The following is a 115343-nucleotide window of genomic DNA, read 5'->3' as shown; positions in this document are numbered from 1 at the left end:
GGCGTGCGCGAACCGCAGCAGCGCGTCGGCGTACGGTGCCATCGAGCCGCTCACGTCGACGAGTAGGACGATCCGCCGGGGCTGCGTCACCCGCGTGTGCCGCCGCAGCCGGGCCGGCTCCCCGCCGCGCCGCAGCAGCTCCCGTACGGTACGGCGCGGGTCCACGTCCCCGCGCCTGGCGGGCCGCCGCCGCGCCGAGCGTCGGGTCTGCCCCTGGAGCGCGAACGCGGCGAGCAGGCGGTGCAGTTGGGCGCGTTCGCCGGCGTCCAATCCGGCCACGTCTCGGTGCCGCAGCACCTCGGCGGAGCTGGCCAGCGTGGCGGTGTGCGGGCCCGGCGGCTCGCTTCCGCCGGGTCCGCGCCGGGCGGTGGACGCCGCCCGGGTGGCGAGCCCGAGCCGGGGTGGCGCAGCCGCCTGATCCCTGCGCGGCGCGGACCCGCCGGGTGTCCCGAAGTACGCTGCGAACACCCTCTCGTACCGCTCCAGGTCATCGTGTCCGCCGCACAGTGTCGCCCGCCCCGCCCAGTACACATCGGCCCGCTTCCCTGGACCCAGGAGGTCGATGGCGCGCAGGAAGGCGTACAGCCGCTCGGCGCTGGCGTCCAAACCCGCCGACCGCAGGGCGCGCACGAAACCGAGCAGCACGGCGTCCGCCGCGAGCGCCGTGGCGGCTGCCCCCAGCGGTACGGTCTCCGTCCGCGGCGGCGGCCGGCCCGCCCCGCTCGCTGCGCTGCTCATCGCCGTCACGCTCCCCGGGCTGCCAGGACCGCCGCCAGATCGAGCCCCCGCGCCCGGTCCGCGTCCTCCCGGTACTTCAACACCGAGCCCAGTGTCGTCACGGCCAGCTCCGCATCCACCTCGCTGGCCCCCAGTGCGTCCAGCGCCTGGGCCCAGTCGATCGTCTCGGCCACACCTGGCGGCTTGAGCAGGTCCGCACCCCGGAGCGTCTGCACCAGTGCCGTGACCTGCTCGGCGAGCCGTTCGGGTACCTGCGGCAGACGGCGCCGCACGATGGCCAGTTCGCGAGCGAAAGAGGGATGGTCGAACCAGTGGTACAGACACCGTCGCTTCAGTGCGTCGTGCACCTCCCGGGTCCGGTTCGAGGTCAGCACGACCACGGGTGGTTCCTGCGCCCGCAGCGTGCCCAGTTCGGGGATCGTGACGGAGTACTCCGACAGCAGTTCCAGCAGGAACGCCTCGAACTCGTCGTCGGCCCGGTCGATCTCGTCGACCAGCAGCACCGACGGCTGGGTCTGCAGGGCTTGCAGCAGTGGCCGGGCGATGAGGAACCGACGGTCGTACAACTCACTCTCCAGCCGGTCCGCGTCCTGTACCCCGGCGGCCTCGGCGGCCCGCAGGTGCAGGAGCTGGCGAGGGAAGTCCCAGTCGTACAGGGCCTGGGAGGCGTCGATGCCCTCGTGGCACTGCAGACGGATCAGCGGCGCGCCGAGCGCCTCGGCGAGCGCGGTCGCGAGCGCGGTCTTCCCCACGCCCGCGTCGCCCTCGCAGAACAGCGGCCGGTGCAGTCTCAGCGCCAGGAAACAGGTCACAGCCAGTCCTTCGTCGACGAGGTACCCCGTCTCCTCCAGGCGGGCCCGCACCTGCTCCGGGTCGGTCATCCGGGTGATCGGCGCTCACCCCATCCCGCTGGCGGTCAGTACCGCGCGCCTGGTGAGTACCCGCGCGAGGTGCTCCCGGTACTCGGGCGAGGCGAACAGGTCCTGGGACGGGCGGGTGCCCTCGGCCGCCACCTGCGCAGCCCGTTCGACGGCTTCGGCGGCGTCGGCGCCGGTCAGCGCCTGCTCCGCCGTCGTGGCCCGTAGCGGCGTCGAGCCCATGTTGGTCAGTGCGATCCGGGCCTCGGCGATATGCCCGTCGGCGCGTCGCACCAGCGCCGCGACGCCGACGACGGCCCAGGACTGGGCGACCAGGTGGAACTTCTCGTAGTGGAAATCCCAGCCGTCCGTCTTCGGCACCCGCACTTCCACCAGGAGTTCGTCAGGCGCCAGCGCCGACTGGAGGTAGTCGACGAAGAACTCCCGGGCTGGCACCGTGCGCCGCCCGCCCGGCCCGGTCACGACGAGTTCGGCGTCCAGGGCCAGGGCCACAGCGGGCAGATCGCCGGCCGGGTCGGCGTGCGCCAGCGAGCCGCCCAGAGTGCCCCGGTGCCGCACCGCAGGATCGGCCACCGTGGCGGTCGCCTGGGCCAGGAGACCGGCGTACCGGCGCACCAGCGGGTTGTGGACGACGTCGTGGTGCGTCGTCATCGCGCCGATCACGAGCGTGTCGCCGTCCTCGCGGACACCACGCAGTTCCGGGACCCGGCCGACGTCCACCAGAAGTTCCGGGAAGGCCAGCCGCAGCCTCAGCAGCGGCAGCAGGCTCTGGCCGCCGGCCAGCACCTTCGCCTCCTCGCCGGCGTCTGCGAGAGCGCGCACCGCCTCGTCCACGCTCGTGGGACGAACGTACTCGAACGCGGGGGGAATCATGCCGCGGTCTCCTTTCCCGGCTCACCGGACTGGCCGGCACCCGCTCCGGCGGCCCCGCCGGAGCGGGCCGAGTGGAGTGCCTGCCAGATTCGGTGGGGTGAACAGGGCATCCGCACGTCCCGCACGCCCAGTGGTCGGAGCGCGTCCACCACGGCGTTGACGACGGCGGGAGTCGAGGCGATCGTGCCCGCCTCGCCGACTCCCTTGACCCCCATCGAGTTCGTGTCCGCCGGGGTCTCGGTCCGGTCGGTCACGAAGTCCGGGAGGTCCGCGGCGGACGGCACGAGGTAGTCGGCCATGGTGCCGGAGACGAGGTTGCCCTGGTCGTCGTACACGGCCTCCTCGTACAGCGCCTGAGCGATGCCCTGCGCTACTCCGCCGTGGACCTGTCCCTCCACGATCATCGGGTTGACGACCCGGCCGACGTCGTCGACGCAGACGTACGATCGGATCCTCACCTTCCCGGTTTCCGTGTCGACCTCGACGGCGCACAGGTGGGTGCCGTGCGGGTAGGAGAAGTTCTCCGGGTCTACCAGTGTCTCGGCGTTGATGGACGGCTCGATGCCCTCGGGCAGGCCGTGTGACGTGAACGTCTCGAAGGCGATCTCCTGGATGGTCCTGCGGGCCTCCGGAGAGCCCTTCACGCAGAACGCGCCCTCACTGAACTCCAGGTCCCGCTCGCTCGCCTCCAGCAGGTGCGCGGCGACCTTCCGCGCCTTCTCCACCACCTTCACCGCCGCCCGGTGTACGGCCTCGCCGCCGACCACCAGTGACCGCGAGCCGTAGGTGTCCATGCCCTGCGGGGCCGCCTTGGTGTCGCCGTGCACCACCTCCACGTCCTCGAACGGCACGCCCAGCACGTCGGCTGCGATCTGGCTCCAGCAGGTCTCGTGCCCCTGCCCGTGCGGACTGGTGCCGGTGACGACCTCAACCTTGCCGGTGGGCAGCATCCGGATGCTCGCCGCCTCCCAGCCGCCGGCCGCGTACCGCAGGTCGCCCAGTACCCGGCTCGGCGCGAGACCGCACATCTCGGTGAAGGTGGACACCCCGATGCCCAGGCGCACGGTGTCGTTGCGCTGGTTGCGCACGTGCTGCTCGGCACGCAGGTCGTCGTAGCCGAACAGGGCGAGCGCCTTCTCGGTCGCCGCCTCGTAATGTCCGCTGTCGTAGGTCAGTCCGGCGATGGAGGTGTAGGGGAACTCCTCGTGCCGGATCCAGTTCCGGCGCCGTACTTCCACCGGGTCCAGTCCAAGTTCGGCGGCCAGTTCGTCCATGGTCCGCTCGATGGCGAACGTGGCCTCCGGTCGGCCGGCGCCACGGTAGGCGTCGGTGGGGGTGCGCGTGGTGAAGACTCCGGTGCAGGTGAACTCGTAGGCGTCCATCTTGTAGATCGCCGGGTACATGAAGGCGCCGAGGAGCGGGATGCCCGGGGTGACGAGCATCAGGTAGGCACCCATGTCGGCGATCAGGTCCACCTTCAGACCGAGCAGCCTGCCCTCGCGGGTGGCCGCGATCTCGACGTCCTGGATCATGCCGCGGCCGTGGTGGGTCGCCAGGTAGCCCTCGGAGCGGGACTCGGTCCACTTCACCGGGCGGCCGAGCCTGCGGGCCACGGTGAGGGCCAGAGCCTCCTCGCCGTACACCTGCAGTTTGGAGCCGAACCCACCGCCCACGTCCGGGGCGATCACCCGCAGCTTGTGCTCCGGGATCCCGGTCACCACCGCGAGCATGATCCGCAGGATGTGCGGGATCTGGGTCGCCGAGTGGACGGTGTACTCGCCGGCGGCGGCGAGCGGGGTGACGACGACCGCGCGCGGCTCCATGGCGTTGGGGATCAGGCGCTGTTGGTGGTAGCGGCGTCGCAGGGTCACCTCGGCGCGTTCCCGTACGGCCGCGAAGTCCTCGCCTGTGGTGAGCGGCCAGGTGTAGCAGCGGTTGGTGCCCTTGCCGGCGTGGACCAGCGGGGCGCCTTCCGCCAACGCGGCCTCCAGATCGAGGACTGGCGGCAGCGGATCGTAGTCGACCTCGACCGCCTCCAGCGCATCGGCCGCCGTGTACCGGTCGCGGGCCACTACCACCGCCACCGGGTCACCGGCGTAGCGGACCTCATCGACGGCGATCGGCGGGTGGTCGGGAAGCACGATGTCCTCGGTCACCGGCCAGGCGCAGGGCAGCGACCCCAGTCCCTCGGCGAGGTCGGCGCCGCTGAACGCGGCGACCACACCGGGGCGTTCGAGGGCCGGGGAGACGTCGATGCGGGCGATGCGGGCGTGGGCCATCGGACTGCGCAGGATGGCCAGGTGCAGCAGGCCGGCGACCTGGATGTTGTCGGTCCAGTTCGTCTGGCCCGTGACCAGCCGGGCGTCCTCCTTGCGTAGCCGGGAGCGGCCGATCTCGTGTTCGACGGCCTGATCGGTCATGCCGTGGCCTCCTCGCTGGCCTGCGGCCCGGAGGCGGCGAGCACCGCCCGGACGATGTTCTGGTAGCCGGTACACCGGCAGAGGTTGCCCTCCAGGGCCTGCCGTACCTCGTCGGAGCCGGGATGCGGGTTCTCCCGCAACAGATCGCGCGCCGCCATGAGCATCCCCGGCGTGCAGTAGCCGCACTGGAGGCCGTGCTGCTCGTGGAAGGCGCGCTGCAGCGCCGTCCACTCACCGTCCTTCGCCAGCCCCTGGACGGTGGTCACCTCGCCCCCGTCCGCCTGCACGGCCAGCACGGAGCAACTCTTCACGGTCGCCCCGTCCAGATCGACCGTGCACGTTCCGCAGTTGGAGGTGTCGCAACCGATCGGGGTACCGGTCAGCCCGAGGCGGTCGCGTAGGTAGTGGACGAGCAGGAGCCGTGGTTCCACCTCGTCCTCGTACGTGGTGCCGTCCACGCGCACCGTGATGTGGGTCATGGGCCCTCCAGGCCGTGCGGGCAGGAGCGGGATAGCGGTGAGGCATCGTTATAGGGGCGTGATGTACGTCACTCTAGGTCCGCGGCCTGGAGGCGGCGAGCGGTACCGCCCGGCACCTGCTGAACGATTGCTCCGCTGCCGCCACTGGGCCGCCCTGCTGCACCGCCCGGGATCCGTTGTCACAAGAGCAGGACCAGGGATGCGCTCTGCCTGCGCACCCCTCCGGGAGGGCAACCCGTCCGAACGGAGGGCACGATGACCCGGCCGGGGAGCAGGGCTGCTGGTGAAGCGTTCGCACCCGCACCCCGGCGAGGTCGGTCCGGTCACCCGTACCGGCGAGAGCGGCGACCGCCGACGGGTGCGGGTGCGGCCGACCGATGACGTCGGCCGTGACGCGTCCGAAGTACCTGGGACAGTGGAGGGCGCGGGCGGAAGAGCACGGCCCGCAGTGCGGTCCGTGCCAGAGCGGCGGACACCCGCCGGCCTGCGGCGGAAGCTGGGCCCGACAGCAAAGGGCGCGCCCGGCGGGCCTGCCCCAGCCCGGCCCGTGCCGAGAAGGTCCAGGTCAGCTTTGAAGTGACCTGGACCCGCGCGGCCTTCCTGGCTACTCGTCCCATGCCTGGATCATGATCTGCTCGGCGATCTTCCCGTTGCGCAGCGTGACCATCGACTCGGCGAGGACCCGGGTGCCGTCCCCGTACTCGCAGGACTCGCGGAAGGCGGCGTGATCGCCCTGCACGATGCACTCCTCAAGCTTGTGCGTCATGTCACGGCTGTAGATGTCGTCCAGGAGCGAGGCTATCTGGCCCCGGCCGTGGAGCACCTTGGGATGGCTGGGCTGGGCGTTGCTGTCGACGATGCGGATCTCCGCGTCGTCGGCATAGAGGGCCAGAAGGCTGTTCCCGGTGGTTCCTTCTATGCTCCGGCGCAGTGTCTCGGTGTCGAAGGCGGAGCCTGTCGCGGCGGTGCCCATGGTGACCTCCTTCAGGCGCCCGCGGCCCGACGCGGAAGCGGGCCGCACGGGCTCCGCCTTCGAGACTCCTCCGGCGCGGCGGGCACGGCAACCGCAGGACGGCGGCTCCGCCTGACGGGTGAGCACGGATCGCCGCCCGTGTCCGGCTGCGGCCTGGCGCCGTTGCTTCAGACATGATCTCAAAACGACGTATCGTCGCCGCCCTCGGTCTCGCCGCCGGGGTCACGGGTCTTGCCGCACCGCTGGCGAACGCGGCCGACGCGAGCGCACCGGACACCGGGCAGATCAACCCCGTGGCCGTCCTGGATTCGCTCACCGTCAGCGACATCCCCGCCCAGCACAAGGCACAGGTGCCGCGGGTCTCGGAGCAGATGCGTGCGCTGAACCAGGTCAGCGAACTGAACCGGCTGAACGAACTGCACCAGGTGACCGACCTGGCCGCGCCCGTGACCGGCCTGCTGCCCGCGGTCCAGGCCTGATTCGTACGGGGTTCCCGGGGCTGCCCCGCACCGCACGGCCGGCGGGCCGCCCGGCGTCACAGCGGCCCGGCCTGCAGCAACGGCCAGTCCCGGGCCATGGCGAAGGCCGTGACCGGGCCATCGGGAGGACAACGGGGGAGCACCCGGGTGAGCAGGTCGCCCGGACCCAGTTCGAGCCAGGTGCGCACCCCCTGCTGGTGCAACAGCTCGACGGCGTCGGCCACCCGGACCGGGCTCCGCGGGATCCAGAACTCAGGGTCCCTGGTCTCGGCGCCGACCGGCCGGGCGGTGACGTCGGAGACCAGCGGAAGGCGCGGCGGCTGCGGATGCAGGGTGGCCAGCGTACGACCGTAGGCCTTGAGGGCGTGGTCCAGATGCGGTGAGCCCGGTTCCGTGTCCGGGAGGCTGCTCAGCAGCCGGGCCAGGGTACCCACCGCGTGACAGGCCTCCGCGAGGGAGAAGACACCCGCGGCGAACGCGGCCCCCATCCGGCCGGCCGCATGACCGAACAGGACGTCCGGCTGCAGGCCCCAGCTCTGCAACAGCCGGTACTGCGCCGCCTGGAGAGCGAAGACCGCGGGACCGGAGAACGACACCCGTTCCACCAGCGCAGGCCTTTGAGCGCGGTCCGCAAGGCACAACACGCTCTTCAGCGGAAGCTCCAGATACGGATCGAGGCGTGCGCAGATCGCGTCCAGTGCCTCGGTGAACACCGGGAAGGCCGCAAGGAGTTCCCATCCGGTTCCGGGGTGCGGCGAAGCGCTGGCCGGGAACAGGAACACGGTGCGTCCAATACGGCCGTCAGGGGACATGCCTTCCATTGAGACACGGTCCGCGCGGCGCACACACCAGGCACGTTCCTGAACCCTGCAAAGAAATCACCATCATGGAATGCTGGAATGACGCCGATTCAGCCGGTGTTCCGCGTCGCGTCAGTGCGGCACTCGTGCCCGAAAGGATCCGGCATCACCCGTGGCCCGCTCCCGTGCCGGCCCGTCGCGCGTAGGGTCGGCAGGGAAAGCAATCGAGGGAAGGGGCCAGAACATGGCGCAGGAAGTACGCGGCGTGATCGCACCGGGGAAGGACGAACCCGTACGGGTCGAGACGATCGTCGTGCCGGACCCCGGTCCCGGCGAAGCCGTCGTACGCGTCCAGGCCTGCGGCGTCTGCCACACCGACCTGCACTACCGGCAGGGCGGCATCTCCGACGACTTCCCCTTCCTTCTCGGCCACGAGGCCGCCGGCGTCGTGGAGGTGGTCGGCGAGGGCGTCACCGATGTGGCACCCGGCGACTTCGTCGTCCTCAACTGGCGCGCCGTGTGCGGAAGCTGCCGGGCCTGTCTGCGCGGACGCCCCTGGTACTGCTTCGACACGCACAACGCGGAGCAGAAGATGACCCTCGCTGCCACCGGCCAGGAACTCTCCCCGGCGCTCGGTATCGGCGCGTTCGCCGAGAAGACGCTGGTCGCAGCCGGCCAGTGCACCAAGGTCGATCCGGCCGTCTCCCCGGCGGTCGCCGGGCTCCTCGGCTGCGGGGTGATGGCCGGTATCGGCGCCGCGATCAACACGGGAGGCGTCGGCCGCGGCGATTCGGTCGCCGTGATCGGCTGCGGTGGCGTCGGCGACGCGGCCGTCGCCGGGTCGAACCTGGCGGGCGCGGCGAAGATCATCGCCGTGGACATCGACGACCGCAAGCTGGAGAAGGCCCGCGCCCTGGGAGCCACCCACACCGTCAACTCCAAGGACACCGACCCGGTCGCGGCCATCCGCGACCTGACCGGTGGTTTCGGAGTCGACGTCGTCATCGAGGCGGTGGGTCGCCCCGAGACGTTCCAGCAGGCCTTCTACGCCCGTGACCTCGCCGGAACCGTCGTCCTCGTCGGGGTCCCCACCCCCGACATGAAGCTCGAACTGCCCTTGCTGGACGTCTTCGGACGCGGCGGTGCGCTCAAGTCCTCTTGGTACGGCGACTGCCTGCCCACCCGTGACTTCCCCATGCTCGTCGACCTGCATCTGCAGGGCCGCCTGCCGCTTGACGCGTTCGTCACCGAGACCATCCGACTCGATGAGGTGGAAGAGGCTTTCGAGCGGATGCACCGTGGCGACGTGCTGCGTTCCGTGGTGGTGCTGTGATGGCGGCACACATCGAACGCCTGGTCACCACCGGGCAGTTCTCCCTCGACGGGGGAACGTGGGACGTCGACAACAACGTGTGGCTGGTTGGCGACGACCACGAGGTCGTCGTCATCGATGCCGCCCACGACGCCGAGACCATCGTTCGCGCGGTCGGTGACCGCCACCTCGCCGCGATCGTGTGCACCCATGCCCACAACGACCACGTCAACGCGGCTCCCGCCCTCGCCGACCGCACCGGTGCCGTCATCTGGTTGCACCCCGACGACCTGCCGCTGTGGAAGCTGACCCATCCGGACCGCGCCCCGGACCGGCACCTCGCCGACGGCCAGGTCATCGAGGTCGCCGGCATTGACCTGACCGTGCTGCACACCCCCGGGCACGCACCCGGCGCCGTCTGCCTCCACGAGCCCGGACTCGGCGTGGTCTTCACCGGAGACACCCTCTTCACGGGCGGCCCCGGCGCCACGGGGCGCTCCTACTCCCACTTCCCGACGATCATCGACTCCATCCGTGACCGGCTCCTGACCCTCCCGCCGGAGACCAAGGTGCTCACCGGTCACGGTGACCCGACCACCATCGGTGCCGAGGCCCCGCACCTTCAGGAGTGGATCGAGCGGGGGCACTGAGCGGAACCAGTTGACTACGGTGCCGGACGCCGCAGCAGGGGCTCGGCACCGGGGTCGAGCCATGGATCACGCTTGCGGAGACGGAGCACGCACGGTCCGCTCACCCTTGGCACACGGGCGCGGCGGATCTGTGCCGTTGCTCACCTTCCACGGCATCCGGCAGTGGGTCAGCACCGCACCCGTGCCGGGACGCCGGTCATGGTGAGGTCGCCACCTGTGTCGCCAGGGGCGCCCGGGTGCTCCGGGTGACGGATGTCACCGTGGGGGACCTCGGCGCTCTCGTCGCGCCGGAGGGATGTGGCCAGGAACACGGTGCGCGAACGTGTCCGTGGCGCCGTCGCCCACGGGCCGCCCCGGCCGGCCGGCAGGTCGTGCCCCGCAGCTTCCACGACCCGGTGTGCGCGGCGGTGTTGGACGTCCGGGTGGTGGTGCCGAACGGGTTGCAGCGTGAACTCCCGCCCGTGCTCGACGCGTTGACGTGACGAGTGACACGGTCTGAAATGTCCGTATCGCGGGTGCTCGCTCACGGAGTCCTGATCTCGGGCGGCATATGCTTGACAACATGTCCACCACTGTTGAAACCGCCTCCGAGCGATCGGCTGCGAAGGTCAACCAGGAGATCCGGGCCCTGTGGCTCCGGTCGGGCGGGACACTGACGACCGAGCAGCGTGCGGAGTACCAGCGCCTTGTGATGGAGTGGGCCGCCGTGGTCCCGGAGGAGCGCCGGGCGGCCTGACCGACCCCGCTTGGCAGTTGCATTGCGCCTTACCGTCCACCGGGCACCCGTGAGCGCACGGGTGCCCTTTCCCGGGTCCCGTGGTGGCTCCGCTTGCGACGGTGGACCCTGGGGTCCTGCGGGCTGTCGTGACGGGTGTCCCGTCAGCCCCACGTCGCCGAGTAGTGCTGCTGGTACGCCCTGCGCTCCTGCTCGGCCCGGATGTACCTGGTGGCGACCAGCGCGATCAGACTGCCCGCGATCACCAGCAGCCCGGGCCCGATGTTCCGGGCGTCGGTCAGCCGCGCCAGCAGGGCTCCGCCCTGTGCCGTGCCCGTGACCGGCGCGGAAGAACCCGGCGAGGCTGCGCTGGGAGCGATTGCGCGCTGCGGCGGTGTGGACGGTCCGGGGGAGGGGGCTCCGCTCTGGGTGCCGCCCGCGTTCTGCGCTGACACGATCAGTCGGACACCGAGCGCCGTCATGGCCTTGGTCACCGGCTGGAAGAACGTAGTGCCGCCCGTCGTGCAGTCACCGTTGCCGCCCGAGGTGACACCCAGCGCGACGCCTTCGGAGAACAGCGGGCCACCGCTGTCGCCCGGTTCGGCGCACACGGTGGTCTCGATGAGCCCGCTCACCGTACCCTCGGGGTAGTTCACGGTCGCGTTGAGCGCGGTGACTTGGCCGTCGTGCAGGCCGCTGGTGCTGCCACTGCGGAACACCCGTTGTCCCACCGCCGGGTCGGCGGCTCCGGTGATGCGCACGCCCTTGCCGCCGCCGATCGCCACCACGTCGGCACCCTTGCCGGCCTGCCCGGAGGAATACTGGACGAGGGAGAAGTCATGTCCGGGGAAGACGCTGTTCACCGTTCTGCCGAGCTGCTGATTGCCCTGGTTGTCCGCGAACCAGGTCGATCCGGCGGGGCCGCAGTGACCTGCTGTGAGGATGAAGTCGGTTGAGCCGTTGGTGACGTTGAATCCGGCCGAGCAGCGGCCACCCGCCGAAAGGATCGGCAGGGCACCGTTCAACCGCGTGGTGAAAGCGCCCTTCGTCCGTTCCATGTGTACGAAACCGCCTATTTTCTTGGCCACTTGGGAGATCCGGGACCAGTTGGCGGCGGACACCGTGCGGTCCGCCTGCACTTTGACCGTGTTGGTCCGGTAGTCCACCGCCCATGCCGTCCCGGCCACGCGGGGTGCCGCGCGCAGTGTGGCAGTAGCCGATGTGAGGTCGTTCATGCTGTTCCGTACGATCTTCGCCTTTGCCCCGGTGCGCCGTACCGCCCGCGCCGCTGCGTCGTCGGTCACCGCCACCACCGGCCGCCCGTCGGAACCGATCCAGGTGCCCGCCGTCCGTGCCGTGCCGAGGCGGGCCACCCATGCGGCACCGGTGTTCCCGGCGGAGCTGAGCGACCTGGCGGACGCCGGAGGCGGCTCGCTCGCCACAGCCGCCCGGGCGACCATCGTGCACCCGAGGAGAAGACCGCCGACCGCCGCCAACCGTGTCAGTCGCCGGACGACCCGTCGTCGTGCGTGCCGCATGCATGGCTCCCGAAGCCGAACCCGAAGGCGTGATGCCCGCACCCAGCGGCCTCACGGGGCCCTCGAGTCGTGGGGGCCCGATCTCCATAACGCGGCCCGGCGCGGCGGCGTTCAGTACGGACGGTGAACTTCTCGGGCTGCGCGGCGGATTGGGCGTGCCGTGCAGGTTCCAGACCCCGGTGGGACTTCGGGTGGACGCGGGGCGGAACACCCGCACGGTCCGGGGGCGGCGGGCCGCCCTCGACACGCGGCCTGCACGCGCCGGACCGCCTTCTAGACTGCCGTACATGGACGATACGCGGCTTGAACGGCTCGGCTTGGGGAAATACCTGCTGGTGACCAGCTACCGCAAGAACGGAACTCCGGTGGCCACGCCGGTGTGGGTGGTTCGGGACGGCGACGCCCTCGGCGTCTGGACGGCTGCCGACAGTTGGAAGGTCAAGCGGATCCGGCGTCGTGCCGATGTCCTCGTCGGTCCCTGCGACCTGCGCGGCAACCCCACCGGCGAGCAGGTTCCGGCCACGGCCGGGATCGCCGACGTGGCCACCACCGCGCGCTACCGCGAGCTCATTGCCCGCAAGTACGGCATCGTCGGCCGGCTGACGATGCTGGGCAGCCGGCTGCGACGCGGTCAGGCCGGCACGGTCGGTATCCGGGTGACGCTCACGGACTGAGGGGCAGCGGGAGTGCACCGTCCTGCGGAGCTGATCGCCCCCTGGTGAACAGCCGTCCGGTGGCAGTGCCCGGTTCGGTGGCGCCGTCGACGCTCCACCGGGGCTTTCAGCGGCGCCGCCTGATGCGGCGTCAGCCGGGTCTGCGGGTGCGGGCGCGGCAGGGCCGTCACCGCGCGAGAAGGCGCGGGAGGGGACCGGAGATCAGGTCCAGGCCCGATAGGGCTCGTCGAGCAACTGGAAGACCGGCTCGCCGCGGACCGGGTCCTTGGCGGTGGAGAGATGCACCCGGTCGCCGCTGTGGATTCCGATCGGCGGCCCCATGACCCGGCCCCGGACGACGAACCCCTCGGCCATCTCTATCAGCGACACGTTGCGTGCCGCCGGCGTGTTGCGGTGCACCACGGTCGAGTGGCGGACCGTGCCGATGCCCTCGCTGCGTTCCGTGCGCAGTTCACTGCCCTGGCACACCGGGCACAGCAACCGGTGGTACGTCGCGGTGCCGCACCAGGTGCAGCGCTGGAAGTGGATGGCGTCCTTGGATCCTGCGGGGGCGGGATCGAGAACACCCGCCGCGGAGCCGGCCGCCGGATGCGAGGCGCTTGCTGAGTAGTGGTACACGCTGGTCAACTCCCTGCGCTCGGCCGGAATCCCGCATGCCCGGCACAAGGCGCGCACACGGGTGCGCGGTGCCGTGCCACCGCGCACGCCGAACAGCGTATGGCACTCAGTGTCACTCGTAAAGGTACTCCGTACCCTGAATTTCGCGGCTGGCAAGGCGTCCGGCACGCCCCAGTACTGACTCCCACTCTTGGACCACCCGCCATACCGGGGCATCGCGGCGGGAGACGAGGACCACCACGTCGTCGGGATGCCCGGCCGGTTCGCCCACGGGCGCCGCGCTGACGGGGGCGGCACGCACCGTGGTGTCCGCCGAGCCGCCGAACGTCCGCTGCACGTATCCCAGCGCGTGGTCCACCGTCGCACCCGCGTCGCCCCTGCCGTCCGATCGCAGCCAGGAGCGCAGGGCGTTGTTGTGGGCGGCGACGACCGCCGCCGCGATCACATCGGCCCGCAGCGATCCGTCGGGCCGTCCGGCGAATCGACCGCGCAGGTACTCGGCGAGTGCGCGCTCATAGCGCCAGACCACCGACAGCTCGTAGGCGCGCAGTCCCGGCACCTTCTTGGTGAGGCGGTAGCGCTGGACGGAGAAAGTGGGGTTCTCCGCGTACATCCGCAGTACCAGCCGGGCCGCGTCGCACACTCGTCGCACCGGCTCGTGTTCTTCCTCGTCCGCGGCGAGGAAGGCGGTCATGTCGTCCAGGCAGCGTTCGTGGTCGGGGAAGACCACGTCCTCCTTGGACGGGAAGTAGCGGAAGAACGAGCGCCGGCCCACCCCGGCCAGGGTCACGATGTCGTCCACGGTGGTCTGCTCGTACCCGCGTTCCAGGAAGAGCCGGAAGGCCGCCGCGACCAGGGCGTCGCGCATCGGCGGCTTGGCGGTCGGTGCCACGCTGCTGGAGCTCATGGACGCGAACGTAGCACCCGGACGGAATGTGTGGCACTCAGTGCAGACTGAGAGGGTCATGGAGGAACTGAGTGCCCTGGCGGCGACTCTGTGGGGCACTGGCCTGGGGAGCGCTCGGGCCGGTCCGACGGCGATCGACTGGGCCGGCTGCCGTCGCGGGCCCCGTGCAACGCGTGCGCCCTGGATCCGCCGGGGAACACCTGCGTCGACGTGGGAGAGCGGGCAGTCCCGGTCCCGTACGTGACGGTCGGGTGCGACCCTCGTCGCGGTCCAGGTCCGGTCCGCACTCGTGCACCGGAGCCGCCGGGGAACGGCCGCGACCGGTGTGCCGGGTTCGGCGCACCGGGCAACGGTGGGCCGGTGGGCGCGACGACGCCGTCTGTGATGAGCTGAGTCCGGACTCCAGGTGGTGGACGGAAGCGGAGCGGTACGACGGAGGCGGGCGGCATGGCTGCGGACGGTGAGGCGCAAGCAGGTGGCGAGGCGGTCCTGGACGGGTTCTTCGACCGGCTGAACCCGGACATGTGCGTGGTCACGGCCGTGGCTGACGGCGAACTCGCTGGATGCCTGGCCGGTTTCGCTTCCCAGTGCTCCGTCCGGCCGCCCCGGTACGCCGTCTGGCTGCCCAAGAACAGTCACACCTACCGCGTCGCGCGCGCCGCCCAGCACCTCGCGGTGCACCTGCTTGCCCGTGATCAGCGGGACCTCGCGGCACTCCTCGGTGGTGAGACGGGCGACGAGGCCGACCAGTTCGAGCGACTGGACTGGCGGGAAGGACCCGGAGGCACAGCCGTGTTGACGGAGACGGCCGCCTGGTTCGCCGGGACGATTCTCCACCGCACCGACGGCGGTGATCACGTCGGCTTCGTCCTGGATCCGGTCCGGTGGGGTGAGGGGCGGGCCGGGCCGCTGCTGCGGATGTCCGACACGCTCGGCACCAGCGTCCGTCCCTGCGTGGACTGAAGGCATTCGAACGTCGGGCAAGACCTCCAAAGACCCCTGGGCGGGGGTGGCGGCCGGCCGTCACCGTGGGCAGCCCCGCGACCGTGGGCCGCGTGGTCAACCGCACCGAGACTGAAGGCCTTGCCGATGACCGGCTCCCGCATTCCGGTCCTGTTCGTGCCCGCCGTGTTCCTGCTGGCCTTGGTCGTCGGAGCGTGCTGGTACTGGTGTCGTCGGGACGACGACTGACCGCGGAGGCCCGTGTCCCCCTGGCGACCGCCGGCAGCTCGCGGATGCCGGGGTGTCGTCCGCACCGAAACGGGAGGTCCCGGCTCACCGGTCCGCGGGACGTGCGATGCCGTCACCTCGCCGGGCGGGGTACATGCCGCCGCCGGGCGGCGGGGAGGGACCTTCGAAAGCGGGGAGGGACCTTCGAAAAGGGGGGCGGTTATCGGCCCTGGCGTGTGCGTCGGCTTTCTGCGGGCCGGGCCCGTGGAGTCCCTGGCGGCTCAGTGGCTGCGGCCGGCCAGCGCTTCGGAGACCGCGCGGACGCTGCGCGCGATGTGCTGCAACTGCATGAGCTCGGCCGCGTACAGCTTGATGGTGTGCTCGATGACCGACTCCGGCAGCCCGAGCACCGGCAGTTCGGCCCGCGCGGTCTGCAGCGCGGTCCGGGCCACCCGGATCTCCTGCTGGACCTGGATTTGCGCATGCCGGGCGAGCAGGACGGGATGCCGGATGAGTGCCGGATAGCTGGCATAGCGCGCGGGGATCAGCTCGCGCAGCCACTTGGCCGCTGAGCGCTCCCAGTCGTACGAGCCCGGCGTCTTGACCTGACAGGGCCAGTCGGGGCTGATGCGCGTGCTGGTAATGGTCATGATCATCGCTTCCGGTGTGCGGCGTCGTGAGGGTGGTCCGACGGGTTCGGGGCGGCCCCGGCCTAGGGGATGGCCGGGGCCGCCACGGGCGCATCGCGCAGACGATGCGCCCCGGAACACCCTGGACGCCGACGTGGGTAGGGAACGGCGGCGGGGGGTGTCCGTGCGGGGCCCCCGGGCGTCGGAAACCGGCGCTGCGTGCGGGGTTGCATGCGCATGGGCGGTCCGTCGGCTTTCTCGGGGCGGTGTGCGAGCGGTGGGTCCGCGGATGTGGAACGTGCCCGGGGTGGGCCGGGCGCGATCCGTGAGCAGTATTTATATATGCCGACCACTTTGCAAGACGTATGAAAACATTCATGCGTGAATTGAGTCGAATGATCCCCGTCCGGGGGGTGGGCCACCGCAAGATCTTCACGAGGTTCCGGCCCCGGCGGAAGATCAGCCGGGCAGGTCCGGACCTTTACGGAAAGACCGGGTTCCCTCGCCGGGCGAGGGGCCCGGACCGGCCCTCCGCCGCGACCGGCTCAGTCCCTGAGGAAGAACTGGTGCTCCTCGGAGAGATGCTCGTACTTCTCCAGACGGGCCTGGGTGCGCTCCGGATCGGCGTCCGTCATGGCCTGCAGCAGCGCGGCGGCCATCAGACCGGGCGCCGCGTAGGAGTCGAACACCAGCCGTGACCCGGTGCCGGTGGCGAAGGCGATGTCGGCCTCGTCGGCCAGCGGCCCGAGCGCCAGGTCGGTGACCAGGGCGACCTTCAGACCGGCACCGCGCGCCACCCGGATCGCGTGCAGCGTCTCCTGGGAGTGCCGGGGCATGGCGAACGCCAGCACCCAGGTGCCGCCGGCCTCCCGGGACTGCAGGAGCGCGTCGTAGGCCACGCTGCCGCCCCGGGTCACCAGTCGCACGTCGGGGTGGATGCGGCGGGCGGCGTAGCCGAAGTACTCGGCCAGCGACACGGAAATGCGCAGGCCGAGGACCGTCAAGGGAGTGGAGTGGGACAGCTCGCGGCCGACGTGGATGACCCGGTCGGGGTCGGCGAAGTCGCGCCGCAGGTTCTCCAGGTTCTGGATCTCGGCGTCCACCGCCGCTTGGAGTTCGTTGGCCCGGTTCTCGTAGCCGGGCCCGCCGGCGAGCGCGCTCAGCGCGATGGACTGCAGTTTCTCCCGCAACGCGGGATAGCCACTGAAGCCGACGGCGGCGGCGAAGCGGGTGACCGAGGGCTGACTGACCCCGACCCGGTCCGCCAGCTCGGTGATCGACAGGAACGCGGCCTCGTTGATGTGCTCGATGAGGTACTGGGCGACGCGCCGCTGGCCCGGCGACAGACGGGGGCCGTCGAAGAGTTCTCGTAGGCGGGAGGTCGGGGCGGCCTCGGCCTCGGGCATGGCTTTGCCCGACGTGATCGCTGATGCCTGTGCGCGTGCCTGCTGCGGCGAGGGCACCGGTCCGCCTCCTTTTTCTCCCACGAGCACTCAACATAGCTCACCCACGGCCGTGACCAGGGGTTCGAGGGAGCGGGACTCACCGCCGGTAGATGCTGATCGAATGGCCGACCTCCCCGACCGGCCTGCTGCTGTCGATCAACTCGGCGAGCTTCCCGCGGGCCTTGGCGACCGCGGAGTCCGACACCACCAGCAGGCCGCGCACCCGTCCGGGCGGCACCCTGCGCGGATCGGCGGCACGGATGCCGTAGTACGACGGTACTCCGCTGCCCTTGTACACCAGCCACACCCGCTCGCCCGGGTACCGCTGACGCAGGCGGTCGGCGAGACGGCCCAGGTCCTGTCCCCAATCCACGTTGGAGTCGTGCAGCAGGAGATGGGTGCGGGCCGGCCCGCCGAACGCCTCGTTGGCGTACGGCAGATAGTACGGGAACGTCCGCAGCGAACTCACTGCGGTGCACAGCACCAGCACGACCGTCGCCCCGGCCGCCCACCGCCGGCTGGACCCCGCCGTACAAGCCGCTGCAACTGCGAAGAACATCGGCACGAACAGCGCGTACCGGGTCCCGAAGTCCCGCGCCCCCGTCATCGCCACGGCCAGCAGCACCAGGGGCGGCAGCAGGACGTATGCCGCCGCGGGCCGCAGCCGTCGTACCGCCACGATCGCCACGGCACCGGCCGCGCCCAGCGCCAGCAGGCCGAGCGGTGTCTTCACCAGGAGGGCGGCCGGCAGGTAATACCATCGCGAGCCGGTGTACAGGTGACCGAAGAGATAGCCCTGCCATCGATGGGTCTCCAGGTCGAACTGCACCCGCATACCGGCCCGGTAGGCCTCGGGCACCGGTAGCAGGTCCACCAACCGTCCGCGCAGCCCGTGCAGGGCCGGAACGGGCTGTGCGGGTGTGAACCGCAGCCGGGGATCGACCGCGAGATACGCGGCCCACACGACCGCCACCGCCGCCAGCGCCACGGTCGCCATGGCGGCGAGCGTAGTCAGCACCGTTCGTCGGCGGCCGGCGGCCGGAACCGTGAACACCGCCGGTACCTTCCTCCCCCCGGCGGCGGCCACCCGCGCGAGCAGCGCCGGCACCCTCCGCCGCCGCCCGGTCTCCGCTCCGGTGAGTGCGGTTGGCGTCCGTTCCGTCCGTCCGGCGGCCGAATCCGCCCCGGGCACCGAGAGCCTCCGCCGTGCCCGCCCGGCGGCCACTGCGGACAACGCCGCGAGCGCCAGTACCACCGGCACCGCCGCCAGTGCGCTCATCTTGGTTGCCACCGCTGCTCCGAGTGCCGCCCCGCACAGCGGCAGACAGAGCACCGGCCGCCGCCGCGCCCGCCAGACCAGCCAGGTTGATGTCAGCACGAACCCGGCGGTCGGCACGTCCAGCGTGGCCAGTGAACCGTGCGCGATCACATCGGGCGAGAAGGCGTACAGGGCAAGTGCCACCAGCCCGCCCGCCGTGCCCGCCAGCCCGCGGGCGAACGCGAAGGCGACCAGCCCGAACAGCAAGGTCAGCGCGATTATTGGCAGCCGCGCCCACAACATCAACCGCCAGGGGTCGTTGCCCGACTCGTACAGCAGATGCCGGCCTACCTCCCCCTGGGAGCCGGGGTACGACGGGTCGTAGTGCGGGTCGGCCACCACCACACCGGCCGCGATCAGCAGTTTGCCCAGCGGCGGATGCTCCGGGTTGTAGCGAAGCCGGTGTTCGCGCACGTAGTCGGTGGCCGTCGCGACGTACACCGGCTCGTCGATGGTGGGCGTCTGCCGCTCCGCCGCCGTCACCATCGCCGCGGCCATCTGGGCCAGCAACAGTGCCACGAGCACCGGCACCAGCCACCGGCGGCGTCGCCGCACGGCAGCGTACAGCCGGGCGGGCACCCGGCCGGGGGTCGGCCGCGCGAGCCCCCCGGAAGAAGTCCCGGAGGGGAGAACCCTGTGCTGTTCGCGTGTCATTGTCCGCTCCGCGGCGGCAGCGGGCGGGCGACGGCGGGAGCGTTCGGGGGACCGGCCCTCGCCCCGCTCCCGGCACCGCAGGCATCACCGCTGCACGAGTCGTACCGGCAGACCCTCTGCCGTGTACACGGGTACGGTCGGCAGCCTGCGGGAGTTCACCCCGGACCGGCCGGGCTGTGCCGTCCCTCCCCTCCGAGGGATCCTGCCGTCGTGGGCAAGGTCAGCGAGCCCGCCGGCACCACCAGGTCCGCCCGCTCCCGAGTCGCCGCGACCAGGTCGGCGTTGCGCTGATCTGCACCCAGCACCCAGGCCAGGGCGGACTCATGGTCCTTGCCGAACCGCTCGTGCCGGGCGACCAGTCGCCGGATCCGCTCCTCCTCGTCGATCTCGCAGAACCACACCTCGTCCAGGTACGAGCGCGCTCGCTGCCACGAATCCTCCTGGAGCAGCAGGTAGTTGCCCTCGGTCACCACCACCCTGGCGGTCGGTGACACCGGGATCGCGCCCGCGACCGGCTGTTCGAGCACCCGCTCGAACCCGGGCGCGTACACCACCTCGGCGGCGTCCTCGCGCAGGCGCCGCAGCAACGCCGTGTATCCGGCCGGGTCGAAGGTGTCCGGGGCGCCCTTGCGGTTCCGGCGGTCCAGCCGGTCCAACTCGGCGTCGGCCAGGTGGAATCCGTCCATCGGTACGTGCGCGGCCAGGGGCGGGTCGTCGGCGTTGAGGGCCTGCACCAGACGTTCGGCGAGCGCTGATTTGCCCACACCGGGGCTGCCCGCGATGCCGAGCAGTGCGCGTCGGCCGCCCCGGGGGAGGGCGCGGGCACGGGCGAGGAGGTCGTCGAAGGTCAGCGGCACACGCAGAGTGTGGCACCCAGGGGGGTGTGAAGGGTACGGGAACCGCCGCCTGCATGTGGCCCGGTGTGGTGTGCGCCACTCACTGGAGAGCGCTTCTTGGGGAACAGTGCTGAGTATGACTCAGCTCGGTCTGCCCGATACCATCCAGGCCTGCCTCTTCGACCTCGACGGGGTCGTCACCAGGACCGCCGTCGTCCACGCGGCTGCCTGGAAGGAGACGTTCGACGCGTTCCTGCACGACTACGAGGGCGAACAGGGGCGGCCGTTCGACGCGATCGCCGAATACGACGAGTACGTCGACGGTCGCCCCCGCGCTGACGGCGTCCGTGCCTTCCTCGACTCGCGCGGCATCCACCTGCCCGAGGGCACCCCGGGCGACCCTCCCGGCGCACGCACCGTCCGTGGGCTCGGCAACCGCAAGAACGCCCGGCTCCTGGAGAAGATCCGCACCGGTGGCGTGCGGGCCTACGAAGGAACCCTCGGCTATCTGGCGGCGGTCCGGACCGCGGGGCTGCGCACCGCGATCGTCTCTTCCAGTGCCAACTGCCGGGACGTGCTCCGCTCGGTCGACGCCGAGCACCTCTTCGACGTGCGGATCGACGGCGTGGTCGCCGCCGAGCGGAACCTGCCGGGCAAACCGCACCCCGACACCTTCCTCGCCGCCGCCCGCGACCTCGGGGTTGAGGCGTCCCGGGCGGCCGTGTTCGAGGACGCCCTGGCCGGTATGGACGCGGGCCGCGCGGGCGGTTTCGGATACGTCGTCGGCGTGGACCGCGTCGGACAGGCCGATGCCCTGTACGCGCACGGCGCCGATGTCGTCGTCCGTGACCTCGCCGAGCTTGGAGGCAAGCAGTGATCAGCCATCGGTCGTACGCCGTGGAGCCGTGGGCGATTCGGGAGACCGCCCTCGACTTGGACGTCCTCGCCCAGAGCGAGTCGGTGTTCGCCCTCTCCAACGGCCATGTCGGCTGGCGCGGCAATCTCGACGAGGGTGAGCCGCACGGTCTGCCCGGCAGCTACCTGAACGGCGTGCACGAGGTGCACCCGCTGCCGTACGCGGAAGCCGGTTACGGCTACCCGGAGTCGGGCCAGACGGTCATCAACATCACCAACGGCAAGATCCTCCGGCTGCTGGTGGACGACGAGCCCTTCGACCTGCGCTACGGTCGGTTGCACGCCCACGAGCGGCTGCTGGACCTGCGCCGCGGGGTGCTGGAGCGGACCTGCGAGTGGACGTCCCCGGCCGGGACGACGGTCCGGGTGCGTTCGACCCGGCTGGTGTCGCTCACCCAACGGGCGGTGGCCGCGGTCGCCTACGAGGTTGAGGCCATTGGCGGGCGCAGCCGGGTGGTGATCCAGTCGGAACTGGTTGCCAACGAGAGTCTGCCGGGAACGAACGGCGACCCCCGCGCCGCGATGGCGCTGCAGTCCCCGCTGGAACAGGAGGACGGTTCCGCCTTCGGCAACCGGCTGCGGCTGGTGCACCGCACCCGGCGCAGTGGCTTTCGAGTGGCCGCCGCCGCCGACCACTTCGTCACTGGCCCGGAACGCACCACCACGCACAGCGAGAGCGGCACCGACGTGGCCCGCCTGACCGTCACCTCCGTCCTGGAGCCCGGACAGACGCTCACCGTGGAGAAGCTGGTCGCTCACGGCTGGTCCGGAACCCGTTCCCTGCCCGCCATGGCCGACCAGGTCGACGCCGCTCTCGCGGCTGCCGCACAGGACGGCTGGCAGGGCCTGCTGGCGGACCAGCGGGCCTACCTGGATGACTTTTGGGCCCGCGCCGATGTCGAGGTCGAGGGTGACGAGGAGATCCAGCAAGCCGTCCGCTTCGCGCTGTTCCACGTCCTGCAGGCCGGAGCCCGTGCCGAACAGCGTGCGATACCGGCCAAGGGGCTGACCGGGTCGGGGTATGACGGGCATGCCTTTTGGGACACCGAGATGTTCGTGCTGCCCGTGCTCGTCCACACCGCGCCCGCCTCCGTCGCCGAAGCGCTGCGGTGGCGGTACAACACCCTGGACGAGGCTCGTGAACGCGCCGTCCAACTGGGGCTTCGCGGTGCCGCGTTCCCCTGGCGCACCATCGCAGGCCGAGAGGGCTCGGCGTACTGGCCGGCCGGCACCGCCGCCTTCCATGTCAACGCGGACGTCGCCGACGCCGTCGTCCGGTATGTCGCCTCCACCGGCGACACCGCCTTCGAGCGGGAGGCAGGTGTCGAACTGCTGGTGGAGACGGCCCGGTTGTGGCGGTCGCTGGGCCACCACGACACGCACGGCGTCTTCCACATCGACGGCGTCACCGGACCCGACGAGTACAGCGCGGTCGCCGACGACAACACCTACACCAACCTCATGGCCCGGCAGAACCTGCTCGCCGCGGCCGACGCCGCCGAACGCCACCCGCGCGAGGCCCGGCGGCTCGGCGTGGACGAGGAGGAGAGCGCGGCTTGGCGGGATGCCGCGGAGGCCATGCACATCCCCTACAATTCCGAACTCGGCGTTCACGAACAGCACGCCGGATTCACCCGCTACCAGCGCTGGGACTTCGCCGGCACCCGAGCCGACCAGTATCCGCTGCTCCTGCACTTCCCCTACTTCGACCTGTACCGGAAGCAGGTCGTCAAGCAGGCCGATCTGGTGCTGGCGATGTACACCTGCGGTGACCGCTTCGACGAGGAGCAGGTGGCCCGGAACTTCGCCTACTACGAGCCGCTGACCGTACGCGACTCCTCCTTGTCCGCTTGCTGTCAGGCCGTCATCGCCGCGCAGGCGGGTCATCCGGGGCTCTCCCTCGACTACACGGCCGAAGCCGCGCTGATGGATCTGCACGACCTGGAGCACAACACCCGGGACGGACTGCACATCGCTTCGCTGGCCGGCACCTGGATGGCGCTGGTGGCGGGCTTCGGTGGCATGCGCTGCGAGGGGGACCGCCTGCGGTTCGCGCCGCGGCTGCCCGAGCGGTTTCGCCGCCTGGCCTTCAACGTCCAGTTCCGTGGGCGCCGGCTGCGCGTGGACATCGGCGCCGACAAGGCCGCGTACCTGCTCTTGGACGGCCCGCCGCTGACCCTGCGTCACCACGGAGAGCCGCTGACGGTCAGTATCCACGAGTCGGCCGTCCGACCGGTGCCGCCGTTGATCCGGCGCCCTGCTCCGGAACAGCCGCCGCACCGCGCGCCGAACGGCCGCTGAGAGCCGGCCTGGAGGGAGGAGCGGCGGCGGGAGCGGCCACCGCGCGCAGGGGGCGGTGGTCCGGTGACCTCAGGCCAGCGTCCGGGCCGCGGCCCGCCGGTCCCGGCCGCAGTCGCCTGACGGTCGGCCCGGTGTTCCACGAGGAAGAGGGTGAGCGGGCGCCCGTCCGGGGCCAGCGGACGGTTTACCGGCGAGTGGCGCGGTGGCTGGCCGGAGGGGTGATCAGTCCGGGGCGGCGGCGGTCAGGACGGCGGCCGAGGCCCTTAGGCGGAAGCGCGCCGGAGCGCGCCGCCGGGCGATCACCGGGCGGCGGCGGACAGCAGGGCGGTGCACCAGCGGGCCGTACACATCGGACCTCACGGATCCTCTCCGGCGAGGAGCTCGCGCAGCACCCGCTCCTCCTCGGGGCTCAGTCCGGTCACGAAGTGCTGGAGCGCGGCGAGCGGGTCCGGGCCCCGGTTCAGGATGTCGTGCATCGCCTCGGCGGTCAGCTCGGCCGCGTTCTTGGCGGGCCGGTAAGCACCGCGCCGCCCGTCGGCATCGCGGAGTACCAGCTTCTTGTCGTACAGCCGTGTGAGGATGGTGTGGACCGTGTTGTAGGCGAGCCCGCCGCTGATCTCGGCCTGGATCTCCGCCGGGGTCAGTGGCCGCTCGGTGGCCCAGAGCGCGGCCAGCACCTCGCTCTCCAGCTTCCCGGCGCCGCGCCGCTCCGCCCTGCCGCGGGACCCTGTGCCAACCATGCCCCCAACCTTACAGCGCGTAGGGCCGCCGGCCGGACGGCCGCCCTGCCCCCGGGAGCGTGCCGGGGTACGGTCGGTCCAGCGATGTTTTCCTTGATCGGACGGCACGTCAGGCCGCGAGCGCAGAGGGGTGATGATGGGCGGCGGCATGCATGACGCTCGGGCCGCGACGCGGAGCGGGCGCGCCCTTCGCACCGCCGTCGGGTCCGTGAGCGCTCCCGATGGCGGGAGGAAGAACGGGGCCGGGGCTCTGCTCGCGGCCGTCGCGACCGCCTTCACCCTGGCCCAGCTGCTCCTGGTCCGGCCCGGCATGGGTCTCGGCTGGGACGAGACGGTGTACGTCAGCCAGGTCGGCGCTCATGCCCCCGCCGCCTTCTTCAGCGCACCCCGCGCCCGGGGCATCTCGCTGCTCGTCGCACCCGTCGCGTCCTGGTCGTCCTCGACGGCCCTGCTGCGGATCTACCTCGCGGTCCTGTCCGGCCTCGGCCTGTTCCTGGCCCTGCGTGCCTGGCGCGACTTGTTCCCGGTGCGTGTACTCGCCCTTGCTGGTGCTCTCTTCGCTTCTCTCTGGGTGACCCTGTTCTACGGCCCGCAGGCGATGCCGAACTACTGGGTCGCCGTGGGCGCCTTGGTCGCCGTCGCCTGCTTCCTGCGCGCCGGCCCTGACCGCGCCGGCCCCGACCGGGGCGCCCTGTGGGGCCTGGCGGCGAGTGCGGCGCTGATGGCATTGATGCGGCCCATGGACGCGGTCTTCGCGACCCTGCCACTCCTCGCCCTTGGCCTGGTTCGCGGACGGCGCCGTGCGCTGGTCCTGCTCGCCGGGCTCGCCGCCGGGGCCGCCGAGTGGGTGATCGAGGCGTACGTGAGCTACGGCGGCCTCGTACGCCGTCTGTCCGACGGCTCCGCGATTCAGGGCGGACTCGGCAGCCACCTCGCCGTGGTGGACCAGCTGCGCAGCCTCGGCGGGCGGACCCTGTGCCGGCCGTGCACGGGCGCCCTGCCGAACCCGGTGCTCACCGTGTGGTGGTTCGTGCTGCCCGTGCTCGCCGTCCTCGGCCTGGTCTTCGCGGTGCGCGCCCGGCGTACTGGGGCCACGGGGGTGGTCCTGGCCTGCGCGGTGAGCGTCGCCTTTCCCTACTTGTTCCTGATCGGCTATGCAGCACCCCGCTTCCTGCTGCCCACCTACGCCTTGCTGGCCATCGCGGTCGCCGATGCCCTGATCACACTGGCGACCGGCGCGCGCGGGACCTGGCGCCCGGTGGCCGTGACGCTGATCTGCCTGGGGCTCGCTGCTCATCTCGCCGTACAGCTGGCCGTCCTGGTGCACACCGTGCACAGCAACACCGCGGCCCGCCGCGCATGGTCCCGCACCGCAGCCACCCTGCACCGCCTCGGCGTGCGTCCGCCGTGCCTGCTCTCCGGGTACGAGGCCATCCCGGTCGCGTTCTACACGGGCTGTTCCTCGGCCGAAACGTCCGGCCACAACGCCAACAGCACCGCGGCCGGCATCGCCCGGACCGCCCGCCGTATCCCGGTGGCCGTGCTGCTGCCGGTGGGGTCCCGACCGCCTGGATACGCCCGCGGCTGGCCGTCCGCGCGGCTCGGCGCGGTGCTGGTGCACTACTCCGTGCCGGGGGCCGATGCGCCAGCCGTCGTGCGCGTGCAAAGAGCCGCCGCCGCAGCCCTTTCCGGCGGCCTCTGGCGGCCCGCCCCCGGCAGCGTCTGACCGTACGCCTGTGCACGGCCCAACGGCCGGTGGACGGGCACTTGGCGCTGAACGTTCCCGGTCTTTGCCCCCACATTGCTGCCTCTTGTCCAGCTGATGGTGCGGCCATCGCCATGATGGGTCGGGAAGGTAAGGCATGCCTTCGCTAAGTGGGAGGGCCGCACGGCATGTGGGACGACGCTTTTCCGAGTTTCCTGATCGGGCTGAGGGAGGGTCTCGAAGCCGGACTCATCGTCTCCATCCTGGTCGCCACCCTGGTTCGGGCCGGGGCACGCTCCCGGCTGGCCCAGGTGTGGACGGGCGTCCTAGCCGCGGTCACCGTGGCGATGAGTTTCGGCGCGGTCCTCACCTTCACCGCGGCTTCCATGCCGGACACCGCCCAGGAGGCGTTCGGCGGCACGCTCAGCGTGATCGCCGTCGCGTTCGTCACGGCCATGGTGTTCTGGATGCGCCGTTCGGCCCGCAACCTTTCCGGTGAACTGAAGCAGAAGGTGACGGGTGCCCTGGCCATGGGGTCGGGTGTGCTGATCCTGACCTCGTTCCTCGCCGTCGGTCGTGAGGGTCTGGAGACGGCCCTGTTCCTGTGGACGACGGCCCGGGCGGCGGGCGAGTCGGCGGGCCCGCTGACCGGTGCCGCCATCGGCCTGGTCCTCGCAACCGGCCTGTGCTGGGGCCTGTACCGTCGTGTGCTGAAGATCAACCTGACCAGGTTCTTCACCGCCACCGGCGTCGTCCTGATCGTCATCGCGGCCGGTGTCCTCGGCTACGGCCTGCGTGACCTCCAGGAGGGTGGCGTACTACCCGGCAAGGCGGACTTTGCGGTCGACCTCGCCGGCAGCGTCGACGCCGGCTCCTGGTACAGCGCCCTGGTCCAGGGCGTCTTCAACCTGACGCCCACCATGACCTGGCTCCAAGTGGGGGCCTATGTCGTCTACCTCGCCGTCGTGATGACCCTGTTCGTCCGCGGGGTGCGCACCGTGGTCCCCGGGCAGGCCGCCGGGGGCCCGGCGCGCGGACCGGTCACGCCCCGGCCCGCACGACGCCGGCCGGTGTGGTGGGTGCCTGCTGTGGTGGTCGCCGTACCCGCGGTCCTCGCCGGAGCCGTCGTCGCCCTTTCCAGCCCCAAACCCGCCGGGAACCAGACCGTCGCCGTCTCCGAGACCGACTGCGGCAAGGGCTTCACGGCACCCAAGCCCGGCCGGCGCACCTTCCGCATGCACAACACCGGCGACAAGACCTCCGAGGTGTACCTGGTCGACCCGTCGACGGACGCGGTCTACGGCGAGATCGAGGGCCTCGCCCCCGGCACCAGCCGTGACCTCGTGGCCACCGTTGCGGGCGGCAGCTACGCCTGGCGCTGTGTCCCCACCGGCGGCAAGGCCGTCACCTCCCAGCCGGTGCGAGTCAGCGGCGGTGGCGCGGCCAAGCCGGTCGCCCCCGTGTCCGAGCGGGACCTCGCCGCACCCCTGAGGGCGTACCGGGCGTACGTCGAGCGGGGCCTGGCTACCCTCGTCACCCAGACCCGTGCCCTCGACCACGACATCGAGGCCGGCCACCTCGCCAAGGCCCGTGAGGACTGGCTCACCGCCCACCGCACCTACGCCTCCCTCGGCGCGGCGTACGGCACCTTCGAGGACTACGACCGGAAGATCGACGGCCGTGCCGACGGACTCCCGGACGGCGTGCGGGACAAGGGCTTCACCGGTTTCCACCGCGTCGAGCACGGTCTCTGGCACGGCGAGTCGGCCAAGGAACTGCGGGGCCCTGCCCGGCAGCTCGCCGGGGCCGCCGCAGCACTTCACAAGGCCTTTCCCAGCCAGGACTTTGCCCCTGGCGACCTCCCGCTGCGCGCCCACGAGATCCTGGAGAACACCCTCCAGTTCGAGCTGACCGGCGACACCGACGAGGGCAGCGGCACGAATCTCGCCACGGCCGACGCCAACCTCGCCGGCACCCGCCAGTTGCTGACTGTCCTCACACCGTTGGTGAGCACCCGGGCGCCCAAGCTGCTGCCCACGGTCGGCGCGGACGTCTCCCGGCTCCAGAAGCTCTTGGACGCGGAGCACCAGGGGAACAGATGGACCCCCGTCGAGAAGCTCACCACCACCGACCGGCAGCGTCTCGACGGTGCCACCGGGCAGCTCTTGGAAGACCTGGCGCCGATCCCGGACCTCCTGGAGATCCGGAAGTCCGCCTGATGACCACTGCGCACCCGTACCCCGAAGGGAACCCTGCGATGTCCTCTGCCGAACCGTCGGCCTGCCCCGCCGGTCCCGCTCGCCGCTCGTTCGTGCGGACCGCGTTGGGTGCCGGTGCCGCCGGAGCGGTCCTGGCCGGCGGAGGCTTCGCCCTCGGCGAGGGCGGCGGAACGGCGCAGGCGGAGCCGGCCAGGGTTGACAGCACCGCGAAGGTCCCCTTCCACGGGGTCCACCAGGCCGGAATCCTCACCCCGGCGCCCGCTGCCGCCACCTTCGTGGCCCTCGACGTCATAGCCGACGACCGGTCGGGCCTCACCGACCTGCTGAAGACCCTCACCGAGCGGACCCGCTTCCTCACCTCCGGCGGACTCCCGGCCGACCTGGGCGTCGGTGCACCGCCCTCCGACAGCGGCATCCTCGGCTCCGAGGTCCCACCGGACGATCTCACCGTCACCGTCGGAGTCGGAGCGTCCCTGTTCGACGACCGCTACGGCCTCGCCCGGGCCAGGCCTGTGCGGCTCACCCCGATGCGGACCTTTCCCAACGACAACCTGGACGCGGCCGAGTGCCACGGTGACCTGTCCTTGCAGATCTGTGCCAACAGCCAGGACACCGTGCTGCACGCGCTGCGCGACATCGCCCGACATACCCGCGGCGCCATGCAGATCAAGTGGCGTGTCGACGGCTTCCAGAACGTCCCCCGGCCTTCGGGCGCCCCGCGCAACCTGCTCGGCTTCAAGGACGGCATCGCCAACCCGGACGTCACCTCCCCCCGGGAGACGGATCGGCTGATCTGGGTCGGCGGCGGGCACGGCGAGCCTGCCTGGGCCGAGGGCGGCAGTTACCAGGTCATCCGGATCATCCGGATGCTGGTCGAGTTCTGGGACCGGGTCTCGCTGACCGAGCAGGAGAAGATGTTCGGCCGCCGCAAGGACACCGGCGCCCCGCTCGATGGCGCCAAGGAGACCGATGTCCCCCACTACGCCAAGGATCCGCACGGCTCCGTGATCCCGCTGGACTCCCACATCCGCATGGCGAACCCACGCACCGCCGAGACCGACAGCTCCCGCATCCTGCGCCGGGGCTACAACTACGACCGGGGTGTCGACAACGTCGGCAACCTCGACATGGGCCTGGTCTTCTGCTGCTACCAGCAGGACGTCAAGCGCCAGTTCGAGACGGTGCAGACCCGTTTGATCGACGAACCCCTGGTCGACTACATCTCTCCGACGGGAGGCGGCTACTTCTTCGCCCTGCCCGGGGCGCGGGACACTAAGGACTGGTTGGGCAGGGGCATGTTCACTGCCTGACCAGGGCCGACCGACACGGCGGGCCTTTTCCCGCGCATGGGAAAGGCCTGCCGTGCGCTTTACTGCATACAGGTTGCAAGTACGTGATGATGTTAGGAGCCCGCGCTGCGCGGCACAGTCATACCTGCACCACCGAAGGGAAAACCTCCCGATGACGGCCGCCCCTGGTTCCGCCCCGTCCCTCCCCGCGCCGGCCGCGGCGAAGCCCTCGGTCTGGCGCCGCGTGCGAGGGTCCATGACCCGGCAGGAGTGGATCAGGGTCAGCTCGATGGCCGCCTTCGTGCTCGCGCTGCACATCATCGGCTGGGGCACCCTGGTCGGCTTCGTCGCGCCGCAGCACCTCAGCGTCGGCACCGACTCCTTCGGCATCGGCATCGGCATCACCGCGTACACGCTGGGGATGCGGCACGCCTTCGACGCCGACCACATCGCGGCGATCGACAACACCACCCGCAAGCTGATGGGCGGGGGACAGCGCCCCCTGTCCGTCGGCTTCTGGTTCTCGCTCGGCCACTCCAGTGTGGTCTTCGTCCTCGCCCTGCTGCTCTCCCTGGGCATGAAGACCCTGGCCGGACCGGTCCGTGACGGCAACTCCCACCTGCACCAGGTGACCGGCCTGATCGGTACGACGGTCTCCGGCACCTTCCTCTATCTCATCGCCGGTATCAACCTCGTCGTCATGGCCGGGATCTGGAAGGTGTTCCGCCGCATGCGCTCCGGCCACTTCGATGAGGCCGCCCTGGAGACACAGCTGAACAGCCGCGGCTTCATGAACCGCCTGCTCGGCCGGGTCACCGGCTCGATCAGCAAGTCATGGCAGATGTACCCCCTGGGACTGCTGTTCGGACTCGGCTTCGACACCGCGACGGAGATCGCGCTGCTGGTACTCGCCGGTTCCGGCGCCGCCTCGGGACTGCCCTGGTACGCCGTCCTGTGCCTGCCCGTGCTGTTCGCGGCGGGCATGTCCCTGCTCGACACCATCGACGGCTCGTTCATGAACTTCGCCTACGGCTGGGCCTTCTCCAAGCCGGTCCGCAAGGTCTACTACAACCTCACCATCACCGGTCTCTCCGTGGCCGTCGCCCTGATCATCGGCTCCGTGGAACTCCTCGGCCTGCTCGCCGACGAACTGGACCTGCACGGTACGTTCTGGAACTGGATATCCGGCCTCGACCTCAACACGGTGGGCTTCGTCATCGTTGGCCTGTTCTTCGCCACCTGGGCCCTCGCCCTGCTGGTGTGGAAAGCGGGCCGCATCGAGGAGAAGTGGACCGCGGGCCTGGCCGAACAGCCGGCAGACTGACCCTTCCGGTCGCGCTTCCGATGCCAGGTCCGCTGACCCGGGGGCAGCCCACGACAGCGGCGCACCACTTCACCGGCCGGGCGTGCCCTCGCCCGGCCGGCCGCCCCGTTCGGTTCCCGACTCTCCCGGACCGCCCTACGGCAGCAGCTTCTCGATCGCTGCCGGACCCTCCGTCTCCAGCTTGCGACGCGCCCATTCGAGGGTCTTCGGAGTGACGTCCCTGCCTGCCGCCATCACCAGGTCCTCCGGCGAGACATTCCTGGGGGGAGCGGAGTGGAGCAGGGCGTCCGGGGTGCAGTGGTCGTCGGACGACCGTGACTCTTCGGGTGTGGATGTCGACATGATGCCTCCTCCTCGGTCCGGATGACCGCATCCGTGCCGGTGCCTCCGGATGGAGCACACTCTCACCATTGCCCGCCCCCGCGCACCCCGCATCCGGAAAGCCGGGCAAACGCATGTGCAGCGCATGCCCACGCCACACCGAGCCCGCGCTCCTAAGCTGGAAACACCCGCACCCTGAACCGGGAGGCCGCTGATGGCCGAGACACCGTTTCCCGGGGACGCCGACCCCAGCACCCGCTATCTGCCGATCGCCGATCACGGACTCATCGGCGATCTGCGCAGCATCGCCCTGGTCGGCACCAACGGCACGATCGACTGGTACTGCTGCCCGGCCTTCGACTCGCCGAGCGTCTTCGCAGCCGTCCTGGACGCTGAGCGCGGCGGCTGCTTCGAGCTGGCCGCCGCCCTACCGGCGCGCACCAAGCAGTTCTACTTCCCCGACACCAACGTACTGATCACCCGGTTCTTCACCGAGGACGGCGTCGGCGAGGTGCAGGACTTCATGCCCGTCACCGGGGAGGACTCCGCCGAGGTGGGGCGGCACCGGCTCATCCGGCGCGTGGTGTGCGTGCGCGGTACGGTCCCCTTCCGTGCGCTGGTCGCCCCCCGCTTCGGCTACGGCCTCGACCCGCACACCGTGGGTACCGCGGACGGGGTGGTCCTCTTCGAATCCGCCGACCGCTCGCTGGCGCTCACCTCGACCGTGTCCGTGGAGTGCGACGACCGGGACGTACGTGCCGACTTCAAGCTCGCCGAGGGCGAGACCGCGGTCTTCGCCCTCGACCAGGTGGACGGAGACATAGCCCCGCGCGGCTGCGCCCGGGCCGAGGCCGAGCGTGAGTTCAACGCCACGGTCGCCTACTGGCGGGGCTGGCTGAGACAGTCCCACTACCGGGGCCGCTGGCGTGAGATGGTGCACCGCTCGGCCCTCACCTTGAAGCTGCTCACCTACGCCCCCACTGGTGCCATCGTCGCCGCCCCCACCACCAGCCTGCCCGAACAGCCCGGCGGCGAGCGCAACTGGGACTACCGGTACGTGTGGGTGCGCGACGCCGCGTTCTGCGTGTACGCGCTGCTGCGACTCGGCTTCAGCGGTGAGGCCGAGGCCTTCATGCGGTTCGTGACCACGCACGTCAGCCCCGGCTGCAGCGACGGCTCCGGCCCGCTGCAGGTCATGTACGGCATCGACGGCCGCACCGAACTGCCCGAACGCGAACTACCACATCTGGAGGGCCATCAGGGCTCCGCCCCGGTCCGTGTCGGCAATGCCGCCGCCGACCAGCTCCAGCTGGACATCTACGGCGCCCTCATCGACTCCATCTACCTCTACGACAAGTGGGCCCAGCCCATCTCCAGCGGCCAGTGGGACGACGTGTGCCATCTCGTCGGCTGGGTGTGCGACCACTGGGACCAACCCGACGAGGGCGTCTGGGAGACCCGCGGCGGTCGCGAGGACTTCCTGTATTCCCGCCTGATGTGCTGGGTGGCCGTCGAACGCGCCATCCGGCTCGCCAACCGGCGCGGCCTGCCCGCCGACCTGTCCAGGTGGCAGGAGGCCCGCGACACGATCTACCGGAGGATCATGGACCGAGGCTGGTCGGGGAGCCGGGGTGCCTTTGTGCAGCACGAGGGCGGTGACGTCCTGGACGCCTCCTCGCTGATGATGCCGCTTGCCAAGTTCATCGCCCCGACCGATCCCAAATGGCTGTCCACCCTGGACGCCCTCACCGAGGATCTCGTCTCCGACTCCCTCGTCTACCGCTACGACCCGCAGGCCAGCCCCGACGGACTGCGCGGGGACGAGGGCACCTTCTCCATCTGCTCCTTCTGGTACGTGGAAGCGCTGGTCCGGGCCGGTCGGCTCGATGAGGCCAGGCTGGCCTTCGAGAAGATGCTCACCTACGCCAACCACCTCGGCCTGTACGCGGAAGAGATCGGCCGGACCGGGGAGCAGCAGGGAAACTTCCCGCAGGCCTTCACCCATCTCTCCCTGATCAGCGCTGCCTTCAACCTCGACCGCGCCCTCGGCTGACGCCCTTGGGCCGGCGGACCCGCCGGCCCCGTTCGGCGGAACCTCAGGACAGAGGCTGCTCCGCCCAGATGATCTTGCCGTGCGGGGTGTAGCGCGTCCCCCACCGTTCGGCGATCTGCGCGACCAGGAACAAGCCCCGGCCACCCTCGTCGGTGCTGGCCGCGTACCGCAGATGAGGCGAGGTCGTGCTGCGGTCGGAGACCTCGCAGATCAGGGTTCGATCATGCAGCAGCCGCACCCCAATCGGGCCGCGCCCGTAGCGGATGGAGTTGGTGACCAGTTCGCTCAGGATCAGCTCGGTTGTGAAGGCCAGTTCCGCCAGGCCCCATTCGGCCAACTGTCGGGTCACCGAGGCCCGTACCTCCGACACGGCCGCCGGGTCGGTCGGCACCTGCCACTCGGCGATCCGGTCGGCCCCCAGCACCCGGGTACGGGCCACGATCAGCGCCACGTCATCACTTGGCCGGGCCGGGAGCCGGTCCAGCACCGCCCGGCAGGTTTCCTCCGGGGAGGCGCCCCGCGTGCTGCTCAGGGCCCTGCGCAGCAGCTCCAGCCCCTCGTCGATGTCCCGGACCCGATCCTCCACCAGCCCGTCGGTGTACAGCACCAGCCGACTGCCCTCCGGTAGTTCCAGCTCGGCCGTCTCGAAGGGCAGCCCGCCCAGACCCAACGGCGGACCCGCGGGCAGGTCGGGGAATTCCACACTGCCGTCCGGGTGCACCAGCGCGGGCGGCGGATGACCGGCCCGGGCCATGGTGCACAACCGGGAGACCGGGTCGTACACCGCGTACAGGCAGGTCGCACCCGTGACCACGGCCGCGCCCTCCGCCGGAACCTCGTCCTGGTCAATCCTACCGACCAATTCGTCGAGCAGGCCCAGGAGTTCATCGGGCGGCAGATCCAGCGCCGAGAAGTTGTGGACGGCCGTGCGTAGCCGGCCCATGGTCGCCGCCGCGTGCAGCCCGTGCCCCACCACATCACCGACGACGAGGGCCACCCGGGCGCCCGACAGCGGCAGCACATCGAACCAGTCGCCGCCCACGCCGGACTGCGCCGGCAGATAGCGGTAGGCGATCTCCAGGGCGTCCTGCTCGGGCAACGACCGGGGCAGCAGACTGCGCTGCAGGGTGACCGCCATGCTGTGCTCGCGCGTGTAGCGGCGGGCGTTGTCGATGGAGACCGCCGCCCGTGCGACCAGCTCCTCGGCCAGCGCCAGCTCCTCGGAGTCGAACGGCTGCGGCTTCTCCGACCGCCAGAAGGTGGCCACGCCCAGCACCAGGCTGCCCGCCCTGAGCGGCACGGTCACCAGCGAATGGACGCCGTAGCGCATGACCTGGTCGCTTCGTTCCAGGTCCTGTGCCTGCCAGCCGGGCGCATTGCGCAGCTGCGGCTCCACGACCGACTGCCCGGTGGTCAGACTGCGGGCCTGCGGCGAGGTGGCCACGAACCGGATCCGTTCGCCGACCGGGTACAGCGGGGGATCCTTGCGGATGCCGGCGCAGGCCGCACGACGCAGCGCGGTACCCGGCCTGGGTTCCTCGCCGCTCAGCACCGCGTCGAACAGGTCCACGGTCGCGAAGTCCGCGAACCGGGGGACGGCCAGCTCCGCCAGCTCCTCGGCGGTGCGGGTGACGTCCAGACTGGTGCCGATGCCGACCCCGGCGTCGTACAACATGTTGAGCCGTTCACGTGCCACCTCCGCGCGGCCGGACAGCGCGCGCAGTTCGGTGGAGTCGCGCAGCGTCGTGACGCTCCCGGCCGGTCCGCCGCGCACGTCGGTGGGGCGCTGGTTGATCGCCAGCAGCCGGTCCTTGACCAGGTGCACCTCGTCCGTGGCCATCCGCCCGGAGGCCAGGAGCCCTGCCGTCTCCGGATCCAGGCCCAACTCCAGCACATGCCGCCGCTCGGCGTCCTCGGGCAGCCCCAGCAGGCGGTGCGCCTCGTCGTTCGCGAGCAGCAACCGCCCGTCGCCGCCGACGATCAGCACTCCTTCCCGGACCGCGTGCAGCACCGCGTCGTGGTGTTCGTACATCCGGGTCATCTCATAGGGGCCCAGACCGCGTGTCTGGCGCAGCAGGCGCCTGCTGACCAGGGCCGTACCCGCAGTGGCCAGCGCCAGTGCCGCGGCTGCCGCCGCGAGCAGCAGCGGCAGTTGCTGGTCGGCGGCTCCGCCGACGTGCGCCGTGGTGATGCCCGCCGACACCAGACCCACTACCGTGCCGCCAGAGTCCTTCACCGGCACCACGACCTGCACCAGCGGGCCGATCGTCCCCTTGATGTGCTCGGTGACCGTGCCCCCGGCCAGGGCGGGGCCGATCGTACCGACGAACTTCTTGCCGATGCGGTCGGGTTTGGGGTGCGTGTAGCGAATGCCGTCCGTGTTCATCACGACGACGAAGTCGACGCCGGTCGCCTTGCGGACGGCCTCCGCCTCCGGCTGCAGGATCGCCGTCGGGTCCGGAGCGCGCAGCGCGGCCACCGTGCCCGGCGCGTTGGCGAACGTCTCGGCCACGGCGAGCGAACGGTTCTCCGCCTCCAGGTCGCTGTCGTGTCGCACCTGGAGCACCTGGGCCACCACGGCCGAGACGACCAGCAGCAGCACGATCACCACTTGCAGCGCGAAGAACTGCCCGGCCACGCTGCGCCCGGTCACCGCCGACCGCAGCACGCCCGGCCGACTGCCGTTCGAGGCCGGCCCGGCCGGCCGCGGGTCCTGCGGTGCGCGCGGGTGCCCGAAAGGTCGGGGCGGCCGGGTCGTGGGCCGGCCGGGCAGACGCACCATGTGCCCATGTCTACACTGCCCCGCCCCGTGAGGCGAGGCTGTCGCCCGAGGTGACGGCCGGTGAGCGCGGCGGCACGGTGCGCTCACCGGATCCGCCCGGGTGCCGGGCGCCGGGCGGCGAGCAGCAGTGCCACGTCGTCAGGCCGGTCCGTGGCGTGCCGTGCTGTGGCTGTGAGCCGGTCGGCGACCCCGGCCAGCGACCGCCGGCCCGGCCGTCCGGCGGCGGCCCCGGCCTTGGCGAGGGCCAGCCGCAGCGCCGTGATGCCGTCGTCGATGTCGGCCCCCGGCCGTTCCACGAGGCCGTCCGTGTAGAGGGCGAGGATCGCGTCGGGCTCCAGCAGCAGTTCGGTCACCGGGTACCGCGCGTGCGGATCCACTCCGAGGACGACACCGCCCGGGATGTCCAGCACCCGGGTGCGTCCGTCGGGGGAGCGCAGCAGTGGTGGTGGATGGCCGGCCCGGGCGATCTGAGCGCGGCCGGTGGCCGGGTCCAGGCGCAGATAGCAACAGCTGGCGAACTGGCCCGGGTCGAGATCGATCAGCAGGCGGTTCGTCCCGCTCAGCACCTCGTCCGGCGGCCGGTCGCTCAGCGCGAACGCACGGACCGAGCTGCGCAGCTGACCCATGGTGGCTGCCGCCTGCACCCCGTGCCCCTGTACGTCGCCGATGACCAGCGCGAGCCCGTCCCCGGCCTCCACCACGTCGTACCAGTCGCCGCCGACGTCCATGCCCTGCGTGCCCGGCAGGTAGCGTCCGGCGGTCTCCACCCCTGGGTGCGCCGACAACCGGCGCGGTAGCAGGGCCTGCTGCAGGCCGCGGGCCAGGGCCGCCTCGCTGTCGTAGCGCTGCGCCCGCTCCATGGCGTGCGCGATCAGTCCGGCGAGCGCGGTGAGGACCGTGCGTTCCTCCGTGCTGAAGCCGCGCAGCCTGTCGAAGCCCAGGATGCAGGAGCCGACCGCCCGGCCGGAGGCGATCAGCGGAAGGAAGGCGCGGGCGCCCACGTCCGCGTCCAGGGGGATGCCCGGGTAGGCGGCTGCCAGCTGCTGCATGGATTCGAAGAACAGCGGCCGGCCGGTGGTGAGGGTTTCCACGCCCGGCAGATGCGCGTCCAGGCCGACCCCCTCGAACGGACCGAGGAATCCCTGCGGGAACCCGGTCTCCCAGGCCAGGTACAGATGACGTTCCTGCAGGAGGTAGATGGCCAGGCGGTTGCCGCCGAACGCGGGCAGCAACTCCTGCATGACCACCGCCGACACCTGCCGGGCGGTCACCGCGTCCGTCAGCGCGATCGCCAGGGCGATCGGCCGGTACAGCGGTGCCATGGAGTGGCCGTCTGCCGCCGTGCCTTCCGGGGCCTGCGCCTCGGGGGCCGGTCCTGCCGGCGCCTCCATGCGGCTGGCCGGGACGAGCACACAGGTCAGCAGGTCCGCGCCGGGGTACACGGACACGGCGAGCCAGTCGTCCGCCGGTTTCCCGTGGCCGGGGGTCCGCCGCCGGGCGTGGAAGTGCACCGGGTCCGCGGACAGCAGGGCGGCGCGCAGATGGTCGTCGTATGGCGGCCCTGTGAACCACGGCATGGCTTCCCACAGCGTGTGCCCGAGCAGCGACTCCAGGTCGCGGTCCACCAGCCCGGCTGCAGCGGGATTGGCGTACACGATCACTCCCAGCCGGTCCAGGCAGAACACGCCCTGCGGCAGCAGGTCGGCCGCACCGTCCGCGGAGGCGGCCCGTCCGGCGTCGAAGACCGCCCCGTCGACTTTCGGCGCGGGGCCGTCGGGCGTGGCTGGCCACAGGTCCAGCAGCCGTTCAGTCCCCTCCTGTGACCGCAGGCTCAGTGGTGTCCTCGGCGGCTTCCCGGTGGCCGTGTCGCGCAGCGCGGCCCGGATCCGGTGCGTGTCGGCAGGTGCCACGGCGTCCGCGAATGTCGCTTCCGTACCCGCGGACACGCCCGAGGGCAGTCCGAGCATGGCCTGCAGCCGGTCGTCCACGTGCACCGATGACGTGGCCGGATCCCAGCTGAAGTGTCCTGCTGTGGCCTGCGCGGGGCTGTTCGTGGGGGGGCGCACGCACAGCGGTTCCCCGTCCCAGACGACCGCGCCCGGGTCTCCGTCGGCGAGTGCGATCAACTCGGCGCCCAGCCCTTCGGCCAGTCGGGCGAGCAGGTCCCGGTCCAGCAACTCGTCCACCGAATCGGACACCGCCGGACGCAGCACGGTGAGCACGCCCAGCGGCTCGGTTCCGCCCGGCACCGGCACGTGCACCGACCCGAACGGGAAGGGCAGACCCGCCGCGAACTGGGGGTACCTGCGTACCGTCGCCATGGCGTTCGGCAGCACCACCTGCACGCCGAGCCGGTAGGCGTCGGTCACCGGGAGGGGGCGGGCCACGTGCAGCCGCCACCAGGGCCTGAACAGCGGACCGGGCAGTCCCACGAGCACGGCGAGGCGCAGCAGACCGGGTGCGCTGGAGCGCAGGTACACGCCAGCCACCCGGCCACCGGCCGCGCCGAGCGCACCGGTCGAGGCGTCGGCCAGCAGCGCGGCCAGCCGGGCCCGCGAACGGACCGCCTGCTCGCCGCTCCCAGTCATCGGCCCTACCTCGTCCCGTGCGCCTCCGGGTGGATGACACAGCAAGAATGCGCCAGAGGGAGCAGGGAACGCACCTGGGAGGGAGGGGAAGCCGGAGCGCGAGGTGAGCGGACCGGCGTGGGAAGGGGACCTGGCGACGGCCTGGCCGGCCGTCTCACTCCACCGCCTCACCCGAGTGGCGGGGGCACCTGCCCGGCCCTAGTAATGGGGTGCGTAACGCCGCGCGCCGCACGCGGGGGCGCTGGTGCGGCCGCACCCCTCTCATGGAGCCTAGATGACCCGCTCTTCGTCCCCCCGTCCCGACGACTCCCGCATAACTCCCGCGCCGGCCGCCGCCGGACTCCCAACGTCGTCCCCCCAACTCCTGACCAGACCCGCGCCGCTCCCGGAGCAGCTGCCCGAATCCCCCCACCAGGACGATCCTCCGTACGGTGATCCGCTGCACGAGCTGGTCCACGCGGCCGTGGCAGACCGTCCGGTGGAGGACGTCGTCCGGCTCATCACGCTGCTGGAGAGCTCGCCCGAGTACGCCCTGACCACGGTCGACGCGCTGCGCGTGGCCGGGGTCGACCGGTCAGTGGAGGATGTCACCCGCTTGGTGACCCTGCTCACCAAGCCGCCCCGGGAGACCGACTGCGCGGACGAGGCGATCCGCGCCGCCGCCGAGCGCCGCCCTGTCGAGGACGTCATCCGGCTCATGCAGCTGCTGCACCGCACTCCGGTGGAACCCCACTGCGGGCAGGCGGCCGTGCAAGCTGCGGCCGTCAACCGACCCGTCGAGGAAATCGCCGAGCTGATCGGCCGGCTGGCGGAGAACCAGACCGGCACCGAGGGCGTGCCGCTCGAAGCGACGTCTGCCGGGCCCACCGGATCCACCGGACCAGCCGACCCGCTGAGCGAGTCCGCCCGCGCGGAGCCCGAGGCCCCGCCCGCACCGGAGCGCCGGCCCACGGAGGCCCGCACGGCACGGATCGCCGTGCCGCCGAGCGGCACGGCGAAGGACGGCACGGCGAAGAGCCCAGCGGGGAGCGGCTGGAGCTCGGTGACCGCCGTCCGCGTCGCACGGGGCGCCGCTGCGCTGGTGTTCCTGTGCGGTTTGGCCCATGCCCCGCGCCACTGGGCCGGACTGTCCCAGGGCGTCCTCGGGGCCACGGCCGTCGCCGCCGGGCTGTGCATGCTGTCGGCCCTCGCCATGACGGCCCGGTCGGTGCCGGCCAGGCTCGTCGCCGCGACGGCCGCCCTCGGCGTCACGGCGTCGCTCGCCGCGGGGCAGGTGCTCGGCGGACGGTTCGGGCTGCCGGATCCGTTCCGCCTGCCGGGGGCGACCCTGGCCCCGCCGTGGCTCGCCGGTACGGCGGCGGCGACGGCCGTGCTGGCGACGCTGACGGTTCTGCTGGCGACCTTGGTGGCGGGCCCCCCACGCCACGGGGGAGCACGCTGAGTCAGGCCGGCGACTGCGCCGCTCCGGGTCCCGGCCGGCCGGGACCCACCGGGCGCAGCACCAGGTGACCGTCCGTCCGGGCGGCCGCCATGACGAACGGGAAGGTGTCCACCTCCAGGCACATCGCCACGTCCTCCGGGTGGACACCGCCCCAGCCGCGCCGCACGCCGTCCGCGAGCCGTGCGGCTGCGTCAGAGCGCCGGGCCCGGTCGAGGCTGGGCCCGGGGTCGGCGTCGTCGAGGGCACAGCGCTCCGCGATGTACTCGGCGCAGGCAAGGTCCTCCTCGGCGCGTCCCCGTCTTGGGTGACGACGAAGGTGACCGTCTCCGGCCGGGCCGCCGCAGCAGTTCGGCGGTCGCCCCTACGGCGACAGATCTGTGTTCCGGAACGTGGCGCCGTCATGCGCCGCGGGTTCGCCCGACGCGTTCGGTGACCCGGTGGGACCCTCACCGGGCGAGAGCTCCGGCGAGGGTCCCGGGGCGGGTACCGGGGGCCGCTGAGCTTTGCCGGGGAACTTCAGCCGTTCGAACGTCCGTGTCAGCTGCTGCAGCGCGCCGGGCGTCCGGGAGCCGGACTGCTGTTGCGGCAGGACGGGGGCGGGGAGGTCCCGGTAGGCCTGGAGCGCCTCCAGAGCTTGCTCGGCGGCCTCCTTGTACAGGTCCCGGGACGTCGTCATCGCCTCCAGTGCCTCGGCGTACATGGCGACCAGACGCCGTTCCCGCACCAGCTGCTCCCGGAGGGTCAACAGGGTCCAGTTCTCCCGTAGATCCGCCAGGGCTTCCTCGGCATCCAGCGGCAGGGGGCGCGGCAAGGCATCGAAACGTCGCAGTGCCGCGATGAGCTCGACCGGCTCGGAACCGTTCAGGAACACGCTGCGCACGCTGTGCTCCCGGCTGTCGTACTCCTCCGGCACAGGGCTCGGCGGCAGTACCACGGCGCCTCCGCGCGGCACTTCGACGCCGAGGTCACGCAGCGCCCAGTTGACGGCGCGCAGCTGGTGCGGGGCGGCTCTGTGTTCCACCACGCGGTCCCGCAGGCCGGGCGGTAGAAACCGGGACAGCGGTAGTCGGCCCCGCTCGTCGGGGGTCATCGCCTCGTGTACGACCAGGTTGACGTACCAGGTGTCTCGGGTTGCGTCCCGTAGCCGGCGGCGCATCTCCTTGTCGTCCGTGGGCAGCGCATTGCTCCGTCGGAAGCGCACACCGGCGAGCGTGGCGTGGTGGTCCCAGGAGCTGTCGTCGCCCTCGCCCGACCCGTCCTCAGGCCAGAACAGGGTCGCGGGCGAGGCCCACCCCTCGTCCCACGGATGCTCCGCCTCGGCGATGAGCCGCCATTGATGTCCCCGCGGCCGGTCCGCGCACGGTCCTAGGGTGAGCCTGGCTCGCACGGTCACCGTGCCATCGGCCCGCCAGCGTGCCTCGAAGATCCGGCGGGTGGAGTCCTCGGGCACGGGCGGCTCGGCGAAGTCGTCGATGTCGCCGCTCTCCTTGTGCCGGCGCAGGGTCTGGCGGACGAGGTCATCGGGTGCGGGACCGGTGTGGCGGCCGTGGGCCGCCCAGAGGGTCTGCGGGATGCCGGCGCGGCCGGTGACGGAGTTCGACATGGGCCAATCTGCTGATCGGGACGGTTGTGCAACTAAGTATCTCTCCGCTCGACGGAGAGATACACCGGCCGGTGGGTGCGGTACCGCGCGGCGGCGCGTGGGTGCCCGCGTGCACGGGACGCGCGCCGTCCACTCGGGGCGCGCACGGAACGCGTCGGGCGACCGACGTTCACACGTGGTCGAGTCCTCCTCCGGGGCCCACAATGGTCCGGCGAACGGGGTCCGCCCGTCCATCCGCTCAGGGGCGGGTCCCGTTCTCACCGCACCTGGGTCGCCGCACCTCGCGCCTCACTGGCGGGCGAACGTGCCAAGTCCGTTCCGGTCGAAGGCTTCGACCGTGACCCGGTCCGCACGACCGTTGCGTACGTGGTGGAAGGTGACGCCGGAGAGGCCGCTCGCGTTCTCGCCGGTGGTCTGGAAGCTGAAGGTGTCGCCGTCGTAGTGGGTCAGCCGGAAGACCGTCGGCTTCGGGCCGAGCCGCATGCTCAGTGTGCCGTGGGACGCGGTGACCGTGAGAGGACCGTAGTAGTCGTTCGCGTAGGTGCCGGTGTAAGCGTCGTCGGCGCGCGCGGCGGTGGGGTGCGCGGGAGGGCTGGTGTAGTCGGTGGGGGAGCGGGCTTCCTGCTGCTGGTGCTGGTAGGCCTGGTTCACGAGGGCCCGCCAGTCGGCAGTGGACCTGCCGTGCTGCGCGAGGTCGAAGAAGTCCAGTGCGATGGAGTCGGCGAGACCGACCGGCTCGCCGTTGGTGAGGACCACGATGCCGAGCTGCTCGCCGGGCAGCATGGTGACATTGGTGTTCGCGCCGAGGCCGAACGCGCCGGAGTGGCTGAGCCGCAGCCGCCCGAGGTCGTCGTAGCTGACGTTCCAGCCGAGGCCGTAGAAGCCGGCGCGGCCGGCCGGCGCGGCCGGCTGGTTCGCGACGATCTGCGGGACGTGGGTGCGCTCCAGCGGACCGGCGGGGATGATCTGCTTGCCGTCGAGTTTGCCGTTCGCCAGTTGCAGCCGCAGCCAGCGGGCCATGTCCCGGGCGCTGGAGCTGGCGCCGCCCGCGGGGGACTGGGCATCAGCGTCGCGCACATAGGCGGCCTGCCAGCTTCCGTCGGGCTCCTTCACGTGTGTGACGGCCCTGTCCTTCGCCTTCTCGAAGTCCGCGAAACGGGAACTGGTGGAGTTCATGCCGGCCGGGCGGTAGAGCGTGTCCTGCGCGAGCTTCTCCCAGGTCGTGCCCGTGGCCCGGGCGACGGCCTCCGCGGCGGCGGTCAGGCCGAAGTTGGTGTACGCGTAGCTCGCGCGGAACGGGTTGAGCGGCTCCTCGCGCAGATGACGGAGGATGTACGCCCTGTCGTAGCCGAGGTCCTCCAGGAGGTCTCCGGCGTGGTCCGGTAGGCCGCTGCGGTGGGCGAAGAGGTCGGCGACGGTGACGTGGGAGGTCACCCACGGGTCGTGCAGCGCGAATCCGGGCAGGTGCGGAGCCACGGGATCGTCCCACCCGATCGCCTTGCTGCCGACGGCGCCCGCGACGACCGTGGAGGCGAGCGGTTTGGAGACCGAGGCCAGCTGGAACACCGTATCCGGGCCCACGGTCGCATCCCGACCCACCTCGCGCTTGCCGAAGCCCTTCAGGTAGACCACACGGTCCTGGTAGACAACGGCTACCGCGACACCCGGCACGCCGGTCTGCCGCATCCCGTCCCGGATGAGGCCGTCGAGCCTGCCGACTGCGCGGTCCACGGCAGCGGCGGACAGCTGCGGGGGCGGTTGTGGAGGAGGAGCGGCGCGGGGCAACGTCGCAGGGCCGAGAAGCAGCAGCGGGGCGAGGGCGGACGCGGTGATCACGGTCCGTGAACGCGGCAGACGGTGTTCCGCGGCGTTTCGGTGTGCTGTCGTGCGCCGAACACCCATACGCCCCATTCAAGCCCCGGAACGGCACCTTGTCCTGTCGGCTCCCGGGCACGTCGACCCGCCCCTGGCTCCCGTCACCTCCGACCTGGCCGCACGTGCCCGGTGCGAGGAACGGCTCGGTGTCCGGTGCCGGGGCGGTGGACACCGTGACCGGCGTCCACACCGGAGCCCTGGCAGGCCGTGCGGGCGCTACGCCCCGCTCTCCCTGAGCATGTCCTCGCGCTCGACGATCTTCACGCGCTCGCGGCCCTGCGGTTCGCCCAGCGCCCGCTCGGCGGCGTCCAGCCGGTACCAGCCCTCCCAGGTGGTGAAGCGGACATCGCGCTCGGCGAGGAACGCGTCCACGGCTTTTGGCGCGGGCGAGGCCGGGGCGTGCAGCCGGCCGTTGGCGTAGTCGTCCAGCAGGTTTGCCACGGTCTCGTTGGCATCGCCCTTGGTGTGGCCGATGAGGCCGATCGGACCGCGTCTGATCCAGCCGGTGACGTACGTGGACTGGAGGTGGCCGCCGCCTTCCTCGATCACCCGGCCGCCCTCGTCCGGGACGGTTCCGGAGGCGAGGTCCCAGGGCAGCTTGGGCAGCTTCTCGGACAGGTAGCCGACCGCCCGGTAGACGGCGGTGACGTCCCAGTCCTTGTAGTCGCCGGTGCCCTTGACGTTGCCGGTGCCGTCGAGGGCGGTGCGTTCCGTGCGCAGCCCGGCCACCTTGCCGTCCTCGCCCAGGATCTTTGAGGGAGACTCGAAGAAGTGCAGGAACAGTTTGTGGGGGCGGTTGCCGACGTCTCGGATCGCCCAGTTCTCCAGGGTCTTGGCGACCATGTCGGCCTGCTTGTTGCCGCGCCGGGTCTCGATCGAGCCCTCGTCGTAGTCGATGTCCTCGGGGTCGACGATCACCTCGATGTTGGGTGAGTGATCCAGCTCGCGCAGTTCCATCGGGCTGAACTTGGCCTGTGCCGGGCCGCGGCGGCCGAAGACATGGATCTCCACGGCCTTGTTGGCCCGCAGACCGTGGTGGACGTTCGGCGGGATCTCGGTGGGCAGCAGCTCGTCCGCGGTCTTGGCGAGGATCCGGGCGACGTCGAGCGCGACGTTGCCGACGCCGAGTACGGCCACCTTCTCGGCCTGGAGCGGCCAGGTGCGCGGGACGTCCGGGTGGCCGTCGTACCAGGAGACGAAGTCGGCGGCACCGTAGGAACCGTCCAGCTCGATACCGGGGATGGGTAGTTCCCGGTCGGCCATTGCTCCGGTGGAGAAGACGACCGCGTCGTAGAAGGCGCGCAGGTCGTCCAGGCTGATGTCGGTCGGGTAGTCGACGTTGCCGAACAGGCGGACCTGCGGCTTGTCGAGCACCTGGTGCAGGGCGGTGACGATGCCCTTGATCCGAGGGTGGTCGGGCGCGACGCCGTACCGGATCAGGCCGAACGGTGCGGGCATCCGCTCGAAGAGGTCGATGGAGACGCCGGGGTCGGCGGCCACGTCGGACTTGAGCAGGGCGTCGGCGGCGTAGATGCCGGCAGGGCCGGCTCCGACGATGGCTACCCGCAGGGGGCGCGGCATGATCAGGTTCCCTTCGAGCGTGAACGGGGCGCTTGATCGGGAAGCCTAAACTAAGGCACACCTAAGTCGGTACGGGGGTCCGACCTATGACCTCATAAGGGGGGCTTATGACGTCCCCAGTAACCCCTTATGGGGTGTGGGGGGATCCTTCCCATCACACGGCGAGGGGACGGGTCTGTTGGCGGTTCAGGCGGGCCTGACGATCCGGTGGATCGCCGCCTCACCGGCGCTGTGGAGCGACTCCTCGCGGATCGACGCCCCCGGCCCCGGCGCGTGGACCATGACGCCGTCGCCGACGTGGAGGCCAACGTGCCGGTCGTCGTCGAAGAAGAGGACGAGATCACCGGGCTCCATGTCGCCGGGCGCAACCGGCGCACCGGCGAGGGCCTGCTGCTGCGCGGCCCGCGGCAGTACGACCCCGGCCGCCTTCCACGCAGCCTGGATCAGGCTGGAGCAGTCATAGGAGTCCGGCCCGGTCGCACCCCACACGCACGGCTTACCGATCTGCGCCCGGGCGAATGCGACGGCCTTGGCGGCACGCGCCACACGGGGTGGTACGGACAGGGGTGCGGGGAGGCCCGTGAGGGACCCGGGGTCCGGGGCTGGGGCAGAGCCGGTATCTGGGGCAGAGCCGGTGTAGAGGGCTGGGGCTGCGGTGGTTGCGACGCTCGTGACCGAGGGGGCACCGGAGCGGGGGAGCGGGCCGGTGGTGGGCGAGGAGTCGGCCGGCTGAGCGAAGGAAGCCGAGTCGGGAACCTGACCTGCCGGAGCCGCTGCGGGGCCGACCTCCTGCCACGCGCCGGTGCCCCAGGAGGTCTGCGCGGCCGTGAACCCGGCATCGGGGCCGGGGGGCGTCGGGCGGGGAGCGTACTGGACGGCGTACTGGGCGAGCAGGTCACGCGCTGCGGTGAGCTTGCTCCGGTTGCCGGCCTTGACCACGGCGGGCCCGGGGCGGCCGGGCGGGGCGGCGCCGGGCCGCGGAACAGCGGGCAGGGGCGCAGTGAGCGGAGCGGGCGGAGCGGTCACCGGGAGAACGGCCGTCTCGGCGTAAGTGGCGGTGGTCGGTTCCGCCGTACTCGGCCTAGGCGGTGACGGCAGTGGCCCGGTGGGATCGGGCAGCTGGGTCACTGGCCAGGGCGCACCGTGTTCGAGCGGCATCCGGGCGGGGAGGGCCGGCGGACCCGCGGTGCCGCTGCCAACCGGTTCGGTTGCCGCACCGGGACCGGTCAGTTCCCCTGTTCCCAGTTCCCCTGTTCCCAGTTCCCTTGTCCCGGCGGGCAGTTCGCGACTCCGTGCACCAGGTAGTGCCGGTTGGCCGCCCTCCGGGGCGGCCAGGGGCCGCCCCGTGGGGGCCGTCACTGGGCCGGCCGTGAATTCTGTCGCCGTGTGGCTCGCGCCGCTCTCCAGCGCTTCGGGTCGCCGTCCTGCGGGCAGCCCTGTTCCCGGAGTTGCCCGCTCACCGCCCGGGAGAACACCCTCCCTACGGCCGCGGGGGAGTGCCGGAACGGTTGGAGGGACGGGCCGTCGGTCGGCAGGCAGCGCGGCCGGAACAGTCGGACCGAGTCTGGCCCGTGCCATGTCGAACCACTGTCGCGTCACTTCATCAAGCACAGGGTCCGGGCGCTTCCCCGGCCGTTCCGCCGGCGAAGCGCCCCGGGAGCGCGTACGGGTCGTCATGGCCCGGGTCGCGTTGTAGTTCCCGGTCGCGTCCTCGGCCTGATCGTAGAGGGAGTTGACTCGCTGCCGCACCTCGTCGCTGCGCTCCGGCGCCATGGAAGATGTGCTCCTTCCTCGCCCCGCGGGGCAGTTGGGCCGTTCGTCGTCCGGGCACGGTCGAGCTTCCAGGGCCGGACCACACGGCGGCTCACCGGGGCTGAGCCGGGCTGCCTCGCGTCAACCTAGCCAACGTGTGTACCTCGTGTGAAGTTTGAGGCACGAAATATCCGATACCTATGTGTGATGTTCGTCGTGGCGTGCGACGGGGAAGACTGCGGTCCGACCTGTCTCCCTGTGCCTGTGCGCCGGTCCGCCGCCGCTCCGGCAGAGCGCAGAGCCGCCCCTGCCCGGCGCACACCTGCCTGGTCCGTGCCACGGACCGGGCGCGACGCGGGAACGCGGGGCTCAGCTGACCTTGAGGGTCTGCTTGGCGAGTTCGTACGCGGGCAGCATCGCATCGTGCTCCTCGGTGTCCATGCCACCGAGGTGCAGGACGACCGGACCGTTGGGAGTGGTGACCGCGAAGGCGCACTCCTTCTTCGTCTCGTCCAGGAGCTTGCTCTTGTAGAGGTAGGTCACTTCCACGGCGGAGAGCCCGCCACCGGTCTTGAACGAGTGGTACTTCGCCTGGGTGACGTTGTCCTCCGCGGCGACGAACTCCCGCAGTACGCTACCGGCGTCGGCCTTGCCCGTCTTGCCGGTCCACACGCGCAGGAAGCCGATGTTCCCGGCCGGCTTGGCGTCGACCTCGCAAGATGCCGTGACCGGACCCTGGTGGAGCAGGGCCTCGGCTAGGTCCCCGTTCGCGCCACCGTCGGACCCCTTCGACGCTTTCGACAGCCCCGCACCCGCATCGATCGCCTCGGCCTTCCAGCCTGCGGCGACGTCGAAGGTGACAGGCAGGCGGCAGGCGGAACCCGCGGCACCGAGCGTACCTCCGCTCGCAGCCGCAGTGTCCTCGACTCCCGTGCTCTGCGCGGTTGCGGTTGCGGTCGGTGATGCGCCAGCGGGCTTCTTCCCGTCACCGCCCGCCGAGTGCCCGCACCCGCCGAGCACTGTCACCAGTGCTGCGGCCACGAGCGCCCTGCCCCCCGTAGACCCCGCCCTGAACTGCACCATCGTCTCCCCTCCAGTTTCGGCCGTCACTGTAACCGAGCCACCGCCACGACGAACTCCATTAATTCCGGGCCCCTGCACACCGACGGGTCCTCGCTCCGCCGGACCGTCCCGCTCTGACCGCCGTCCTCCGACCGCAGTGCCTCGGGCGCCGTTCTTGGTCCGCACTGTCGAGAAGGCCGGATCCTCGGGCTTGAGCCCGAGGCGCAAGTCGATACGTCCGCGGCGGCAACGACGTCACCGGCGCCGTCCGTTCCGTCGAGGCCGTCACTACCGGCTCAGGCCGGCGGCGCGCGGCCGAGCAGGTGACCGTCACCGGCGACCCAGAAGAGGCCGACACCAAGGCGTGCCGGGAGCTGGGGCCACGGTCGCGGCCGGGCTGATGCCCGGTGGGTGAGGGGTGCCACGGCCAGCGGGGGACCCTTGCGGTCAGGGTTTGCGCGCCACTCCCACGTACACCGGCTGCTTCTCGCGTACGCGCATCCCCGGCTCGGCCCGCCAGCTCGTGGCGGCCACCACACCCGGCGCGTACAGCTCCAGGCCGTCGAAGAACCGGGTCACCTCGGCGTGCGACCGGGCCTGGACGGGAGTGCCGCCCGAACGGTAGACGGCCTTGATGCGTTCCCAGACCTCCGGGTCGAACTCGGCGCTCACGTGAGAGACCATCAGATGGCTGCCGGGCGCCAGGGGCTCCAACAAGGTCCGGAGGATCCCGCAGGGGTTCCGTTCGTCCGTGACGAACGGGAGCAACGCGATGAGGGACAGGCCGACGGGCCGACTGAGATCCAGGTGCTCACGGGCGTACTCCACGATCCGCTCCGGTTCGCGGATGTCGACGTGCAGATAAGCGGTTCGGCCCTCGGGGGTCCCGTGCAGCAGGGCTTCGGCATGTCGCAGGACGATCGGGTCGTTGTCCGCGTACACCACCCGTGCGCTCGGGGTGACCTCCTGCACGATCTGGTGCAGATTCGGTTCGGTGGGGATACCGGTGCCCACGTCCAGGAACTGGCTGACGCCCTGGCGGGCGACGAAGCGAGCGGCACGGTGCATGAACTCCCGGTTGGCCCAGGCCGTGTCTTTGACGTGCGGAAACAGCTCCAACACCTCCGCCGCGGCCTCGGCGTCGACGGGGTAGTGGTCCTTTCCGTCCAAGAACCAGTCGTACATCCGCGCGGAGTGCGGCCTGCTGGTGTCGATCCGCTCCGGGCTGAATCCGGTCTCTGTCACGTCGGTTCTCCAGGATGGTGGACGGTGGGGGGTGAGAGGCTGGGGCGCTGGCCCGAGGCCTTGCTCCAGCAGGTGGTTGAAGCCGCACGGGTCAGTGGCAGCGGGACGCCGTCGCGATGTCGTGCCGATGCCAGACGGCGTCGACCACCCGGCCGTCGGGCAAGGTGTGCCGGGGCGGCCCCTCGTCCAGGACGAAGCCCGCGCGGGCCAGGGCCCGCCGGCTCGCGGTGTTCCCGCGTTCGGCGCCCGCCCGGACCGTGGTCAGCCCGGCATGGGTGTGCGCGAGCGCGGCGCCCGCGCGGAACAGTTCCACGCCCAGTCCCTGGCCGCGACAGTCCGGCGCGAGCCAGCCGCCCATCTCGCCCGAGCGGTTCTCCAGTTCGAGGGCTCCGGCATAGCTGAGGTCGGACCTGCGCACACAGACCAGGATCAAGGCCTCATCGGCCCCGGGCGTGAAAGGCTCGGCCAGCTTGCGGGGTACCCGTCGGCCATCGTCGCCGGCGGGACGCCACCGCAGCAGGGCCCGGCGGATGCCGGGATCGGGCACGACCCGGTCCGCCTGGCTGCCGAGCCACCGCTGTGCTTCCGGGTCCGCGCACGCGGCGAGCGCCGCCGCCACGTCCAGCCGGTTCCGGGGCGTGAACAGCAACAGCCGTTCCGTGGTCAGCACGTGCCGGTTCGGTGTGCACCGCCCGGGAGCGGGGAGTTCAGGCGTGGTGCGGCGTCGCCGGTTGAGCGACCAGACCATGACACCCCCGAATCCCGGCGCGACGGCACACGCGGTGGACGCGGCACCCCTACGGGCCCGCGAACCGCCGGCGGATGCGGACGACCCGCACCGGCGGTTGAATCTAGCGGCTCCACGGGCCGGACATCGCATCTCCGAGGGGTGTTCCGGACATGCCGATGCGGCTGCGCACCCATGACCAGGCTCAGGAGTTCTTCGAGAGGCTGGAACCGGTCGAGCCGGACATCGTCCAGGTGCGCACGCGGCGTCCCGACGGCGCGGGCGAGAAGAACATCCGTGACGAGGACACCGCGATGTACGGCGCGGTCGCCCGCCAGCCGTGACAGACCCGGGGCCGGGGTCCGACCCACCTCCCGGACCCCGGCCCCCGGTCTGCCGTCGACGGGTCGGGCGCCCCCCGGCCGGCAGCGCGGGCCGGGCCGCGCCGTTCGAGCCGCGCTCGGGTGCATGCGTGCGGCTCGGACGGCGGGCGGCAGCGGGGCGCTGGTCGACCCGGGCGCGCCCGCGCTTGGCAGGCCCCGGCCACCACGACGGCGCGCGTCCACGCCCTCGCGGGCCACGACGGGCCCAGCACCCAGGTGCCCCCGGAGGGATCCGCGCGGCCGGTGCCAGAAAGGCGGCCGGTGCCAGAAAGGCCGTGTCGACCACCTGAACGAGAATGGCCGAAAAGGCGGGGGGACCCGCCCTGAATTCGGTAAACCTTCCCTGTGCCGCAAGTGCCGCGAATCGCCGGGAAAACATCGGGAAGACACAGGGGAAAGGGAACCGATGCACGAGCAGTGAAGCCGTTATGTCTGTCGAAGACCGGGATCAACCCGGCCGCGAAGAAACTGGGGGAACGGGTCATGTGCCTGTGCACGGTGGCAAGACCCTGCGCACCGCAGCGTCTCTCACCGCAGGCCTTCGTCTGGCCGCCACCCGCATCACGCTCACCTGGAGTGACGGGCCGCATGCAGAGGTCACCGGAATCAACGTCCGGACAGGCCTGAGAACCCTCAAGATCACCGACCTGAAGCCGGTCCGCTGATCTCAAGAACGGGGCGTGGTCCCGCCCTACCCCACTCGGGGCGGGGCCCACACCCGCAACACCGTCCCATGGGCCTTCGCGGACAGTGGGGACGGGTTGTGGGCCCCGGGCGGGTCTGCACCGCTCGGGGCCTGCCGGACGCGGCCGGCACGCCGGTGCCGACACGGATGAGCGCAGCCCCATGCCGTGGGCGGAGCGGAGACGCCACAGCAGCTAGGTGCCGCGACGGGGCGAACGTTGCCTGTTGCGGCACCTAGCGGGGGTCGGTCGCGGAGGAGCCGTGCCGGAGGGCGTCGAGCCCGTGGTGCCGGCGGCGGTGGACCGGTGTGCGGTGCAGTGCGATGAGTGCGGCGTCGTCGTCCAGTCGGCCGCCGACGTGGGCGAGCAGGTCCCGTCGCAGATGGTGCATCAGCGCCTCGGGGCTGTCCTCGCTCCAGCGTGTCACCCGCTCGATGAGCGGATAGAACGCGCCTTGAGCGTCCCGGGCCTCCACCACGCCGTCGGTGTACAGGAGCAGTGTGTCACCGGGCTCGAAGGAGAACACGTCCAGCGTGTGTTCGGCACCCCCGTGCACCCCGTGCACCCCGTGCACCCCGAGCGGCGGCGACGGATGCAGACTCGGGACCGTGACGACGTTGCCGGGGCTCAGCAGCAGCGGCGGTGGGTGGCCACAACTGGTCATCCGGGTGACCGGGTCCCGGTCCGGAATCTCCACGAGCAGGGCGGTGGCGAACCGCTCGCCCGCCTCCTCCGGCGTATCCAGGTCCTCCGCGTGCCGGATGACGCTCTGCTCCAGCGCGGTGGCCAGCTCCACCAGCGGGATGCGCCGGTGTGCGCTCTCCCGGAAGGCGCCCAGCAGGAGGGCCGCCTCGCCGATGGCGGACAGGCCCTTGCCCCGGACATCGCCGATCAGGACCCGTACGCCGTCCTCGTACCGGGTCGCCGCATACAGGTCGCCGCCGATCTGCGCCTCGTCCTCCGCGGCCAGGTACAGAGAGGCGATCCACAACGGGCCGATCTGTTCCGGCAGGGGCCACATCAGCACGTGCTGAGCGGCCTCGGCGACGGTGCGCACCTGGGCCAGCTGGGCCTGCCGATGCTCGCGTAGGGCGCTGTAGACGACGAGGATGACCGAGAGCACCGCGAGCGTGATGATCTGCACGATGTGGTTCATGGTGCTGAGTCCGCCGTGGGTGACACCGATGAGGATCTGCGCGGCCAGCGCGAGCGCTCCGACGGCGGCTGTGGCCCGGGGCCCGGCCAGCGAGGGGGTGATCGCGGGGGCGATCACCAGGGCCGGTCCGAGGTGGACGGTGGTTGGCGTCTGCACGTCCACCACCGTGATCACCACGATGAACGCGACTGGGAGCAGCAGTAGCGCATGCGGCGACTGCCACGGCGGTCGTGCGTCCGCGATCCCGAGGCGGGGACTCATGCCTACCAGCGTGCTCCCGCTCCGGTCAGGCGGCCACTCGCCGCCTGCCACCGGGGGACGGACCCGTCGGCTCCGTCCCCCCTCGGACCCCGTCGCAGCAGCGGGGCGGTGCTGGCCGTATCACTGCTCCGATCTTGGTGTTCCTGTGGTGTCTGTTCCTCGACCTGTGGACCGGTTGGTGGACACTTGTGCCCTTCTACATCCTCTTGGGGCGGTCCGCGCGAACCCGGGCGCCCGGGAGAGGGCGGAACCCCGGCCACCACGGATCGTCCCAGGCTCTGCAGAGCAGCAGTCCGCTTCGTGCGGTTGGCTGGTTTGCCTCTGCCGATGGTATGTGTTTCACCCTTACGATTTCGGACTATTCGCCTCAGTCGTGGTGAATGACCCCAATCGATATAGGGGCACGCATGGGAATGAAGCGAAAAGCGTGGGGGTTTCTCGCGACCGTGGTCACCGCCGCGGCTGCGGTGCTGGTCGGCGCACCGACGGCTTCGGCGTATGGCCCGTCGTACTGCAACAGTTCGACCTGTGACCTGTCGGTCTCGCCGAGCACCGGCGGCATCTACTTCGAGATGCCGCGATACACGGCGGTGTCCATGATCTGCTGGACCGACAACCAGTGGTACGACGGCACGAACCGCTGGTTCAAGGTCAACACGGTGTACGGGCAGGGCTACATGATCGCCAACCAGGTCTCCAACCAGACCAGGGTCGGCCACTGCTGACCCGGCCTCGCGACTGGGTCGGGTCCCTCTGCGCGGGAGAACCCGGCCCAGTTCCCCACGGCGTGGCCGTCGATTCACACGGTGAAGGAACGGTGTCGACCGCCGTGGTCTCGTTGGGCGGGCTGCCAGAGACCGCAGCCGCATCGATACCACCTGCCCACGTCCAGCGTGATCACCCCGGCAGACGGTCACACCAGCCGAATGACCTGCTGTTTCAAGTTGGCGGAGGCTCAGTGCGGGCAGGTAGCACGTGGGGGCGCTTTATGGACAGTGCTCCCCGTACTTGACCACCTTCAGTGTGACGGGCTGCCCGTTCAGCTTCGTCCCCGCCGCCGGATCCTGCGTACACACCTGCCAGCTGGACTCGATGAGGATGATCCTGCTACCGCTCGCGTCCTTGACGTTGATGGAGGTGCTGGAGTCGAGTGACTTCCGCACGGCCGCGACGCTCTTGCCGTGGAAGTCGGGCATCGTCCCGCCGGTGCTGGCTGAGGGCACGACCTGGTCGTGGGCGGGGCAGGTTTCGTCGAGCTTGACTGTGCCGAAGTCGAGTGTGGTGTTCGTGGATGCTGACGTGCCGGCCTTCAGGTTCTGGAAGCAGACCTTCCAGTCGCGGTCGAGGAACTGGTGGCGGGCTCGGCCGAGTGCGTCGTGGGACTTCAGCGCGTGGAAGCCGTGCTTCTGGGCGGCGTCTTGGGCTGACTGGAGCCCCATGCCGACGAAGTCGGGGACGGTCTTCTTCGCGCTGGTGCCGCCGCCCTTGCTGGTGCCGGTGCTGCCGCCGCTGCCCGTCGTGGTGGCGGATTTGCAGGCGGTGGCTGTGCCGAGGACTGCCAGGGCGGCGACGGTACAGGCGAGCGCTCTGCGGCTCATGGGTTCCCCCTCTGGTGCGAGTTGCCTTGGGGCGAGGGTAGGGCGGGGGTCGGGGGTGTGGTGGTGGCGTGACGGGGCTGTGACTGGATCGGGCGGGCCGAGCAGGACGAGGGCCCCACACGTGGGGCTGGCGGCAACCCACGGTGGAACGCCACGTGAAGGGAGGCCAACTCGAAGAACTTCAGCGGCGCTCGACCGAGATAAGGCCGGACGGGGCGGCGTGGGAAGCAGTTCGGACCCTGCGCAGTCCCACCTCTCGTGCCGCGCGGGGCTCGGCGGCCGTCCCGCCCGTACCGCCTAGCGGTTGACCGCGCGCATTCCCGCCTCGTCGTACCGCTCGCCCGATGCCTCCGGCAGCTCGGCGTCGATGCGGGCCAGATCCTCCCCGGTCAGCTCGATGCCGACGGCGGCGGCGTTCTGCTCCAGGTAGCTGCGGCGCTTCGTGCCAGGGATCGGCACCAGGTCCTCACCCTGGGCCAACACCCAGGCGATGGCCAGCTGAGCCGGGGTCACGTCCTTCTCGGTGGCGATTTCCTTCACCTTCGCGGCCAGGCGCATGTTCGCCTGGAGGTTAGTGTCGGTGAAGCGGGGGTTGTTGCGGCGGAAGTCGTTCTCGTCGAGCTCGTCCGGCGAGGTGAAGCGGCCGGCGAGGAAGCCGCGGCCGAGGGGAGAGTACGGCACGAAGCCGATACCGAGCTCCCGACAGGTGGGCAGCACCTCGGCCTCCACGTCACGCGTCCACAGAGAGTACTCGCTCTGCACGGCGGTGACGGGGTGCACGGCGTGCGCGCGCCGGATGGTCTGTGCGCTCGCCTCGCTCAGCCCGATGTGCCGCACCTTGCCCTCGGCGACCAGCTCACCCAGCGCACCGACGGTCTCCTCGATGGGTACGTTCGGGTCGACCCGGTGCTGGTAGTACAGGTCGATGTGGTCGGTGCCGAGCCGTTTCAGCGAACCGTGGACGGAACTGCGCACATGCTCGGCCGAGCCGTCCTGCCGACCGACGGTGCTCATGTCGCCGGGGACGGCGTCGTCCATGCGGTAGTTGAACTTGGTGGCGATCACGTACTTGTCGCGGTGCCCCCGGATTGCCTCGCCGACCAGCGACTCGTTGGTGAGCGGACCGTAGACCTGTGCGGTGTCGAGGAAGGTGATCCCCAGGTCGAGGGCGCGCCGGATGGTCGCGATGCCTTCCGCCTGGTCGGCGGAGCCGTAGAAGGCGGACATCCCCATGCATCCGAGGCCGATGGCCGATACCTGGAGATCCCGCAGATTGCGCTTGTGCATGTGGTGTCTTCCAGCCTTTCCCGCATACTCGACTGCTCGTTCTTCACTGCTCGTTCGTCGTTCCGCTCGGCACGAGGACCCGTATCCGTCCGGCGACGGGCCGGCACCCGGACCCCCTTGTGGAGAACGGAGTGGGGGCACGTGGGTGTCGGCTGTCTGTGACGCTACGAGTTGGAGCGCTCTCGAAGTCAAGGGGCGCTCCGCGCGGACCTCAAGGGGCAGGAGGTGATGTGCATTTCGAGGGCTACGGAGGGGGCTTCGCCGTGCGCGGAGCGTCGTATTAGACGCCTGAGTGGTCGACCGTATACGGCACGCTCCACGGCTGAACCGCCCCGTGTCAGGTAGAGACTCGATTCCGTGAAAGGATTGAGTCATGGCACGACCCTCCCGTTACCCGCTTGAGCTGCGCCGTCGCGCGGTGCGCATGGTTGCCGAGGTGCGCGGCGACTACCCGAACGAGACGGCCGCCCTGCAGGCGGTGGCGGACAAGCTCGACATTGGTTCCCGCGAGACGCTGCGGAACTGGGTGAAGCAGTACGAGATCGACGCGGGGCAGCGTCCAGGGACGACGACGGAGGAGTCCGCCCAGCTCAAGGCGTTGAAGAAGGAGAATGCTGAGCTGAAGCGGGCGAACGAGATCCTGAAGGCCGCGGCGAGTTTCTTCGCGGCCGAGCTCGACCGGCCACACACGCGCTCGTAGCGTTCATCGACGAGCACCGGGACCGCTTCGGCGGGGTCGAGCCGATCTGCAGAACGCTCACCGCACACGACTGCCAGATCGCCCCTTCCACGTACTACGCCCATAAGAAACGCCTCGAAACCCCCTCTGCACGTTCCGTGCGTGACGAGGAGCTCAAGGAGAGGATCCACGAGGTCTACACGTCCAACTACCGTGTCTACGGAGCGAGGAAGATCTGGCGCGAGCTGAACCGGCAGGGGCATGCGGTGGCCCGCTGCACCGTCGAGCGCCTGATGCGCGAGCTCGGCATCCAGGGCGCGGTGCGCGGCAAACGCGTCATCACCACGATCCCCGGCGGGCAGGCCGAGCGGGCCCCCGACCTTGTCGACCGCGAGTTCGTCGCCGGCGCCCCAAACCGCTGCTGGGTAGCCGACTTCACGCACGTGAAGACCTTCGCCGGCGTCGTCTATGTCGCGTTCGTCGTGGACACCTTCTCGCGCCGGATCGTGGGCTGGTCGGCCGCCACGGTGAAGGAGACGGTGTTCGTGCTGGACGCCCTGGAGATGGCGATCTGGCAGCGCGACCGGGACCAACACCCCATACAGCCAGGCGAGTTGGTACACCATTCGGACGCCGGGTCGCAGTACACGAGCTTCCGCCTCGCCGAGCACCTGGACGCCGCCGGCATCGCGGCGAGCATCGGATCCGTCGGTGACGCGTACGACAACGCCCTGATGGAGTCCACGATCGGCCTGTACAAAACCGAGCTGATCAAACCCCAGCGACCCTGGAAGACGCTCTCCCAGGTCGAGCTGGCCACCGCCGAGTGGATCGACTGGTACAACCACCGCGTGCGCCACGAGGCGCTAGGAGATCGTGTGCGGGTGCGAATCCCCACCGCCGGACCGCCGTAGAGGCCCGGTTGAAGCTGGAGGCAGTCCAACTCAGGGAACGCTGAGGAGGGCGGGAAGCAGCCTCGACAACGTCGGGACGAGTCGGCACTGCCAGACGGCTCGGGTCCGGCTAGCAAGGCCAGAAGGCGTAACGAAAGTGAATCAGCGTCCGAAGTCCCGTAACAGTACCTCCCGGCTCCAACCTGGCGGATATGGGCCGGGGTTGCAGTACGCGACCCGTCCTCCAAGGAGATGGGCCGACTCTGAAGCCGCCCGCGGTGAAACGGCTCAGAGGCCACGCTGAATACCTGCGGTGTAGGCGTGGCGATGCTGCCGGGATAGAGCTGGACGCCGACCTGGCCGAACGACTCCTAGTGAACGTGGGAACCACTCCCGGTCGCCCTCTCGCCGGACATCCGGTGCGGTGATGGGCAGGCCCGTTGTCGGCTGTTGGCCGTGGAGTGGGGCGGAGGCCCCGTAGTAGTCCGAGCGCGCGAAAGGCGCGTACACGGCGAAGGGGGCCAGCAAGTCAGCAGGGAGGGAACTGGAATGCCGGGAGGGCGTTGGTGAATACCGACGAACTGGAGTGGGCCTTGATGAAGGCCGAGCGCCGGGTACTGGAGATCCAGACCAAGCTGCACCGTTGGGCCGTAGATGATCCTCATCGGCGGTTTGACGACCTGTACAACCTCGTGACCGACCCCGCGTTCTTGCTTGTCGCATGGGACCGGGTTCGGAGTAACAGGGGAGCCAAAACCGCTGGGGTGGACGGCCGTACGGCTGCGTCCATTTCGCTGCAGCAGGGCGTCGAGGGTTTTCTCGGCGCGCTGCGTTCCTCTCTGAAGGATCGCAGTTTCCTGCCGCTTCCGGCACGGGAGCGACTGATTCCGAAACCGGGGTCGACAAAGCGTCGACGCCTGGGAATCAGTACGATCCGCGATCGGGTGGTGCAAGCATCCCTGAAGCTGGTGATGGAACCAATCTTTGAGGCAGATTTTCTTCCGTGCTCGTACGGATTCCGCCCCAACTATCGGGTCCACGACGCGGTGTCCGAGGTAAGACACTTGACTTCCCACTCTTACGAATGGGTGGTTGAGGGTGACATCCGGGCCTGCTTCGACGAGATTGCCCATCCGGCCCTTATGGACCGGGTGCGCCTTCGGATCGGGGACAGACGCGTCCTGGTGCTGGTGAAAGCCTTTCTGAAAGCGGGCATCCTCACGGAACACGGCTCGTTGAAGGAGAGTAGATCCGGTACTCCGCAAGGTTCGATCCTGTCGCCGTTGCTCAGCAACGTCGCCCTCGCCGTCCTGGACGAGCACTTCGCCCAGGCGCCAGGAGGGCCAGCGTCTACACCTAACGAGCGAGCGAAGCGCCGTCGCCGCGGTCTGCCTAATTACCGGCTCTGCCGGTACGCGGACGACTGGGTGATTGCGGTTACTGGCACGAAGGAAGACGCCTACACCCTCAAGGAAGAGGCAGCACAGGTGCTCAGCAGAATGGGGCTGCACCTGTCAGAGGAGAAGACCCTAATCACCCACATCAATGAGGGCGTGGACTTCCTGGGGTGGCGCATCCAACGCCATCGCAAGAAGGGCACGGACCGATGGTACGTCTACACCTACCCAGCCAAGAAGGCACTTCACGCCGTCATGGCCAAGGTCAAGACGATCTGCCGACAGGTCAACACAAACCAACCATTGGACGAACTCCTACGCCGACTCAACTCGGTGTTGCGAGGTTGGACCATGTTCTTCCGGCCGGGGGTGTCTAGCGCTACCTTCCAATACCTGAGCGCCTACGCATGGCGTCGGGTCATCAAATGGATTCGTAGCAAGCACCGCCGAATGAACTGGAAGGAACTGCGTCGCCGTTACTGCGGTGGCGAATGGTGGCCCAGAGGGCAGGAACGGGATCTATTTGACCCGGCAAAGGTGCGCACTACGCGTTACCGCTACCGAGGATCACGAATTCCGTCCCCCTGGCCGCTGGCGATAGCATGAGGACCGGACGCGGGCCCGAACTGGGGCTTGTGGAGAGCCCGTTGCGTTGACGAGGCGCACGGCGGGTTCGGAAGGCGGTCCGGGGAAACGGGCTGGTCGAAAGGCCAGTACCGCGCCCCGGGCCGACCTTACCGACTCCACGGTGAGATAGGGCACATCCCGCCCGTCGAATACGAAGCCAACTACTACACCGAACTCAAAAAACCCCAGGTCATCACCACGATCTGAGATCTCTACCGAACCCGGGGCGGTTCAGCGGCCGTGCGGTCCGTTGAGAAGGCGATGCGCTGCAGTTTCTTGTCCATGGGGCCTGAAGGTAAGTCCGGCTGTGGAACTGGGCAGCGCAGCGACGCGCCCGCTGGTGTTCGGCTGCTACGGCGTGTGCCAGCGACCCGCGAATGCTGGACGCCCGCACGAGACCGGGCTTGTCACCTACTCTGGCTGTGGTGTCTCTCGCGCGCCCTGCCGAACGAGATCCTGCGCCGCGTTGAGCAGCAAGTGCCATGGGTACTGCTTCGGCTTCCCCTGGCCAGGTTGGTTCGGGACGAATCCGCCCTCGCCGTACAGCACCCGAACGCCCATCTCGCGTAGGTCGGCGACGCTCCGCTCGAACTGGCGGTGCTTCACGTAGGCGGCGTTCACACACGGCATTGTCACCAGGAGGATGCCCTTGCCGATGCCTTCGGCTACGACGCCGACCACGAAATCCCGGGTGATTCCGAGCGCCCACGCGTTGATCGTGTTGAAAGTGGCTGGAGCGACGGCGATGACGTCGGCTTTCGGCCACACATCTGGTTCGCCGGGCAGCTTGTACTCGGAGCGGACGGGATGCCCTGTCAGTAGCTCCAGCTCGGCCAACTGTGGTGCCAGCCAGCGTGCTGCGGTCGGGGTGAGGCCGAGGCATACGTCGAAGCCGCGCGCCTGCGCATCCTGGATGACCTTGTCGATGTCGAAGACGGGTGGGGCGGCCGAACCGAACAGATATAGAACACGGTTGGTGGTTGTCATAGTCCTATCCGACCACATGTAACCGCCCCCGCTCTGAAGGGAGTCGGGGGCGGGTACCGTTCCAAGTGGATGCTTAGAACGGAGACCAGTATGCCCACACTGGACCACCACCACACGGGCGCGCGCATCAAAGAACAGCGCAGACTGGCCAGGCTCACTCAGCGCAAGCTGGCCAGCCGACTGCCCTACTCCTACAGTCTGCTCAACCAGGTGGAATGCGGAGCCCGCCCAGCGACGGCGGATTTCGTGGCTGCCTGCGCGAAGGCCCTCAACGTCGACGTGACCACGCTCACGGGCCAGCCGTACGTGACCGAATTGCAGCGCGACCGGCTCGCCGAGCTAGTCCGGCCGATTCGCGAGTCGCTGGACCTGTACGACCTCGGCCCCGCTCCGGATCTCACCGTGCGGCCGGCTGAGAAGCTGATCGCTGGAGCCGATCATCTGTGTGAGGAAGTGCGGGCCACACATCTACGGAATGCGGCCCGCAAATTGCCCGACTTGATCGCCGAGCTGACCCATGCGGCGTGGTCTGGGACGTCGACCGAGTTGTGGCAGGCGCTCGCTTCGACCTACCGGACAGCCCACGACATCAGCGTCAAGCTCGGCTACTACGACCTGTCGGCGGTGGCTCTGGACCGGATGGACTGGGCGGCACAGCGCGCCTCGGACCCGTGTTTGGCGGCCGTGCGTCAGTACATGCGGGCCCTGGTGTACTTCCGCGAAGGCGAGTACCGGATTGGGCAGCGGCTCGTCGCGTCTGGACACGTCGTCGTCGGCCAGGCCGAGGAGACCCGTGAGGCGCTGGCCGTCACCGGGCAGTTACATCTCGGTGCCTCGGTGATCTGCGCGCGGGCCCAGGACCAGGCGGCGGTGGACGTGCACATCGGCGAGGCCCGGCAGATCGCGAATCGCATCGGGGACGCGTCCCATGTGCACTGGCTGTCGTTCGGGCCCGCCAACGTTGCCCTGCACAAGATGTCGGCGGCCGTGGAGATGAGCCAGTACGACAATGCGCTCAAGCAGGCCCGCAAGATGAAGCTGCCCGCGCAGCTCGCTACTTCGCGGCGCGCGCACTTCCTGATCGACCGTGCCAGGGCGGAGATGGAGACCGGGCGCAGAGAGCGGGCGCTGGAGGACCTGGTTGAGGCGCGCCGGATGGCACCGGAGCAGACCCGCTATCACCCGGGAGCCCGGGAGACGATCACTGGCCTGGTGCATCTCGCACGGCGGACACCGGACACCCTGAGCCACATGGCGTCCTGGATTGGCCTGTAGGTCACGCTCACAACGCTCACAGTTTTGTGAGCGTTGGGCCTGTCTCGCAGAGTCACGCTGGTCTCACACCTGGTCAACGACGAGGCAGGGAACGGCGTGATGAAGCGTAGGCGGATGGCTCCCAGCTGCATCGGCCCGTGCGTATTCACGGCCCACAGCCGTCGTCGCACAGAAGGCCCCGGCGATCGCGCGAACGATCCCGGGGCGTGGCCAACGCTTGCAAGGAGCGTCGACATGACGAACGGTACAACCCAACCTGCCGCCCGCACACGGGCGCCTGGGATGACGTTGCGGGTCTACACGGTGGACCGCTACGGCACCGTTACCCGGGACCGGGGCACGCTCACCATCATCCCCGGGAACCAGCCGGTCCCGCTGCTGCTGAGTACCGCGTTCCCGCCGTGCGACTGCCTGGGCTGCCGGGCCGGACGGGCGGTGCGCCGGTGAACACCACGATGAATCACGACAGCGCAACAGTCCCGGTGGACATCGAGACGGCGCGGGCGATCGTACGCCTCCTGCTCGGCCCGGACGACGCCCCCGAGTTACTGCCGCCGGCCCCCAGCGAAGTGGGCACGCTCACCACGCTGCTGCGCGGCCAGCTGGCGTTGCTGATCCCCGAGGTCGAGGCGAAGGCCTCGCGACTGTCGAAGCAGAGCATCCCGCGGTACTGCGCACTCGCCTGCATCGGCGAGGCGGTTCGGAAGCTACGACTGGGGGACGGCGACACACCGGCCGTCCGCGTGGCCGTGGCACGGAAGTTGGCCCGTTCCGCGAAGGCCCTGTGCGACCACTACGACAAGCTCGATGGCGGAGCAGCTTCGCAGAGCAAGTCCCGGTGAAGGCGGTCGTCGGCCTGCTCGCGTACGTGGCGGCCGTGACCGGCCCGGTCCTCGCCCTGGTGCTGGCGCGGACCTCGCACTGACGCACCCCCATGGCGACCGCAGGGTCAGGGTCGCACTCCCACAAGCCCCCGCCGCGCAGCGGTCCGCAAGCCGCGGCACGGCGGGTGAAGCCTGCCCCACTGGTGTCCCGAAAGACGTCGGTGGGCCACCCGTATCCCCCTCGTCGACGAGGGGGATACGGGTGGCTGAGTGGACCGAGAGAGGCCGTAGGCGTAGGGGCTGGCGTGAGCCGGAGTCAGCTCAGGTGCAGTCTGGTCAGCGCCGTAGCCCAGTCGGAGGCTATCGCCTGCTGGGCCTGCGGGAGCGTGATCTGGCCGTGGCAGACCGCGGTGTGCAGCTTGGTTTCCACCCGGTCCTTGGGGTTGTAGGTGCCCTTTCCGGCAACGTGCCCGGGGGACGGTGGCTCGACCCACAGGTTGCGCGGGTCGTTGGGGTCGCCGCCGAGTTGGAGGCTGATGAGATGGTCGTATTCGGCGTCGCGCATGCTGCCCGTGTAGCCGTAGCTCGCCGCGTTGGCCTTCTTCTCCTTGCCCGTCACATACGACGACGGCCTGATGGACGACGTGTAGCCGCCCTTTCGACAGATGGTTGTCGCGATGTTGGCTTGGGTGACGGCCGGGGAGATCACGCCGGGCGTGCACGCCGGGTCCTCCAGCGGCTGCCCGGAGGCGTCGTGCCGGTAGTGGCAGGATCCTGCTGGAGGCTGCTGCTGCACTGTGTAGTGTGCTTGGGGCCCCGGGCCGGTCGGGATCGCTGTGGCGGGCGCGCTGGCACTGATGCTGGGGGCCGGTGCGCTCTTTCCAGACGGCGCCGCGTGCGGGCGCCCAGACGTGGGCGTGCAGGCTGCGACAGCGAGCAGCAAAGTGACGGTGGTGGCAGTACGGGCAGCGTGCATGCGGGGTCCTCGTGATCAGGGAGCGGGCGGCACCATGTTGCCCGACGAGTGAGTCGCTCATGCGCTCAGGATCGACACCGATCGCCGGACCCGTTTGCAGCGGCTTGGAAGTGAGACGACTGGAGGGCAAAGGAGCGGGACATCAGGTCTCTCTACCTGGCGTTCGCCGTGTCCGAACGTCTATGAATTCCGGCCGCGGTGGCGCATTATGGTCGCCCACTACCTCGCCGGAGGCGTCCGGAGAGCAGGCAGTCGTGAAGGCGGTCGTCGGCCCGCTCGTGTAGGTGGCGGCCGTGACCGGTCCGGTCCTCGCCCTGGTGCTGGCGCGGACCTCGCACTGACGCACCCCCATGGCGACCGCAGGGTCAGGGTCGCACCCCTCTCCCCGTCCCGTCAGGTGTCCCGCAAGACACCGGACGGGACGGGGACAAGCCGCCCCGTCAGTTTCCGGACCTACCGGTAGCGGACCGGCCGGCAGCCGCGTCCCTGCGCGACGCCACGAGTCGGAGCGCCGCCGATGCCAACGGGCGCTCCGTGTGGGGGCGCTACGGGTTCAGCCGTACCGGCAGCTCGTACAGGTCGTTCTGCGTGACCACGGGCTTGTTGCGCAGCTGCGTGGGAGGGACCGCCAGATCCAGGCGGGGGAATCGGGCGTACAGCGCAGGGAGCGCCACCCCCGCCTCCAGACGGGACAGAGCGGCACCGGGGCACACGTGCGGGCCGTGGCCGAAGGAGATGTGGCGGTTCCCGCTCTCGCGGGTGATGTCGAACTCCCCGGCGCTCGGGCCGTGCGCCTGCTCGTCCCGGCCGATCGCGCCGTACGACACGATGAGCGCGTCCCCGGCCGGGATCACCTTGTCACCGACCGGTACGTCCTGCGCCGCGAACCGGATCAGGACGTGCGAGGTCGGTGTGGACCAGCGCAGGGTCTCCTCGATCACGGCCGACCAGTCGGCTTTGCCGGCCAGCACCAGGTCGCGCTGACCGGGATGCGTGGAGAGGTTCACCACGGCGTTGACGATCAGGGAGATCGTTGTCTCGTGGCCTGCCGCCACCATCAACTGCAGCGTGGAGACGATCTCCTCGTCCGTCAGGCGGTCGCCGTTCTCCGAGGCGAGGATCAGCGCGCTGGTCAGGTCGTCGCCCGGCTCCGCCCGCTTCGCCGCCACCGTCCCGGCCATGATCTGCGCCAACTCCGTGAGGGTCGCAATGACTTCCTCGGGAGGGGTCTGGGTGGAGAAGAACTTCTCGAACAGCACCTTCAGTCGGGGCAGCAGCGCCTTCTCGATCCCCATGAGGTCGGCGATGACGTACATGGGCAGCGGATAGGCGAAGGCCGCCTTCAGGTCGACGACCTCGCCGTCGGCGGGCAGCGCGTCCAGCAGGTCCCGGGTGAGCTTGCCGATCCGCTCGCGCATCTGCTCCACCCGGCGCGGGGTCAGCGCCTGGGCGACCAGCGTACGCAGTCGGCGGTGGTCGGCACCGTCCACGGTGAGCATGGAGCGGCCAGGGTTGGCGAGGCCGATCAGCGGCCAGTCCGCGGGTATGTCGCCCCGCTGCCAGGCGCCCCACACGTTGATGTCCTTCACCAGACGCGGGTCGGTGAGCAGCGCCTTAGCCTCGGCGTGGTGGGTGACGGCCCACACCGGGACCCCGCCGGGCAGTTCGACGGCGGCGAGCGGGCCGGCCGCGCGCAGCGCCGCGCTCTCACTGTCCAGGTCGGTGACGAATGGGTCGAGGGCGATCCGGGATGGTGCGCTACCGGTCGTCATCGTGCTGTGCCTCCCAGGGCAGGGGTCGGGGTGAACCGCACGGGCAACTCGCTGAGCCCGCGCAGCCAGGGCGAGGGCCGACGGCTGAGGGACCCGGCCGGCACCGCCAGGTCGATGTCCGGCAAACGGTCCAGGACGACCTCGATGCCGGTCCGCGCGATCACCTCGGCGATCTCCTGCGCGGGGAACGGGCAGCGGTGCTCGCCGTGACCGAAGGAGAAGTGCGCGCTGTTGCCGCCGGTCAGCGCGGAGGCGTCGGTGCGTACCTGCGGATCGGAGTTGGCACCCTGCAGCCCGAGCAGCAGCAAATCGCCGGCCTGGATGCGCCGGCCGCCCAGGTGGGTGTCGCGGGCGGCCCAGCGGCCGGCCACGTTCTGGGTGGGCGTGTCCTCCCAGAGAACCTCGTTCATCGCCTCGGCGACGCTGTGCCGGCCGCCGAACAAGGAGGCGGCGAACCGGTCGTCGGTCAGCATCAGCCGTAGTGAGTTGCCGATCCAGTCGGCGGTGGGCTGGTGCCCGGCCGCCATCATCACCATCAGGTCCTGGGCAACCTCCTCGTCGCTGAACCCGCTGTCGTCGGCGAGCATCCGGGACACCACGTCCTCGGCGGGCTCCTTCTTCCGGTCCGCGAGCAACTGCCCCATGGACGTCGCCAGATGGGCCTGGCCGGCGAGGGCCCGCTCCCGTCCGTCGATCATGTCGTTGAGGGCGGTGACCAGGCCGGGCCCGTCCGCGTCCGGGAAACCGTAGAGCCGGGCGAGGACCCGCACCGGCAGCAGCATCGCGTACTGCGTGACGAGGTCCGCCTCGCCGACGGTGCACAGGGCGTCGATCAGCTCGTCCGCGAACCGCTCGGCCTGACCACGGAGTTCGAATGGGTCCACCGCCTCCAGCGCATCGCTGATCATCGCCGCGCGCTGCCGGTGCCGTTCGCCGACCGTGTAGAGGATCGACGGCTGCCGGTGGCCGATCATCGGGAGCAGCGGCCAGTCAGCGGGGATGTTCTCCCACTGGTTCCACAGTTCCGAATCCCGGCTGAACAACGACGGATCGCCGGTCACCTGGTGCAGCTCCCGGTAGCCGAGCACCAGCCAAGCGGGGATGCCACCGTCGAGCAGTACCGGGACCACTGCGCCGTGGTCGCGCCGCATGTCCCGGTACAGGCGGGCGGGTTCGGTCTGGAACCGCGGTCCGTTGAGGGGGACGGCGTCGGGGGTGGTCACACGAACTCCTGTCGGGGCAGGCCCGTCCTGGCGGACGGGTCGGCGTACCGGTCCTTCACGTGCTGCACCAGCGTGATCAGGACCTGCTTGCTCGACTGGCGGGAGCGGGCGTCGCAGTCGACCAGCGGCACCTGCGGGTCGAGGTCGAGGGCGTCGCGCACGTCCTCGCCGGCATGGACGGGGCCGCCGAAGTCGTTGCAGGCCACGACGAACGGCGTGCCGTGGTGCTCCAGGCGGTCGATCGCGTACCAGGAGTCGTCGATCCTGCGGGTGTCCACCAGCACGACCGCTCCCAGCGTGCCCGAGAACAGCCGGTCCCACAGGAACCAGAACCGCTCCTGTCCCGGCGCGCCGAACAGGTACAGCACATTGCGCGCGTCCAGGCTGATTCGGCCGAAGTCGAAGGCGACCGTGGTGGCGGACTTGCCGCTCACCTGGCGGATGTCGTCGACCGTTTCGCCGGCCTGGGTCATCATCTCCTCGGTGTTGAGGGGACGGATCTCGCTGACGGAGCGGACCAGGGTGGTCTTGCCGACACCGAAGCCGCCCACGACCACGATCTTGAAACCGTTATCGGCGGAGGCACCCAACGGGGTGCGCACGTCAGAGGTTGCGGAGTCCAACGAGCACCTGCTCCAGGATGTCGGGGTCGGTTATGGCCGGCCTGTGTGGATGCCGGGCACTGACGCGGCCCGATGCCAGCAGGTCGCACAGCAGCACCTTGGTGATGCTCACCGGCAGCCGCAGCTCGGCGGCGATCTCCACCACCGACGTGGGGTACCGGGCCATGCCGAGGATCGCCACGTGCTCCGACTGCATGCCGGCCGCCGGAGCCGATTCGGCGACCACCAGGGTGACCAGGTCGAAGGGGTTGTCCGGGTCGGTCCGGCTGCGGCCCTGGGTGATGGTGTAGAGACGGTCGGGAGCATCGTCCCGGCCCGGGCGGTTGATGCCAGGACTGTTCGTACCGGCCCGGTTCATGAGGTACGGGGCAGGGCCGTCAGATACTCGCCGAGCTGCTCCACCAGCTCGCTCATGTTGTGCCCGACGACCCCGGCGTCCGCGTCCTCGGCGGTGACGACGGCCAGATGGGCGCCCGCGCCCGCCTCCACGATGAACAGCACACCGCCGTAGAACTCCGTCATCGCCGAGCGCACACCGCCGGTGCCGTCGCCGAACTCGATGGACGCACCGTGCGACAGTGACTGGATACCGGCGGCGATCGCGGCGAGCTGGTCGGCCTGGTCGACGCTCAGCTCCGGGGAACGGCACAGCTTCAGCCCGTCCCGGGAGAGCACGAGCGCGTGCCGGGCGCCGGGGGTCCTCTCCAGCAGGCCCTCCAGGAGCCAGGTGAGCTTGTCGTCGGCGGTGGTCGGGCCGGTCATGGAGTGGTGTCGCCTTCCGGGTGCGCGTGCGGTTGGGAAGAAGTGGCCGGGGAAGTGTGTTCGGCGGTGTGGGAAACGGACTCGCGGGGTGAGGCCGTTTGGTCGTACCCCATGGCGCTTCGGGGGGCTTCGGCACTCTGGCCGTCCGGCGCGGTGCTGTGCGAGGTGCTCGCGCCGTGGTCGCCGGGCGCGGTGCCCGGTGTGGGCGGAGCCGGCTCGGGGCCGGCCTGCCGGGATCCGGATGCGGTCGGCCGGACGGCCTTGCGGAAGCTGCTGAAACGGGCGGCCCGGGCCCTTCCCGCGTCGGCGTCGGGGGCGCGGCGTTGGTCGTCGTCGTGTGGCCTACGGGTGCGTCCCGCCTCGGCGAGGGTATGGCCCCGGCGCCGCCTGGGTAGCCCGGCCGGGCCGATCTCCGTCGCCGGCGTGTCGGACTCCTGGGCCGGGGCAGCTTCGACGGTGACCGGGTCCCCGGCCGGACTCGCGGCCACCGGCCGTGCCGTCGCGGCGGCCCGTTCGGCCGGGGCCGGGGTGGTGAGGATGTCCTGCGGAACCAGCACCAGCACGCCGGTACCGCCGCGCGCGGAGGGTCGGAAGGAGACCTTGAGTCCGTGCTTGCGGGCCAGTCGGCCGACCACGGCGAGCCCGAGTCGAGTGCCGGTCAGGCCACCCAGTCCGGAGACGTCACCGGACACCGCCCGCTCGGCGCGACGCAGCTGTACCTCGCCCATCACCAGGCCGCTGTCCTCCACGGAAACGATGACCCCGGCCGGTACCTCCTCGACATAGACGTGGACCTCGGCGGTCGGCGGTGAGAAGTTGGCGGCGTTGTCGAGGAGTTCGGCCAGTGCGTGCATCACGCCCTCAGCGGCGTGCCCGGCGACGGCGGTCTCGCTGACCGAGTGCAACCGCACCCGACGGTAGCCGGCGATCCGGCCCATCGCACCACGCAGGACTGACTCCATGCCGATGGGCCGTGCCCAACGGCGGCCCGAACGTGCCCCGGTCAGCACGGCGATGGAGTCGGCGAGCCGGCCGGCCTGGGCGGTGCGGTGGTCGAGATGGAGGAGGTCGGCGAGGACGTCCTCGTCGGTGTGCCGCTCCTCCATCGCGCGCAGGTCGGCCAGCATGGCCGTGGCCAGTGCCTGCATCCGGGCAGCGGCGTTGGAGGTCGCGGAGATCGCTGCGTCCCGCTCCCGCCGGGCCTGCTCCAGCTCGCTCGCCAGGTATGAGTTCTCTCGGTGGAGGCGCTCGGCCTCCACCGCGTCCTGCTGCTCCAGGCGGGCGCGTTCGGCCGCCCAGGTAGCGGCGAACTCGCCACGTTGACGTGTGAGTTCGTCAGTGAGCCGCAGCCGTTCCTGGCGCGCCTCCTCGGTTGCACGGGCCTGTTGCTGCAACAGCCGTCCGATGTCCTGGGTGACGCCGGCTAGCCGGTGCCGGGCGGCCCGCCCGGTCCGCAGGGCGTGCGCGGCCGTGGCCACGGCCGCGCTGAGTACTACCGCCGCGGCACCTCCGCCCCAGGCCAGCGGGGCGCGTACCGGGGCCGGAGCCGCCGCGACAGCGGCGTAGACCACGAGTGCCGACAGCGTGGCGGCTACGGCGAGGACAGGGACGAACGTACGGAGGGAAGGGCGGTCGCCGGGATCGGTGGGCGCGTTCATCAGTCCGGTCTGGTCCTTGCGGCAGATACGGGCACGTGCGGGGGCATGGGCGGGGTAGGAACGTCCCGATGACGGGACGTGACACTTGGTGGCGAACTGGCGGTCACTATACGAGAGTTCGTGATCGAAACAGAAAGGTTCCGCACTCGTTCCATGAATTGGGCGCCCATATAGGCGTGTTGGTGATGAACCGGGTGAATCGGTTGCTCCGGGACATGTGCCCCCGCTCCGCGTAGGGGTGCAGGGGCTGAACGGCCGGCGGGAGTCAATGCGAACGGACGGTCCGGACGAGGTGGAGGTTGCCTTGCGGTCGGTGGTTTCCGCCCGGTCCACCTGTGGGCCTTCCCACATCACGGTAGGCCGGTAAAGGATCTTGACTCCCGCCTCCCGGCTCGCTGAACTGTCACCGGCCGGGACGCGCCGACACGGATACCGCACGGGGGTGGGCCGGAAGGGAGGTATTCGTACATCTATACGATGACGCCTGAAGTGGACAGACGACGGGAAACGCCTCACCCTGCCGGAACGGCCGGAGCCGAGGCGAAGGGGGCGATGCGGGTGACCGGGAACCGAAGGCGATGGGCTGCCGTGCCTCATGACGACTGAAGGGCGAAGCGAGCGCTTGGGCTCGACTCTCGTGCGATTCGCCCGGTTCACCGGACGCACCCTACGAGCCGAGTGGCGCGCCATCGTCGTCGACCCCATCCAACGGCTCGCCAGGCGCGGACTGTCCGGACTGCTGCTGGCGTTCGTGGCCGCGTTCGGCGTCATCTTCTTCCACGACATCGCCCAGCACCCGCTCGGAGCGGTCTGGGTGCGCCGGCTCGGCGGTGTCACAGCCGACCTGCCACTGTGGATGTCCCTGCTGCGCACCCCCGTGTCGCTGTACGTCCCGGCGCTCGATCTGCCCGTGTGGGCGGGCATCACCCAGCTCTTCCTGGCCTTCGCGCTCGCGGAACTGATCCTGGGCCGTCCCCGAACCCTGGCGATCGCCTACGCCACCACTGTGGCCGGGACCCTCACCGCCCGCCTGATGATCGCCCTGGGGCCCGGCTGGTGGGGACTTGGGCTGCCGCCTGCGTGCGGACAGGTGCTCGACACCGGCCCCTCAGCGGCCGTCGTGGGGCTGTTCACCTACATCTCGGTCATCAAGCGGGCACCCGTGGTGTTCACACTGACCGGTGGCTCCATGGTGTGGGAGTCCGTCGCCGTCCCCAATCTGGCCGGTCGTGAGCACCTGATCGCGGTGGGCGCGGCCATCGTCCTCGGGCTGCTGCGTGGCCGCCGGGAGCAGGTGGGGGCTCTGGTGTTGGCCCGGGCCTCGTGGCCCGGCCGGAACACCGCAGGGACGGCCTGGAAGGCCGTACCAGCAGCCCGGCCGAACACCGTGCCCCAGCGGTCCGCCGTCCCGGCGGTCAACGACCGTCCCGTGGCCACCGTGTCCAGCGCCCCCGCGCCCACCCCACCTCACGTTTCCGCCACGCCGTCCGAACGTTGGTCCGAGGCCGCGCCGGTGCAGCGGTCGCAACCCCCGCCGCGGACGGCCGGCCTTCCGACCGACCGGGAACGGCGCGCCACTGTGGCGCCCCCCACCCCATCAATGTGATGGTTTTCGCACGTCGACTGTGCGACCACCCCCTAGGGTTGCCGCCAGCTACGGCAGGGCGTGGCTGACCCGGAGTGTTCGTCGCCGGCAGGCTGAAGGGAATCCAGGATGTTCCGCAAGGTGCTGGTCGCCAACCGTGGAGAGATCGCGATCCGCGCGTTCCGGGCGGGCTACGAACTCGGCGCGCGCACCGTCGCCGTGTTCCCGCACGAGGACCGCAATTCGCTGCACCGGCTCAAGGCCGACGAGGCGTACGAGATCGGGGAGCAGGGCCATCCGGTGCGTGCCTACCTCTCCGTCGAGGAGATCGTGGGTGCCGCCCGCCGGGCCGGCGCGGACGCCGTCTACCCGGGCTACGGTTTCCTCTCCGAGAACCCTGAGCTGGCCCGTGCCTGCGAGGAGGCGGGCATCACCTTCGTCGGTCCGTCCGCGGCCACACTGGAACTGACCGGCAACAAGGCTCGCGCGGTCGCCGCCGCCCGGGCGGCCGGGGTACCCGTGCTCGGCTCGTCCGCGCCCTCCACCGACGTGGACGAACTGGAGCGCGCCGCCCCGGAGATCGGCTTTCCCGTCTTCGTCAAGGCGGTCGCGGGCGGCGGCGGGCGAGGTATGCGGCGCGTGGAAGACCCCGCCCAGCTGCGCGAGTCCATCGAGGCTGCCTCCCGCGAAGCGGCGTCCGCGTTCGGTGACCCGACCGTCTTCCTGGAGAAGGCCGTCGTGGACCCCCGGCACATCGAGGTGCAGATCCTCGCGGACGGGACGGGCGACGTCATGCACCTCTTCGAGCGGGACTGTTCGGTGCAGCGCCGCCACCAGAAGGTCATCGAGTTGGCCCCCGCCCCCGGACTCGATCCCGCACTGCGCGAGCGGATCTGCGCAGACGCCGTGCGGTTCGCCCGCGAGATCGGCTACCGCAACGCGGGCACGGTGGAATTCCTCCTCGATCAGGACGGCAACCACGTCTTCATCGAGATGAACCCCCGCATTCAGGTCGAGCACACCGTTACCGAGGAGGTCACGGACGTCGACCTGGTCCAGGCCCAGCTCCGGATCGCCGCCGGCGAGACCTTCGCCGATCTCGGTCTGTCCCAGGACACGGTCACCCTGCGCGGCGCCGCCCTGCAGTGCCGCATCACCACCGAGGACCCCGCCAACGGGTTCCGGCCGGACACCGGCCGGATCAGCGCCTACCGTTCGCCGGGCGGTTCCGGCATCCGCCTCGACGGCGGCACCACCCACGCCGGCACCGAGATCAGCGCCCACTTCGACTCGATGCTGGTCAAGCTCACATGCCGGGGCCGGGACCTCAGCGCCGCGATCGGCCGGGCCCGGCGTGCCGTCGCCGAATTCAGGATCCGCGGCGTGGCCACCAACATCCCCTTCCTACAAGCTGTGTTGGACGACCCCGACTTCCGTGCTGGGAAGGTCACCACCTCGTTCATCGAGCAGCGACCGCACCTGCTCACCGCCCGCTCCTCCGCCGACCGCGGCACCAAGCTGCTCACCTACCTCGCCGACGTGACGGTCAACAAGCCGCACGGCGAGCGCCCCGGCCTGCTCGATCCGCTGACCAAGTTGCCCCCGCTGCCCGCCGGCGAGCCGCCCGCCGGCTCCCGCCAGCTCCTCGTGGACCTCGGGCCCGAGGGCTTCGCCCGCCAGCTGCGCGAGTCCCCGACCATCGGCGTCACCGACACCACCTTCCGCGACGCCCACCAGTCCCTCCTCGCCACCCGGGTGCGCACCAAGGACCTCGTGGCTGTCGCCCCGGTGGTCGCCCGCACCCTGCCGCAGTTGCTCTCCCTGGAATGCTGGGGCGGCGCCACCTACGATGTCGCGCTGCGCTTCCTCGCCGAGGACCCCTGGGAGCGGCTGGCCGCCCTGCGCGAGGCGGTGCCCAACATCTGCCTCCAGATGCTGCTGCGGGGCCGCAACACCGTTGGCTACACCCCGTACCCGACCGAGGTCACCGACGCCTTCGTGGCGGAGGCCGCCGCCACCGGCATCGACATCTTCCGCATCTTCGACGCCCTCAACGACGTTGACCAGATGCGGCCCGCCATCGACGCCGTACGGGAGACGGGGACGGCGATCGCGGAGGTCGCACTCTGCTACACCGCGGACCTCAACGACCCGTCCGAGCGCCTCTACACCCTCGACTACTACCTGCGCCTGGCCGAACGGATCGTGTCGGCGGGCGCCCACGTCCTCGCCGTCAAGGACATGGCCGGCCTGCTGCGCGCGCCGGCCGCCGCCCGACTCGTCTCGGCACTGCGCCGCGAGTTCGACCTGCCGGTGCACCTGCACACCCACGACACCGCGGGCGGACAGCTCGCCACCTACCTCGCCGCGGTCCAGGCGGGCGCCGACGCAGTCGACGGAGCGGTCGCCTCCATGGCCGGGACGACCTCGCAGCCGTCGCTGTCGGCGCTGGTCGCCGCCACGGACCACTCCGACCGGCCCACCGGCCTCGACCTCCAGGCGGTCGGCGACCTGGAACCCTACTGGGAGGGCGTGCGGAAGATCTACGCCCCATTCGAGGCGGGTCTCGCCTCCCCGACCGGCCGCGTCTACCACCACGAGATCCCCGGCGGGCAGCTGTCCAACCTGCGCACCCAGGCGGTCGCCCTCGGCCTCGGCGACCGTTTCGAGGACATCGAGGCCATGTACGCCGCCGCCGACCGCATCCTCGGCCGTCTGGTGAAGGTCACCCCGTCGTCCAAGGTGGTCGGGGACCTCGCCCTGCACCTGGTGGGTGCCGGAGTCTTTCCAGCGGACTTCGAGGCGACGCCCGACCGGTTCGACATCCCCGATTCGGTGATCGGCTTCCTTCGCGGCGAGCTGGGCACCCCGCCCGGCGGCTGGCCCGAGCCCTTCCGCACCAAGGCCCTCCAGGGACGTGCCGCGCCCAGGCCTGGCCCCGAGCTGTCCGACGCGGACCGTGAGGGACTGGCGAAGGACCGTCGAGCCACCCTCAACCGCCTGCTGTTCCCCGGCCCGACCCGTGAGTTCGAGACACACCGCCAGGGCTTCGGCGACACCAGCGTGCTGGACAGCAAGGCGTTCTTCTACGGTCTGCGCCCGGGCAAGGAGTACGCCGTCGACTTGGAGCCCGGTGTCCGGCTGCTGATCGAACTGCAGGCGGTCGGTGAGGCCGACGAACGCGGTATGCGCACCGTGATGTCCACGCTCAACGGTCAGCTGCGCCCCATCCAGGTCCGCGACCGGGCGGCAGCCTCCGACGTGCCGGTGACGGAGAAGGCCGACCGGTCCGATCCCGGCCACGTCGCGGCGCCCTTCGCCGGGGTCGTCACCCTGGCCGTCGCCGAGGGCGACGAGGTGGCGGCCGGTGCCACGATCGCCACCATCGAGGCGATGAAGATGGAGGCCACGATCACCGCTCCGAAGGCGGGCCGGGTGGCCCGACTGGCCATCAACCGGATCCAGCAGGTGGAGGGCGGCGACCTGCTGGCCGAGATCTCCTGACACCTGCCCGCCGGTGGAGCACCCGGCCGCCGCGGGCGGGGCGGTGGTTTCCGCCCGCGGCGCGCCGCGCAGGAGACACACGATTCCGGACGCCACGCGGGCCACTGGTGGCCGCAGCCGGGTCCGGTCGACCGACCCAGACCCGGCTGCCGGCGTCCGACGGGGGAGCGCCCGGGTGACGTCCGGCCGGGTCGTCAGGTACAGAGGGCCGTCGTCAGTCCCAGAGGGGATAGGTCATGACGTGCCCGAAACCCTCCGGGCGGGCGTCGGTGTAGATGAGACTCATACGGGTGTAGTGCTGGACGTCCGGGTGCTTCTTCCACGGCATCGGGTCGTCGAGGCGGACGATCACCGGGTAGGCGTGGAAGGTGCCAGCCGCGCAGTACGGTTTGCAGTCGTTGACCACGTTCATGCCGATGGCCGTGGCCTCCCGGGGACCCCACTGGGCCCAGTGGAGTCCGGTCAGACGGCTGTTGCCGTCGCCGCAGGCCAGGATGAAATCGGCGGGGCGGACGTCCTGGTGCCACAGGCAGTCGACCAGGACCGGCCGCGGGACTCTGACCTCGGGAGTCGGCGTGGCTGCGGCCCCGGGACTGGCCGAGGCCGTCGTCATGGCCGCTGTCAGCAAGGTTCCCACCGCGAGGGTGACCGCTGTTCCCACCAGTGATCTGCGCATGGCCGCTACCACCCGTCGTGCCGTGTCCGACCGCGTCCACTCGACGCTACGACCGTCCCGCGATTTGCACCAGTCGCGCAGGTCGGGCGCGGTGTCGGCCCGAGGAGGGGTCGCATGGACGAGCGGCCCCGAGGAACGTGGCGCGGGTGCGCTCGGCGGCCGTCCCGGGGACCGAGGACGCATCGGGCCACGTCGTGCCGAACGCATCCCGACCCCCAGAAAGAGGCCCCAGAAAGAGGCCCCTGGAAACCGCCCGTCGGGTCAGCAGGTGCCCTCGTCCTGCCACGGACCCCATTCCGAGGCGCCTGGTACCTCATTCCGGGTCCACCACTTGGCTTTCCAGTTGTGCTTGGCGTACGAGACCTCGTCCCCGGCCGTGTAGACCGTCGTCGAATTCCAGGAGGTCTTGCAGGAGGTCGGGGCCGGGGTCGGGGTCGGGGTGGGCGGCGGGGTGGTGGGGGGTGGGGTGACCCCGGCGAACGTCACCGAGTACCTGGCGAAGTCCCAGGAGTCCTGGGGCACACTGGAGCACGTGCCGGAGGTGCGGCCCCCGTTGTCGGCCGGGGTGCACTGCCGGTCCCGGTTCAGCGACCAGAACGTGAACCGGTCCATGTGGTGGCTCGTCGCGTAGTCCAGCACGGTCTGGAAGTCGGCCTGGGTGAAGTACTCGCCCGTGTCGCTGCGGCCGTTCATACCGGAGAAGCCCTCGTGGGCGTAGGCGGTCGCCTGGTCCCAGCCGAAAGTGGACTGCAGGATCGAGTTGAACTTGGTGAGTGCGCTGGTCTGGCTCGCCGCCCCGTTGAAGCCGCCGTCGAACGGCATAATGGAGAAGTTGTTCGGAGTGAACCCCTGTGACTTGGCCTCCAGCAGCATCTGCTTGCCGAACCAGCCGGTGCCGTCTGCCGTGCCGGGTGTCGTCACCGACACGTACAGGCCCGGATTGTTCTGCTGGAGGATCTTCGCGGCGCCGATCTCGTTCTTGATGGCCGCACTGTTCTCGTACTCCGGCTCCTCCAGGTCGAAGTCGATGGCATGCAGCCCGTACTTGGTGATCACCTGCTGGTAGGCCGCCGCCGTGGCAGCTGCGTCCGTGCAGGTCTGACCGAGTTTGGTGCCGCCGTACCCGCCGATGGAGACGGAGACGTCGCCGCCCTTGGCGCGGATGGTGTCGATGACCGATTGCACGGCGGTGTCCGAGGAGACGGACGCCGTGCCGCCCCACGTCGGAGTGCAGCCGCCGCCGTTGGGGGCGAGGATGAAGGCCAGTTGGAAGGCCCTGAGGCCGGTCGCGTCCATGATGGCGGCCGGGTCCGGCGGGTCGTTGTCCAGCGGCATCAGGTAGGGGGCGGCGGCGTACCAGCGGTCGCCCAGTGCGCTGGTCGCGCCCGAGGCGCTGCTCGCAGCCAGCGCGGTCGTGCCCGCGGCGGCGAGCGTGACAGCGGCTGCCGCGCCCAGACAGGCCCGAAGACGTCTCATGGTCGTGCCTCCAGAGGGTGGGGTGGGGAGAGCCCCAGAACGGGGAGCCCCACCCTCCGGGAGCTGTTGCGGCCACGTCAATAGATTGGACTAGACCAACACGGTACTTGGACTAGACCATACGCGCTCTTTACCTCCTGTTGACTAGTCGCAGGTTGAAGCCGCGGTCGAGCGGCACGTTGGGCGTGGTGACGGTGGTGATGCCGCGGCCAGCGTCGTACGACCAGGCGGAGCGCGGCAGTCGACGCCCGGCGAACAGGACGCGCGTGGGCGCGGACGTGCCGTGCACGGTGAACCGGTACGCCCGCGCGTCCGGCTTGCCGGCGTAGGCGCCTCGGCTCGCGCCGATCCGCAGGGTCGTCACCCTGGCGCCGGCGTGCATCGACACCCGTTGGGTGGCGGCGGCGCCCTTGGCGAAGTCACGGCTCACGCCGTCGTCCTCGTACAGCTGGTAGTGGCTCGTGCCGCGAGCCGCCGGGTACAGGTCCCAGTCGAGTTCGTGCCGGTCGCGGGTCTGCCAACTCATCGTTCCCTTGGGCCACATGGGGATGATCGCGCCCTCGCGCACGAACAGCGGGAGTGTGTCCAGCGGGGCGTGGTAGCCGTTCAACGTCGTCGGCCCCCGGTAGGTGCGGCCGGTCCAGTAGTCGGTCCACGTGCCCTTGGGCAGATAGATGCCGTCCCGGGTGTCGGTGTCCCGGTAGACCGGTGCCACCAGGAAGTCGGGGCCTGACAGGAACTCGTACGTGGCGTTCTTGCTGAGGGTGCCGGGGTCGTCCGGGTACTCCAGCCACAGGGGGCGTACCGCACCCACGCCCGTCTTCGACGCGCCGGCGGACAGGGTGTACATGTAGGGCAGCAGCCGTTCCTTCAGCTGCAGGTACGTGCGGTTGACGGAGGTGTACGGTTCGCCGTCGAGCCAGGGCTGCTGGTCGGCGGGCTTGCCGGTGGTGAGGTCGCTGGCCCAGCCGTCCATCGTCATGATGGTCGGCAACAGAGCCTTCCACTGGAGGTCGCGGGTGTACATCTTGGCGTCGTGCCGGTAAATGCTGCCCACGTCACCGGTGTTGTACGCGATGCCGGACATGGTCGCCCCGGCGTAGGTCGGGATCTGCCAGCGTATGTAGTCCCAGGACGCCTTCTGGTCGCCGCTCCACAGCACGCCGCAGCGCTGGGCGCCCGCCCAGGACACCGGTAGCCAGACGAAGCCGCGTGCGTCGCTGTTGTCCTCGATCCCCTTCTTCGCCGAGTCACAGGCGTCCAGTGCGAACTTGTAGCCGTTTCCCACCCAGGCCACGTCCAGCTTGGCCACCCGCTGCCCCGCCCTCACCTGATCGGCCAGTCGGTCGATGCCGTCCTGGGTCCACAGTCCGAGCTGGGCGTGGTGCTCGTGCAGCCCCTGCGCGGTCCGCGTCAGGTTCTCGTACCCGCAGCCGTAGCCGTCGTTGACCAGCATCCAGCCGAGCGGCATCCGGTGCTTGGTGTATCCGTCGGCGATCTTCAGCGCATCCAGGGTGTGCCGCTCACCCCGGTTGGCGTTGTGGAGATAGCAGTCGGAGTCGCCGGGTTCGAGACCGTAGAGGGGAGGCATGAAGGGCTTGCCCACCAGCGCTGTGTACGTGTCGATCACTTGTTTGGCGTCGCCGAGGAAGTAGTAGGCATCCAGGCGCCGTTCCTGCTGACCCGTCGTCACCGGCGAGCCGAAGGCGTACACACCCGGTGCGAAGGTGTTGCGGAAGACGCCGTAGCCGGCGCTGGACAGGTAGAACGGCTGGGAGTTGTTGTAGCCGCCCTCGTTCCAGTCGAAGCTGTTGGCCACGTACATCGTCTGCCCACGGTGCGAGAAGCTGCCGTTCTGCTCGCCCCCGCCGAAGAACTGCTCGTCCCTGCCGCGCATCAGGCTCTGCCGCATGCCGCCGGTCGACCAGCGTAGCGGCTTGTCCTCCTGCCAGATCCGGGTGCGGTTGTCGGGCTTGTACAGCCCGAACCGCAGCGGCTCCTTGTAGACGCGCAGGACGGCTTGCGGAGAGCGGATGCCGTAGTAGTCACCCGTATCAAAGGACGAGGTGTGCCGCTGGAGGGCGGGCTGCTTGCGCACGATGGCGGTACCGGCCGGGTCGCTGAGCGAGCCGGTTGGGTCGGCCTGGAGCCTGAGTTGGCCTCCGGTCAGGAAGTCGACGCGGGCCTTGAGCCGTCCGGCCCGGATGGTGTAGCTGCCGCGACCGCCCGAGAACGAGGTGAGGTCACCGGCGTCCGTGGTGGCAGGCAGATAGGCGGCGCCGGTGAAGGAGTTGCCGTGTACCTCGTAGGGCACCACGACCACGCGGTACGTGCCCGAGGCCCGTGGGATCACCGTTGCCTCCGGGTCGGCGGTCCCGGCGCTGGAGGCCACCTGCTTGCCGCGGTCGTCGTAGACGTACACATCGAAGTCGTCCGTGGGGTGTTCCCATCGGACCGACAGCGGAACGCCACCCTCGGGGTTGTCATCCCAGTAGCCGTCCGGTACCGAGACGGTCAGGTCGAAGCGGTCGCACACCTTGTTGTCCGGGTCGGCCGCTGCGTCGGGACAGCTTTCCGGGCCCCCTCCGGTGCCCCGGGGATAGACCGGGCTGTGCCATTCCACGTTGCTGTGAGCGGGGTCCAGTACGGCACCGGTGGCGGCGTCGGCGGGCGCCGGGGCGGCGAGCACGGTTGCCGTCAGCGCGGCCACCAGCCCCAGCGGAATGCAGACCGGCCATGGCACGCGGTGTCGGAGTCTTCGCACGGGCGGAACAGCTCCCCTCGCATACTCACGGATCGACGGTGATCTCTCGCAATCTTGCTTGGAAGCGATTGAAAATAGCTCTAATTGAGCAACTTCACGCATGCAGCCTCAAGGTTAAGGCAGGGGCATGTCAATATGCAGGAGGTGCGATCCGGTAGGAGAGGTACTGGCGCGCATGTCGCCCGGTGTGAGCCCGGTCCGGTGCCCGCCGACCCGCAGGGGCTTTCGGTCGCCCGAGGCACCCTTGACAGCGTGCGCGCTGTTTCGCGAACTTTGAGCCGTGTCCCACGGGTTCGGGATCCCGGCCGTCGATCGCAGTAGGCACGGCTGGGTCGGCGGACATCGGAACCAGAGGAAGGACGCGCCCGGCGCGTCATGGGGGGAGGGGTCGCCCATGCGATCCACCAGTCGTGATCCGTACGCCTCTCTCGGGTGCGCTGCCTCTGGCACGCCGCCCACGGAGCCGGCCGAAGGGCGGTTGAGCTGAGGTGCGGATCACCACCCACAGACCCGGCGAGCTGACACCCGAGCTGCTCGGGGCCTGGCGTCGGGCGATGGATGAGTCGCCCGAATATGCCAATCCGTTCCTTGCGCCGGAGTTCGCGCTCGGGGTCGGCCATTTCCGGAGCGGGACGCGGGTGGCGGTTCTGCGTGAGGGCGGAGAGCCGGTCGGTTTTCTCCCGTACGAACGGGGGCCGTTCGGCACTGGCCGGGCCGTTGGTCTCGGGTTGTCCGACTGTCAGGCCCTCGTCCACCGGCCCGGGGTCACCTGGCGGGCGGAGGAACTGCTGCGGGCCTGCGGGCTCAGCATCTTCGAGTTCGACCACCTCGTCCAGGAACAGCGGCCGTTCGAGCCCCATGTGACGGGCACCTTCGCCTCGCCGGTGATCGACGTGAAGCCCGGCGATGGAAGATACCCCGAGTGGCTGCGCAGCACCTACCCGGGGCTGGCCCGGACGACGCTGAAGAAGGAGCGGCGACTCGGTCGGGACATCGGCGAAGTGCGGTTCGTGTTCGACGAGCGCGACCCGGAGGCGCTGCGCACGCTCATGCGGTGGAAGTCTGCGCAGTACCGCAGGACCGGCCGGATGGACCGGTTCTCCCGGTCGTGGATCGTCGGCCTGGTCGGCCATCTCTTCCATATCCGCGAGGAACACTTCACCGGGGTGCTGTCCGTGCTGTACGCGGGCGACCGGCCGGTCGCGGCCCACTTCGGCCCCCGTTCGAGTACCGTGCTGGCGGCCTGGTTCACCGCGTACGACCCCGAACTTCCCTCCTATTCACCTGGGTTGATGATGCACTTGCGGACTGCCGAGGCAGCTGCCCGGCACGGAGTGACCCTTGTCGACCTCGGACGCGGCGACAAGGAGTACAAGGACTGGCTGAAGACCCGTGAACTGCGGGTCGGTGAGGGTTTCGTCGCCCGGCCGCACCCGGCGGCGATCGCCCGGCGGCTGTGGCGGGGACCCGTGCGCGGCCTGCGGAACACGGTGTTGGCCCGTCCGTGGCTGCGCGATCCGGCCGACCGGTTGCTGAAGGCGATGGGCGCCGTTCGCACCCGCGGTCAGGAGGCCACCGTCGTCCGGACGGGTCGTCCGCGGTCGGGATGACGCCGTCCTCGGTCGGCGGAGAGGGTGGCTCCCGGGCGGGCGGTGTGGTGTGGGGTTGCCGTCGCGGCAAGGGCGAACGGCCCCCCGGGCGCGGTCGACCGGTCCGGGGCCATCGGTGCGACACGGTCGAACCCTGCCGCACTGACAGGTTCTCGTCAAAAGTTCGTCAAGCGGCGGACGCTCGCCCCAGCACGTGATCAGGTCTCCTGCGTCGGCAGTATCGATCCTCGTTACGGAGGTCCTGGTGTCCGTGCCAACCCGCAGCAGACGGTGGTTCACCGTCTGTGCGCTCACCGCGTCCGCAGCCCTGGTCGCGATACCCCCCTCGTCCGCCGCCGGCCGTGGAGCGACTCCCTTCGGGGCGCGTGTCCTCGGCCAAATCGCCAAGGAGCGCGTGCAGTCCTCGGGCACCGTCTCGCCGCACGTTGCAGCGGACGACAAGGACGGCAACGAGTCGGACGAGATCGCTGAGGGCGCGGACCAGTACGCCGAGGCCCGCACATCACCCGGAATCGTCGCACCCGGCGCCTACGGCGCCGCCTGGAACGACCTCACCCACCTCAGGAGTGCGGGCGGTCGGTGGCACAACGTCACTGACCTGCCGTACAACTCCGACGACCCGCGCTATCGCGACTTCGACTCCAACTCCAGCGGTGGTTCCGGCAACGTCACCGGACGTATGGCGGCGCTCGCAGCAGACGACGACGGCTACGTCTACGCAGGCAGCGCGGGCGGCGGAGTGTGGCGCTCCCGTACCGGAGGGGGGCGCTGGCGCCCCATCAGCGACCGGCTGCCCAGCCAGTCCACCGGGGCCCTGGCCCTCGACGGCAAAGGCCGGCTGTGGTTGGGTACCGGCGAGGCCTCCACCAACTCCGACGCCTACCTCGGCAGCGGGGTCTACGTCCTCGCCCACCCCCACCACGGCACCTTCTCCCCGCGCCGCCGGGTGGGTGGCGACGAACTGGAAAGCACCACGATCCATGAGCTGCGCTTCGGTGGCAGCAAGGTGTGGGCGGCCACCAGCGCGGGTGTCTGGAGTCACTCCACCAGGAAACTGAGTGGCCCCTGGAAGCTGGAGTTCGCGCCCAACCCCGAGTATCTCGCGGGTGGTTCGCAGGCCGACGACCCGGACGCCCCGTACAAGAACATCACCAACGACATCGCCATCGACCCGGCGGATCCGGGCAAAGTCGTCCTCGCCGTCGGCTGGCGCAGCGGTGACGACTACAACGGCTTCTACACCAAGTCCGGCGGCATCTGGAAACGCATCACCAGCGGCCTCGGTGACCTTCCCGGCGACGCCGCCGAGGTCGGCAGCGTCACCTTCGCCCGCTCTGCCGACGGCTCCCGCTACTACGCCATCGACCAGTCCCCCAAGCAACTCAAGACCAACCCGGACAGCGGACTGGAGGGCATCTTCGTCTCCAAGTCCGGCTCACCGATGGGTCCGTGGACGAAGATCGCTGACTACCACGGTCTGGCCGCCGACAATTCCGCGTTGGACTCGCCGGGTTACATGCCGGGGATCCAGTCCTGGTACAACCAGTTCCTCACCGTCGACCCGAGCGACCCGCAGCACGTGTACGCGGGCCTGGAGGAGGTCTACGAAACCACGGACGGCGGTTCCTCCTGGTCCACCGTGGGCCCGTACTGGAACTTCGGCTTCTCTTGCTGGAGCATCGACCCCGCCAAGCAGAGCGGTGACTGCAACCAGACCACCCACTCCGACCAGCACGGGGTCGCTATCGGCCGCTACCACGGCAAGAGTTTCGTGTACGTTGGCAACGACGGCGGCGTCTACCGCCGCCCCGTCCACGGCTCGCAGGACGCCTCCGGCCACGCCACCGACTGGACGTCCCTGAACGACGGCACGATCGACACCCTCCAGTACTACTCCGTCGGTATCGGCAAGGACCTCGACCACGGTGGCCTGTCCGTCACCGGCGGCCTCCAGGACAACGGTCAGTCCGTCCTGCGCAGCAATGACAGGGTGATGGGCTCCAACTTCGGTGGCGACGGTGGCGACACCCTCACCGACCCCGCCAACGGCTGCAACATCGCCGAGGAGTACGTCTACCTGTCCGTACAGGTCACCCAGAACTGCGCCGTCAATGACGGCAGTTGGATCAACGATCCGAGCAAGGTCACCTCCTACTCAGTCGCCCCGCCCGACAACGCCACCAGCGAAGCCCGCTTCATCGCCCCGCTCACCGCCGACATGAAGAACGGCTCCACCTGGATCGCCGGCGGTCGTCACATCTGGGTGCAGACCCACGGCTACGCCATCCGCAGTGGCTCGGAGTGGACCAGCGTGCACGACTTCGGCGCCGGGCGCGTCGCCACCGCCGTCGCCGCCTCGGGCGGCAAGATCTACGCGGCCTGGTGCGGCCCCTGCAACAACGAGGGCTTCGCACGCGGCATCGCCGTCGGCAACGCGGACGGCACCGGCTGGCACGACATCAACCTGCCGGTCGACGGGACCGTACCCAACCGCTACCTCAGCGGCTTCGCCATCGACCCGAACAACGCCGACCACGTGTTCCTCGCGGTCAACGGGTTCTCCCGGCACTGGACCGAGGGCCCCGGCGCGGGTGTGGGCCACGTCTTCGAGTCCACCGACGGCGGGACGACCTGGAAGGACATCTCGGCCAACCTGCCTGATGTACCCGCCAACTCGGCGCTGGTGACCGCGGACGGCGGTCTCGCCGTCGCCACCGACCTCGGCGTCGTCTACCGTGCACCGGGCCACTGCACCTGGAGGCGCATCGGTCGTCTGCCGGCCGTTGCCGTCCTCCAGCTCAAGACGAGCCCCGACGGCGGCACGCTGTACGCCGCCACGCACGGCCGGGGCATCTACACCGTCAAGCTGCGGCACCTGCACTGACCGACTAGGCCAGGCGGAAACGGTGGCCTCGGGGTCCAGGGCCCCGAGGTCACCCCTGCTGCGCGTACGGAACCACGTCCACGTCCAACGTGAACGCCGGGCGAGCGGCACCCGCCACGTCCGGTGCCTTGGCCACGACGGTGACCTTAGCGGTACCTCCGCGGGTTCCCGCGCAGCGCAGGGTGGCATGCGCCGTGCCGTCGGCGTCCAGCCCCCATTCGGACGGTGCGACCAGGGCGGGCGCCGAACTCACCACACCGGTCCACCGTTTGTCGTCCATCCGGGGCCGCAGCACCAGAGTCACCACCGCCCCCGGCCGCACACACAGCCGCCGCCTCACCGGATCGCCCGGGGAGACGGAGACCTCGGCGTGCCCGGCGCGGCAGGGCCCCGAAGAGGCGGACGGCACGGAGGACACGGAGGGCACGGAAGAGGACGGGGACGTTCCGTCAGAGGACGCGGGACCGCTGGTGTCCCCGGAAGCATCCGGCGGCGCCGAGACAGCGGGCGGTGTGGCCGGGAGTGACGGTGATCCTGGTGACCGCCCCCCGGACGCTCCAGTACTCGTGTCCCGTCCCGTCGGCGCCCCGCACCCCGCCAGTACGACGACTACGGCGAGCACACTCCCACCGAACCACCCACGCATGCCGGCACCTCCTGGACTCCGGTTACCCGTCCAGAATGCCTCAGCAGCTGTGCAATCCCGCCCCCTACCGCCTCTCACGCCGGCCCGATAGCTGCCACCGAGTCGGGCGAGCTCCGCATGGTGACACCTATCGGGCCCGCCGGGTCCGGCGCGGCGGCTCCCCCAGGTCCCCCGGGTCGGCGGCCCTGTCCGGATGTCGGCCCCGCGTGGCCCGCCGCTGCGTTGTCTGCGGATGAGATGGTCCCGACCACTGTTGACACAGGGAGCGGCACGTGACCGGGACAGATGCGACGAGGGTACTGGTGATCGGCGGCGGAATCGCGGGGAGCGCGACCGCGCTGGCCCTGCACAAGGTCGGATACGACGTCACCGTGTTCGAGGCACAACCCGACACGGCCGAGGACATCGGCGCCTTCCTGGCTCTGGCGAGCAACGGCATGCGCGCCCTGGCCCAACTCGACGCCACGGACGTCGTCACCGCCGTCGGTTTTCCGCTGACTTCACTGCGCCTGCTCGACAGCCAGGGCACCGAGATCCGGCACACCCCCCTCGGCGAGGCCGCCGAACCCACCCTGCGCTACCGCTGCCTGCGCCGCGGTGAGCTGAACGCAGCCTTACAGGTCGCGGCGGTCCGGCGAGGCATCCCGGTGTGCCACGGGACGCGGCTGGAGCGCGTGGTAGAGGGGCCGGACGGAGTCGCCGCCCGCTTCGCCGATGGCACCACCGCGACCGGAGACCTCCTCATCGGCGCCGACGGGCTGAACTCCACCGTGCGCTGCCTCATCGCCCGCGGAGTCCGGCCCGTCTACGCGGGCCAGCGGGTCTTCTACGGCTACACCCCGGCCGCACCACCCGTGTCCGGCCCGGACGGCGCCATCACCATGGTGCGGGGTAGCGGGACCGCCTTCGGGTACGCGGTGTCGCCGGCCGGGGAGACGTACTGGTTCGCCCGGGTCGGCGGCGAACCGCTGCCCGCCGGCGCCCCCGCAGGACCGGCAGCCGCGCTGCGTGCGCAACTGCTGCCACTGTTGCGCAAGGACGCGACACCCGCTGCGGACCTCGTCGAAGCGTCCGCCGACGCGATCATGGTCACCAACGCCACCGAGCTGCCGCTCGGCACCAGCTGGCACACCGGACGCATCCTGCTCCTCGGCGACGCGGCCCACGCGGCCTCCCCGGCGACCGGCCAAGGGGCCTCGATGGCCCTGGAGGATGCCGTCGTCCTTGCCAAGGCTTTGCGTGACCTGCCCGGACCGCACCGCGCGTTCGCGGTGTACGAGCGGCACCGCCGACCACGGGCGGAGCACAACATCACCGTCAGCGGTGGCATCTCCCGTGGCACGTACACCTCGTCCCGCCCTGCTCCTGTCATGCCCCGCCCCGCGGCGCCGGACGAGGAACTGATCCGCCAACTCTCCTGGAACACACCGCTTTCCGACGTGCCGCCCGAGGAGCGCTGATCGGGGGGAGCTGATCGGGGCGGGTGGGAAGGTGCCGGAGAAGAAACGGTTGAGCCCGTGGCCGGGGACACCGCCGGTGACGGACCGCTTCGGGCGGACCAACCGTTCCTTCGGTTACGAGGAGCGCCCGTGCGACTCTCGTGCACAGCAGCCGGCTCCTGGCGGAAGCGATCGGCCCGCGGGGAGGAGGACCCGGCCCCTCCGACGCGTCCACGACGGACAGCGCGCCGTAGCGATCCGCCACGCGGACCTCCAGTCCCGCGTGGCGGGCGAGCAGGTCGTTCAGGTCGGTGCGGAACTTCGGCGACCGGGTCATGCGCTCGGGCACGACCAGATAGCCGCCCTGCTCGGGCGGGATGATCCCGGCCACCAGCGCTCGGCGTACGACACGATCGTGGCGGGTCGCGGCGCCGGTGCCGTGGAGCGGATCGCGGGCGAGCGCGACGACGCCCCCGCGGGCGGAGAGCTGGTCGAGGTCGGGGACCAGGCGCCAGATCTGTTGGGCCTGGTGGCTCTGGACGGAACCGGCGAGGTTGGCCTCCAGTCCGCGGGCGTGGCACAGGTCGACGAAGAAGCGGATCTCCTCCAGAGAGAGGATGCCGGTGCGGGAAAGGCCGTGGGCGTCGGTGTCGTGAGCATCCAGGTCGACGAGTTCGTCGCTTCCCGCGGTGGAAATCAGGCCGATGCGGGCGACCTTGAACAGGATGCTGGTGTCGATCATGATGGCGTCCGCCCCGGCGACGGCACTCGCCTCGACCATGGCGCGGATCGCCTCGACGTCGGTGCGGCGATGCCGGGACAGGCCGTAGTCGGCATGCGGGAAGGGCTCGTTGACGGTGATGTGGGTGCCGCGCGCCGCGGCGGGGAGGGCGCCGCAGGCCTTCAGTCCGGCCTCGTCGGGACGCCGGTCGGGGAAGAGCGGACGTCCGTCGTCGTCGAGGAGGGCGTCCGCGAGATCCGCCAGGTCGAACGCATTCGGCGTATCGGGTGCGGCCGGGTCGTACTCCCGCAGTCCGACCAGCGCGCGGCGGACCTGCGGCAGGGTCTTGCGGGTGTCCCACAGATCCAGGTCCTGTCCGAACAGTACGGACATGACGCGGGTCCGCCCGAGCCCGTCGGCACGTCGCAGGGTCGCGGTGATCTCGCCGAGGACGTCCGTGAGTCGGTCGACGCCCATGCCGTCGAGACCAACCTTCACGATGGGGCAGGGGTGGACCTGGTTACCCATCGATACCGCGACACCGAGCGCCGCTTGGGCGGCCTTACCAGCTGTTTCATAGGGGGACTTGGCGATCGCCAGCCCGTTCCCGGCGCGTCGGTGGAGGAGTTGGTCCTCGCCGATGTTGGTGCTCAGCTGCACCGGTAGGTCCCGGCGTACGGCGAGGACGGCGTCGGCGATGTCCATGATGCGGCGGGGCTTGATCGTGCCGAGCGCGCTGCGCGGGTCCTCGCTGTCGATGATCCGCGCTCCGCCGAGTACCGCCTCGCGGGCCTCCTGCGGCCCGAACACGCTGACCAACAGCCTCCGGTCCGCATCGATCGTGGTGTGCACGCGTCTTCTCCACCCTTTGTGCGTGATCAACATGCCGGAGACGACGCTATGGGCGGAGGCATGTACACGTCATCACCCGTACGGGTGAAGCCCTTCCGAACCTCTGTCGGCACAAGGGAAGGACGTCCCGGACCACTCGCCGTGCCGGGTTCACAGACGGCCACCGGCCCGTGGCACGGATCCGCGTAGGACTGTAGGGCTGGGAGGGGTGCGGGCGGTTCGGCAGCCCAGCAGCCGTCGGTGGCGCAGCGGCCCGACAGGGGGCCGGTGCTGCGGTAATTGGCCCCGATCTCATCAGTGTGCGGTGTGCGGTGTGCAGCACGGGCGACCAGTGCCGATCCCGAACCCACCGCCGGCACACGGCACGACGCACCGGGCTGCCGCGGCGTGGTGCAGAGCCGTTGCGGATCCGGGGCCGGTGGCGGGCAGGAGCTCAGGCGGTGCCCTCGTGCGGCTTGTCCAGGAGCGCCAACTCCCCCTCGGTCAGTCCCAGGCTTCCGGCTGCGACGTTCTCCGCTAGGTGTGCCGGGTTTGTGGTGCCGGGGATGGCCAGCACGTGCGGACCGCGGTGGAGTGTCCAGGCGAGCCGTACCTGGGCCGGCGTCGCACCGTGGGCGTGGGCAACGGAGCGGACGCGGGCGTCGTACTCCTGGCCCGCACTTGCCTCGCGCCGCAGGCCGGAGACGGCGAAGTACGGGACGAAGGCGATGCCCTGCTCCAGGCACAGGTCCACCAGCCCGCTCTCGTCGGCGCGGCGCCAGTCCAAGCCGTAGGAGTTCTGCACGCAGACCACGGGCGCGATCATCAGGGCTTCGGCCACGTGCTCCGGGCGGACGTTCGAGAGCCCCAGGTGCCGGACCAGGCCCGCCTGGCGTAGCTCGGCGAGGGCGCCGAAGTGCTCGCTGAGCGAGGCGGTGTCGGGGCCGTTGCGACGCAGGTTCACCACGTCCAGGTGGTCTCGGCCGAGCTGGCGGAGGTTCTCCTCGACCTGGCCGCGCAGTTGGTCGGGGCGGGCCATGGGGAGCCACTCACCGGAGGAGCCGCGCGCCGGGCCGACCTTGGTCACCACGACCACATCGCCGTACCAGGAAGAGAGGGCACGGTTGATGAGCTCGTTCGCGGACCGCAGTGGCGAGAAGTAGAAGGCGGCCGTGTCGATGTGGTTGACACCCTGCTCGAACGCGCTGTGCAGCAGGTTGACAGCGGCATCGCGGTCGATCGGCGTGCCGTCGGAGTTCCCCATCATGCCGTTGCCCGTCAGTCGCATCGTGCCGTAGCCGATGCGATTCACCTCCCGGTCCCCGAGCTTCCAGGTCCCTGCCGCCACCGCTGTGCTCACTGTGTTCCTTCACCTGTCGGTTCGTCAGGTCCTGGATTATGGGGACTCGTGGTGTGCCGCAACAGGTCGACGGGCTGGGGGGAACGTCACCTTCCTATCGGGAACTAAGTATCGCCGTATAGCCGTTGGACCTGCCGGGAGAGCATCGGTCAGGGTGGAGTTCGAGCCCTCGCACTGCGGTCCTGACGAGGTGGCCATCGATGGTGACTGCCTTCAGCGCAGTCGGGCGAGGCGGTCGCCTCCTGCCGATCGGTTGCTGCTCAGAAAACGAGAAGGAATGCGACCCGCCCCGGCGGCCGGCATGCCACGGGAAGGTGGCGGTGACGGTGCTCCGGTCGCGGACCGCGGGACCGAGCGGGCCATCCCAGACGTGCGGGGGCGAGGCACGTCACCGGTGGTCCGCTCTCCTCCCCGTCACGCGTCCCTGGGGCCGGGGAAGGACGGCCAGGGCCGTTCCGAACTGCGCGGGCCGGGGGCGGCGCCTAAGGTGGCGTATGCGGGCGGTCAAGTCTCCGCCTGCTGCGGGCCGAGAGGCTGGCCTCCTGGCGAAGACCCTGGCAGGAGGAAGTACTCGGCCTGGTCCGGTGGTCTCCGGGTCCGGACCGGCTCGTCCGGCGGGCCAGCCGTCCCGGCAACTCAAGGTGAGACGGCCCGACTTCACCCCGACCGGCGATCCCCTGAGGACACCGGTTCCGGACGTCCCCGGCCCGGAGACGCGCCGCCCGTCAGCTCCGGCGGCTTGGCCCCGGGCGTCCTGGCGGACCGCCTGGCGTGGGGCACGAACGGTTCAGTCGCATGCTCCAGGCGGAGCCTCCCGGCAGGCTGGAACCGGGTCAGCGGGCCGGCCCGTCCGGCCGCGGTGCTGCAGCAGCAGCCGTCTCGCCGGGCGCTCCACAGCCTCGTACAGCACCCAGGACAGCGCCAGCGACACGGTGAACAAGGCCGCGGTGACGGTCAGCCCCACCAGGACGCCGTAGTGCGGCTTCACACCCAGCTCCGGTGTCGCGGCGCGCAGTACCAGCAGGTGCACCATGTAGAAGGCAAAGGACAGTTCCCCGAGTCGCACCAGTCGGCGGTGCCGCCACAGCGACGGCAGTCCGCGCAGGTCCGCGACGGCCGCCGCCGGGATGAGCAGCGCGAATCCGGCGAGCGTACACACGGTGGCGGAGTACCCGGGCGTCACCTGCGGAACCAGGAAGTATCCGATGAGCGCCAGGGCCACTGACGCCTCCAGGCCGGGGCCGCGCCACCGGTCGAGCAGCACCAGCCGTGCCGTAACCGCGCCCAGAACGAACTCGGGCAGCCGGGCCGCCGGGAACGAATAGACCGAATGGGTCCACCAGTGGTGGACGTCCGCCCAGGCCAGAGCCAGGACCACGGCCGCCGACAGCCCGCCGAGAGCGGCCGAACCGCGGGCGCCAAGCCGGCGCAACAGCAGGATCAGCAGCGGGAAGGCCGCGTAGAAGAAGGCCTCGCAGACCAGCGACCAACTAACCGGGTTGAGTGTCTGCCACCACGGATGCCACCAGGAGTGCAGCAGCAGCGCGTTGGCCAGTGTCTGCTGTGCGGTCGGCCGTGGCAGGAGCGCCACCGTGTGGGCCATGAGCAGGGCGAGGGTCAGGGTGACCAGGTGCACCGGATAGATGCGCGCGACGCGCCGCCGCCAGAAGGCGAGGGCCCGGTCGTACGGCCGCGCTGACCACGTCAGTACAAATCCGGACAGTACGAAGAAGAACGACACTCCCGTGGCTCCGGCCCCGAATCCCCAGGCCACGAGGCGGCCACCGGTGCCTCCGAAATAGCCGAAGTTGTTCACGTGCAGCCCGAACACCAGCAGCGCCGCCATCCAGCGCAGCCCGGTCAGGGACGGCAAGGAGGGTGTGTCGGCGGGCGGCGAGTACCGCGGGGCCCGCGCGCCAGTACGGGCGGGCGGCGTCCGACGTACTCGGGGCGTCGCCGTGGTCATCGAATCACCTGCCGCAGGGGGGTCGCGTGGGGCACGGAGCGGAACGTCGCCCGATTACCCCCGGTCCATCACGTCGCATCGCAGACATCACACCTCTGCCGAACGACAAACCCTGTCGTATGCCACGGACGGCCGGACCGGGTGAACCCGTACGAGTGAAGGGTTGCCACCGCCCGGACCAGCTCTCCTCCACCTCCCTGCCCCTCCCTGCCCCTCCCTGCCCCTCTCTCTTATCTCCTTTCCTCTCCTTCCGCCTTCCTCCGCTCGCCCCGCCGCCCCGATGGGTGTCCGGGAACACCGTCGAGGTCACCCGCCGGACGAGGGCGGGTTGGTTGCGGGCCAGTCCAGCACGGTCAGCTCCGGCCATTGCTCCTGCCATCGTGCCGTTTTGGCCTGGTAGACCGATTGTGGGGCGAGCACCGGGTTCGGGCGGACGACGAGGTTGAACACGTCCGACAACCCGTGCGGTGCGTAGACGCGCCACCGGCCGTCGCTCTCCACACGCACTCCGAGACAACACGTCGTCGCGGCGAAACTGTCGATCGCCGCCTCGGTGGAGTCATAGGGTGGGCACGCCGCCCGGAACTTCTCCTCGTACCAGAGGTGGACCCGGGCCTCGTTACGGAGCTCGACCTCTGCGGGCAGGTCGGCGAAGATCGCTCGCCCAGCCCCGATCACCTCGTCCTCGGCCTCCCACGAAAGATCGTCAGCGTCGAAGTAGAAGACGTCGTAGTCCTTGATCCCATGGGTCGGAGGCCTGTCCGTGACCACGTTCCATACGGTCTGGAACAGGCATCCGGCCGTCACGTACCACCCGGGTAGACGCAGGGTGGCCGTGCGGGCCAGGACTTCCGTCAGCACGCCGTTACGGGACAGCACCGTGCGTAGATGGGCAAGCTGCTGATCGAGGGGAAGCCGGCTGATCATCAGCTCTGATTACCACATCTCGCCTCACCCGTTCGGTGGACACACCGGCTTGCCGCGCACCCGATGGCACTACGCGGACACATGATGCGTGCATGCCCCCCACCGTCCACCGGGCCGTCCCGCTGACCGTCGCTGTCGGTGCTGTGTCGGCCGCGCCGTCCGACGCCGCGCGGAGCAAACGCGACGGCGGATGCAGAGGTGAACGCGACGGTGTGTGCGGCGGTACGCGGCGGGCGAGGGTACTCGGCCAAAATTGCACTGCTCGTTTTCTTGAACCATTCGTGTTTGTGGGGGTAGGTTCGGACTCATGACCGCCTCCCCGACTCCGACCACCGCCGAGGAGCTCCGCGGTGCCGGCCTGCGTGTGACGGCAGCACGCGTCGCGCTGCTGGAGACCGTCCGGGACGGCGACCACCTCGGCGTCGAGGCGATCGCTTCCGGGGTCCGCGACCGCGTAGGCCATATCTCCCTGCAAGCCGTCTACGAGGCCCTCCACGCCCTCACCGCGGCGGGACTCGTGCGCCGCATCGAGCCGGCCGGCCATCCGGCCCGGTTCGAGGGGCGTGTGGGCGACAACCATCACCACATCGTCTGCCGGTCGTGCAGCGCCGTGGCCGACGTCGACTGCGCGGTCGGCGACGCGCCCTGCCTGACCGCCTCCGACGACCGCGGCTTCTCCATCGACGAGGCCGAGGTCGTCTACTGGGGCCTGTGCCCCGGCTGTTCCACCGGCCGCAGTTCCTGAGCACCGAGTTCCGCACAGTTCGGAAGGAATGCCATGACTGAGAACCACGACGCGACCGTCACAGACGCGAACGCGGGCGCCGGCTGCCCCGTCGCGCATGATCGTGCCCTGCATCCGACCCAGGGCGGTGGCAACCGCCAGTGGTGGCCGGAGCGACTCAACCTGAAGATCCTCGCCAAGAACCCGGCCGTGGCCAACCCGCTCGGCGAGGACTTCGACTACGCCGAGGCCTTCAAGAGCCTCGACCTTCCCGCCGTGAAACGGGACATCGAGGAGGTGCTCACCACCTCCCAGGACTGGTGGCCGGCCGACTTCGGGAACTACGGCCCGTTCGTCATCCGTATGGCTTGGCACAGCGCGGGTACTTACCGCATCAGCGACGGCCGTGGCGGCGCAGGCGCAGGTCAGCAGCGCTTCGCCCCGCTGAACAGCTGGCCGGACAATGCCAACCTCGACAAGGCCCGCCGGCTGCTGTGGCCGGTCAAGAAGAAGTACGGCCGCAACCTCTCCTGGGCCGACCTGATGATCCTCGCCGGCAATGTGGCCCTGGAATCCATGGGCTTCACGACCTTCGGCTTCGGTGGCGGCCGTGAGGACGTGTGGGAGCCGGAGGAGGACGTCTACTGGGGCCCGGAGACCACCTGGCTCGACGACCGGCGCTACACCGGTGACCGCGAGTTGGAGAACCCGCTCGGCGCCGTCCAGATGGGTCTGATCTACGTCAACCCGGAGGGCCCGAACGGAAACCCGGACCCGTTGGCCGCGGCTCGTGACATCCGGGAGACCTTCCGCCGCATGGCGATGAACGACGAGGAGACCGTGGCCCTGGTCGCCGGCGGCCACACCTTCGGCAAGACACACGGCGCGGGCCCCGCCGACCAGGTCGGAGCCGATCCCGAGGCCGCCGGGCTGGAGGAGCAGGGCCTGGGCTGGAAGAGCACCTACGGCACCGGCAAGGGCGCCGACGCGATCACCTCCGGCCTGGAGGTCACCTGGACCACCACGCCCACCAGGTGGAGCAACAACTTCTTCGACAACCTCTTCGGTTACGAGTGGGAACTGACCGATTCCCCGGCCGGTGCCAAACAGTGGAAGCCGAAGGACGGCGCGGGCGAGGGCACGGTCCCCGCCGCCCACGACCCGTCGAAGAAGATCGCCCCGTCGATGCTCACCACTGACCTGGCGCTGCGCTTCGACCCGGTCTACGAGCCGATTTCCCGCCGCTTCCACGAGAATCCCCAGGAGTTCGCGGACGCCTTCGCCCGCGCCTGGTACAAGCTCACCCACCGCGACATGGGGCCCAAGTCGCTGTACCTCGGCCCCGAGGTCCCGGAGGAAACCCTGTTGTGGCAGGACCCGCTGCCGGAGCGGGCGGGCGAGCTGATCGACGAGGCGGACGTCGCGGCCCTGAAGGCCAAGCTGCTCGACTCGGGCCTGACCGTAGCCCAGCTGGTCACCACCGCTTGGGCATCCGCGTCGACCTTCCGCGGCAGCGACAAGCGCGGCGGCGCCAACGGAGGTCGCATCCGGCTGGCCCCGCAGCGCGGCTGGGAGGTCAACGACCCCGACCAGCTGGGCCAGGTGCTGCGCACCTTGGAAGGCATCCAGCGGGAATTCAACGCCTCCTCCGGCGCCAAGAAGGTCTCCCTGGCCGACCTCATCGTCCTCGGTGGCGTCGCCGCCGTGGAGAAGGCTGCCGGGGAAGCCGGCTTCGCGGTTGAGGTGCCGTTCACCCCGGGCCGGGTGGACGCGACCGAGGAGCACACCGACGTCGAGTCGTTCGAGGCGCTGGAGCCCACCGCGGACGGCTTCCGCAACTACCTCGGCAAGGCCAACCGCCTGCCGGGCGAGTACCTGCTGCTCGACAAGGCGAATCTGCTCACCCTGAGCGCCCCCGAGATGACCGTTCTCGTCGGTGGACTCCGCGCGCTGGGCGCCAACTACCAGGGTTCGCAGCTGGGCGTCCTGACCGAGACACCCGGTGTCCTCACCAACGACTTCTTCGTCAACCTCCTGGACATGGGTACGACGTGGAAGGCGACCTCTGAGGACCAGACCGCTTTCGAGGGCCGAGACGCCACCACGGGCGAGCTGAAGTGGGCCGGCAGCCGTGTCGACCTCGTCTTCGGCTCCAACTCGGAGCTGCGGGCGCTTGCCGAGGTGTACGCCTGCGACGACGCGAAGGAGAAGTTCGTCAAGGACTTCGTCGCCGCATGGGACAAGGTCATGAACCTGGACCGGTTCGACCTCGTCTGAGCCTGCCGAACAGCGCGTCCGGGCCCGCCCAACCGGGGCCCGGACGCGCTGTCTGTTCGGCGCCCCGGACCGTGCCGTACGGCGGGGCGCCGGACTGCGCTCGCGTCGGGATCTCCGTCCCGGCCCACCTTCGGCGCGTGCCTCGAACGCCGCGCGCGCGGCGACACCGAGCGCGAAATCGATGTGCGGTGCCTGGCCCGCCCGGCGATCCGCACGGGTGGGCACCGTCCTGGCCACCCGATCGCTGGAAGCCGCTTCGATCACACCGATCTCGTGCCGGAGATGCAGGAACGTACTGGCTCTTGCCGCTCCACCGCAGCGTGTCCGCTCGCAGCTCGCTCGTCAGCGGTTGGGCGAAGAGCCGCAGGCCCATCAGCCGGCGCAGCTCCGCGGTCGCGCGGGGAGCGGAGATCTCGTCGCACCACACCTGCTGCAGCAGGGCGACCGGCGCTGATGCCGGGCCCGCGTTGGCGTGCACCGGGTCCAGGGTCTCGGTTCGGGTGCCGGCCCGCGGGTCCGTCCCGGACGGCCAGTTCCAGTGCGAGGGAGAAGCCGTTCCCCGGCGGCGCCGGAGGCGCACTCGTGTACGTGGTTCATCCGGTGCCGGTCGGCGTGGTGGCGGCGTCGGCTTCAGTACGAGTTTCCCAGTACCGGCAGTAACATGATCACCTTGTCCTGGGTGTACCAGTCAGTCAACTAGGGGTCGTCCCAGGATGCGCCCTGCCCGGAGATGTTCATGTCCTCTGTCCACGACGCGTTGGAAGACGCGCGCCTCACCTATGAGCAGCACATGCGTGCATGCCGCCAGTGCCATGCCGATGCCGCACCCTGTGCCGTGGCGAAGCACCTGCTGCGGATCTACAACAACGTCCGTAGGGACCGGATGCGCTCCCTGGGGCGCCAGGTTCCGACGGTGTGACGCCGGCCCCGGTGCGATCACGCCCACAGGTGCTGGGCGCGGGCGCGTACCAGGGGAGAGGCGCTGGAACGGCGGCTCGTTGAACAGGTCCAGGAGCCACCGGGAGCTCTGCACGGCTCCCGCGTGGTTGCGGGGCGTACCCGGAAACGCCCGTCCCCACGCGGCGGCGCGGCTCAGCACACTCAGCCGCCAGGCGAGACGCGCCGCGCGCCGCAGGTCCGCCGTCGTGCGGCCGTTGCTGGTCCAGGGTTCCAGATAGGCGTCGAGTAGCCGGGGCAACACCTGGGGCCCGTACTGTTCCCGCACGCCGTACGTTTCTTGCGACTGATTCCCTCGGGAAGGTCACTGCGGTGGCGTCCACCGCCGCCGACTCCCGCGGTGTCACCTGGGCCGGCGACCGTCGTTCCAACGCCAGCCGGTGGGTGGTGGTGCCCGGTGCGCAGATACGGGCGTGCCCCCCGAACCACCGTCCGGGGGGCAGGCTCTTGGGCAGCCGGTTGGGTCAGGTGAGCTGCCTGCGGCGCCGCGTGAGGTACGTGCCCGTCACACCGGCGGCCAGCAGGGCGCCGACGCCGAGGCCGACCGTCAGGGTCGGGAACCGGGAGGCGTCGGTCGTGGCGGCGGTGTCCTGCATGGACGGCCCCGGGGTGATGTTCGTGGTCACCGCGGCGACGTGCCTGATCGGACCGATGTGCTTCACCGAGCCGTCCATGTTCAGCAGCACCTGCTTGTTGTGCGGATGCCGGAAGTCGAACATGTGCCTGAGCGAGCCGGCCTTGGCGTCGAAGGAGTGGTCACCGATGCGGCCGGTACACCAGTTGTCCTCGATGAACCGGGTGATGGACGCCTGGTCCGTCAGGGTGTGGTCGACCTTGTTGACCTTGCTGTACCGCGAGATGACCAGCAGCGGCTGGCGGGTGCCCGGGCCGCAGCGGTCGGCGTAGCCACCGGCCGCCTTGCGCGCCTTCCGGCAGGCGGGGCTGTCGGTCGCTTTGCCGTTGGAGCCGACCGAGGTGTCCTTCGAGCCGTTGCGTGGGGTCACATAGGCATGGTCGTACCAGCCGTCGGAGTCGTCGTAGGCGATCACGATCGCGGTGGACTTCCACTGCGGCGAGCTCTGGATCGCGTTGATCTGCTTGACCAGGAAGTGCTGCTCGTCGATCGGGTCGGAATAGCCGGCGTGGCCGTCCTGGTACGCGCCGGCCTTCACGAAGCTGACGGCCGGCAGCTTGCCCGCCTTGAGGGCGGCGGAGAAGTCGGTCAGGTCATAGTTGTGGTTGGCCCGTCCGTTGTGGCCGATCTCGGAGACGCTCTTCGGTGCCAGGTGGTGGGGGTTGGCCGTGGACTTGTAGTACGCGAAGGGATTGTGGTGCGGGCTGTAGTCCGTCACGGCCGCGCCGCCGACGTTGGTGTGGGTAGTGTCGCACTTGGCGTAAAAGCCCGCCTTGCCGTTCCACGCGGTCGACGGACGGAAACCGCCCTGGAACCAACCCCAAGTCACCTTCTTGGTGTTGAGCAGGTCACCGATGTTCCGCCCCTGCATGGCCGCAAGCGCGTTGCTGCTGGTGTGATCGTGGCCGGAGCAGTCGTCGTAGGCCGGGTCCGGGTCGTTGACGACCGTGCCGACCCCCTTCGCGTCGGGCGACTTCACCGTGTACGAGTCGGGGGTCGCGGTCTGCTTACCGGTGGTCGGGTCCACGGAGATGACCCCGTGTGTCTGTCCGGACACCAGATTCAGCGCGCCGGGTGTGGAAGGGCCGTAGGTCGAGCTGAAGGACCGGTCGTTGAGGGCGTAGTGCTGGGCGTAGTTCCACAACGCGGTGACGGTGTTGCCGTCGTAGTAGTCCATCACCAGGCCGGGCTCGCCGAACAGGCCGCCGCTGCACTTGTCGACCTCGGTGTTCTGGACGTACTGGTCAGCCCTGCCGTGGTTCGCCGCGTACTGCTCCGGGCCGTAGGAGTGGTTCTGGTCGCAGGTCATCGCCTGCGACGGGGAGAGCCGCTTGGGTGCGTACTGGTTCGGGTTCTTCTTCAGCAGCCCGGCATGGGCGAGGGTGTCGATGTGCTTCGGGGTCTTCTTCGACGCCTTGAACTTCGTCCCGTCGGTGTTGGCGGCCTTCGGGTACGTGGCGAAGTAGTGGTCGAAGGAGATGTTCTCGTCGAAGAGCACGACGACGTGTTTGATGGGCGTCCTGGTCGAGGAGTGCCCGTGGTGTGCTCCGGAGGGCGCTGCCGCCCAGCCGGGCGCGCTGCTGCCGAGCGCGGTGAGCGCTGCGGCTCCCGCGAGCGCGCCGAGACTCCGCATCGCGGTCCGTCTTCCTCTGCTGGCCATGGTGGTTCACCCTCCGGGCGGGAACGTCTGTGCGTGGTACGAGCACGGATGCTGTGCCCGTTGCCGGGCGCTGCGGCGGAGCCATGGTGGCGGACGCGTGAACTCCGGGTCAGGGATCCTGGGGGAAAACTTGACGGTGTGTTGACCCGTGCGTCCGCCGGGTTGTGACGGACGGGTCAGGTGAGCAGGGCGCGTCCGAACCAGTCCGCGGTGTCCCGCACACCGGGCAGCGCGAAGAAGTAGCCGCCACCGTAGGGGCTGATGTAGTCCGTCAGCGGTTCGCCGGCAAGCCGGTGCTGCACCGTTTCGAACTGCCGTGCCAGATCTTGCTGGTAGCAGCAGAAGAGCAGGCCCATGTCGAGGTTGCCGTTGCTGTCCATGCCTCGGTCGTAGTTGTAGGCGCGGCGCAGGATGCGCTGGCCGGCAGTGACGGGCGTGCGCGGGTTGGCGAGCCGGATGTGCGCGTCCAGCGGAATGACGTCGCCCTTGGGATCATCGGCGTACTTGGGCGTGTCGTGTTCGTGGTCACCGTCCAGCGGCGCGCCGGAGGAGCGTGCACGGCCGAACATCCGCTCCTGTTCGCTCAACGAGACCCGGTCCCAGAACTCCACCAACATGCGGATCAGCCGGACGACCTGATAGCTGCCGCCGACCGCCCAGTCCGGCTCGCCCAGTCCACGGCCCACCCACACCAGGTGGTCCATCTCATGGGTGCTGGAGGTGTCCGGGTTGGCGATGCCGTCCTTGAAACCCAGCAGGTTGCGCGGGGTGCCCGACGGTCGGGGCGGGCTGCTGAAACCGTCCATTCGCCAGCGCACTTGCAGGCCGCCCCGGGTGTGCCGGGTGATGTCGCGCAGCGCGTGCAGGGTGATGTCTGGTTCGTCGGCGTGTAGTTGGAGGCTGAGATCGCCGTGGCACCAGTCGGGCTTCAGGTCGTCGTCGGGGAAGGCGGGCATGGCGGTCAACCGCCGGGGCCGGTGTGCGGACAGCCCGAACCGGTCGTCGAACAGCGAAGCCCCGACGCCGACAGTCACGGCCAGCTGCCCGGAGGGCAGTTGGCCGCCGAGGACGCCCGAGTCGGCGGGTGGGCCGGTGATACCGACCGGGGACGGCGTCCCCCCCGAGGTCAGGAAACGGGCGCGGTCGGTGAGGGTGCGCAGCAACTCGGCGAGTTCCGAGCGGCTGGCGGCGGTCACGTCGAGGGCGGCGAGCACGCAGGTCCGCCGTGGTGCCGCGATCGCCGAGGCCTGGTGGACGCCGTGGAAGGCGGCGACGGCGTTCGCCGGGCCCGCCGGGGTGCCCGGGGCTGCGGCACCCGTGGCGAGTCCGGCTCCGGTCAGGGCGGCGCCGCGCAGGAAGCCGCGGCGGGCCAGTCCCTCGGGTCGTCCGGCGGTGTTCACGCGGTCCTCCGGGGGTCGCACAGGGTGGCCACCGAGGCCAGTCGTTCCACGAGGTTGCCCAGGACCGAGTCGGTCTGCTCCCGCTGGGCACGGGTCAATCGGTCGAGCCGGGTCCAGTGGCCGCCGTGCCGGAAGCCGTCGAGCCAGTTTTGGGCCCGGTCCACGGCATGATCGAGGTCCGCAAGGCCGGCGTACCGGGTGGTGAGGAGCGGGCGGAGCCGGGAAAGGACCTCACGGGTGCCGTCGAGATTGGCGCGGGCGGTGGCGAGATTGCTGCCACTTCCGTAGTCGGTGCGGCCGGTCAGCTCGAACTGCAGCGTGTTCTCCAGGATCTCGTGTGCACGCAGGCCCAGCTGGGCCGGGTCCATACGGGTCTGCGACCAGCTGTCCCGCAGTGTGCTCACCGCCTTGACGAGCGCCGCCGCCGGGCGGCGCAGACTGGCGGCCGACTCGCCGTGCCACAGCCCGTACTCGACTCGGTGGAAACCGGTGAAGGCCTTGTCGTGCACCCCACCGGGCAGCCCCGCGTCGGTGCCGTTGATCTGTGCATCGACGTCGCCGAAGGCGTCGTACGCCGCCCCCAGCCGCTCGTACTGCAGATGCGCCGGGAGCCAGGCCGAGCGGGCGGCGGAGAGGTCTCCGCGGTCGACCGCCTGCTGCAGCCGTTCCGTCAGCCGGACGACCTCGGCGAGTCCATGGCCCACCCACTTCTGGTAGGCGAGTGCGGGCGGGATCAGGTCGTGCTCGGTGACCGGGGCGGCACCCGGGCCCCGCCGCCCCGAGGCGATCCGCACACGGGGGCCGGTGACGGCATCGGCGTCATCCGGTACGCACTTGAAGGCGTACGTGCCCCTGCCCAACCGCACGGTCAGCCGCCGGGTGGTGCCAGGGCCGATCCCCTCCACCTCGCCGTACACCGACTGGCTGTCCGGGTCTTCGAGGTAGACCTCGGCAGCGCCGTCGGAGGAATTGTGCAGGTCGAAGGTCTGCAGTCCGGGTTCCGGCCGGGTCCAGCCGCGCCCGCAGTGGCTCGGCGATACCTCGACGACGTTGCGCGCCGGTTTCGTGTCGGCGGCCCGGTGGTGTCCCGGCCCGCCAGACGAAGCGGCCGGCAGCGTGACCGCGAGGACCACGGCGAGAACGACGAAGACGGCTGGGGCCGTCCCGACACGAACGGACCGCGTGCCGAGGCGGGGCAACGGCATGGCGAGCCTTTCCGGGACGACGTACGCAGCTGTCCACGTGCTCGGCGAAGACGCCGGAACGGGACAGCCTCATGGTAGGCAACGCCAGGGGACCGAACACGCGTCCCAAGAAATCGATGACCAAGAGTTCTTCCGGGGTTCACCGAGACTCCCTCCGTCCGCGGTGGTCACCTCCGACCAGGTCGACGGCTTCTCCCCGCTGGTTCTGCCACCGGGGCGGCCGCATCTCCTGGCGCGGCTTGCCCACTTCAGCGAACCGGAAAGCCGAAGGAGTACCCCCGCTGCTTCAGCCAGGGCAGCAGGGTGCGCAGCGCGGCCACGGTCTGGGAGCGGTCGCCGCCCGCGTCATGGAAGAGGAGCGTGGGCCCGTTGGGCAGTTCCTTCTTGACGGTGGCGATGATGGCGCCGGTCCCCGGCCGTTCGAAGTCCTTGGAATCGACGTTCCAGCCCAGCGGACGCATCCCGTGCGAGGCCGCGAGGTGCCTGCTGTAGGGAGTGAACGCGCCACCGGGGGCCCGGTAGTACATCGGCCGCACACCGCCGGACGCCTCGGTGATCTGCCGCTTCGCGTCCAGGATCTGCTGTGACTGGTAGGCCTCGGACTTCTTGTCCATCGTGACGTCGTGCGACACTGTGTGATCGCACAGCCGATGCCCGGCCGCGACCACTTGCCGAACCAGATCCGGGTGGGCCTGGGCCTGAGGGCCGATCATGCAGAACGTCGCCTTCACCCCGTTGTCGTGGAGCACTTGGAGTACCTGCGGCGTCCAGACCGGGCTCGGGCCGTCGTCGATGGTGATGTTCACCGCGTGCGCGCCCCGGTCGGAGGCGTGGGCTATGGCGGCTGACAGGGGCGGGGCTTGGGGCGCGGCCTTGGGTGCCGCAGACCGGGCCGCGGCCCGCGGCGCGTCCGGTTTGCCGCCGGTCTGACCAGCCTGCGCGGTCCATATCGTAGTGGCGGTGGCCAGCGCCGTGACCCCGACCGCCGCAGCAACCATCCGGCCGTACCATCCTCGTCCGCTAACATGCTGCGCCATGTCCGCCCCGCCCTTTGCTGTTTCGATCGGGTTCTCTTGTACCCGGCAGGACGGGCAGTGACGGCCGCGGGATCCTTCTGTTACCAATAACGGACAATTCCACGGCACTTCAGCGACCGACACCCCGCAAGCCCGGGTCGTCTCACTCGACCTGAGCCGCTCGACAGTCGCGGCTGCCGCCTTGCCCGCCGTCAGGACCGGAGTATTGCTGCGTGCTGCGCGGCCCAACATGAAGGCGCCCTCCAGCAACGCGATGACCGAACTCGCCGTCTCCCGGGCGGTGGGCCCGGGGACACTGCCCCAGGCGTAAGAGGTGGCGAGACGGTCGATCCAGCTCTCGAAGTCATCCGAACTCGCTTGTCAGAGAGCCTCGTTGCTACCAGCCACCTCCAGGGCGACCCTTGCGACCGGACAGGGGGGCGGTGAAGTCCAACTCCGCCGGGGTGCCGGCCGCCGCGGTGAAGGCGTCTGCGGTGAAGGCGTCTGCGGTGGCGACTGCCGGGTCCGCGCCGGACGCGGTCGGCGTGCCGCCGCCGCCAGCGAACCCGGTGCGGCATCCCCGTGCGTCCCCTTGGCCGTCCGTCGGCGGTGGTGTCACCGCCCCGCTCCCGGCCGTGCGGACCGTCAGGACAGCGCGTACTGGTCGGCGACGGCGATGGCCAGTTCTCCTCCAGCCGTGGGATGCAGCGGTGCTTGGCCTGTCGGCCCCTGTACGTACGGTTGGTCGCTGCACAGCCCGTGCCCGCTGAAGTCGGGCCGAACCGACTTCACGCCCGGGGCTGTGGCTCCCTGCCGCAGCACGTCGTTGAGCGCCGACAGCCGGTCGCGCAGCACCCGGACCTTGTCGGAGGTGAGACCTTCCCCGCGCAGACAGACCAGGTTTCGGCCGAAGGGATCGTAATACTCGTTGACCAGGACCTTCGGATGTTGTGGCAGTGCGGTCAGGCGCTTGAGGAGATCGCTGTAGTCGAGGGCGAAACGGCTGAGCCGCCGCTGGAAGAACGCGGTGGATGCCTTGTCGTCGCAGGAGCGGGCCTTCGCGCAGAGCCGGACGAGGTCCGCCCAGCCCACATCGTTGGCGCCGACGCTGACGATCACGGCTGAGGCACGGGTCGCCCGCTGCGCCTCGGCCAGCTGGGGCGGCACCACTGTGCCGCCCCGGATCTGTAGCCCGAGGATGCCGTCGCGGACGGTCGCCCCGGAGCAGGCGAGGTTGAGCACGTTCCAGTGGTTGGTGCGCGCCAGCACCCGGGCGTAGGCGTCCTCGCTGCGGTGGCAGGCCGAGTCGAGGGCGGCGGGGTTCGGGAGGGGGCGGTTGCCCGTGCCGGCGGCGGTGGAGTCTCCCAGAACCACCGCTTCTACGTTGGTCAGGGCCGGGCCGTGGGCCTTCGGTACTGCTGCCGTCGGACTTCGGCCCACGAGGTCCGCCAGCGACCGCACGTGCCGCAGCGCGCCGGGAGTCTGCGATGCCAGCAGGTAGAAGCCGATCGCGTTGACGGCGGTCACCAGCGCCACACCGCAGGCGAGGACCGTCAGGGCGCGGCGCAGCGGCATGCGGCGAAGCCCCGTCCAAGCCAGCAGGGCGAGCACCACCACACCGACGGCGACCGCTGTCTCCCCTGCGCCGTAGTGCACCCAGCCGGTCGCCAGCCGGTGCCCCACCACGCTGAGCTGTTGGTGATCACCGGGCTGAAGCAACTGCGCCATCTGGCGGTTCTCGGTGATGTGCGTCAATTGCAGGCGGGGCCGGATCGGTCCGGTGAAGACGGCCACGGTCGGCAGGGACTGACCGAACAGGTCGAGCTCGCCGGGCCCCGACAAACGCCAATCCGGTGATGTGGCGCCCACCTCGACCGTCTGGCCCGCCGCAGACACCGTCTGTAGCGGAGTGAGGCGTACGGCCAGCCATATCGCAGTGAGGGCCAGGCCCGAGAGGCCGAGCAGGTACAGCACGGCGACGCCGGCCCGGCGTACACCCACGCCCGGCGGTCCGACTCGCGGTATTCGCATCAGCCCCGTCCCTCCGGCTGGCCCGGCTTCCCCGGTCCGCCGCGGTTCGCTTCCTCGCTCCGCCTCAGGCCGCCCGTTGCCCCGGACCGAGTAATTACCTGGACTCATAATCCCCCAAAAGGGGCAATTCTTGACTAAGGCTCCTCAGTGCGGGTATTTCGGTTGACCTGCATACAGTCAGGGCCTACGGACGGGGCGTGACGGGTAGCACACATGGTCTATGTCTTCGGCCTCGCCGCCGCGTGCATGCTCGGCATCGGATTCGTGCTCCAGCAGCATGCCGCCGAGCGCGCGCCCGCCAGCGAAGTGCTGCACTTCCGCCTGCTCTGGGACCTCGCACACAGCGGCCTCTGGCTCGGGGGGATCGGGTGCATGGTGGCCGGGCAGCTGCTGAGTGCCGTCTCGCTGGCCAAGGGCGACCTGTCGCAGGTGGAGCCGCTGCTGGTCACCAACCTGCTGTTCGCCTTCGCGCTGGCGCGCAAGCTGAGTGGTCAGAGACTTGGCCCCTCCGGCTGGGCCGGCGTGGTGCTGCTCGGCGGAGGCGTGGCCGCCTTCACGCTGGCCGGCCAACCCACCGCAGGTGCGGCAGACGCCGGGACCGGCCGGCAGTGGCTGGTCATCGGCCTGGTCGTTGGCCTGGCCCTGGTACTGATCGGCTTCGCTCGGCACCTGCCGCTGTTCGAGGAGCCACCGCTGCTCGCCATGGCAGCTGGCCTGCTCTACGGTCTGCAGGACGCCCTGACCCGGGTTTCCACCAATGTCATCGGCAGCGACGGGATCCTCGCACTGCTGGCCCGGTGGGAGCCGTACGCTGTGGTCGGGCTGGCCGTGACCGGCTTGATGCTGGTGCAGAGCGCGTTCGAGGCCGGACCGCTGCGCATGTCACTGCCGGGCTTGACGGCTGCCGAACCGCTGGCGGGCATCGCCTGCGGCATCGGATTCCTCGGCGACCAGTTGCGCACCGACGCGTTCGCGATCGCCTGGGAGGTCGCGGGCCTGGCCGGCATCGTTGTGGGCGTGTTCGTACTGGCCCGCCATCCGGCGATGCCGGGCCAGGCGACCAGGGAAGAGGAGTAGCGGCAGGTTCATCGCCGTCCCGGTGCGCGACGCGCGTCCGGGACACCCGAGCGGGAGGTCCGCGCCGACCCGGAGCGAGCTCCCCGGCACGTTCGGACGTCCAGAACCGCCCGGTCGGTGGTGTCCCCTCTCACCGCACTACCATCCCCACCGCACTCGTCGGCTCAGCGGCCACCCCGCCCGGTCAGCCCCGTCGCCGCGGTTGCCGGTGCCCGTCGTCCTCGGCTTCCCGTCGGGGCGCCGAGTCCCAGGCGCCGCTGACGGAGGGCGCACCCGCCAGTCCGAGGCTGCCGGCACCGAGTAGGAGGATGCCGATGACTTCGGGGACGACACGCACGCCGAGCCCGACATGTTCCTCGAACAGCGCCCACCCCAGCGCGACACTGGTGATGGCGTCGCCGAGGGTGAGCGCGGGCTGGGACGCCGTCAACGATCCGGCGCGGAACGCGCCCTGCAACAGCACGAAACTGATCAGACCGACGACGGCGGTGGCATACGGCGACCAGTGCGCGAGCACCCCTCCCAGACCTTGCCCGAACCTCCCCACGACGTCCTTGAGCAGCGCGGCAGTGAGCGCGAACGACATCGCGGACGACAGGCCGAGCAGCGCGGCCCGAGGCCCGCCCTCGGTCAGGCGCGCGGCCAGTACCAGTGCCACCACCACGGCCATCACCACGGTGCCGGCGAGGAGCCAGGCACCCGGCGGGGCGGTGGCCCGGCCGGAGGACGGCGAGGCCGCGGCCAGGAAGAGTGCCAGCCCGGTGCCCAGGGCCGTGAACGCGAGCCAGGTACGACGGTCGGGACGGCGGTGGAAGACGACGCTGCCCACCACCAGGGTGAACAGCAGTTCGCTGGTCAGCAGCGGTTGCACGACCGACAGACTGCCCACCGCGAGCGCCGAGGCCTGCAGCACGGTGGACAGGCCCAACAGTGCGGCGCCGGCCAACCAGTGCGGCCTCTGTAGGACGTTCACCAGCCAGCGCACGGCGTGCCGAGCACCTCGTCCACTGTCCGGTTCGTCCGCTGCGGCCCGCCGCTGCAGCACCGAGGCCGAGGCGTTGGAGAACGCCGCGAGCAGGGCGAGCAGGATCGGGAGTGCTCCCACGACCGCTCATCCGCCCCGGGCGACAGTGCGTCGACCGTACCCGGCCGAGGGAGGGAGAGTGACGGCGCCCGGGGCCGCGGCGTGGCCCCGCAGCACATCGCGGGCACGGCGCACGCGCATCAGGGCGTCCGTTGCCGTGCCCGTGAGCGGGCAACGACGCCGTACGGCGCCGGCGGACACGGCGAGGACGGTTCCCCGGGCGAGGGCAGTTCCCCGGACGATGCGGACGACGGTCATGGACACCATGGTGGATCTCCTCGCCCGGCATCGCTCGAGGGAGCGGCGGGAGAAGCCCGCCCGGGCAGGAACGGGAAGGTCCCGGAGGGGCAGAGAGGCCCACAGGGAGTGGGTGTCAGGGGCCGCCGGTGCCGCCCTGGGCGCTTGACGTCGAGGACGCGAGGAGCGGGGCGATCGCCAGCACCAGGGCGAGACCGGCCAGCATCCCGTACAGCGGTGGGCCTGGCCGGGAGATGCCGGAGGTGATCAGCAGTGCCGTGGCAGCAGCCGGGGGATGGTGGGCACCGCACATGTGGAGCAGGAAGAGGGTGAGCCCTGCCGCGAGAGCCTGGGCGCCGATCTGGCGGGGAGTGTCCTGGTGCGGCTCGACGATGGACGGGTGGTTCCACAGCCCGAATGCGGCCAGGCACGCCAGGCCGATGCCGACCGCCAGCACATGGCCGGTCACGGCGCTGCGCAACCGCGCACTCACCGAGTCCGGGTGGGCCAACAGCAGGTACGTGGTCGGGCCCAGCGTCGTCGTCAGCGCCACCCAGCCGATGATGTGGCCGATCGCCCCGACCCCGGCGAGCAGCAGGCTGGACAGTACGAACAGACGCAGGCTGGGCACCAGCCGCACCCGGGCGGTGGCGCGCGGTCCTGTGCCCGGGCTTCGCGGTCCCTGTCCGGTACTCATGCGGCCCCGCCGTCATCGCGCCGCCGCAGGACGGGCCGCCGGATGCCCGTGCGTTCTCGGGTCACGGGGTCGGGTCCGCATCTCTCGGAGCATCGGGGGAGGAGGCGGGGCGGGCCGTGGGCCTGGAGTGGACGTAGAGCTGGTGCCGGTCGCCGACGTCCAGGTGCTGCGGTAGGGGCAGCTCGTAGCGCACGGGGCGTCCGTGGTCGGCGAGCTGTCGGTGCGGGTTGTACACCCGGTTGAACTTCCCCAGCATGCGGGCGAAGTTCGTCTGGCCGTGCAGCAGGTTCCGCCCTAGCACCTGCGCGGCGCCCAGGGCGGTGCGCCAGCCCAGATGCTTGCGGTTGATGACGGCCTGGGTGCGTACCAGCTCCCGGTAGAACTCGTCGAGCGGCAGCGTGGTCGGAACGACGGCGTGCTGGATGTCGAACAGACGGTAGTCCCGGGTGGTCAGCCGGCGGGACTCGGTGTGCCAGATCTCGGTGCCGGGATAGGGGGTCATCACCGTGAGGTGCACGATCTCCGGGACGGCCAGGGCGAACTCCCGGATGATCCGGAAGCGTTCGGTGTCCCAGGCGGGATCGACGATCAGGTTGATGGCGACACTGATACCCAATGTGCGAGCCGTCTCCAGGGCCCGGAAGTTGTCGTCGGGGCTGACCCGTTTGCGGTAGAGGTCCAGACCCTCGGCGTCGATCGCCTCCATGCCCAGGAACATGTACTTCAGACCCAGACGCGTCCAGCGTTCGAACACCTCGGTGTTGCGCAGCAGGACGTCGCTTCGGGTCTCCAAGTAGTACCGCTTGCGGACCCGGCGCCGTTCGACCTCGGCCGCGATGGCGTCACCGTGCTCAGGACGGATGAAGGCGACATCGTCGACGATGAAGACGTTCGGTTCCCGGATGCTCGCGAGTTCCTCGGCGGCGGCCTCAGGGGAGGCCTTGCGGTAGCTACGGCCGTAGAAGGTCCAGGCGGAGCAGAAGGAGCAGTCCCAGGGACAGCCACGGGTGAACTCGATGGACGCGCACGGGTCCAGTTCCCCGATGAAGTAGCGCCTGCGGTGGGCCATGAGGTCCCGCGCCGGGCGCGGACGGTCGATCGAGTGCAGCATGCCCGGGGCGGGCCCGCGGCCACCGGTGGTGACGATGCCGGGCACCCCGTCCACACCGCCGTCGCGTACGGCCTCCAGCAGTGGGCCGACGGCCGGCTCGCCCTCTCCGCGGACCACCGCGTCCACCGCATCCCCGGCCTGTTCCAGGACGTCTTCGGCGACGAAGGAGACACTGTGTCCCCCGAAGAAGACAAAGCATCCGGCGGCCGCTTGCTTGACGGCACGCGCGAGGTCGATGGCTTCCGGGATGTTGGCCAGGTAGTTGAGGGAGAATCCCACCGCCTCCGGCTGGAAGGCGGTGACCGTCCTTCTCAGGTCGCCATGGCGCAGTACCTGCAGGTCCACGACCCGCACCTCGTGCCCTGCGGCGCGGGCCGCGGCGGCGACCCGTTCCAGCCCGAGCGGTTCCAGCCTCAGGAAGATCTCCGAGTACATCAGGGAACTCGGGTGGACGAGCAGCAGACGCATGAGTCACCTCGGGCGTGCGGTGGCGGGGGCCTCGGAGTCACCGGGACCGGGCACCGTGAAACACCTATCAGCCGTCCGGCCCGACGGGCCGGACGACACCGCCGCCATCGGGGTGGTGTCGTCCGGCCACACGAACGAGGAGGCCCGTACGGACGCGAGGGCCCCGGTCCTGCGCAGAGCCCGGGCACGCCGCTGCTCACTCCGCCGCACCCCGCCCAGCCACGCGAAGCCGGCTCCCGGCGCCGCGCTGCCGTCCGCCGCACTCCGCACCCGGTCGCGGCGACCGGGGCGCGGTGGCCCCTGTGCACGCCCTACTGCACGCCGGTCACCCGTACGTGCCCATCTCCCGGCTCGTGTCTCGTGGCCGCGGTGTTGGTCCCGGGCCTCCCGGCCAGGTCCGTCCGACGTGCGGGACGGTCCTCGTCAGAAGATCAGCAGCACGGCGGCCAACGTGGTGACGCCGAGGCAGGCGGCCAGCGACCAGCCCACGCAGCGCCGCCGCAGGACCTCATAGCGGTGCTCGTACTCAGCGCGCAGGGATGCGCAGCGGGCCGCGACGCGCTCCAGATCCTTGCGGGCACGCCGCAGGCTGTCGGCTGCGTAGCACTGCTCGATCTCCACACGCTGTGACGTCGTCAGCCACTCCATGGGCCCGGTGAACTCCCGCGCACGCTGCTCCGCCTCCGCGAGGCGCGCGTGCCACAGCAGGTACCCCTCCGCTGCGTCGCTCAGCGCGCCGTGCGGCTGACCACTGGTCGGAGTCCTCGGGCGGTCGGCCATCACCGGGCTCCGTAGGACTCGATCTCGGCCATGGCGATGTCGGGGTGGTGCAGGTCGAATGCCGGGGATTCGCTGCGGATCCGCGGCAGGGTCACGAAGTTGTGGCGCGGCGGCGGGCAGGAGGTCGCCCACTCCAGCGAGCGGCCGTAGCCCCACGGGTCGTCCACGTCGACCGGCTCGCCGTACCTGGCCGTCTTCCAGACGTTGAAGAGGAACGGCAGGAGCGACAGGCCGAGCAGGAACGAACCGATCGTCGAGACCGTGTTCAGGGTGGTGAAACCGTCGGCTGCCAGGTAGTCCGCGTAGCGGCGCGGCATGCCCTCGGCGCCCAGCCAGTGCTGGACCAGGAACGTCGTGTGGAAGCCGACGAACAGGGTCCAGAAGGTGACCTTGCCGAGGCGCTCGTCCAGCATCTTGCCGGTGAACTTCGGCCACCAGAAGTGGAAGCCGGAGAACATGGCGAAGACGACCGTACCGAAGACCACGTAGTGGAAGTGGGCCACCACGAAGTACGAGTCCGAGACGTGGAAGTCCATCGGGGGCGAGGCCAGGATGACACCGGTCAGACCACCGAAGAGAAACGTGACGAGGAAGCCCGCCGCCCACAGCATCGGCGTCTCGAAGGAGAGGCTGCCCTTCCACATGGTGCCGATCCAGTTGAAGAACTTCACACCGGTCGGTACCGCGATCAGGAAGGACATGAAGGAGAAGAACGGCAGCAGCACCGCGCCGGTGACGAACATGTGGTGCGCCCACACGGTGATCGACAGGCCTGCGATGGCGTTCGTCGCGGCGATCAGGCCCATGTAGCCGAACATCGGCTTACGGGAGAACACCGGGATCACTTCGCTGATGACGCCGAAGAACGGCAGGGCGATGATGTACACCTCCGGGTGTCCGAAGAACCAGAAGAGGTGCTGCCACAACAGTGCGCCGCCATTGGCGGCATCGAACACGTGGGCGCCGAACAGGCGGTCCGCCTCCAGGGCGAGCAGCGCGCCCGCCAGGACCGGGAAGGCGAAGAGCACCAGAACGCCGGTCAGCAGGACGTTCCACACGAAGATCGGCATGCGAAACATGGTCATGCCCGGCGCGCGCATGCAGATGATCGTGGTGATGAAGTTGACCGAACCGAGGATCGTGCCGAATCCGGAGAAGGCCAGCCCCATGATCCACAGGTCACTGCCGAGGTTCGGCGAGAAGACCTCGCTGGTCAGCGGGGAGTAGGCGAACCAGCCGAAGGCCGCCGCGCCCTGCGGGGTGAGGAACCCACCGAGCGCGATCAGCGAGCCGAACAGGTACAGCCAGTAGGCGAACATGTTCAGCCGCGGGAACGCCACGTCCGGCGCGCCGATCTGCAACGGCATGATCCAGTTGGTGAAACCGGCGAACAGCGGCGTCGCGAACATCAGCAGCATGATCGTGCCGTGCATCGTGAACATCTGGTTGAACTGCTCTTTCGAGACGATCTGCAGGCCCGGCCGGGCCAGCTCGGCACGCATGACCAGTGCCATCACGCCGCCGATCATGAACATCGCGAACGACGTCGTCAGATACAGCGTGCCGATCGTCTTGTGGTCGGTGGTGGTCAGCCACTTGACCACGACATTGCCGGGCTGTCTGCCTCTGACCGGTACCTCGCTGTCGTATGCGGCGGTCAGTTCCTTCGGGCTGTCGAAAGTGCTCACAAGTCCCGTGTCTCCCGATACGCGGATCGCCCAGGCCTGGCGTCTGTCATCGGTCATCCTGGCGACTCGTAGTCGCCGCCGACGCCGTGGGAGGCCGACACACAGCCGAACGCGTAGCACTCGCACCCGATCGGCGGAACGCATGGCGGAGTTGTCCACGGCCGCGGGACGCCGTAGGCCTTCCACGGGCACGGACGACGGAGGCGCCCCGGAGGCCATTGCGGGAGGGGAGACGGGCGAGGCGCCGGTGCGTCCGCTCGAAAAGGGAGCCGCACATCCACTTCTGCGGTACGACGATCATTCTGAGGTGATACATGTCCCCGGTATTGACGAGGGCGTGCCCTCCGGCGGGGTACAAAGGACGTATGGCGGCAAGTGAGACCCCGGCGGGGGACACGGATGATGTCGACGCGGTCACGCGAGCGGTGCTGACCGCCTCCCGGTTGCTGGTGGCGGTCTCCGCCCGCTCACTCGCCGAGGTCGAGGAGCGGGTGACACTGCCCCAGTTCAGGATGCTGGTCGTGCTGTCCAGTCGTGGTGCCACCAAGCTGGTCACCGTTGCGGAACTGCTCCACGTCGCGCCCTCGACCGCGATGCGCATGGTGGACCGGCTGATCGCGGCCGGCCTGGCCGTCCGGCAGCCCAATCCCGACAATCGTCGTGAGACCTTGCTGCGGCTCACCGAGGAAGGCCGGCGGACGGTCGAGACGGTGACGGCCCGGCGCCGCGCCGAGATCGCCGCGATCGTCCAGCGGCTGCGACCGACTCAGCGGCTGGCGCTCGTCGAGGCTCTCGCCGCGTTCAACGAGGCAGGCGGTGAGCAGCCCGCCACGGAGATGGGGGCGCAGCAGAACCCGCTCGGCTGGGCGGTCGACATGGCGGCCGGACAGGACACCTGACGGCGCTCGTCGACCGCGGAGTCCTGGGACCGCACCGGGGTGGCCCCGGCGGGAGGAAGCCGTCCGCCCCGATTCGCTCCACCAGGGTGATCGGTCCGGGTCCACGCCGTTTACCGTTCGTGCCTCACCCCTCGTGCAGGCGCGCTCCCGTCACCCGCCCGGGCCGCATGATGCGGATCTTGCCGCTCTCGCACTTCACGCACTTCGGTGACTGAAGAGGAGAGGGGACGCGCTCCCCGCCGAGGTGGTACGCCGCCTCGATGCGGCCGTACCGGTCGACGGTGACATCTACCTCGAACGCACTCTCCCAGCCGTGGCCGCATTCCAGGCACACGAAAGAGTAGCTGCGCCGGACGTGCTGTGTGGACATGTCTCACCTCCAGATGAGAGGTCAGCCGTTGAGGTACGACTGCCCACGTTTGCACAATGCAAAACCGGCCCGAGGCGAACGTCGACCGTTGCGGCTAGGAGGGCGGATGCCGCCTCGGGTGGGTCATGCCGTTGCCGTGTGGACGGCCTTGAGGGCGCTCTGGTGGCTGAGCCAGCCGACCGGTTCGTGGCCCGAGGCGTCGAATACCGGTATGCCGGTGCCCGGTGCCGCGAGCAGGCTATGCAGCGCCTGGGTGAGCGGCTGGTCCACGGTGACCGGGGTCGGTGGTTCCGCCAGCTGCCCGACCCGCTTCGGAGCGGTTTCCGGATCCTCCGAGAGAGCCTCGGCCACCGCCTGTGCCGTGACCACGCCCAGGTAGTCCCCGCGGTCGTCCACCACCGGCAGGGCCCCGTGACCGGATCGGCTGAGGGCGTCGGCGGCGTCGGTGAGCCCGGTGGCCGACGGCAGCGGCGCGGGCGAGGGCTCCATCACGGCGCCGACCTTCTGAGCCCCTATCCGTGCGCCGTGGGCCGGTGCAGTGAGGTCGATGCCGCGGCGGAGGAGCTTGAGGGTGTAGATCGTGTCGTGCGTCAGCAGGCGGCTCGTGGCGGTGCCCAGCACGATGGCCAGCATCAGCGGCAGGATGATGGAGTACTCGCCGGTGAGTTCGAAGAGGATCACCACGGCGGTGATCGGTGCCCGGGAAGCTCCCGCGAAGACGGCTCCCATACCCACCAGGGAGTACGCACCCACAGCGCCGGCCGTACCGGGCAGCAGGTGGTGGGCACCGATGCCGTAGGCGGCTCCGAGCATCGCCCCGATGAACAGGCTCGGCGCGAACACCCCGCCCGATCCGCCGATGCCGATGGTGACGCTGGTGGCCACCATCTTGCCGACGATCAGCAGGAGCAGGAAACCGACGGCGTAGTTGCCTTCGGTGGCCTTCTGTAGCACCGGGTAGCCGACGCCGTACATCTCGGGCAGGGCGAGCAGCACCAGGCCGAGCGCGATGCCGCCAACCGCCGGGCGCAGCCACTCCGGGCCACGCCAGAGCCAGTCGCAGGCGTCTTCGATCAAGTAGAGGAAGCGCGAGAAACCCACGCCGACCACTGCGGAGACGATTCCGAGCAGCGCGAACAGGCCGTACTGCGCGAGGTGGTCCACGTGGAAGTCCGGCAGGTTGAGGAAGGCGACGTCACCGAAGGCGGCGCGGCCGATCACGCTCGCCGTGACGCTGGAGAGCACGGTCGCGCCGAATGCCTCCGCGCTGAACGTCCCGAGGATCAGCTCCATGGCGAAGAAGACGCCGGCGAGCGGGGCGTTGAAGGTGGCGGCGATACCTCCTGCCGCACCGCAGGCCACCAGGAGCTTCAGCCGTGCCTCGGTGACCTTCGCGAGCAGGCCGAGCGTGGACCCCAGGGCCGAGCCGATCTGCACGATCGGCCCTTCGCGGCCCACTGAGCCGCCGGAGCCGATGGTCAGCGCGGAGGCCAGGGTCTTGACGACCGCGACCTTGGGGCTGATCCGGCCGCCATGCTGGGCCACGGCGACCATGACTTCGGGCACCCCGTGGCCGCGCGCCTCCTTGGCGAACCGGTTGACGAGCGGGCCGTAGAGGAGACCACCGACTACGGGCGCGAGGAGCACGAAGTAGGGGCCGAGCCAGGGCACGTGTGAGTTGCTCGTACCTGCTGCGGCCGCGTAGTCGGAGTGTCCGGAGAAGAGTCGGGTGAAGATCTCGATGCACCGCCGGAAGACCACCGACCCTGCTCCGGCGCCTGCGCCGACCACGATGGCCAGCAGCATCAGGCCCCACGGTGCCGTGCGCAGTCCTGCTGTTCTCCGGGGAAGAGCCTCGATGCTCTTCAGTGTGCCGATGCGTTCGCGCTCCGCGACCGCCTGAGATGACCTCATCCTTTCCCCTTTCCTACTTTTGCATTATGCAAGTGATGTGGGGGGCTTGTCACGGCGACGCGGGTAAGGCAAAGGTATGACTGATGACCTTTTGACCCTTCGGTTCACCCGGGACCTTGGAGTGGAGGCGCCCTGGACCGCTGTGGTCCGCCCGCGGGGATGGGGCGGCCCCGGCTGTCCGGTGGTGGTCGTGGACGGCACGCTGCGACGCCTCCCGTCCGGTTCTCGCCCCGTCGGACCGGCGCGCGGCCACCGCTGTCTCCGTCGCGCGGCTGGTGACGCCGATGCCTGGGGCGGCGGCCCGGCTCGGTGGGGGCGGAACTGTAGGTGCGGTGGTCAGAGCGTCGACACTCGGCGCGCGAAGGGTGTTCGTGTCACTGCTGGGCCGGGTGCTCCCGCTGTCCAGTCGGCCGGTGGTGAGGTGTCGTGGGGTGGCGGGGTGGTGGTCGAGGGGGCAGGTCTTGGTGGGTGCTCGTCGCGCTCGTCCGTGGTGGGGGCGGGGCTGGGTGCAATGGTCCGTCGTGTGCGCACTTCAAAGGTTTGCAGAAGAACCTTTAATGCCACTAGGAGATCCCTCACCGTCAACGGACCTTACGGTTTCATGGGAATACCTTTATTTTCGGTATTGAAATATTGCAGTATGCTCTTGTTTGCCTCCCACGCGCACTCGGCACGGCGTACCTGCGTGCCTTGGAACACCGCAAGGACCATCATGAACAACAGGCGCAGACAGCAACTGCTTCAGTCGGTCGCCCCCTTGTTGACCGAAGGTGAGCAGGTCGAGTTCACCTCCCTCGCCAAGGTCGGCTCCGTCTCCGTCAAGCGGCGGGTGCTGACTAGCGCGCTGGTCGGTGTGCTCTCCGCGGGGACCGTCATCGCCACGGTTCAGCCGCGTCCGATGTACCTGGCACTCACCGACCGGCAGCTACTGTTCTTCGACGCCAAGACCACCACGGGCCGTCCCGGCGAGCTACTCCTGGCCATGCCGCGTGAGCTGACATCCGCGGCACCGATGCAAAAGGCCCTGCTCGGCCTGGGGCTGCAGACCGTGCTGACGGTGCAGGGACAGGAGAAGGGCCTGAAGCTGACCTTCCCGCCCGCTGGGAAGGCCGCTGGCCGAGACCTCGTCTCACGCCTCGCCGTCACCGCCTGATTCCTGGGGCGAGCCGCGGTCGACGGAAGCCGGCAGCTGGGCGGCCGAGAGGTCCGTGGATCCCTCGGCCGCAGCGATGAGGTGGCCCCGCGCTCAGCTGCTGGTCAGCAGCCGGCGTACGACGTATCCAGCGGAATCCACGCCGGAGGTGCCGCCCTCGACCAGTGCAGCGACCGCGATGCGGGAGTTGTAAGCGGTCAGCCAGCCGTTGGTGTGGTCGCTCTCCTCCGCAGTGCCCGTCTTGGCGCCGACGCCGGGCAGGTCGTTCAGGCGCGGCGCGGCGGTACCTCCGGTGGCCACACCGCGCATCATCGACTGGAGATACCCCGCCGTGCGGGCGGACATGGGGCGCGGCGCGGCGTCCTGGTGCTGGCCCGGCAGGATGATCGGCTGCCGGAACCCGGCGTTGCGCACCGTTGCCGCCACGGATGCCATGAACAGCGGGGTGGCCGTGACCCTGCCCTGGCCGATGAACTGGGCCGCCTGGTCGCCGCCCTGCGTGTCCGCCGGAATGCTCGGGTCGGTGGTGGCGACTCCGCCTCCGACGGACCAGCTGCCCATGCCGAAGACGTTGACGGCCTCGTTGTGCAGCGCGGAGGCGTCCCCGTTGTGTACGAGGTAGTGGAACCCGTCCTTGATGAACGAGGTGTTGCACGACACCGCGAAGGCCTGGGCGATGGTGGAGCGGGGGTTGGGCCGCATTCCTGTTTCGTTGTGGAAGAGCTGGCTGTTGGCCATCACCGACTCGGTGCACGGTGCGGGACTGTTCGCCGTGAGGCCCGCCTGATCGAACAGGGCCGCGGAGGTGATGATCTTCATGGTGGAACCCGGCGACTTGATGCCGTTGATGGCGATGTCCCCGTCGGCTCCTGTGTGCGC

93 protein-coding genes and 3 pseudogenes (2 of these 96 cut by a window edge) are annotated in these 115343 nt (G+C 70.2%); 35 read left to right on the top strand and 61 right to left on the bottom strand.

The annotated features are described in order from the left end of the window. The 6 genes from LK06_RS00970 to LK06_RS00945 form a co-directional block, all read right to left on the bottom strand. Positions 1 to 738, bottom strand: the 5' portion of a protein-coding gene (locus LK06_RS00970) for a vWA domain-containing protein (RefSeq protein WP_078859034.1). It extends 483 nt beyond the left edge of the window; the window shows 738 of its 1221 coding nt (coding positions 1–738); it begins with the start codon at positions 736 to 738; its stop codon lies off the left edge, out of view. A 5-nt stretch (positions 739 to 743) separates the two neighbouring features. Then, complete coding sequence (locus tag LK06_RS00965; RefSeq protein WP_052269796.1) at positions 744 to 1619, bottom strand: AAA family ATPase; 876 nt, start codon at positions 1617 to 1619, stop codon at positions 744 to 746. Positions 1620 to 1634: 15 nt separating this feature from the next. Beyond that, positions 1635 to 2489 carry an FAD binding domain-containing protein gene (locus tag LK06_RS00960; RefSeq protein ID WP_043405428.1) on the bottom strand — a complete coding sequence of 285 codons (855 nt, stop codon included), beginning with the start codon at positions 2487 to 2489 and terminating at the stop codon, positions 1635 to 1637. Then, complete coding sequence (locus LK06_RS00955; protein WP_052319033.1) at positions 2486 to 4909, bottom strand: xanthine dehydrogenase family protein molybdopterin-binding subunit; 2424 nt, start codon at positions 4907 to 4909, stop codon at positions 2486 to 2488. Before LK06_RS00955 ends, LK06_RS00960 begins: the two co-directional genes overlap by 4 nt. Further along, complete coding sequence (locus LK06_RS00950) at positions 4906 to 5388, bottom strand: (2Fe-2S)-binding protein (RefSeq protein WP_043435086.1); 483 nt, start codon at positions 5386 to 5388, stop codon at positions 4906 to 4908. The genes LK06_RS00955 and LK06_RS00950 overlap by 4 nt, the downstream gene beginning before the upstream one ends. Before the next feature lie 604 nt (positions 5389 to 5992). Further along, the gene (locus tag LK06_RS00945; RefSeq protein ID WP_039650150.1) at positions 5993 to 6361 is read right to left on the bottom strand and encodes a nuclear transport factor 2 family protein; all 369 of its coding nucleotides are present in this window, start codon (positions 6359 to 6361) and stop codon (positions 5993 to 5995) included. A 173-nt stretch (positions 6362 to 6534) separates the two neighbouring features. On the opposite strand from LK06_RS00945, the gene LK06_RS00940 reads away from it, so the two are divergent. Continuing rightward, positions 6535 to 6840, top strand: a complete 306-nt coding sequence (locus LK06_RS00940; protein WP_039650152.1) for a hypothetical protein — start codon at positions 6535 to 6537, stop codon at positions 6838 to 6840. 56 nt (positions 6841 to 6896) lie between these two features. Here the strand turns inward: LK06_RS00940 and LK06_RS00935 are convergent, their stop codons facing one another. After that, positions 6897 to 7652 carry an acyltransferase domain-containing protein gene (locus LK06_RS00935; protein ID WP_053049577.1) on the bottom strand — a complete coding sequence of 252 codons (756 nt, stop codon included), beginning with the start codon at positions 7650 to 7652 and terminating at the stop codon, positions 6897 to 6899. A 232-nt stretch (positions 7653 to 7884) separates the two neighbouring features. Here LK06_RS00935 and LK06_RS00930 point away from each other — a divergent pair, with 232 nt between their 5' ends. The 4 genes from LK06_RS00930 (at position 7885) to LK06_RS00915 (ending at position 10338) form a co-directional block, all read left to right on the top strand. Further along, positions 7885 to 8973: an S-(hydroxymethyl)mycothiol dehydrogenase gene (locus LK06_RS00930; RefSeq protein ID WP_043435088.1), complete on the top strand. Its 1089-nt coding sequence runs from the start codon at positions 7885 to 7887 to the stop codon at positions 8971 to 8973. Further along, positions 8973 to 9602 carry an MBL fold metallo-hydrolase gene (locus tag LK06_RS00925; RefSeq protein WP_043435091.1) on the top strand — a complete coding sequence of 210 codons (630 nt, stop codon included), beginning with the start codon at positions 8973 to 8975 and terminating at the stop codon, positions 9600 to 9602. The genes LK06_RS00930 and LK06_RS00925 overlap by 1 nt, the downstream gene beginning before the upstream one ends. 245 nt (positions 9603 to 9847) lie before the next feature. Further along, positions 9848 to 10084: a hypothetical protein gene (locus LK06_RS00920; RefSeq protein WP_159025088.1), complete on the top strand. Its 237-nt coding sequence runs from the start codon at positions 9848 to 9850 to the stop codon at positions 10082 to 10084. A gap of 68 nt (positions 10085 to 10152) precedes the next feature. After that, positions 10153 to 10338, top strand: a complete 186-nt coding sequence (locus LK06_RS00915; RefSeq protein WP_039650160.1) for a hypothetical protein — start codon at positions 10153 to 10155, stop codon at positions 10336 to 10338. A 143-nt stretch (positions 10339 to 10481) separates the two neighbouring features. Here LK06_RS00915 and LK06_RS00910 read toward each other — a convergent pair whose 3' ends face one another. Continuing rightward, positions 10482 to 11855, bottom strand: coding sequence for a S1 family peptidase (locus LK06_RS00910; RefSeq protein WP_043435093.1), 1374 nt, complete (start codon positions 11853 to 11855; stop codon positions 10482 to 10484). A gap of 287 nt (positions 11856 to 12142) precedes the next feature. Between LK06_RS00910 and LK06_RS00905 the strand changes: the two genes are divergently transcribed. Continuing rightward, positions 12143 to 12529, top strand: coding sequence for a PPOX class F420-dependent oxidoreductase (locus LK06_RS00905; RefSeq protein WP_039650164.1), 387 nt, complete (start codon positions 12143 to 12145; stop codon positions 12527 to 12529). A gap of 201 nt (positions 12530 to 12730) precedes the next feature. Here LK06_RS00905 and LK06_RS00900 read toward each other — a convergent pair whose 3' ends face one another. Together LK06_RS00900 and LK06_RS00895 are read right to left on the bottom strand one after the other, a co-directional pair. Further along, positions 12731 to 13147 carry a Zn-ribbon domain-containing OB-fold protein gene (locus LK06_RS00900; protein WP_039650166.1) on the bottom strand — a complete coding sequence of 139 codons (417 nt, stop codon included), beginning with the start codon at positions 13145 to 13147 and terminating at the stop codon, positions 12731 to 12733. 112 nt (positions 13148 to 13259) lie between these two features. Beyond that, positions 13260 to 14054 carry a TetR family transcriptional regulator gene (locus LK06_RS00895; protein WP_052269799.1) on the bottom strand — a complete coding sequence of 265 codons (795 nt, stop codon included), beginning with the start codon at positions 14052 to 14054 and terminating at the stop codon, positions 13260 to 13262. 447 nt (positions 14055 to 14501) lie between these two features. Between LK06_RS00895 and LK06_RS00890 the strand changes: the two genes are divergently transcribed. Then, positions 14502 to 15017 (top strand): flavin reductase family protein, encoded by a 516-nt coding sequence (locus LK06_RS00890; RefSeq protein ID WP_039650168.1) that lies wholly within the window; start codon positions 14502 to 14504, stop codon positions 15015 to 15017. 488 nt (positions 15018 to 15505) lie between these two features. On the opposite strand, the gene LK06_RS00885 is transcribed toward LK06_RS00890, so the two are convergent. The 4 genes from LK06_RS00885 to LK06_RS00870 all read right to left on the bottom strand — a co-directional run bounded on the left by LK06_RS00885 (position 15506) and on the right by LK06_RS00870 (position 20127). Continuing rightward, complete coding sequence (locus tag LK06_RS00885) at positions 15506 to 15880, bottom strand: hypothetical protein (RefSeq protein ID WP_039650170.1); 375 nt, start codon at positions 15878 to 15880, stop codon at positions 15506 to 15508. A 518-nt stretch (positions 15881 to 16398) separates the two neighbouring features. Continuing rightward, complete coding sequence (locus LK06_RS00880) at positions 16399 to 17316, bottom strand: MurR/RpiR family transcriptional regulator (protein ID WP_039650172.1); 918 nt, start codon at positions 17314 to 17316, stop codon at positions 16399 to 16401. Positions 17317 to 17395: 79 nt separating this feature from the next. Further along, positions 17396 to 19270, bottom strand: a complete 1875-nt coding sequence (locus LK06_RS00875; protein WP_043435096.1) for a phospholipid carrier-dependent glycosyltransferase — start codon at positions 19268 to 19270, stop codon at positions 17396 to 17398. Positions 19271 to 19425: 155 nt separating this feature from the next. Continuing rightward, positions 19426 to 20127: a nucleoside/nucleotide kinase family protein gene (locus LK06_RS00870; RefSeq protein ID WP_052269800.1), complete on the bottom strand. Its 702-nt coding sequence runs from the start codon at positions 20125 to 20127 to the stop codon at positions 19426 to 19428. A 115-nt stretch (positions 20128 to 20242) separates the two neighbouring features. On the opposite strand from LK06_RS00870, the gene LK06_RS00865 reads away from it, so the two are divergent. Together LK06_RS00865 and LK06_RS00860 are read left to right on the top strand one after the other, a co-directional pair. Beyond that, positions 20243 to 20983: an HAD family hydrolase gene (locus LK06_RS00865; protein WP_039650176.1), complete on the top strand. Its 741-nt coding sequence runs from the start codon at positions 20243 to 20245 to the stop codon at positions 20981 to 20983. Next, positions 20980 to 23322: a glycoside hydrolase family 65 protein gene (locus LK06_RS00860; RefSeq protein WP_039650178.1), complete on the top strand. Its 2343-nt coding sequence runs from the start codon at positions 20980 to 20982 to the stop codon at positions 23320 to 23322. Before LK06_RS00865 ends, LK06_RS00860 begins: the two co-directional genes overlap by 4 nt. Before the next feature lie 356 nt (positions 23323 to 23678). On the opposite strand, the gene LK06_RS00855 is transcribed toward LK06_RS00860, so the two are convergent. After that, entirely contained in the window at positions 23679 to 24062 is a 384-nt protein-coding gene (locus tag LK06_RS00855) for a BlaI/MecI/CopY family transcriptional regulator (protein WP_043405411.1), read from the bottom strand. 148 nt (positions 24063 to 24210) lie between these two features. Between LK06_RS00855 and LK06_RS00850 the strand changes: the two genes are divergently transcribed. The 4 genes from LK06_RS00850 (at position 24211) to nicT (ending at position 30599) form a co-directional block, all read left to right on the top strand. Continuing rightward, positions 24211 to 25788 (top strand): hypothetical protein, encoded by a 1578-nt coding sequence (locus LK06_RS00850; RefSeq protein ID WP_374208108.1) that lies wholly within the window; start codon positions 24211 to 24213, stop codon positions 25786 to 25788. Between the two features lie 167 nt (positions 25789 to 25955). Further along, complete coding sequence (efeU, locus tag LK06_RS00845; RefSeq protein ID WP_043435099.1) at positions 25956 to 27986, top strand: iron uptake transporter permease EfeU; 2031 nt, start codon at positions 25956 to 25958, stop codon at positions 27984 to 27986. Between the two features lie 38 nt (positions 27987 to 28024). Then, a complete protein-coding gene (gene efeB / locus LK06_RS00840; protein WP_039650182.1) occupies positions 28025 to 29296 on the top strand; it encodes an iron uptake transporter deferrochelatase/peroxidase subunit in 1272 nt (423 codons plus the stop codon). A gap of 151 nt (positions 29297 to 29447) precedes the next feature. After that, positions 29448 to 30599: a Nickel transporter NicT gene (nicT, locus tag LK06_RS00835; protein WP_039650184.1), complete on the top strand. Its 1152-nt coding sequence runs from the start codon at positions 29448 to 29450 to the stop codon at positions 30597 to 30599. Between the two features lie 135 nt (positions 30600 to 30734). Here the strand turns inward: nicT and LK06_RS00830 are convergent, their stop codons facing one another. Further along, positions 30735 to 30941: a hypothetical protein gene (locus LK06_RS00830; protein WP_039650186.1), complete on the bottom strand. Its 207-nt coding sequence runs from the start codon at positions 30939 to 30941 to the stop codon at positions 30735 to 30737. A 193-nt stretch (positions 30942 to 31134) separates the two neighbouring features. Between LK06_RS00830 and LK06_RS00825 the strand changes: the two genes are divergently transcribed. Next, entirely contained in the window at positions 31135 to 32973 is a 1839-nt protein-coding gene (locus LK06_RS00825; protein WP_039650188.1) for a glycoside hydrolase family 15 protein, read from the top strand. Between the two features lie 43 nt (positions 32974 to 33016). Here LK06_RS00825 and LK06_RS00820 read toward each other — a convergent pair whose 3' ends face one another. Continuing rightward, the gene (locus LK06_RS00820; protein ID WP_167747932.1) at positions 33017 to 35755 is read right to left on the bottom strand and encodes a SpoIIE family protein phosphatase; all 2739 of its coding nucleotides are present in this window, start codon (positions 35753 to 35755) and stop codon (positions 33017 to 33019) included. An 83-nt stretch (positions 35756 to 35838) separates the two neighbouring features. Continuing rightward, a complete protein-coding gene (locus LK06_RS00815) occupies positions 35839 to 38343 on the bottom strand; it encodes a SpoIIE family protein phosphatase (RefSeq protein ID WP_043435102.1) in 2505 nt (834 codons plus the stop codon). Positions 38344 to 38806: 463 nt separating this feature from the next. Between LK06_RS00815 and LK06_RS00810 the strand changes: the two genes are divergently transcribed. Then, entirely contained in the window at positions 38807 to 39784 is a 978-nt protein-coding gene (locus LK06_RS00810; RefSeq protein ID WP_234367320.1) for a hypothetical protein, read from the top strand. A 1-nt stretch (position 39785) separates the two neighbouring features. Here the strand turns inward: LK06_RS00810 and LK06_RS34995 are convergent, their stop codons facing one another. The 6 genes from LK06_RS34995 to LK06_RS00780 all read right to left on the bottom strand — a co-directional run bounded on the left by LK06_RS34995 (position 39786) and on the right by LK06_RS00780 (position 47678). Next, on the bottom strand, positions 39786 to 39908 hold the full coding sequence (locus LK06_RS34995; protein WP_324618347.1) for a hypothetical protein: 123 nt from the start codon (positions 39906 to 39908) through the stop codon (positions 39786 to 39788). A gap of 237 nt (positions 39909 to 40145) precedes the next feature. Further along, positions 40146 to 41387, bottom strand: coding sequence for a hypothetical protein (locus LK06_RS00800; protein WP_052269801.1), 1242 nt, complete (start codon positions 41385 to 41387; stop codon positions 40146 to 40148). 288 nt (positions 41388 to 41675) lie between these two features. Continuing rightward, a complete protein-coding gene (locus LK06_RS00795) occupies positions 41676 to 43289 on the bottom strand; it encodes a serine hydrolase (RefSeq protein WP_052269802.1) in 1614 nt (537 codons plus the stop codon). A 189-nt stretch (positions 43290 to 43478) separates the two neighbouring features. Beyond that, entirely contained in the window at positions 43479 to 44843 is a 1365-nt protein-coding gene (locus LK06_RS00790) for an FAD-dependent oxidoreductase (RefSeq protein WP_039650199.1), read from the bottom strand. A gap of 186 nt (positions 44844 to 45029) precedes the next feature. Next, the gene (locus LK06_RS00785; RefSeq protein ID WP_234367319.1) at positions 45030 to 45869 is read right to left on the bottom strand and encodes a C40 family peptidase; all 840 of its coding nucleotides are present in this window, start codon (positions 45867 to 45869) and stop codon (positions 45030 to 45032) included. Positions 45870 to 46964: 1095 nt separating this feature from the next. Beyond that, positions 46965 to 47678: a lipoprotein gene (locus LK06_RS00780; protein ID WP_234367318.1), complete on the bottom strand. Its 714-nt coding sequence runs from the start codon at positions 47676 to 47678 to the stop codon at positions 46965 to 46967. A 212-nt stretch (positions 47679 to 47890) separates the two neighbouring features. Here LK06_RS00780 and LK06_RS34120 point away from each other — a divergent pair. Then, positions 47891 to 48072, top strand: a pseudogene (locus LK06_RS34120) (flavodoxin family protein); the annotation flags it as partial. 32 nt (positions 48073 to 48104) lie between these two features. On the opposite strand, the gene LK06_RS00770 reads toward LK06_RS34120, so the two are convergent. Then, positions 48105 to 48902 carry an SAM-dependent methyltransferase gene (locus LK06_RS00770; RefSeq protein ID WP_039650201.1) on the bottom strand — a complete coding sequence of 266 codons (798 nt, stop codon included), beginning with the start codon at positions 48900 to 48902 and terminating at the stop codon, positions 48105 to 48107. Positions 48903 to 48993: 91 nt separating this feature from the next. Then, positions 48994 to 49572 (bottom strand): GNAT family N-acetyltransferase, encoded by a 579-nt coding sequence (locus tag LK06_RS00765; RefSeq protein ID WP_234367317.1) that lies wholly within the window; start codon positions 49570 to 49572, stop codon positions 48994 to 48996. 224 nt (positions 49573 to 49796) lie between these two features. Between LK06_RS00765 and LK06_RS00760 the strand changes: the two are divergent. Both LK06_RS00760 and LK06_RS32925 read left to right on the top strand, forming a co-directional pair. Then, positions 49797 to 49973, top strand: a pseudogene (locus LK06_RS00760) (SAM-dependent methyltransferase); the annotation flags it as partial. Positions 49974 to 50497: 524 nt separating this feature from the next. Beyond that, positions 50498 to 50677: a hypothetical protein gene (locus tag LK06_RS32925; protein ID WP_052319035.1), complete on the top strand. Its 180-nt coding sequence runs from the start codon at positions 50498 to 50500 to the stop codon at positions 50675 to 50677. 253 nt (positions 50678 to 50930) lie between these two features. Here LK06_RS32925 and LK06_RS00755 read toward each other — a convergent pair whose 3' ends face one another. After that, positions 50931 to 52112, bottom strand: coding sequence for a PP2C family protein-serine/threonine phosphatase (locus LK06_RS00755; RefSeq protein WP_052269803.1), 1182 nt, complete (start codon positions 52110 to 52112; stop codon positions 50931 to 50933). A 407-nt stretch (positions 52113 to 52519) separates the two neighbouring features. On the opposite strand from LK06_RS00755, the gene LK06_RS00750 reads away from it, so the two are divergent. Next, positions 52520 to 52837, top strand: coding sequence for a hypothetical protein (locus LK06_RS00750; RefSeq protein ID WP_159025090.1), 318 nt, complete (start codon positions 52520 to 52522; stop codon positions 52835 to 52837). 261 nt (positions 52838 to 53098) lie between these two features. Here LK06_RS00750 and LK06_RS00745 read toward each other — a convergent pair whose 3' ends face one another. Together LK06_RS00745 and LK06_RS00740 are read right to left on the bottom strand one after the other, a co-directional pair. Continuing rightward, a complete protein-coding gene (locus LK06_RS00745) occupies positions 53099 to 53710 on the bottom strand; it encodes a PASTA domain-containing protein (protein WP_052269804.1) in 612 nt (203 codons plus the stop codon). A gap of 297 nt (positions 53711 to 54007) precedes the next feature. Beyond that, positions 54008 to 54997, bottom strand: a complete 990-nt coding sequence (locus LK06_RS00740; protein WP_043435105.1) for an aldo/keto reductase — start codon at positions 54995 to 54997, stop codon at positions 54008 to 54010. Positions 54998 to 55370: 373 nt separating this feature from the next. On the opposite strand from LK06_RS00740, the gene LK06_RS00735 reads away from it, so the two are divergent. Both LK06_RS00735 and ltrA read left to right on the top strand, forming a co-directional pair. Then, positions 55371 to 56590 (top strand): IS3 family transposase gene (locus LK06_RS00735; protein WP_411572763.1). Its coding sequence is split into 2 segments (ribosomal slippage): positions 55371 to 55653 and positions 55653 to 56590, totalling 1221 coding nucleotides; the frame shifts between segments, so codons are not numbered across the junction. 545 nt (positions 56591 to 57135) lie between these two features. Then, complete coding sequence (gene ltrA, locus LK06_RS00725; RefSeq protein ID WP_086082975.1) at positions 57136 to 58572, top strand: group II intron reverse transcriptase/maturase; 1437 nt, start codon at positions 57136 to 57138, stop codon at positions 58570 to 58572. A 432-nt stretch (positions 58573 to 59004) separates the two neighbouring features. On the opposite strand, the gene LK06_RS00720 is transcribed toward ltrA, so the two are convergent. After that, a complete protein-coding gene (locus LK06_RS00720; RefSeq protein WP_039658361.1) occupies positions 59005 to 59580 on the bottom strand; it encodes a flavoprotein in 576 nt (191 codons plus the stop codon). 90 nt (positions 59581 to 59670) lie between these two features. On the opposite strand from LK06_RS00720, the gene LK06_RS00715 reads away from it, so the two are divergent. From LK06_RS00715 to LK06_RS00710, 3 genes are all read left to right on the top strand, one after another. After that, positions 59671 to 60855 (top strand): helix-turn-helix domain-containing protein, encoded by a 1185-nt coding sequence (locus LK06_RS00715; RefSeq protein ID WP_039658363.1) that lies wholly within the window; start codon positions 59671 to 59673, stop codon positions 60853 to 60855. A 234-nt stretch (positions 60856 to 61089) separates the two neighbouring features. Next, positions 61090 to 61302, top strand: a complete 213-nt coding sequence (locus tag LK06_RS32920) for a hypothetical protein (RefSeq protein WP_043432224.1) — start codon at positions 61090 to 61092, stop codon at positions 61300 to 61302. Continuing rightward, positions 61299 to 61697 carry a DUF6415 family natural product biosynthesis protein gene (locus LK06_RS00710; protein WP_234367316.1) on the top strand — a complete coding sequence of 133 codons (399 nt, stop codon included), beginning with the start codon at positions 61299 to 61301 and terminating at the stop codon, positions 61695 to 61697. Before LK06_RS32920 ends, LK06_RS00710 begins: the two co-directional genes overlap by 4 nt. A gap of 298 nt (positions 61698 to 61995) precedes the next feature. On the opposite strand, the gene LK06_RS00705 is transcribed toward LK06_RS00710, so the two are convergent. The 7 genes from LK06_RS00705 to LK06_RS00675 all read right to left on the bottom strand — a co-directional run bounded on the left by LK06_RS00705 (position 61996) and on the right by LK06_RS00675 (position 68693). Then, entirely contained in the window at positions 61996 to 62475 is a 480-nt protein-coding gene (locus LK06_RS00705; protein WP_374208117.1) for a hypothetical protein, read from the bottom strand. 725 nt (positions 62476 to 63200) lie between these two features. Further along, positions 63201 to 64427, bottom strand: coding sequence for a cytochrome P450 family protein (locus LK06_RS00700; RefSeq protein ID WP_043407926.1), 1227 nt, complete (start codon positions 64425 to 64427; stop codon positions 63201 to 63203). Then, complete coding sequence (locus LK06_RS00695; RefSeq protein ID WP_039652275.1) at positions 64424 to 65650, bottom strand: cytochrome P450; 1227 nt, start codon at positions 65648 to 65650, stop codon at positions 64424 to 64426. Before LK06_RS00695 ends, LK06_RS00700 begins: the two co-directional genes overlap by 4 nt. Then, a complete protein-coding gene (locus LK06_RS00690; protein WP_039652399.1) occupies positions 65647 to 66240 on the bottom strand; it encodes a GTP-binding protein in 594 nt (197 codons plus the stop codon). The genes LK06_RS00695 and LK06_RS00690 overlap by 4 nt, the downstream gene beginning before the upstream one ends. A gap of 13 nt (positions 66241 to 66253) precedes the next feature. Beyond that, positions 66254 to 66601, bottom strand: coding sequence for a DUF742 domain-containing protein (locus LK06_RS00685; RefSeq protein WP_039652401.1), 348 nt, complete (start codon positions 66599 to 66601; stop codon positions 66254 to 66256). Between the two features lie 26 nt (positions 66602 to 66627). Beyond that, complete coding sequence (locus LK06_RS00680; protein ID WP_039652276.1) at positions 66628 to 67035, bottom strand: roadblock/LC7 domain-containing protein; 408 nt, start codon at positions 67033 to 67035, stop codon at positions 66628 to 66630. Continuing rightward, positions 67032 to 68693, bottom strand: a complete 1662-nt coding sequence (locus LK06_RS00675) for a sensor histidine kinase (RefSeq protein ID WP_043407928.1) — start codon at positions 68691 to 68693, stop codon at positions 67032 to 67034. The genes LK06_RS00680 and LK06_RS00675 overlap by 4 nt, the downstream gene beginning before the upstream one ends. Positions 68694 to 69315: 622 nt before the next feature. Here LK06_RS00675 and LK06_RS00670 point away from each other — a divergent pair. After that, positions 69316 to 70299, top strand: coding sequence for a hypothetical protein (locus tag LK06_RS00670; RefSeq protein ID WP_234367315.1), 984 nt, complete (start codon positions 69316 to 69318; stop codon positions 70297 to 70299). A gap of 108 nt (positions 70300 to 70407) precedes the next feature. After that, positions 70408 to 73782, top strand: a complete 3375-nt coding sequence (locus tag LK06_RS00665) for a pyruvate carboxylase (RefSeq protein ID WP_039652280.1) — start codon at positions 70408 to 70410, stop codon at positions 73780 to 73782. A gap of 214 nt (positions 73783 to 73996) precedes the next feature. Here LK06_RS00665 and LK06_RS00660 read toward each other — a convergent pair whose 3' ends face one another. From LK06_RS00660 to LK06_RS00650, 3 genes are all read right to left on the bottom strand, one after another. Next, positions 73997 to 74458, bottom strand: a complete 462-nt coding sequence (locus LK06_RS00660; RefSeq protein WP_039652282.1) for a hypothetical protein — start codon at positions 74456 to 74458, stop codon at positions 73997 to 73999. 261 nt (positions 74459 to 74719) lie between these two features. Next, complete coding sequence (locus LK06_RS00655; RefSeq protein WP_052269895.1) at positions 74720 to 75934, bottom strand: carbohydrate-binding protein; 1215 nt, start codon at positions 75932 to 75934, stop codon at positions 74720 to 74722. A 130-nt stretch (positions 75935 to 76064) separates the two neighbouring features. Then, positions 76065 to 78257 carry a glycoside hydrolase family 31 protein gene (locus LK06_RS00650; RefSeq protein ID WP_411572782.1) on the bottom strand — a complete coding sequence of 731 codons (2193 nt, stop codon included), beginning with the start codon at positions 78255 to 78257 and terminating at the stop codon, positions 76065 to 76067. A gap of 929 nt (positions 78258 to 79186) precedes the next feature. Between LK06_RS00650 and LK06_RS00645 the strand changes: the two genes are divergently transcribed. Together LK06_RS00645 and LK06_RS00640 are read left to right on the top strand one after the other, a co-directional pair. Further along, complete coding sequence (locus tag LK06_RS00645) at positions 79187 to 80308, top strand: GNAT family N-acetyltransferase (protein ID WP_052318978.1); 1122 nt, start codon at positions 79187 to 79189, stop codon at positions 80306 to 80308. Between the two features lie 244 nt (positions 80309 to 80552). After that, entirely contained in the window at positions 80553 to 83192 is a 2640-nt protein-coding gene (locus LK06_RS00640; RefSeq protein ID WP_039652285.1) for a beta propeller repeat protein, read from the top strand. Positions 83193 to 83241: 49 nt separating this feature from the next. On the opposite strand, the gene LK06_RS00635 is transcribed toward LK06_RS00640, so the two are convergent. After that, the gene (locus LK06_RS00635) at positions 83242 to 83610 is read right to left on the bottom strand and encodes an acetyl-CoA synthetase (RefSeq protein WP_234367314.1); all 369 of its coding nucleotides are present in this window, start codon (positions 83608 to 83610) and stop codon (positions 83242 to 83244) included. A 500-nt stretch (positions 83611 to 84110) separates the two neighbouring features. Here LK06_RS00635 and LK06_RS00630 point away from each other — a divergent pair, with 500 nt between their 5' ends. After that, positions 84111 to 85298, top strand: coding sequence for an FAD-dependent oxidoreductase (locus LK06_RS00630; RefSeq protein WP_039652287.1), 1188 nt, complete (start codon positions 84111 to 84113; stop codon positions 85296 to 85298). Here LK06_RS00630 and LK06_RS00625 read toward each other — a convergent pair. The 4 genes from LK06_RS00625 to LK06_RS00610 all read right to left on the bottom strand — a co-directional run bounded on the left by LK06_RS00625 (position 85207) and on the right by LK06_RS00610 (position 91082). Further along, on the bottom strand, positions 85207 to 86850 hold the full coding sequence (locus LK06_RS00625) for a (5-formylfuran-3-yl)methyl phosphate synthase (protein WP_043433675.1): 1644 nt from the start codon (positions 86848 to 86850) through the stop codon (positions 85207 to 85209). The two genes, LK06_RS00630 and LK06_RS00625, sit on opposite strands and share 92 nt — an antisense overlap. 433 nt (positions 86851 to 87283) lie before the next feature. Then, a complete protein-coding gene (locus tag LK06_RS00620; protein ID WP_039652291.1) occupies positions 87284 to 88189 on the bottom strand; it encodes an oxidoreductase in 906 nt (301 codons plus the stop codon). A gap of 787 nt (positions 88190 to 88976) precedes the next feature. Then, entirely contained in the window at positions 88977 to 90155 is a 1179-nt protein-coding gene (locus tag LK06_RS00615) for an acyltransferase family protein (protein ID WP_039652292.1), read from the bottom strand. 306 nt (positions 90156 to 90461) lie between these two features. Then, entirely contained in the window at positions 90462 to 91082 is a 621-nt protein-coding gene (locus LK06_RS00610; RefSeq protein ID WP_043433674.1) for a nucleotidyltransferase family protein, read from the bottom strand. Positions 91083 to 91389: 307 nt separating this feature from the next. On the opposite strand from LK06_RS00610, the gene LK06_RS00605 reads away from it, so the two are divergent. The 3 genes from LK06_RS00605 (at position 91390) to LK06_RS00590 (ending at position 95002) form a co-directional block, all read left to right on the top strand. Next, complete coding sequence (locus tag LK06_RS00605; protein WP_039652296.1) at positions 91390 to 91827, top strand: Fur family transcriptional regulator; 438 nt, start codon at positions 91390 to 91392, stop codon at positions 91825 to 91827. A gap of 33 nt (positions 91828 to 91860) precedes the next feature. Beyond that, complete coding sequence (katG, locus tag LK06_RS00600; RefSeq protein ID WP_039652298.1) at positions 91861 to 94083, top strand: catalase/peroxidase HPI; 2223 nt, start codon at positions 91861 to 91863, stop codon at positions 94081 to 94083. A gap of 736 nt (positions 94084 to 94819) precedes the next feature. After that, positions 94820 to 95002 (top strand): hypothetical protein, encoded by a 183-nt coding sequence (locus LK06_RS00590; protein ID WP_039652409.1) that lies wholly within the window; start codon positions 94820 to 94822, stop codon positions 95000 to 95002. Positions 95003 to 95504: 502 nt separating this feature from the next. Here the strand turns inward: LK06_RS00590 and LK06_RS00580 are convergent. The 7 genes and pseudogenes from LK06_RS00580 to LK06_RS00555 form a co-directional block, all read right to left on the bottom strand. Then, positions 95505 to 97334: a phospholipase C gene (locus tag LK06_RS00580; RefSeq protein WP_039652300.1), complete on the bottom strand. Its 1830-nt coding sequence runs from the start codon at positions 97332 to 97334 to the stop codon at positions 95505 to 95507. Between the two features lie 176 nt (positions 97335 to 97510). Then, entirely contained in the window at positions 97511 to 98734 is a 1224-nt protein-coding gene (gene efeB, locus LK06_RS00575; RefSeq protein ID WP_086083629.1) for an iron uptake transporter deferrochelatase/peroxidase subunit, read from the bottom strand. Further along, complete coding sequence (locus LK06_RS00570) at positions 98731 to 99939, bottom strand: EfeM/EfeO family lipoprotein (protein ID WP_039652302.1); 1209 nt, start codon at positions 99937 to 99939, stop codon at positions 98731 to 98733. The genes efeB (LK06_RS00575) and LK06_RS00570 overlap by 4 nt, the downstream gene beginning before the upstream one ends. A 248-nt stretch (positions 99940 to 100187) precedes the next feature. Continuing rightward, positions 100188 to 100976 (bottom strand): polysaccharide deacetylase family protein, encoded by a 789-nt coding sequence (locus LK06_RS00565; protein ID WP_039652303.1) that lies wholly within the window; start codon positions 100974 to 100976, stop codon positions 100188 to 100190. 192 nt (positions 100977 to 101168) lie between these two features. Further along, a pseudogene (locus LK06_RS35155) lies at positions 101169 to 101321 on the bottom strand (LmrA/YxaF family transcription factor); the annotation flags it as partial. Between the two features lie 31 nt (positions 101322 to 101352). Further along, complete coding sequence (locus tag LK06_RS00560) at positions 101353 to 101574, bottom strand: hypothetical protein (RefSeq protein WP_043407940.1); 222 nt, start codon at positions 101572 to 101574, stop codon at positions 101353 to 101355. 26 nt (positions 101575 to 101600) lie between these two features. Beyond that, complete coding sequence (locus LK06_RS00555) at positions 101601 to 102986, bottom strand: SGNH/GDSL hydrolase family protein (RefSeq protein WP_234367312.1); 1386 nt, start codon at positions 102984 to 102986, stop codon at positions 101601 to 101603. 213 nt (positions 102987 to 103199) lie between these two features. On the opposite strand from LK06_RS00555, the gene LK06_RS00550 reads away from it, so the two are divergent. Beyond that, positions 103200 to 104063: a DMT family transporter gene (locus LK06_RS00550; protein ID WP_039652310.1), complete on the top strand. Its 864-nt coding sequence runs from the start codon at positions 103200 to 103202 to the stop codon at positions 104061 to 104063. Between the two features lie 184 nt (positions 104064 to 104247). Here the strand turns inward: LK06_RS00550 and LK06_RS00545 are convergent, their stop codons facing one another. The 6 genes from LK06_RS00545 to ctaD all read right to left on the bottom strand — a co-directional run bounded on the left by LK06_RS00545 (position 104248) and on the right by ctaD (position 110128). Beyond that, the gene (locus tag LK06_RS00545; protein ID WP_039652311.1) at positions 104248 to 105168 is read right to left on the bottom strand and encodes a DMT family transporter; all 921 of its coding nucleotides are present in this window, start codon (positions 105166 to 105168) and stop codon (positions 104248 to 104250) included. A gap of 6 nt (positions 105169 to 105174) precedes the next feature. Beyond that, positions 105175 to 105414, bottom strand: a complete 240-nt coding sequence (locus LK06_RS00540) for a hypothetical protein (protein WP_039652313.1) — start codon at positions 105412 to 105414, stop codon at positions 105175 to 105177. Between the two features lie 106 nt (positions 105415 to 105520). Next, complete coding sequence (locus LK06_RS00535) at positions 105521 to 106015, bottom strand: HPP family protein (RefSeq protein WP_234367311.1); 495 nt, start codon at positions 106013 to 106015, stop codon at positions 105521 to 105523. Positions 106016 to 106142: 127 nt separating this feature from the next. Next, entirely contained in the window at positions 106143 to 107660 is a 1518-nt protein-coding gene (hpnR, locus tag LK06_RS00530; RefSeq protein ID WP_039652315.1) for a hopanoid C-3 methylase HpnR, read from the bottom strand. A 423-nt stretch (positions 107661 to 108083) separates the two neighbouring features. Then, positions 108084 to 108440 (bottom strand): hypothetical protein, encoded by a 357-nt coding sequence (locus tag LK06_RS00525; RefSeq protein ID WP_052269899.1) that lies wholly within the window; start codon positions 108438 to 108440, stop codon positions 108084 to 108086. Beyond that, on the bottom strand, positions 108440 to 110128 hold the full coding sequence (gene ctaD / locus LK06_RS00520; RefSeq protein WP_039652316.1) for an aa3-type cytochrome oxidase subunit I: 1689 nt from the start codon (positions 110126 to 110128) through the stop codon (positions 108440 to 108442). The genes LK06_RS00525 and ctaD overlap by 1 nt, the downstream gene beginning before the upstream one ends. A 365-nt stretch (positions 110129 to 110493) precedes the next feature. Between ctaD and LK06_RS00515 the strand changes: the two genes are divergently transcribed. Beyond that, positions 110494 to 111027 (top strand): MarR family winged helix-turn-helix transcriptional regulator, encoded by a 534-nt coding sequence (locus tag LK06_RS00515; protein ID WP_039652318.1) that lies wholly within the window; start codon positions 110494 to 110496, stop codon positions 111025 to 111027. A 124-nt stretch (positions 111028 to 111151) separates the two neighbouring features. Here LK06_RS00515 and LK06_RS00510 read toward each other — a convergent pair whose 3' ends face one another. Together LK06_RS00510 and LK06_RS00505 are read right to left on the bottom strand one after the other, a co-directional pair. Beyond that, positions 111152 to 111397 (bottom strand): hypothetical protein, encoded by a 246-nt coding sequence (locus tag LK06_RS00510; protein ID WP_039652320.1) that lies wholly within the window; start codon positions 111395 to 111397, stop codon positions 111152 to 111154. 123 nt (positions 111398 to 111520) lie between these two features. Beyond that, on the bottom strand, positions 111521 to 113203 hold the full coding sequence (locus LK06_RS00505; protein WP_086083627.1) for a chloride channel protein: 1683 nt from the start codon (positions 113201 to 113203) through the stop codon (positions 111521 to 111523). Between the two features lie 820 nt (positions 113204 to 114023). Between LK06_RS00505 and LK06_RS00500 the strand changes: the two genes are divergently transcribed. Further along, positions 114024 to 114464: a hypothetical protein gene (locus LK06_RS00500; protein WP_039652323.1), complete on the top strand. Its 441-nt coding sequence runs from the start codon at positions 114024 to 114026 to the stop codon at positions 114462 to 114464. A 93-nt stretch (positions 114465 to 114557) separates the two neighbouring features. On the opposite strand, the gene LK06_RS00495 is transcribed toward LK06_RS00500, so the two are convergent. After that, positions 114558 to 115343 carry the end of a penicillin-binding transpeptidase domain-containing protein gene (locus tag LK06_RS00495; protein WP_043435173.1) on the bottom strand. 873 nt of this gene lie beyond the right edge of the window, so 786 of the gene's 1659 nt are visible here — the last part of the coding sequence; its start codon lies off the right edge, out of view — the gene reads right to left on this strand; it ends in the stop codon at positions 114558 to 114560.

The organism is Streptomyces pluripotens (assembly GCF_000802245.2).
GTDB lineage: Bacteria > Actinomycetota > Actinomycetes > Streptomycetales > Streptomycetaceae > Streptomyces > Streptomyces pluripotens.
Note: the sequence above shows the minus strand (reverse complement) of the source record. Positions and strands in the feature narration are given on the sequence as shown.

Coding starts and splice junctions, on each gene's coding strand:
- LK06_RS00965 (WP_052269796.1), bottom strand. CDS start 1,619: ATGACCGACCCGGAGCAGGTGCGGGCCCGCCTGGAGGAGACGGGGTAC.
- LK06_RS00960 (WP_043405428.1), bottom strand. CDS start 2,489: ATGATTCCCCCCGCGTTCGAGTACGTTCGTCCCACGAGCGTGGACGAG.
- LK06_RS00955 (WP_052319033.1), bottom strand. CDS start 4,909: ATGACCGATCAGGCCGTCGAACACGAGATCGGCCGCTCCCGGCTACGC.
- LK06_RS00950 (WP_043435086.1), bottom strand. CDS start 5,388: ATGACCCACATCACGGTGCGCGTGGACGGCACCACGTACGAGGACGAG.
- LK06_RS00945 (WP_039650150.1), bottom strand. CDS start 6,361: ATGGGCACCGCCGCGACAGGCTCCGCCTTCGACACCGAGACACTGCGC.
- LK06_RS00940 (WP_039650152.1), top strand. CDS start 6,535: ATGATCTCAAAACGACGTATCGTCGCCGCCCTCGGTCTCGCCGCCGGG.
- LK06_RS00935 (WP_053049577.1), bottom strand. CDS start 7,652: ATGTCCCCTGACGGCCGTATTGGACGCACCGTGTTCCTGTTCCCGGCC.
- LK06_RS00930 (WP_043435088.1), top strand. CDS start 7,885: ATGGCGCAGGAAGTACGCGGCGTGATCGCACCGGGGAAGGACGAACCC.
- LK06_RS00925 (WP_043435091.1), top strand. CDS start 8,973: ATGGCGGCACACATCGAACGCCTGGTCACCACCGGGCAGTTCTCCCTC.
- LK06_RS00915 (WP_039650160.1), top strand. CDS start 10,153: ATGCTTGACAACATGTCCACCACTGTTGAAACCGCCTCCGAGCGATCG.
- LK06_RS00910 (WP_043435093.1), bottom strand. CDS start 11,855: ATGCGGCACGCACGACGACGGGTCGTCCGGCGACTGACACGGTTGGCG.
- LK06_RS00905 (WP_039650164.1), top strand. CDS start 12,143: ATGGACGATACGCGGCTTGAACGGCTCGGCTTGGGGAAATACCTGCTG.
- LK06_RS00895 (WP_052269799.1), bottom strand. CDS start 14,054: ATGAGCTCCAGCAGCGTGGCACCGACCGCCAAGCCGCCGATGCGCGAC.
- LK06_RS00890 (WP_039650168.1), top strand. CDS start 14,502: ATGGCTGCGGACGGTGAGGCGCAAGCAGGTGGCGAGGCGGTCCTGGAC.
- LK06_RS00885 (WP_039650170.1), bottom strand. CDS start 15,880: ATGATCATGACCATTACCAGCACGCGCATCAGCCCCGACTGGCCCTGT.
- LK06_RS00875 (WP_043435096.1), bottom strand. CDS start 19,270: ATGACACGCGAACAGCACAGGGTTCTCCCCTCCGGGACTTCTTCCGGG.
- LK06_RS00865 (WP_039650176.1), top strand. CDS start 20,243: ATGACTCAGCTCGGTCTGCCCGATACCATCCAGGCCTGCCTCTTCGAC.
- LK06_RS00855 (WP_043405411.1), bottom strand. CDS start 24,062: ATGGTTGGCACAGGGTCCCGCGGCAGGGCGGAGCGGCGCGGCGCCGGG.
- LK06_RS00850 (WP_374208108.1), top strand. CDS start 24,211: ATGCATGACGCTCGGGCCGCGACGCGGAGCGGGCGCGCCCTTCGCACC.
- efeU (WP_043435099.1), top strand. CDS start 25,956: ATGTGGGACGACGCTTTTCCGAGTTTCCTGATCGGGCTGAGGGAGGGT.
- efeB (WP_039650182.1), top strand. CDS start 28,025: ATGTCCTCTGCCGAACCGTCGGCCTGCCCCGCCGGTCCCGCTCGCCGC.
- nicT (WP_039650184.1), top strand. CDS start 29,448: ATGACGGCCGCCCCTGGTTCCGCCCCGTCCCTCCCCGCGCCGGCCGCG.
- LK06_RS00830 (WP_039650186.1), bottom strand. CDS start 30,941: ATGTCGACATCCACACCCGAAGAGTCACGGTCGTCCGACGACCACTGC.
- LK06_RS00825 (WP_039650188.1), top strand. CDS start 31,135: ATGGCCGAGACACCGTTTCCCGGGGACGCCGACCCCAGCACCCGCTAT.
- LK06_RS00820 (WP_167747932.1), bottom strand. CDS start 35,755: ATGGTGCGTCTGCCCGGCCGGCCCACGACCCGGCCGCCCCGACCTTTC.
- LK06_RS00815 (WP_043435102.1), bottom strand. CDS start 38,343: ATGACTGGGAGCGGCGAGCAGGCGGTCCGTTCGCGGGCCCGGCTGGCC.
- LK06_RS34995 (WP_324618347.1), bottom strand. CDS start 39,908: ATGTGCCTGGAGGTGGACACCTTCCCGTTCGTCATGGCGGCCGCCCGG.
- LK06_RS00800 (WP_052269801.1), bottom strand. CDS start 41,387: ATGTCGAACTCCGTCACCGGCCGCGCCGGCATCCCGCAGACCCTCTGG.
- LK06_RS00795 (WP_052269802.1), bottom strand. CDS start 43,289: ATGGGTGTTCGGCGCACGACAGCACACCGAAACGCCGCGGAACACCGT.
- LK06_RS00790 (WP_039650199.1), bottom strand. CDS start 44,843: ATGCCGCGCCCCCTGCGGGTAGCCATCGTCGGAGCCGGCCCTGCCGGC.
- LK06_RS00780 (WP_234367318.1), bottom strand. CDS start 47,678: ATGGTGCAGTTCAGGGCGGGGTCTACGGGGGGCAGGGCGCTCGTGGCC.
- LK06_RS00755 (WP_052269803.1), bottom strand. CDS start 52,112: ATGAGTCCCCGCCTCGGGATCGCGGACGCACGACCGCCGTGGCAGTCG.
- LK06_RS00750 (WP_159025090.1), top strand. CDS start 52,520: ATGGGAATGAAGCGAAAAGCGTGGGGGTTTCTCGCGACCGTGGTCACC.
- LK06_RS00745 (WP_052269804.1), bottom strand. CDS start 53,710: ATGAGCCGCAGAGCGCTCGCCTGTACCGTCGCCGCCCTGGCAGTCCTC.
- LK06_RS00740 (WP_043435105.1), bottom strand. CDS start 54,997: ATGCACAAGCGCAATCTGCGGGATCTCCAGGTATCGGCCATCGGCCTC.
- LK06_RS00720 (WP_039658361.1), bottom strand. CDS start 59,580: ATGACAACCACCAACCGTGTTCTATATCTGTTCGGTTCGGCCGCCCCA.
- LK06_RS00715 (WP_039658363.1), top strand. CDS start 59,671: ATGCCCACACTGGACCACCACCACACGGGCGCGCGCATCAAAGAACAG.
- LK06_RS32920 (WP_043432224.1), top strand. CDS start 61,090: ATGACGAACGGTACAACCCAACCTGCCGCCCGCACACGGGCGCCTGGG.
- LK06_RS00700 (WP_043407926.1), bottom strand. CDS start 64,427: ATGACGACCGGTAGCGCACCATCCCGGATCGCCCTCGACCCATTCGTC.
- LK06_RS00680 (WP_039652276.1), bottom strand. CDS start 67,035: ATGACCGGCCCGACCACCGCCGACGACAAGCTCACCTGGCTCCTGGAG.
- LK06_RS00675 (WP_043407928.1), bottom strand. CDS start 68,693: ATGAACGCGCCCACCGATCCCGGCGACCGCCCTTCCCTCCGTACGTTC.
- LK06_RS00665 (WP_039652280.1), top strand. CDS start 70,408: ATGTTCCGCAAGGTGCTGGTCGCCAACCGTGGAGAGATCGCGATCCGC.
- LK06_RS00660 (WP_039652282.1), bottom strand. CDS start 74,458: ATGCGCAGATCACTGGTGGGAACAGCGGTCACCCTCGCGGTGGGAACC.
- LK06_RS00655 (WP_052269895.1), bottom strand. CDS start 75,934: ATGAGACGTCTTCGGGCCTGTCTGGGCGCGGCAGCCGCTGTCACGCTC.
- LK06_RS00615 (WP_039652292.1), bottom strand. CDS start 90,155: ATGACCACGGCGACGCCCCGAGTACGTCGGACGCCGCCCGCCCGTACT.
- LK06_RS00610 (WP_043433674.1), bottom strand. CDS start 91,082: ATGATCAGCCGGCTTCCCCTCGATCAGCAGCTTGCCCATCTACGCACG.
- LK06_RS00605 (WP_039652296.1), top strand. CDS start 91,390: ATGACCGCCTCCCCGACTCCGACCACCGCCGAGGAGCTCCGCGGTGCC.
- katG (WP_039652298.1), top strand. CDS start 91,861: ATGACTGAGAACCACGACGCGACCGTCACAGACGCGAACGCGGGCGCC.
- LK06_RS00590 (WP_039652409.1), top strand. CDS start 94,820: ATGTCCTCTGTCCACGACGCGTTGGAAGACGCGCGCCTCACCTATGAG.
- LK06_RS00580 (WP_039652300.1), bottom strand. CDS start 97,334: ATGGCCAGCAGAGGAAGACGGACCGCGATGCGGAGTCTCGGCGCGCTC.
- LK06_RS00570 (WP_039652302.1), bottom strand. CDS start 99,939: ATGCCGTTGCCCCGCCTCGGCACGCGGTCCGTTCGTGTCGGGACGGCC.
- LK06_RS00565 (WP_039652303.1), bottom strand. CDS start 100,976: ATGGCGCAGCATGTTAGCGGACGAGGATGGTACGGCCGGATGGTTGCT.
- LK06_RS00555 (WP_234367312.1), bottom strand. CDS start 102,986: ATGCGAATACCGCGAGTCGGACCGCCGGGCGTGGGTGTACGCCGGGCC.
- LK06_RS00550 (WP_039652310.1), top strand. CDS start 103,200: ATGGTCTATGTCTTCGGCCTCGCCGCCGCGTGCATGCTCGGCATCGGA.
- LK06_RS00540 (WP_039652313.1), bottom strand. CDS start 105,414: ATGGTGTCCATGACCGTCGTCCGCATCGTCCGGGGAACTGCCCTCGCC.
- hpnR (WP_039652315.1), bottom strand. CDS start 107,660: ATGCGTCTGCTGCTCGTCCACCCGAGTTCCCTGATGTACTCGGAGATC.
- LK06_RS00525 (WP_052269899.1), bottom strand. CDS start 108,440: ATGGCCGACCGCCCGAGGACTCCGACCAGTGGTCAGCCGCACGGCGCG.
- LK06_RS00515 (WP_039652318.1), top strand. CDS start 110,494: ATGGCGGCAAGTGAGACCCCGGCGGGGGACACGGATGATGTCGACGCG.
- LK06_RS00510 (WP_039652320.1), bottom strand. CDS start 111,397: ATGTCCACACAGCACGTCCGGCGCAGCTACTCTTTCGTGTGCCTGGAA.
- LK06_RS00505 (WP_086083627.1), bottom strand. CDS start 113,203: ATGCTGCTGGCCATCGTGGTCGGCGCAGGCGCCGGAGCAGGGTCGGTG.
- LK06_RS00500 (WP_039652323.1), top strand. CDS start 114,024: ATGAACAACAGGCGCAGACAGCAACTGCTTCAGTCGGTCGCCCCCTTG.